This window comes from Archangium sp. Cb G35 (genome assembly GCF_001896145.1).
GTDB lineage: Bacteria > Myxococcota > Myxococcia > Myxococcales > Myxococcaceae > Archangium > Archangium violaceum.
Genome location: NZ_MPOI01000001.1, coordinates 806,671 through 922,013, shown reverse-complemented (window position 1 = coordinate 922,013; position 115,343 = coordinate 806,671). Strand labels below are relative to the sequence as shown.

Below are 115,343 nucleotides of genomic sequence, written 5' to 3'. Positions count from 1 at the left end.
CAACTCGCAGGGGATTGTCGCGGTGAAGGACAAGGAGGTCCGCGAGCCGGACATCGCGCGCGTCATCGACGCGGCGAAGGCGGTGGCGATTCCGCTGGATCGGGAGGTCATCCACGTCCTGCCGCAGGAGTTCATCATCGACGACCAGGGCGGCATCAAGGAGCCGCTGGGCATGGCGGGAGTGCGCCTGGAGGCGAAGGTGCACATCGTCACGGGAGCGGTGTCGAGCGCGCAGAACATCGTGAAGTGCGCCAACCGCACGGGCCTGAACGTGGCGGACATCGTGCTGCAGCCGCTGGCGTCGGCGGAGGCGGTGCTGGGCGAGGACGAGAAGGAGCTGGGCGTGTGCCTCGTCGACATCGGCGGAGGCACGACGGACATCGCCATCTTCTCGGGCGGGTCCATCGTGCACACGGCGGTGATCGCGCTGGGCGGCAACAACCTGACGAGCGACATCGCGATTGGCCTGCGCACTCCGGCGCACGAGGCCGAGCGCATCAAGCAGAAGTTCGGATGCGCGCTGGCGTCGATGGTGAACAAGGACGAGACCATCGAGGTGCCGAGCGTGGGTGGCCGGCAGCCGCGGGTGCTGGGGCGGCAGATCCTGTGTGAGATTCTGGAGCCGCGGGTGGAGGAGATCTTCCAGCTGGTGCACCGGGAGATCCAGAAGTGCGGCTACGAGGACCTGCTGGCCTCGGGCGTGGTGATCACGGGTGGCTCGACGCTGCTGGCGGGGATGCCGGAACTGGCCGAGGAAGTGATTGGCCTGCCGGTGCGCCGGGGCATGCCGCGCGGGATTGGCGGTCTGGTGGACGTGGTGAAGAGCCCGATGTACGCGACGGGCGTGGGCCTGGTGGTGTACGGGGCGAAGCACCTGGACCGGCGGATGTTCCGGATCCGCGAGGAGAACGTTTACAAGAAGGTCAAGGGCCGCATGCGCGAGTGGCTCGAAGAGATCTTCTAGTCAGTTTTGACAGTCTTGCCGTACCCCACCGGGGCCGCTCTCCTCCCAGCGGCCCCGGTTTTTTTCGTGGGAACTCAACTGGATGCATGAATTTTGTTTCCAGAGGTTTTCGGCTGAGAGGCTGTTGAACGTGCGCCAGGACAAGCCTGGCTGGAGAGGAGGGGTAGCGCCCAAAACTTCAGAGAGTAGCCCACGGGTGGGAATCCCGTCCGGCCAGGTTGGGTCGCTTGGCTGAGAGCGAGTCTTGCGTGGCCGTAGGAAACACACGGGCGACCGTGGCTGCGAAGCGTAGACAGCGGGTGTGTGGGCCGTGTGATTGAGCCTCGAAATGCCTGTGTGGTGGAGGCCGACGCGGTGTTCAACGCGGAAGGCATCACCTCCGTGCACGGCGGATTCACCGTCGACCTCGGCACGGAGGCTCCACCGGGGTCATAGAGCTCGGCACGCACACAAGGGCTACCCAGGAACCTGGGAGATCTCGCCGCCTCCCGGCCAACCGCCGGGAACGGCCCCCGCGAGCGGAAGCGAGCGCGGTCGGGGCGTCGAGAAGTCGGAGCGCCGCAATACGAGCGAGGAAGTGGGGGAACCGACCCGACGGGACCCTGCGGAGCAAAGCGCGGCGCCGGGAACATCGGAACCGGACGGAGGAACGATGGGAGAGACATCGAGCTCACCAACCATCTCAACGAAACTCGACCGGATAGCGACGATGGCCAGGCAGATGAAGGACGCTGCTCTCTGCACACTGGCCCATCACATCGACGTGGAGTGGCTGCGCGAGGCATTCCGCCGAACGCGCAAAGACGGTGCCAGGGGCGTCGACGGGCAGAGCGCGGAGCAGTACGCGGAGCGGCTGGAGGAAAATCTTCAGTCGCTGTGCGACCGCGCCAGGTCCGGGACGTACCGAGCGCCGCCGGTGCGGCGGGTCCACATCCCGAAGGGAGATGGGTCGCAGACTCGGCCCATCGGAATTCCCACATTCGAGGATAAGGTCCTGCAGCGGGCGGTAGTGATGGCGCTGGAGGCCGTTTACGAGGAGGAGTTCTACGACTTCTCGTACGGGTTCCGGCCCGGTCGCTCCGCGCATCAGGCGTGCGAAGCGCTCCAGAACGCGACGGTGAAGATGGCCGGTGGGTGGGTCCTGGAGGTCGACATCAAGAAATTCTTCGACACCTTGGACCACGAGCATCTCCGACAGATGCTTGGCCAGCGGGTACGTGACGGCGTGTTGCTGCGCCTCATTGGCAAGTGGCTGAACGCCGGGGTGATGGAGGGCATGGACCTCTCGCACCCTGAGTCGGGCACTCCGCAGGGTGGCGTCATCTCGCCGCTCCTGGCGAACATCTACCTGCACGAGGTGCTGGACAAGTGGTTCGTGCGGGAAGTGCAGCCGCGGTTGAAAGGCCGGGCGGTACTTGTGCGTTATGCGGACGATTTCACGTTCGTGTTCGCACGGAAGGATGACGCCGAGCGGGTGTTCGAGGTGCTCCCGAAGCGATTTGGGAAGTACGGCCTGACGCTCCACCCGGACAAGACGCGGCTGGTGCCATTTCACCGGCCGGGGCGAACTGACGGGGATGGCGGCAAGCCCGGGACCTTCGACCTGCTGGGCTTCACGCACTACTGGGGCTTGTCGCGCAACGGCAAGTGGGTGGTGAAGAAGCGCACGGCGAAGGACCGCTTCAGTCGCACGCTACGCCGCATCAACGAGTGGTGCCGTACGCATCGCCACGATGATGTCGAGATGCAGCACCGCGCGCTCGCGCGAAAGCTGAATGGGCACTACGCGTATTTCGGCGTGACGTCGAACTACCCAGCGCTCACGAGGCTGTGGCACCAGACGAAGGCCATCTGGCGCAAGTGGCTCTCCCGCCGCTCCCAGAAGGCCTTGGTGAACTGGGACGCGATGCATCGGCTCCTGGAGCGATTCGAGCTTCCGAAGCCCCGCATCGTCCACCGGCACGGCACGTAGCGAATCCGAGCCTGAAGAGCCGGATGCGGGAAATCCGCACGTCCGGATCTGTGGGGGCCTCCTCAGGTGACTGGGGAGGCTACCCGACTGGGCGGGCTTATCGCTTCGGCAACTCCTTGAGTGAATCGTAAATCCTCGCCCGAGCCCGTCGTGACGCGAGAGCAGAGGCGTGAGCATGTCCGTCGCCCCCGTGAAGGAGGAGGAAGCGATGGAAATGAAGGAGCAGGCGGAGAAGTTCCGGCGGCAGGTACTCGAGCGGGGCGAAGTGGGCCCGCGTACGCGCTACACGCAGGAGCAGAGACAGGAAGCGGTGGCGTACATGCGAGCGCGCCAGCAACAGGGGGCGAGCAGGGAGGAAGCGGCGAAGGAGTTGGGCGTGAGCAGTTGGACGCTCAGCCGCTGGGGCAGCGCAGCTCGCCGTGCCACTCATGAGGAGCCCGCGAGGGCAGCGCTGGTCCCCGTGGAGGTGAAGGACGCGCGCCCCGAGGCCAGAAGAGGAGGGCTGGTGGCGCACGGGCCCGGAGGAGTACGGGTAGAGGGCCTGTGCGTTGAGGASGCGGTGAGGTTGCTGCGAGGGCTGCTGTGATTGGCTCCACGCGCAGGCTCGCGGTGTACGCCTACGGGCAGCCGTGCGACATGCGCAAGAGCTACGACGCGCTGAGCGGGCTGGTGACGCAGGCACTGGGCCGCGACTTCCTCTCGGGCGACGTCTTCCTCTTCGTGGGACGGGACAGGAAGAGGGCCAAGGCGCTCTTCTGGGACGGCACCGGGCTGTGCCTGTACGCCAAGCGGCTGGAGAAAGGACGCTTCGCGCCGCTGTGGCAGCCAGAGAGCGACAAGCCGCCGCTGGTGCTGACGGTGTCGGAGTTGGCCCTGTTTCTGGAGGGCAGCGAGCTGGTGGGACGAGCGCCGCTGTCGCCCGCGCCGTACACGCTGGCGCCGCTCTTCCAGCCGGAGGACGCTGGGGCGGTGACTTCGTGAGTCATGCCGCGCGCACTACTTGCGCGGGCGGGTGCTGGCATGGCACTACCCGCGCATGAGCTTCCAGCTTACGACGGAGAAGGACGTGGAGAGGCTGCGCCAGGCGGCCCTCCTGTTGGAGGCGGAAAACAGACGCCTGGTGGCGCGCGTGGTGGAGCTCACGCGCAAGCTGATGAGCGCCCAGGGCAAGGACGCCGAGGAGTTGCAGCTGCGTTTGCAGGAGTTGGAGCGGCAGCTCGCGCAGCGCACCGGCGAGCTGTTTGGCCGCTCCAGCGAGAAGCGCCCCCAGCGCGAGCAGGACGAGGGGAACAAACCCGAGCCGCCCACGCACGGCCACGGCCCGCGCGCCCAGCCCACGCTGCCGACGCTGGAGGTGGAACACACGCTGGAGGAGCCCGACAAGCAGTGTCCCAAGTGCGGCGGGGCGCTGGCGCAGATGAAGGGCTGCTACGAGGAGGCCGAGGAGGTGGACGTGGTGGAGCGGCGCTTCGTGCTGCGCCGCCACAAGCGCCAGAAGTATCGCTGCGGCTGCGGCGGGTGCGTGGAGACGGCCCTGGGCCCGCCCAAGCTCCAGGCCGGTGGGCGCTACTCCGTGGACTTCGCCGTGGAGGTGGCCGTGGCCAAGTACCTCGACCACATGCCCCTGGAGCGGCAGGTGGGAAGCATGGAGCGCGAGGGGCTGGTGGTGGACAGCCAGACACTCTGGGACCAGATTGACGCGCTGGCGCGGTTGCTGTCGCCCGCGCACGAGGCGCTGCACGCGGCGCTGCTGACGCGCGAGATTCTGGGGGGAGACGAGACGCGCTGGCCGCTGCTGGGCAGCAAGAGCCAGACGCGCTGGCACGCCTGGGCGCTGTGCGCCCCCGACGCAGTGGTGTACCGGATACAGGAGGGCCGGGACACCGAGGCCGCGCGCAACATGCTCCAGGATTATGGCGGAATCCTCATGGTGGATGGGCTGAGCACCTACGAGAGCGCCGCCGCGGGCTCCGGGGGGAAGCTGACCCTGGTGAACTGCTGGATGCACGCGCGGCGCAAGTACGTGGAGTGCGTGGAGGCCTTCCCCCAGGCCGAAGAGGCTCTGGAGATGATTGCCGGGCTGTACGCAGTGGAGCGCGAGTACAAGGAGGGACCCGAGAGCCTGGAGCGCCTGCTGGAGCTGCGACAGCACAAGAGTCGTACCATCATCGAGCGGCTGCACCAGTGGGCGTGCGAGCAGCGCGCATTGCCCCAGTCGGCGCTGGGCCAGGCAATCAAATACATGAGCAACCGGTGGACGGGGCTGACGCGGTTTCTGACGGACCCGCGGGTGCCGCTGGACAATGGGGCCACCGAGCGCGCCATGCGCGGGCTGGCGCTGGGGCGCAAGAACCACTACGGCAGCCGGAGCCGGCGTGGCACCGAGGTGGCGGCCCTCTACTACAGCCTGATGGAGACGGCGAAGCTGGGCGGGGTGGACCCCAAGCGCTACCTGCGAGAGGCCGCGCTGGCGGCCCTGCGCGGGGAAGCGATTCCCCTGCCCAACCAGCTCGCGCAGTCCGCTGCGGGCTGACTCGCCACGGCACTCATTCCCACCTGTCTTGAGCTGACCGGGCGCCGCGCTGGCTGTCGCACCGCGGTGAGCGCTCCCTCATGCCCCGCGCTCGTCGTCAAGCTCCTCGACCACGGGGCTCGGCGAGCATTTACAGTGAATCTGATGCTGCACGGAAGCGATGAGCCATGAGCCGCGGGCAGCGGCATGCGCGAATGTGCCTGATGCCGCGCACACCCGTACTAGCCAGGCAGTCTTGCCTCTGGCAGCACATGACTACCCCACGCTCAAGAAGACGTGGGCAGACGGAGCCTGCCAGGGGCAACAGGTGGAAAAGGTGGCCAGCGAGAGTGGCCTTGCCATCGAAGTGGTGAAACGCTCGGACAAGGACAGGGCTTCGTTGTCCAAGCCAGGCGCTGGATTGTCGAGCGCACCTTCGGTTGGCTCAATCGAGAGCGGTGTCTATCCAAGGACTACGAACGTAAGGAGGAGTCCTCGGAGCCCGCTACTCCTGCTTCTGAGTCGTTTTCCAGACCGCGTGAAGTCCTTACCCATGCGGCAGGGGCGGAGGCCGAGATGAAGGTGCTACGCTTCATGGCCGAGCCGACATGGAGAAAGACGCATGCTGCTTCGCTGTATCTCCCTCATCTCCGTATTGACTGCTACGTGGGCCGCGGCATCACCCGTGATGCATGTGCCAGCCAGACATGCGCAGCAGCTCTTCATGTCTCAGCACTCCAGGGTCCCTGGGCTCGTTCGCGAGGCCGTGCTGCAAATGCCAAGCACGCTCAAGGCCAATATGCTCGCGGCCATCGTCCGGGGCGATCTGGCAGGCGCCATCGCTTTGTGGGAGCTCGAGATGGGGCGGCGAGCCCCTCAGTGGCTGACGGAGTTTCAAGCTGCGTTCAACGTGGTCAACCAGAGAGCAGGGCCTTGTGCTGAGGTCGCCAGGAGCGTCTTCGAAGGTTTCAGAAGGCTCGGGGAGAAGCCCGTCTATGTCCGTTTCACTTCGACGGGCTCTGTGCGTGGGGCAAATCTCATTGCCTGGGAACGACGCGCTGGGGATTCCCTCAGTACCATTCAGATTTCCGATAACTCTGTTCACTTTGCTGTACAGCTCAAGGAGCGCATCTATGATGCGTTGACCGGGCCCACAGGGATGACTGCGTCCGAGTACATGATGCGCTTGAAGTCCCCTGGAAGCCTCTCGATGCATGTCGTGAGCGAGCTGCGATGAGTCCTACGAAACTCAATGCGGGAAGTCTGTTCGAGCACATACGCCACATCTGCTTGCGCCCGAGGATGTTCGCCCCTGACTTCACGCTCGACCATCTCGCCCTCTACATCACGGGTTATGATGATGCCCTCGGAGATTTGGGGCAGAAGGGCCAGCACGAACAATTCAGGGAGTGGATCTTCAAACGGCACCCCAGGTGGCGGCATCTGCCCACCTGGTGGGCTCAGCAGGTCTACGAAGCCAATGAGCGCGACCTGGAGCGCACGCTCGAAGCCATTGTCCGTCTCCTGGACGAATTCCTGGCAACGGAGGGGGCCGAGTTCGTTCGTTTCCCCGAGCGGGAGACTCAATACGACATCGTCATCGAGAAGCCAGAGAAGCGTCCGAAGCGGAGTCCTCGCTCCAAGCGTTGAAGTCATTCACAGGGTCGGGGCTCGCGCTCGGCGGCGCTACCGGGAGCCCGCGTCCGATGTCCCCGGCGCCGGGCATACGTCCGGAGGATTTCCTTCTATCTCGCAGTACCTCGCCAGGGACGCGCAGTAGCGCTGGTTTCCCTGCTGGCAGAGTGCGAGCAGGCGCCTGGCGATCACCTTCATGCCCGCGTCCTCGCGCTCCTCCTTCTTCTCCTCCTCCGAGAGCGGTCCCCACAACTGATTCTCGCGCGCCTTCGCGAGCCGGGCCCGCTCCCGCAGCCTCGCGGCGGCCTGTGCGTCCCCGAAGACCTCGGAGAGGTCCGCGGCGAGATCGCAACGCGCCTCCGAGCCCGTCCCACCATCGACTTCCTCGCAATGGCGCTCCATGCACTGGCGCACGTCCCCGTAGAGCCCGAGGTGGTTGTTCGGGCTCCAGGGGCGTCCGCTCCATGTCTGGATGAGCTCGGGACATAGGCGGCCGTAGTGCTTCGTCAGCGTCGCCATCTGTCCTTCGAACATCAACTCCACTTGACCGCACATCCGCTTCATCTGGCCGAGGGCCACCGGGTCCACTCCCTCGAGCTTCTCGGGCTGCTCGCACATCCGGGCGATACACTGAATGCTCGTCAGCTCCACGGTGAGCACACCCTGCTGCCCGGCGTCTCCCCATTGCAGTGCGGCCATGCGCGGGCACCACCTGGCCGTGGCGGCCTGCCAGTGTTCCGCCAGTTCCCCTTCGAGCTGGAAGGGGCCCTGGGCCTGCTTCCTCGACGTGGCGGCGGGCCGCGAGGGCTGCCCGTCCTCCCGGAAGGAGTTCACGAGGAACCCGAGGAGCACTCCCCCCATCACCAGCGCGATGACCGCCTGGATGGATATGCCGGAGGAGCGCTTCTGGGGTGGTGGAGTGGGGTTCTTCCGTCCGCGTCGCGACTTACCCATCCTCGCATCATAGTGGTGTGGGATGGTTTGGGTGTTACCGCGCACGCTCGTTGGGGCAGTGAGTCCCACTGATGCATGGGACAGAGGCTCACCACAGCACGCCGAGGTTGAGCGTGCCGGAGTAACGGCCGCCCGGGCTGATGGTGAAGTTCATCGACTCGCCCGGAGTGGGCACGCGCAGCGAGGCGGCGAACTGTTGGTTGAACATGATGTTGTACTGGAGGCGCGCGTCGGCGGTGATTCTGCCGAACGTCGCTCGCATTCCCGCGCCCACGGGGATGTTGCCCACGATGTCGTCGTTGAAGCCCGGCACTCCGCCCCGGACGTTGTAGTGGCTGAAACCCACTCCCCCCATCACGTAGGGCTGTACCGCCGCGGAGGTGAGGCCCACGGTCGTCGCCGCGTAGGCGCCGTTGCGCACCAGGTCCACGCCGGGCCTCGCCCCCGAGGGACTTCCCGTATCGAGCTCGTTCACCGCGCCCGAGTAGCCAAACTCCAGGCCTATCCTCCGCGTCGGCATCAGCCCCAACGTCACCCCATAGGTGGCTCCGAGGTCGATCGCAGGAGCCAGCGCGAAGGTGTAGCCCTCCACGCCGCCGCCCACCGTCACCGATAGTCCCCGCTTGCGCCCTCCGGCCTCCTGCTGGGCCTCGGCGCTGCCCACGCAAAGCACCAGGCCCGCCAGCCCCATCAGCGCTCCCCTCATCGTCCCTCCGTCCGAGCACCTTGGCTTCGACACGACAAGGTCTGTCCATGCCGCCGGCATGACAAGGTGCCTCCCGGGCAGGCCAGCAGCCGAGCGGTCCCTCCGTCGATGGTCCAGGGAGTAGCGAAGGGTGGGGGTCGAAGTGTGCGAACCGAGCCGGCCTTGGGTTTTCGGAAGGGAAGGTAAAGCGGCTCGGTGGTGTGGAGATTGCTGGGTCTGGAGTCATGAACGTGCGCTCCCCGCTGTGTGCCCCGGTGGTGGTGGGTCTCCTCCTCGCTGGTTGTGCCGAACCGCTTTCGGGGGAGGCCCCGCCCGACGCGGCTCCCGTGACGGTTCCTGAACAGCCCCAGCCCGCTCCCGTGCCCATTTCCCTCCGGGTCCCCGTCCCCGAGGGGCTGCGGGACTCGGGCTCCGTTCTCCTGGTCTCGCGCCTGCATGCGTCCCGTCCGGCTCAGGAGTTCGTGACGGCACTGCCCTCGGGGTCTCAGGAATTCGAGGTTGACGCCACCCCGGGCGAGGTTCTCGCCGTGTCCCTGCTCGACTCCGCCGGTGCTCTGTCCGAGTCGGCGATGGTGCAGGCCGGGGTCTCCTCCGTCTGGCCGGCGAAGCAGGCACAGCCCCGGATCCTCCGGGTGCCACAGGACTACCAGCGCATCCAGGCCGCGGTGGATGCCGCTCGGGCCGGGGATACCGTGCTCGTGAAGTCGGGCACCTACTTCGAAACGGTGCGCCTGAAGAGTGGCATCCAGCTGCTCGGCAGTGGCGCGCGGTGGACCATCCTCGACGGCGGCGGGGCACCCGTGAATCTCATCGACTTCTCGGGGGCCTCGGACGTCGTGGTGGCGGGCTTCACCTTCCAGAACGTGGGGACGGGCAACCTGTGTGACGCCATGGACGTGATGGACTGTGGCGGCAACTGGTACTCCGCCGCCGTCTACGCGGATGGCCACACGGACCAGGGCGAGGCGCCCACGTCCGCCCTCCTGATGCACAACGTCTTCCGCAACAACTCCATCGGCGCGATGCTCTACTTCCACGCTCGCGCGGTGGTGCGCAACAACCTCTTCGTGGGCAACACCCATGGCTTCGTGGCCAATCACTTCCAGGACGTGGCGCTCGTGGCGAACAACGTCTTCTGGGAGAACACCCGCGAGGCCATCGTCAGTCAGGCGGCCTGGCTCGACATCCTCAACAACGTGGTGGCCCGCTCCGAGATCGGCATCTGGCACGCGCACATCCAGACGGGGCGCATCCGCTGCAACCTGTTCTTCGAGAATGGCGTCAACGGCGCGGACATCCACCTCGTGCCGCCCCGGTTCGAGATCGGCACGGACGGCAACGTCGAGCTGGACCCGCTCTTCGTCTCCCCCGAGGCGGGCAACTTCCACCCGGCGGGGGGCTCCCCGCTGATCGACACAGGATGCTTCGAGGGCCTCGAGCAGAACGGGACGCGAGAGGACCGGGGGGCCTACGGAGGGCCCCTCGGCAGCTGGCAGTGAGTCACAGACCTACGATGGGCCGTTCCGCCTGGAAGATGACCTGCTCCAGCGGGACGCCGAGCGCGTTGAGCTTCGCCTGCGCGGCCCCGATGGCCTCCACGTCGGTGAGGCCCACCCGGAGGTAGCCGGTCGTCTCGTCGTAGTCGAGCGACCCGACGCCCTCCACGCTCAGGACATCCGTGGCGGCGGTCTTCATCTCCTCGGAGGCACTTCCGCGTGTGGGGCGGACCCGCACGGCGATGTTCGTGGCCTCCTCGTTGAAGATGTCCCGCAGTTTGGTCTCCGCGGCCTCACGCTGCTCGGAGTCGAGCAGGGCGACAGCCCACGCGCCGTTCTCGCGCACGACGCCGCCGAAGGCCGGGACCTCCTTCGTCACGCGGATGAATTGCCGGGTGAGGGGACTCTGCTCCAGTTCGTTCTCGGGACCGCAGGCGGTGGACAGGATGACGCACAACACCAGGGCGGCTCGGTTCAAAAAAGCAGATCGATTCGTCATGTGGGCTCCTCCAGGAAAGCGGGCGCCCACCACAGCAATATGCAGGCCATGGTGCCGCCCGGTTGCCCGGCGTTCGGGGATGAGCGGCTTGCCCCTGGACGCGCCAATGCCGAGCGTCCTCCTCATGGATCCGATCGAACTCCTGACGCGGCAGCACGAGGAAGCAGAGGCCCTCTTTCAACGGGTAGCGGTGGCGAGCGGGGATGAGAAGACCCATCTGTTCCGCCGTCTCGCCTACCTGCTCACCCTGCACACCCAGCTCGAGGAGCGCTTCTTCTACCCGGAAGTGAAGCTGGCCGAGACGAGCGATCTGATCCAGCACTCCTACGACGATCATGCCGAGGCCAAGGCGCTGATCTCCCAACTGCTGCACCTGGAGGTGGGGGACATGCAGTTCGAGCCCGCCCTGATCAGCCTTCGCGAATCCGTGGAGGCGCACGTGGCCGAGGAGCGGTCCGTCCTCTTCCCCCAGGTACGGCGGCTCCTCTCCGCCGAGCATCTCTTACGGCTGGGCCATGAGCTCGAGCGGGGAGTGAACGAGCTGACGCAGCCGGGTGCCCTTCCGGCCGTCTCGCATGACTCCCAACTGGGCGCCATCTAGCCTGGATGTCCGCGTGACGGCCCGGGGCCCGGATGCCTGCCAGGTGCTCCAGGAGGGGGCCGGGCAACGCTACCGCAGGTATCCCGCGAGGAGCTCGAAGCCGGGGGCCTCCACGGGCACGCGTTCGAGGAGCGAGGTGAGGAATGAGCCCGCGTGGTCCGACAGGACGACGACCCCCGCGTCCGCGTCCGCCGAGAAGCCGATGAAGCCGGCGTAGCCGCCCGTCACCGCGGAGCGCCACACCACGCGCCTGCCACGCACCTGGGAGACCTTCCACCCCAGTCCCACGTGCCCGCTGTGGGCTTTCGCGCGCGGCTCGTGCGTGAGCCGCAAGGCCCGGCCGAGCCCGGCCTCCTCGTGGCCGAGGTTCGCGTCGAGGAAGCGCAGCAGGTCGGGCACCGTCGAGCGGACCGCCCCCGCTCCGGGCAGCGCCGGGTAGGTCCAGCCCGGCATCGTCTCGCCCCGGGCGGAGTGGCCGGGCAGCAGACGCCGCTCCTGTTCCTCGGAAAGCCGGACGGCGGTGGTGTTGCTCAACCCCAGCGGCGTGCAGAGCAGATCCCTCACGGCGTGTCCGTAGTTGAGCCTCATGCGCCGCGAGAGCGCGTGACCGAGCACGCCCAGGCCGATGATGGACTCGGTGTGCTTTCGCGGAGGCGGGTGCTGGGGGCGGTAGCTCCTCATGAACGCGCCGAAGAGCTCCGCGGTGTAGTGCCCGTAGGGATCGGCCGGATTCAGCTGGGGCGTCCGAAGGTTGGGCGGGACATGCGGCATGCCCGAGGTGTGCGTCGCCAGTTGCTCGAGGGTGATGCGGCCGGCGAGCTCATCCGGGAGGAGCGGCAGGGGGATCAGCTCCTTCAACGGCGTGTCGAGCCTCACCTCTCCGCGGTCCACCAACAGCGCGAGCAGGCTGCCCGTGAAGACCTGCGTGAGTGCACCCAGCTCGTACAGGGAGTCCTCCGCCGGGGGCGGCCCGTCACCGCGGAGGGCCTTCACGTGGTGTGCGCCGTGATGCGTGAGGCCCACGCACAGCGCGGCCGAAGGGTACGCACGCAGGTAGCGCCGGGTGGCGTGGAGGATGGCGTCAGCGGGCGAACCAGGGGATGGGGGCGGGGACATGGGGCTCACCAGGTGACGTCGATGTCGAAGTCCTGCTCGCGGTGCATCACCACCGTGGCGGTGGGTTTGACGCCCGTCCTGCCCAGGCCCGCCTCCAGGAGGCCGGCGATGAGCTCGGGCTTGGCGTCCGGATCGTTCCGGATGGAGACGCGGTACTGATGCAGGCCGAGTGGCTGTACCCTCACTTCATAGCGGAAGGTGTCGAGCGCCAGGAGGCTGGGGACACGTGCCATGAGGCGATCCGGGCCGAGCATGGGCAGGCCCATGTCCACTACCTTGCCCATCCACGTCTGCAGGAAGCCCCGTGCGAGCTGGCGGCCCATTTCGTGGTAGGCGGCCTCGCGGGTCCACCCGGGGTAGCAGCGGCGCCACGCCACCTCGAGCGCCGCGTTCCACACCTCGATGGGGTAGATGGCCTTGGGGTGGTGCGGATCGTAGCCACATGCCCGGAGCTCCTCCGCGAAGGGTCCACTCGCCTGGAGCGAGCGGACGAACAATCCCTCGAAGAAGCTTCCCTGCGTGGCGCGACCGGAGAAGGAGTCCTGCTTCATGCACGTGCGGACGGCATGGGTCCCTATACAGGACCGCGTGCTCCCGGAACAGGGCGCAGGAAGCGCCGCCTTCCGCGGGCCGTGAAATGGTAGGGTGCCGCCTCCCGATGCCCGCCGGTCCCGACCTGTTCGCCGCTTCCGTCGATGTGAACCGCTTCGCGCCGCTGGCCGAGCGCATGCGCCCGCGCACCCCCGAGGAATTCATTGGGCAGTCGCACCTGCTCGGCCCTGGCGCGCCCCTGCGCCAACTCATCGAGCGCAAGGCCATCGTCTCCTGCCTCTTCGGAGGGCCTCCGGGCGTGGGGAAGACCACACTCGCGCGCATGCTGGCGGCCAGTGTCGACGCGGAGTTCGTGATCCTCTCGGCCGTCTCCGATGGCATCCCCCGCATCCGCGAGGTGGTGGCCGAGGCCGAGCGCCTGCGCAACCAGTACCACCGGCGCACCGTCGTCTTCGTGGATGAGATCCACCGCTGGGCCAAGAACGTCCAGGAGCAGGCCCTGCCCCATGTGGAGAGCGGCCTCCTCATCCTCCTCGGAGCGACGACGGAGAACATCAGCTTCGAGGTGAGGCCCGCGCTCGTCAGCCGGTGCCGCGTCTTCCTGCTGCGCGAGCTCACCCCGGCGGACCTGCGGACCGCGCTCCAGCGGGCGCTCTCCGATGAGAAGCGGGGACTCGGCGCCCGGCGGCTGACCGTGAGTGACGAGGCGCTCTCCGTCCTGGTGGAGGGGAGCGGGGGGGACGTGCGCAAGGCGCTGGGTGGGCTGGAGCTCGCGGCCCAGCTCACCGCGGAGGGCGCGGAGATTTCACGCGAGACGGCCCTCCAGGCCACCGGGACCCGGCTGGCGCGGCACAACAAGGACGGGGACGAGCACTTCGACCTGTTGAGCGCCCTCCAGAAGTCGTGCCGGGGCTCCAATCCCCAGGGCGCCATCTTCTGGGCGGCGCGGCTGCTGCAGACGGGTGACTACGTGGCGCTGTGGCGCCGACTCAAGGTCATCGCCGTGGAGGACGTGGGATTGGCCATGCCCGAGGCCATCAGCATCGTGCGTGCGTGCGAGGAGGGCTTCCACTCCGTGGGCATGCCCGAGGGGCGCATCTTCGTGGCCCAGGCGACCCTCCTGCTGGCCACGGCGAAGAAGAGCAACCGGGGCTATCAGGCGATGGACGCGGCGCTGGCGGCCGTGGAGGCGAACCCCAACGCGGCCCCGCCGCTCCACCTGCGCAACGCCCCCACCGAGCTCATGAAGGAGCTGGGCTACAAGAAGGGCTACGAGGCACCGTGGAACCACAAGGACCACTACGTGCCCGGGCAGACGTACCTCCCCGAGCCGCTGGATCGCTCCGTCTTCTACCGGCCGAGCAAGGAAGGCCACGAGGCGGAGATCCACGAGCGGATGAGCCACTGGTGGCGCGAGGACAAGGCCACTCGCGGAGAGTGACGGCCGCTCGCCTGCTCCCGCCGCTCAGGTTGAGGTGCAAGCACCACGCGCCGCGTCGAGCCGAGGCCTGCCCTCCCTGACTCCGCGTGCGCCACCTGGGACGGACCGTGTGTGGCGGATCGCCTCTGTCCCCAAACGCCACAGCACTGACCGTGTTCCCGTTCTCTCCCGGGGAGACCCTGGCCGCCGCTCCGCCGTGCCGTGGCACTGAGGCGGAACGCCACAGCCCCTTCCGTGCCCGTGCCGCGTGCCGCCGAGGGTTACCTCGTGGCACGCGCATCGCAGTTGCACCTGCCGCCGGGCTGAAGCTGGAGCCCCACCTGTAGCCCAGACGTGGCCGATACCCGAGCACACAGGCGGGCTTGGTCAGGTGTGAGTCGATTTGGTTGCGCGGCGAGGTGCCGTGCATCCTGGCCGTTCACTTTCGCTTTCCTCGATTCCCCCCCCATTCGATGAACTCATCTTCGAATCCGCTCCGGGCACTGCCCGCCCGGTTTCTGCTCTGCCTCACGGTGCTGGCGCTGAGCGCCGCCTGCGGCACGGAATCGCCATCTCCCGTTGTGAAGACGCCCCCGGTCGCACGCGCCGTGTCGCGCGACGCGCTGGTGGGCAGTGACGGCAACTACACCGTCACGGCCGCCAATACGGTGCTCAACCGCTACGCGGTGCTCGCCAATGACGCCGCCGCCGGGGCCACGAGCATCCAGGTCACCAACGCGGCGGATCTCAACAGCCCCATCGGCCAGCTCGGAAACCTGGCCGTGGGTGATCTGCTGATGATCATCCAGATGCAGGGCGCCACCATCAACACGACGGACACGGCGAACTACGGCACCGTGACGGCGCTGAACAACGCGGGGCGCTACGAGCTCTTCACGGTGGGCTCCATCTCGGGCAACACCATCACCCTGCAGACGAGCGGTGAGTGCATCACGGGATTGCGCTACGGCTACTCGGCCGCGGGGAAGACCCAGGTGGTGCGGGTGCCCCAGTTCTCCAACCTCACCGTCAACGCCGGGGCGAGCGTGGTGGCGACGCCCTGGGACGGGACGCGCGGAGGCGTGCTCGCGCTCCAGGTGCAGAACGTGCTCACCGTCAACGGGACGCTGGACGCGAACGCGGCCGGCTTCCGGGGCGGCGCGGTGGACAACACCACCTCGAACAACGCGGTCATCTATCGCTCGACGGATGCCACGACGGGTGGCGAGAAGGGCGAGGGCATCGCGGGCAACGGGACGATCTACGACACCCTGGGGGGCCGTTATGGCCGCGGCGCGGCGGCCAACGGCGGCGGTGGCGGCAACGCCCACAACACGGGTGGCGGTGGTGGCGCCAACGGCAACAACGGCAACACGTGGACGGGCCAGGGCGTGATGAACGGCACCGTGACGGGTGCGTCGGCCTGGGCGCTGGATCCGGGGTACGGCAACAACGGCAATGCGCGGACGAACTCGTCGGGTGGCGGACGCGCGGGCTACTCCTACTCCGCCAACAACCAGAACGCGCTGACCCTGGCGCCGGGAAATACGGCGTGGGGTGGTGACTATCGCTACGAGCACGGCGGCCTCGGTGGCCGGCCCGTGACCAATGACCCGGCGGGGCGCCTGTTCCTCGGCGGTGGCGGCGGCGCGGGAGATGCCAACAACGACTCCGGCGGCGCGGGTGGGCGCGGCGGCGGTCTCGTGTGGGTGGCGGCCTATTCGATGACGGGTACCGGCAAGGTGACGGCCAACGGTGGCAATGGCACCGACACCTTCAACACCCACAACGATGCTCCGGGTGGTGGTGGCGCCGGTGGCACGGTGATGCTGGGAACGATCAGTCTCAGGGGCGTGAGCGTCGAGGCCACGGGTGGCAGGGGAGGCAATCAGCTCATCACTGGCGCCGAGGCCGAGGGCCCGGGCGGCGGTGGCGGTGGTGGCTACATCGCGACCGCGGGTGGGACGGTGACGCGCAGCGCGGCGGGTGGCCGTGCCGGAACCACCACCTCCTCTTCGCTGACCGAGTTCCCCGTCAACGGCGCGACCGATGGCGCCACGGGCCAGCCCACCGCGGGAATGACGGCCATTCCCATGTGCTACCCGGCGGACCTGTCCATCACCATGACGGATGGGGCGGCGACCGAGGTGCCGGGCACCGCGGTGACGTACACCATCACCGTCACCAACAATGGTCCGCTGGGGGCGGGCTTCATCGCGCTGACGGACAACTTCCCGGCGACGCTGACGGGCATGTCCTGGACGTGCGCGCCCGCCTCGTCGTGCTCGGCGGCCACTGGCACGGGCAACATCAGCGTCCTGCTGGACCTGGCGGAAGGGGAATCGGTCACCGTCACGGCGACGGGCACGGTGAGCCCGGCGGCCACCGGCACGCTCGTCAACACGGCCTCGCTGTCGATTCCGGCCAACTACTCGGACCCGAACACCGCCAACAACAGCGCCACGGACACGGACACGCTCAACCCGAGCGCGGACCTGGCGGTGGCGCTCTCCGCGTCGCCCAGCCCCGTCAACGAGGACGCGACGCTCGACTACACCTTCAATGTCTCCAACGCGGGGCCGAGCACGGCCAGGACCGTGACGGCGACGATGAACCTGCCCGCGGGCGCCACCTTCGTCAGCGCCACTGGCACCGGTTGGACGTGCGGCCAGGCGGGCGGCGTGGTGACGTGCACCCGGCCCACGCTCGATCCCACCGGCGCGACGCCCTCCTCCATTGCCGTGAGGGTGACGGCGCCAGGAGCGGGCGGGACGATCTCCACGACGGCCTCGGTGAGCGCGTCGACGGGAGACCCCTCGACCGCCAACAACTCCACCTCGCTGAGCACCACCGTGAACGCGGTGAACGACGCGCCGGTGAACACGGTGCCGGCGGCGCAGGCGATGCTCGAGGACACGGTGAGGGTGTTCTCGACGGCCGGGGGCAATGCCCTCTCGGTGGCGGACGTGGACGCGGGCGCGGCGAGCATCGAGGTGACGCTGACGGCCGCCAATGGCGTGATGACGCTCAGCCGCACCACGGGCCTGACGTTCTCGGTGGGCACGGGGACGGCCAACGGCACGATGACGTTCCGGGGCACGCTGGCCAACGTGAACGCGGCGCTGGACGGACTGAGCTTCGCGTCCGTGGCCAACTTCAACGGCGCGGCGAGCCTGACCATTACCAGCAATGACCTGGGCAACACGGGCGGCGGAGCGCTGAGCGACACGGATACGGTGGCCATTACCGTGGCGCCGGTGAATGACCCGCCGACGGCCGCCAATGACAGCCTGACGGTGGCGGAAGACAGCGCGGCCACGGTGGTGAACGTGCTGGCCAATGATTCCATTGCGCCGGATACGGGGGAGACGCTGGTGGTGACGTCGGTGTCCACGGCGCCCAATGCCACGGTGACGCTCTCGGGGGGCGTGGTGCGCTTCACTCCGGCGGCCAACTTCAACGGCACGACGAGCTTCACGTACACGGTGTCTGACGGAAACGGCGGCACGGCCACGGGCACCGTCACGGTGACGGTGACGGCGGTGAATGACCCGCCGACGGCGGCCAATGACAGCCTGACGGTGGCGGAGGACAGCGCGGCCACGGTGGTGAACGTGCTGGCCAACGACTCCAGCGCGCCGGACACGGGGGAGACGCTGGCGGTGTCGGCGGTATCCACGGCGGCCAACGGCACGGTGACGCTGTCCAGCGGTGTGGTGCGCTATCAGCCCAATGCCAATTTCAACGGTACGGACACGTTCACGTACACGGTGTCGGATGGCAACGGAGGCACGGCCACGGGCACCGTCACGGTGACGGTGACGGCGGTGAACGACCCGCCTACGGCGGCCAATGACAGCCTGACGGTGGCGGAGGACAGCGCGGCCACGGTGGTCAATGTGCTGGCCAACGACTCCAGCGCACCGGACTCGGGCGAGACACTGGCGGTGTCGGCGGTGTCCACCGCGGCCAATGGCACGGTGACGCTCTCGGGTGGTGTGGTGCGCTACCAGCCGAACGCCAACTTCAACGGCACGGACTCGTTCACGTACACGCTGTCTGACGGAAACGGAGGCACGGCCACGGGCACCGTGACGGTGACGGTGACGGCGGTGAACGACCCGCCCACGGCGGCCAATGACAGCCTGACGGTGGCGGAGGACAGCGCGGCCACGGTCATCAATGTGCTGGCCAATGACTCCAGCTCGCCGGACACGGGCGAGACACTGGCGGTGTTGGCGGTGTCCACCGCGGCCAATGGCACGGTGACGCTCTCGGCCGGCGTAGTGCGCTACCAGCCCAATGCCAATTTCAATGGCACGGATTCATTCACGTACACGGTGTCGGACGGAAACGGAGGCACGGCCACGGGCACCGTCACGGTGACGGTGACGGCGGTGAACGACCCGCCCACGGCGGCCAACGACACCGCCACGGTGGCGGAGGACAGCGCGGCCACGATCATCAATGTGCTGGCCAATGACTCCAGCGCGCCGGACAGCGGTGAGACGTTGGCGGTGTCGGCGGTGTCCACCGCGGCCAACGGCACGGTGACGCTGTCGGGTGGCGTGGTGCGCTACCAGCCGAACGCCAACTTCAGTGGCACGGACTCGTTTACGTACACGGTGTCCGACGGCAACGGAGGTACGGCCACGGGCACCGTCACGGTGACGGTGACGTCCACGAACGACGCGCCGGTGAACACGGTGCCGGTGGCGCAGACGACGCTCGAGGACACGGCGAAGGTGTTCTCTGTGGCTGGGGGCAACGCCCTCTTGGTGACGGACGTGGACGCGGGCGGGGCGAACATCGAGGTGCAGCTGACGGCGGCCAACGGTGTGATGACGCTCAGCAGGACCACGGGCCTGACGTTCTCGGTGGGCACGGGGACGGCCAATGGCACGATGACGTTCCGGGGCACGTTGGCCAACGTGAACGCGGCGATGGACGGACTGACCTTCGCGCCCGTTGCCCACTTCAATGGCGCGGCGAGCCTGGCCATCAGGAGCAACGATCTTGGCAACACGGGTAGTGGCGGTGCGCTGAGCGACAGTGACACGGTGGCCATCACGGTGACGGCGGTGAATGACCCGCCGACGTTGGCCAACGACAGCATCACGGTGACGGAGGACAGCACGGCCACGGTGGTGAATGTGCTGGCCAATGATTCCAGCTCACCGGACAGCGGAGAGACGCTGGTGGTGACGGCGGTGTCCACTGCGGCCAACGGCACGGTGACGCTGTCGGGTGGCGTGGTGCGCTACCAGCCCAATGCCAACTTCAATGGCACGGACACGTTCACGTACACGGTGTCGGACGGTAGCGGGGGCACGGCCACGGCCACCGTCACGGTGACGGTGACCTCGGTGAATGATCTGCCCACGGCGGCCAACGACAGCACCACGGTGGCGGAGGACAGCGCGGCCACGGTGATCAACGTGCTGGCCAACGACTCGACCGGGCCGGACACGGGCGAGACGCTGTCCGTGACGGCGGTGTCCACGGCGGCCAACGGGACGGTGACGCTCTCGGCCGGCGTGGTGCGCTACCAGCCGAACGCCAACTTCAACGGCACCGACACGTTCACGTACACGGTGTCGGACGGCAACGGCGGTACGGCCACGGCCACCGTGACGGTGACGGTGACGGCGGTGAACGATCCTCCCACGGCGGTCAACGACACCCTGACGGTGGCGGAGGACAGCGGGGCCACGGTGGTGGACGTACTCGCCAACGACTCGAGTGCGCCTGACACGGGCGAGACGTTGTCGGTGACGGCGGTGTCCACGGCGGCCAACGGGACGGTGACGCTCTCGGCCGGCGTGGTTCGCTTCACTCCAGCGGCCAACTTCAACGGCACGGCGAGCTTCACGTACACGCTATCTGACGGCAATGGCGGCACGGCCACGGGCACCGTGACGGTGACGGTGACGGCGGTGAATGACCCGCCCACGGTGGCCAATGACAGCCTGACGGTGGACGAGGACAGCGCGGCCACGGTGGTGAATGTGCTGGCCAACGACTCCAGCGCGCCCGAGACGGGCGAAACGCTGACGGTGACGGCGGTGTCCACGGCGCCCAATGGCACGGTGACGCTGTCGGCCGGTGTGGTGCGCTACCAGCCGAAGGCCAACTTCAACGGCACGGACACGTTCACGTACACGGTGTCGGACGGCAACGGCGGCTCGGCCACGGGCACCGTCACGGTGACGGTGCGGCCGGTGAACGACCCGCCCACGGTGGTCAACGACAGCCTCACCGTGTCCCTGACCGATGGCACCGTGGTGGTGCCGGTGCTGGCCAACGACTCGAGTGCTCCGGACAGTGGAGAGACGCTGGTGGTCACGGCGGTGTCCACGGCGCCCAATGCCACGGTGACGCTGTCGGGCGGCGTGGTGCGCTTCACGCCGAACTCCGGTTTCCTGGGCACCACGAGCTTCACGTACACGGTGTCGGACGGCAACGGCGGCACGGCCACGGGCACTGTCACGGTGACGGTGATCGACACCAATAACCCGCCCACCGCGGCCAACGACAGCCTCACGGTGACGGAGGACAGCGCGGCCACGGTGGTCAACGTGCTGGCCAACGACTCGACCGCGCCAGACACGGGCGAGACGCTGACGGTGACGGCGGTGTCCACGGCGGCCAACGGCACGGTGACGCTCTCGGCCGGCGTGGTGCGCTTCACGCCCGCTCCCGACTTCGCTGGCACCACGAGCTTCACGTACACGGTGTCGGATGGCCGGGGCGGTACGGCCACGGCGACGGTGAATGTCACGGTGACGGCGGTGAACGATGCCCCGGTGAATATGGTGCCGGTGGCGCAGTCGACCTCCGAGGACACGCCGCTGGTCTTCTCCTCGTTGAGGGCTCTCGCGGTGTCGGACGTGGATGCGGTGACGGGCGAGCTGCGCATCACGCTCACGGCCACGGCGGGCACCGTCACGCTCAGTGGTATCTCGGGCCTGACCTTCCTCTCCGGTGACGGAACGGCGGATACGTCGATGACGTTCACGGGCGCGCTCGCGAACATCAACGCGGCGCTGAAGGATCTGACCTATTCGCCGAACGCGGGCGTCTCGGGCTCGGGCTCCATCACCCTGGCGTCCAATGACCAGGGCAACACGGGTGCTGGCGGGCCCCAGGGTGATACCGATACGGTCCTCATCTCCATCGGGGCAGTCAACGACGCGCCGGTGGTGGGAACTCCGGGGCCGCAGACCCTGCTGGAGGACGCGTTCCTCGCGTTCTCCGCGGCCGGAGGCAATGCCTTCTCGGTGTCCGATGAGGACGTGGGCTCGGGTCAGCTGCGCGTGACGCTCTCGGTGTCCAACGGCACCCTCTCGCTGGCGAGCACCAGCGGGCTGAGCTTCTCGACGGGTGACGGCTCGGACGACGCGGCGATGACCTTCACCGGCACGCTCGATGACGTGCGGCGCGCGCTGGATGGTCTGCGCTTCCAGCCCACGGCCAATTTCAATGGGCCGGCGAGCCTCTCGTTCTCGGTGGATGACCAGGGGAATACCGGCAGCGGCGGGGCGAAGTCGGCCAGTGCCACGGTGAACCTCACCGTGACGCCGGTGAATGACCTGCCCATCGCGGCCAACGACAGCCTGGCGCTGGATGAGGACAGCGCGGCCACGGTGGTCAATGTGCTGGCCAACGACTCCAGCGGGCCGGACACGGGCGAGACCCTGACCGTGTTGGCGGTGTCCACGGCGGCCAACGGCACGGTGACGTTGTCCGGTGGCGTGGTTCGCTACCAGCCCCATGCCAATTTCAACGGTACGGACACGTTCACGTACACGGTGTCGGATGGCAATGGCGGTACGGCCACGGCGACCGTCACGGTGACGGTGAGGGCGGTGAATGACCCGCCCACGGTGGCCAACGACAGCGTCACGGTGGCGGAGGACAGCGCGGCCACGGTGGTGAATGTGCTGGCCAACGACTCGGGAGCTCCGGACACGGGCGAGACGCTGACAGTGTCGGCGGTGTCCACGGCGGCCAACGGCACGGTGACGTTGTCCGGTGGCGTGGTGCGCTACCAGCCGAACGCCAACTTCAGTGGCATGGACTCGTTCACGTACACGGTGTCGGACGGCAACGGCGGCTCGGCCACGGGCACCGTCACGGTGACGGTGACGTCCACGAACGACGCGCCGGTGAACACGGTGCCGGTGGCTCAGACGACGCTCGAGGACACGGTGAAGGTGTTCTCGGTGGCAGGAGGCAACGCCATCGCGGTGACGGACGTGGACGCGGGCGGGGCGAACATCGAGGTGACGCTGACGGCGGCCAACGGTGTGATGACGCTCAGCAGGACCACGGGCCTGACGTTCTCGGTGGGGACGGGCACGGCCAACGGCACGATGACGTTCCGGGGCACGGTGGCCAACGTGGACGCGGCGCTGGATGGGCTGAGCTTCATGCCCACGGCGAATTTCAACGGCGCGGCGAGCCTGGCCATCACGAGCAACGATCTGGGCAACACGGGCGGCGGTGCGCTGAGTGACAGCGACACGGTGGCCATCACGGTGACGCCGGTGAACGACCCGCCGACGGTGGCCAATGACAGCACCACGGTGACGGAGGACAGCGCGGCCACGGTGGTGGATGTGCTGGCCAACGATTCCAGCTCGCCGGACACGGGTGAGACGCTGGTGGTGACGGCGGTGTCCACGGCGGCCAACGGCACGGTGACGCTCTCGGCCGGCGTGGTGCGCTACCAGCCGAACGCCAACTACAACGGCACGGACTCGTTCACGTACACGGTGTCCGACGGCAATGGTGGTTCGGCCACGGCCACTGTCTCGGTGACGGTGACGCCCGCGAATGACCCGCCCACGCTGGCCAATGACAGCGCCACGGTGGCGGAGGACAGCGCGGCCACGGTGATCAACGTGTTGGCCAATGACTCCAGCGCGCCGGACACGGGCGAGACGCTGGTGGTGACGGCGGTGTCCACGGCGGCCCATGGCACGGTGACGTTGTCCGGCGGCGTGGTGCGCTACCAGCCCCATGCCAACTACAACGGTCCGGACACGTTCACGTACACGGTGTCGGACGGCAACGGCGGCTCGGCCACGGCCACTGTCTCGGTGACGGTGACCTCGGTGAATGACCTGCCCACGGCGGCCAACGACAGCCTGACGGTGGCGGAGGACAGTGCGGCCACGGTGGTGGATGTGCTGGCCAACGATTCCAGCTTGCCGGACACGGGCGAGACGTTGACGGTGATGGCGGTGTCCACGGCGGCCAACGGAACGGTGACGCTCTCGGCCGGCGTGGTGCGCTACCAGCCGAGGGCCAACTTCAATGGCACGGACACGTTCACGTACACGGTGTCGGATGGCAACGGCGGTACGGCCACGGGCACCGTCACGGTGACGGTGACGGCGGTGAATGACCCGCCGACGGTGGCCAACGACAGTGCGACGGTGGCGGAGGACAGCGCGGCCACGGTCATCAATGTGCTGGCCAATGACTCCAGCTCGCCGGATAGCGGAGAGACGCTGGTGGTGACGGCGGTGTCCACGGCGGCCAACGGCACGGTGACGCTGTCGGGCGGCGTGGTGCGCTACCAGCCGAACGCCAACTTCAGTGGCACGGACTCGTTCACGTACACGGTGTCGGACGGCAATGGCGGTACGGCCACGGGCACCGTCACGGTGACGGTGACGTCCGAGAATGACCTGCCCACGGCGGCCAACGACAGCCTGACGGTGGCGGAGGACAGCGGGGCCACGGCGGTGGATGTGCTGGCCAACGACTCCAGCGAGCCGGACAAGGGCGAGACGCTGACCGTGACGTCGGTGTCCACGGCGGCCAACGGGACGGTGAGGCTGTCGGGCGGCGTGGTGAGTTATCAGCCGAACGCCAACTACAACGGCCCGGACACGTTCACGTACACGGTGTCGGACGGAAACGGAGGCACGGCTACGGGCACCGTCACGGTGACGGTGACGGCGGTGAACGACCCGCCCACGGTGGTCAATGACAGCCTGACGGTGGCGGAGGACAGCGCGGCCACGGTGGTCAACGTGCTGGACAATGACTCGGATACTCCGGACAGCGGAGAGACGCTGGTGGTGCCGGCGGTGTCCACGGCGGCGAACGGAACGGTGACGCTCTCGGGTGGCGTGGTGCGTTACCAGCCGAACGCCAACTTCAGTGGCACGGACTCGTTCACGTACACGCTGTCGGATGGCAATGGCGGTACGGCCACGGGCACCGTCACGGTGACGGTGACGTCCGAGAACGATCTGCCCACGGCGGCCAACGACAGCCTGACGGTGGACGAGGACAGCGCGGCCACGGTGGTGGATGTGCTGGCCAACGACTCCAGCTCGCCGGACACGGGCGAGACGTTGTCGGTGACGGCGGTGTCCACGGCGGCCCATGGCACGGTGACGCTCTCGGGTGGTGTGGTGCGCTACCAGCCGAACGCCAACTACAACGGCCCGGACACGTTCACGTACACGCTGTCGGACGGCAATGGCGGTACGGCCACGGGTACCGTCACGGTGACGGTGCGGCCGGTGAATGACCCGCCCACGGTGGTCAACGACAACCTCACGGTGTCCCAGACCGACGGCACCGTGGTGCTGGATGTGCTGACCAACGACTCGATCGCGCCGGACAGCGGAGAGACGCTGGTGGTGACGGCGGTGTCCACGGCGGCCAACGCCACGGTGACGCTGTCGGGCGGCGTGGTGCGCTTCACGCCGGACTCCGGCTTCCTGGGCACCACGAGCTTCACGTACACGGTGTCGGACGGCAACGGAGGCACGGCCACGGGCACCGTCACGGTGACGGTGATCGACACCAACAACCCGCCCACCGCGGCCAACGACAGCCTCACGGTGGCGGAAGACAGCGGCTACACCTCCATCGAGGTCCTGTTCAATGACTCGAGCGACCCGGACACGGGCGAGACGCTGACGGTGACGGCGGTGTCCACCCCGGCGAACGGCTCGGTGCTGTTCACGGCGGAGCGGGTCCAGTTCAAGCCCGATCCGGATTTCTCCGGCACCACGAGCTTCACGTACACGGTGTCGGATGGCCGGGGCGGTACGGCCACGGCGACGGTGGATGTCACGGTGACGGCGGTGAACGATGCGCCCGTGAACCTGGTCGCCGGTCCGCAGACGACGTCCGAGGACACGGCGCTGGTCTTCTCCTCGCTGAGGGCCATGGCGGTGTCGGATGTGGATGCGGTGACGGGCGAGCTGCGCGTCACCCTCGAGGCCACGGCGGGCACGCTCACGCTCAGTGGCACCACGGGCCTGACGTTCCTTTCCGGGGACGGGACGGCGGACACGGAGATGTCGTTCTCGGGCACGCTCGCGGACATCAACGCGGCGCTGGTGGATCTCACCTTCACGCCGGACGCGGGCTTCTCGGGTTCGGGCTCCATCACGCTGACGTCCAATGACCAGGGCAACGCGGGCGCTGGTGGTCCGCTGGAAGATACCGACACGGTCAGCATCACCATCGGGGCCGTCAACGACGCGCCGGTGGTGGGTGCTCCGGGCTCGCAGTCCCTGGTGGAGGATGGTGCCCTCGTGTTCTCCACGGCTGGAGGCAATGCCTTCTCGGTGTCCGATGAGGACGTGGGCGCCGGGGCGCTGCGCGTGACGCTCTCGGTGTCCAACGGCACCCTCTCGCTGGCGAGCACCAGCGGGCTGAGCTTCTCGACGGGTGATGGCTCGGACGACGCGGCGGTGACCTTCACCGGTGCGCTCGATGACGTGCGGCGCGCGCTGGAGGGTCTGCGCTTCCAGCCCTCGGCCTCGTACAATGGTGCGGCCAGCCTCGTGCTCACCGTGGATGACCAGGGGAACACCGGCAGTGGCGGGGCGAAGTCGGCCAGTGCCACGGTGGACCTCACCGTGACGCCGGTGAACGACCTGCCCACGGCGAATGGCGACGACCTGGTGGTGGACGAGGACAGCGGGGCCACCGTGGTGGACGTGCTGGCCAATGACTCGAGCGCGCCGGACGTGGGCGAGACGCTCACCGTGATCTCCGTCACTTCGCCGGCCCATGGCACGGCGACGCTGACGGGTGGAGTGGTGAGCTACCAGCCGAACGCGAACTACAACGGCGCGGACTCGTTCACGTACACGGTGTCGGATGGCAATGGCGGCACGGCCACGGCCACCGTCACGGTGTCCGTCAATCCGGTCAACGACGCGCCGACGGGGAACGCGGACGTGTTCACGGTGAATGCCGTGCGCGGGACGCTCGTGCTGCCCGTGCTCGCCAACGACTCGAGCGCTCCGGACAGCGGCGAGACGCTCACCGTCACCGCAGTCTCCTCGCCGGCCGGCGGAGGCACGGTGGCGATCTCCTCGGATGGCTCGGCGGTGGAGTTCACGCCGGCCGATGGCTTCGTGGGCACTGTGACTTTCACGTACACAGTGTCGGACGGCATGGGGGGCTCGGCCACGGTGGACGTGACCGTGACCGTGCTGCCTCCGGATGCGGATGGCGACGGTCTGACCGACGCGGAGGAGCTCGTGTTGGGCACGGATCCGAACAACCCGGATACGGACGGTGACGGCCTGACGGACGGCATCGAGGTGAAGACGGCGCTCACCGATCCGCTCGACGACGACTCGGATGATGACGGCCTGCTCGACGGCAACGAGGATGCCGATCGTGACGGCATCGTGGACGCCGGCGAGACGAATCCGCGCGAGGCCGACACGGATGGTGACGGGCTCTCGGATGGTCTCGAGCTGGGTCTGACGGAGGCGCAGGGTGATGACACGGATCCCTCGCGCTTCACTCCGGACCAGGATCCGAGCACCACCACGGATCCGCTCAATAAGGACACGGACGGCGGTGGAGTGTTCGACGGCATCGAGGATCGCAACCACAACGGCCGCGTCGATGAGCGCGAGTTGGACCCGCGCAACCCCGCGGATGACACCGACGCGGATGGTGATGGCGTGGACAACGGGAGGGAGCTGGAGCTCGGGCTCGATCCGTTCGACAGCGACAGTGACGACGACGGCGTGCCGGACGGGCTCGATGGCCTCACCGACACCGACCAGGACGGCCTCGTGGACGCGCTCGACGCGGACAGCGACAACGACGGTCTGCTCGATGGGACTGAGCGTGGCGTGACGCTCGCCACGGTGCCGGCGGGGACCAACACCTCCTCGCCCAATTTCCGCGCGGACGACGACCCGTCCACCACCACCGACCCGCGCAAGGCGGACACGGATGGTGACGGCCTCGACGATGGCACCGAGGACGCCGACCACGATGGCCGTGTCGACGCGGCCGAGACGGATCCGAACAAGGCGGATACGGATGGTGACGCGCTCTCCGATGGTGTCGAGGTGAAGGGCCAGAACCCCACCAACCCGCTCGAGGCGGACTCGGATGGGGACGGGCTCGCCGACGGTGCCGAGGACCTTGACCACGATGGTGCCTTCAACCCGGAGGGCAACGAGACGAACCCGAACGACGCCGACACCGACAAGGGTGGGGCGAGCGACGGTGTGGAGGCGCAGGGCGGCAGCAACCCGCTGGACGGCACGGATGACTACATTCTCGCGGGCCACGGGTGTGGTGCCTCGGGCAATGGTCTGGGCGTGCCGCTGGCGATGCTGCTGCTCGGTCTGCCGCTGCTGAGGCGCCGCCGGGAGGCCGTTCGCTCCCACGTGAGCGCCGCGGCCGGAGTGCTGGTGCTGCTGGCCGTCCTCGCGGCGGCTCCGGCGGCGGCCCAGCGGTTCCCGGGCACGTCCCAGTCCATCGACGTGCAGCAGTACAAGCCGGGCCCTGGTGCGAAGGACGTGCTGGGGGTCTCCAGCGCGCGGGTGGAGCGCCACCTCGGGTGGAACCTGGGGCTGTCGCTGAACTACGCGAAGGATCCGCTCGGCTTCTATGACCCGCGCTCGGACAACTTCGTCTACCAGTTGGTGGAGAACCAGTTCACCGCGGACCTGATGGGCTCCATCTCCCTGTTCGATCGCTTCGAGCTGGGTGTGGCGCTCCCCGTGACGCTCCAGAGCTCGGAGGAGGATCCGGTGGTTGCGCCGCACTTCTCCGGGGGCGTGACGGGAACGGGCGTGGGGGACCTGCGCCTGGTTCCCAAGGTGCGCCTGCTGTCCACGGACGGAGGGCTGCACCTGGGCCTGCTGGTTCCGGTCATCCTCCCCACCGCGGGAGGCACGGAGTTCCGCGGCGGCAGCGGGGTGGCGGTGCAGCCGAAGCTGCTCGGAGAGTGGGACAATGGCAAGGTGCGCGTGCTGGCGAACGTGGGCCTCAACCTCCGGCGCGAGGAGACGGTCTACAACCTGGATCTGGGCAACGAGCTCGTCTACGGGCTCGGCGCCGAGGTGCCGTTCTCCCTGGGCAAACACCGGCTGTCCGCCGAGGCCACGCTGGTGGGCGCGTTGGGGCTGCGGGAGACCGAGGTCGAGGAGCGGCCCCTGGAGGTGCTCGCCGCGCTGAAGTACCGCGTGACGGATACGTTCGCGGCCCACGTGGGCGGTGGCCCTGGTCTCACGCACGGATATGGCACGCCGACCTACCGCGTCTTCGCGGGGATCATGTGGACGGCCGGAGCGCGTGCGCAGCCGCGTCCCGAGCCAGTGCCCGAGCCGGTTTCCACGGTTCGTCCCGAGCCGGCTCCCGTGAAGGCTGCCCCGGCGCCGGTCTGCGCGCTGGGCCCGGAGGACCAGGACGGCTTCCAGGATGAGGACGGCTGCGCGGACCCGGACAACGACCAGGACGGGCTGGCGGACACGGCGGACCGCTGCCCGAACGAGCCGGAGACGAAGAACGGCTTCGAGGATGGGGACGGTTGCCCGGACACCCTGCCTCCGCCGCCTCCGGTGGACACGGATGGGGACGGCCTGATGGATCCGGAGGACCGCTGCCCTCAGGCCGCCGAGGACAAGGACGGCTTCGAGGACGGGGACGGCTGCCCGGATCCGGACAACGACAAGGACGGCATCGCTGACGCGGCCGACAAGTGCCCGCTCGAACCCGAGGTCATCAACGGGGTGAAGGACGAGGATGGCTGCCCGGACAAGGGCAAGGTGAAGGTGCTCGTCGAGGGCGACAAGATCGTCATCCTGGACAAGGTCTACTTCGCCACCAGCAAGGACATCATCCTGTCGAAGTCCTTCCCGCTGCTGAAGCAGGTGGCGGCGGTGCTGCGCGCCAACCCGCAGATCGAGCTGGTGCGCGTGGAGGGCCACACGGACAACCAGGGCTCGGATGTGAAGAACCTGGACCTGTCCCGCCGCCGCGCGGCCAACGTGCGCAAGCGCCTCGTCGAGCAGGAGGCGATCTCTCCGGAGCGGCTTGACTCGGTAGGCTTCGGCGAGGCGAAGCCGGTGGACACCAACGCCACGGCGAAGGGCCGGGAGAACAACCGCCGCGTGGAATTCACCATCCTCAAGATGAAGGGCATCGAGGTGGAGCGCGAGGCTCCTTGAGTCCAGGTCCGGAGGGAGGAGAGCCGGACCGATTCCCGCTCAACCTGCGCTGTCCGCCAATTCAGTCATCATGAGGAAAGCTGTTTAGCCTGCTTGTCCTGATTCGCGCACCTGAGCTAGAGCCTGGAGATGCGCGGCGTTTCTGGCGCCGCGTCTCTCACGGGGTTTCGAGCTCGAGGGGATCATGGAAACGACAGGGCGCGCCTGGCGGTCTGGGTGTGTTGCGGTGGTGCTGGTACTGCTCGGAGTGACGGGCTGCGGAAGCGCGAGCGGGCCTGCCCCGGAAGCCGGCCAGCCGAGGACCACGGCGGAGGCGTTGATCGCGGCTCCGCCGGACTTCGTGGTCACGCAGGTGGAGGTGCTGAACGGGCCGAACGGGCCGTCGGGCTACACGAGCGGGTCCCAGTTCCGGGTGCGCGCCACGGTCTGCAACCGGGGCGGCGAGACGGGTGGGGCGGACGTGGGGTTCTACCTGTCGTTGGACACGAACATCGCTCCGGCGCAGGACGCCCTCGCCGGCACGCTTCCCGCGGGTGCCGCCCTGGTGCCGGGGGAGTGTGGGGTGCGTGAGGGGATGGTCACCGCCAACGTGCCCATGGGCGCCTGGTACGTGGGGGCCATCGCGGATCCCAGCAACAAGGTGCCGGAGTACAGCGAGGTGAACAACACCCTGGCGGGTGGCCAGGTGGGCGTGGGCACCCGGCCCGATTTCGTCGTCACCTCGGTGACGGGCCCCTCCCTCTTGAAGCTGGGGCAGTCCTTCACGGCGAACGTCACGGTGTGCAACCAGGGCACGCTCTCCGACAGCACGCTGGTGAACGTCCTGCTGTCCGCGGATGCGGTCATCACGGAGACGGATCGCGTCATCGCCGGGGCCGTGAGCGTGGGCACCCTGAACCCGGGGCAGTGCGTTTCGCGCGCGGTGCAGACCAGCGCCCAAGCCCCCACGCAGGGCGCCTGGTACCTGGGCGCCTTCGTCGACCAGGGCAAGCTCCGGACGGAGCTCATCGAGACCAACAACACGCGCGCCGGCACGCTCATCGGTGTGGGGACGCGGCCTGACTTCGTCGTCACCGCGGTGACGGGGGCTCCCCGGATGGCGCTGAGGAACGAGCCGTTCTCCGCCACCCTCACGGTGTGCAACCAGGGGAACGTCTTGAGCGGTACCTCGGTGGAGCTGTTCCTGTCCCAGGACGCGGTCTTCACCCGGGAGCAGGACTGGTCCCTGGGTGGGGTCTCCGTGGGCGCGCTGTCCCCGGGGGCTTGCGCCACCGTGCCGCTCACGGCCCGGAATTCGTTGCCCGCGGATGGGGAGTACTACCTGGGCGCCATCGTCGATGTCCCCAACTCCGTGCCGGAGCTCATCGAGACCAACAACACGTACACGGCCGGGCGGATGGGCATTGGCAGCCGGCCGGATCTCACCATCACGAAGCTGACCGGGCCGGCCTACGCGCCCCTGGGGTCCTCCTTCGATGCCTCCGTCACGGTGTGCAACCAGGGCACTGCCCCAGGCGGGGCGTTCGTGGATCTGCTCTTGTCGAAGGATGCGGTCATCGTCCCGCAGAGCTCGATCCTGGGCGAGGGGGATCTCCAGGTGCTTCGCACGAGCGTGGGCTCCCTGATGCCAGGGGCGTGCATCACGCTTCCGGTGAAGGCCCGGGCGGATTTCTCCTTCTCGCTACCAGAGGGGGAGTACCGGCTGGGCGCCATCATCGATCCAGCCAATACCCTGGTGGAGCTGTTCGAGAGCAACAACGCGTACGCCGGGAGCATCCTGGGGGTTGGAATGGGGCCGGACCTCGTCGTCGATTGGGTGCGGGCGCCCCCGAGCGTGGTGGAGGGCTCGAACTTCGTGGTCTCCGCGAGGGTGTGCAATCGCGGTCCCGTGGGGGCGGGTAGCACGGACCTCGTGTTCGCGATGTCGTCCGACCCGGAGGTTCTCCTTCCGGAGCCCCTGTCGCAGGGCGGGGACGTGTTCCTCGGGAGTGCAGGGGTGGGCTTTCTGCTGCCGGGCCAGTGCTCCCATGTGCCGGCGCCGGTGATCGCCAACGTGCCAGAAGGGGCGTGGTATCTGGGGGCCCTGCTCGACCCGGGCAACCTGCGGCGCGAGCTCATCGAGAGCAACAACACGGCCGTCTTCGGCCCGATGGGCGTGGGCAGCAAGCCGGACTTCATCGTCACGAAGGTCTCGGGTCCGGCGAGCGTCCACTCCGGAGAGCCCTTCGATGTATCCGTCACGGTGTGCAACCAGGGCACCCTGAGTAGCGGCACGGACGTGACGCTGCTGGTGTCGGCCGACGAGATCCTCACTCCGCCAGGGCCGGGGGTGGTGGGAGATGCCGTCGCCGTGGAGGGGTCCGTGGGCCCGCTCGCTCCGGGAGCCTGCCAGGCGGTGCCACTGCGAGGCAGCGTCGCCGTTCCCGAGGGGCCGTACTACCTGGGCGTCATCGCCGACATGAAGAACCTCCAGGCGGAGCTCATCGAGAGCAACAACTCACGCGTGGCGGAGCGGATGGGGATCGGCTCCAAGCCGGATTTCCTCATCACCGCGCTGACGGCTCCCGCTACCGCACGGCCGGGGACGAGCTTCCCCGCATCCATCCAGGTGTGCAACCAGGGCACGGAGCGCGCTGACACGGAGGTGGAGCTGCTCCTGTCGCGGGATGAGGTCATCACCTCGCCAGGACGGCCGGGCTGGGACGGGGACGTGTCCCTGGGCCGCTTCTCCGTGGGCCCGCTGGAGAGGGGCCAGTGCAGGACGGTGCCTGTCGTGGCCTCCCTGCCTTCGAGTGGCCCGGCGCGCGAGCTGCGCCTGGGCGCCATCGTCGACTCGATGGAGCTGCGGCCGGAGCTGATCGAGAGCAACAATGTGTACGGAGGGGGCGTCATCGGCGTGGGAGGAGAGCAGGACTTCGTCGTCACGGAGCTGAAGCCGGCCGCGAGCGTGAAGTGGGGAGACCCCCTTGGAGTGACCCTCACGGTGTGCAACCAGGGCTTCATGCCGGGCAGCACCGAGGTCTGGCTGTTGCTGTCCCCCGATGAAGTCATCACGTTCCCGCGGCCGAGTGGCCCCGCGCCGGACGACAAGGTGGGCTCGCTGTCCACGGGCACGCTCGATTCGGGCCAGTGCATCACCAGATGGGTGCAGGTGTCTGCCAGCTCCGGGGTGGGCGATGGGGCGTACTACCTGGGTGCTGCCGCCGATCCGGGGAACGTCTCGATGGAGCTCATCGAGAGCAACAACACGCGGGTGGCGGGGCCGATCGGTGTCGGCTCCGGGCCGGACATCGTCGTCAGGAAGGTGGAGGGCTCCAAGAGCGCGCGGTCTGGAGGGCTCTTCTCCGTGTCCGCCACGGTGTGCAACGAGGGCACCGCGTATGGTTCGCCGCACGTGTCCTTCTTCCTCTCCCAGGACACGGTCTTCGATGCGCCGGGCTTGCAGGGGTCCGGCGATGTCATCGTTCATGGTGCATCCCTGGAGGATCTGGCGCCGGGGCAGTGCACCCTGGTTCAGGCGGTCCCCCAGGCCCCGGTCGGAGATGGCGTCTGGCACCTGGGTGCCATCGTGGGAGGGCTGGGAGCCATCCCGGAGCTCATCGTGAGCAACAACGTGATGGTGGGCGGGGTGATGGGAGTGGGCAACCAGCCGGACTTCATCGTCACGAAGGTGGAAGGACCGGAGCTGCCGCGGCCGGATGAGCCGTTGTGGCTGAACGCCACGGTGTGCAACCAGGGCACCGAGACCGGTAGTGCGTGGCTGGAGATGCTCCTCTCCCGCGAGCCCCTCACCTCCATGCCGTCTTCGTCCTCCTGGGACATCACGCCGGTGGGTGGGACGTTCGTGGGCAACGTGTGGGCGGGGCAGTGCGTCTCGGCGCGGGTGCGGGGCAGCGTCCCCATGCTTCAGGGCCCCTGGTATCTGGTGGGGGTGGTCGATGGTTCGCCGGAGCTCCAGGAGAGCAACAACGTGCTCACGGGCGGGGTGATGGGTCTGGGCCACGGACCGGACCTCATCGTCACGAAGGTGACGGGCCTGAAGAACGTGCAGCCGGGGGATTCGCTCGCGCTGAGCGCCACGGTGTGCAACCAGGGGGACATGAGGGGGAACTACACGGATGTGGTGTTCGCGTTGTCCCCCGACGCCGTCATCTCCCGGCCGATGCCGCCGTTTCCGGAAGACGTGGTCCTCGGGAACGCGTTCGCCGACCCCCTGGAGCCGGGGCAGTGCTCCACGGTGCCGCTGGTGGTCTCCGTGCCCTACCTGGAGAACGAGCGCTGGTATCTGGGCGCCTTCGTGGATTCGGGTGACTTCACGCAGGAGCTCATCGAGTCCAACAACATGCGTGTGGAAGGCCCGATGGGTGTGGGCTATGGGCCGGACTTCGTCGTGACCGAGGTGACGGCGCCCGCGCGTGCGTATCCGGAGGAGCCGTTCTCCCTGTCCGCCACGGTGTGCAACCAGGGCACCGCCGCGGGAAGCACGCACCTCACCATCGGGTTGTCCCCCGTCGCGGATCCGTTCTTCCCCTCATTTGGCGACGTGGTGCTCGGGAACACGTCCCTGGGCAGCCTGCTGCCGGGCCAGTGCTCCACGCAGCACTTCTCCACCAGCGTCTTCTCGTACCACGAGGGGGAGCATGTCGTGTTCGCCATGGCCGAGACGGGCGGCTCGTGGGAGCTCGTGGAGTCCAACAACCGGCGTGAGGGCGGGGTGGTGGGGGTGGGCCATGGGCCGGACTTCGTCGTGACGGAGGTGACGGGACCGGCGAGCGTGCCGCTGGGGACCCTCTTCGAGGCCTCCGCCACGGTGTGCAACCAGGGGCTCGTGAGCGGCTCTCCGGATCTGGGCTTCTACCTCTCGCATGACGAGCGCATCGTCCCGCCGGGAGTTCCCTTCGAGGCGGGGGACTTCGAGTACGGCAGCGACCCCGTGGGTCCGCTCGCGCCGGGGGAGTGCAGGACGCTTCAGCGGACGCTCCACACCGGGTCCGCCCAGGAGGGGGCGTACTACCTGGGCGCCGCCGTGGATCCGATCCGGGCGTTGAGGGAGTCCCTCGAGAGCAACAACACGCGAGCGGGTCCGAGAATGGAGATGGTCTACTAGAAGGTCCAGTGACGAGACCTCATCGCGCGAGTCAAGAGGCGTGATGCACCCACCGCGCCGCACTGAAGCGCGGTGGGGCTTCCTCGTAAGTGCCTGTGACGACTTGGTACTGCGACGTAGCGCTACATGTTCGTAGCTGAGAACTTGCCAAAGGGCGCGACTTGCTGAAGATGTCGGTTGCAGGGGCGCGCGCGGGCACGTGCGACCTGCGCCGAAAGAAGGAACCACATGGACCAGTTCGACCAGAACAAGCAGGCCGCAAAGATTCGTGTCGTCGGCGTGGGTGGCGCCGGCTGTAACGCCGTCAACACGATGATCATGGCGAAGCTTGAGCGGGTCGACTTCATTGCCGCGAATACCGATGTGCAGGCGCTCGCGGCGAACAAGGCGCCGGTTCGGCTGCAGATCGGTCAGACCCTGACCAAGGGCCTGGGCGCTGGCGCCAACCCGGAGATGGGCCGCGAGGCCGCGCTCGAGTCGCGCGACCAGATCGCCGCCATGCTCGAGGGCGCGGACATGGTGTTCGTCACCGCCGGCATGGGCGGTGGCACCGGCACGGGCGCGGCTCCCATCATCGCGGACATCGCCAAGAGCCTGGGCTGCCTCACGGTGGGCGTGGTCACCAAGCCCTTCCTCTTCGAGGGCAACAAGCGCCGCAAGCAGGCGGAGCAGGGCCTGGTGGAGCTCAAGGCCGCGGTGGACACCCTCATCACCATCCCCAACCAGCGCCTGCTCACGCTCAGCAACGCGCCCATGCCGCTGCTGGAGACCTTCAAGCGCGCCGACGAGGTGCTCCTCAACGCCGTCCAGGGCATCTCGGACCTCATCCAGTACCACGGCTACATCAACGTGGACTTCGCTGACGTGAAGACCATCATGAGCGACAAGGGCCTGGCGCTCATGGGCACCGGTAACTCCTCCGGCGACAAGCGCGCGCTCAACGCCATGCAGCAGGCCATCTCCAGCCCGCTGCTCGAGGACATCTCCATCGACGGCGCCACCGGCCTGCTCATCAACATCACCGGCGGCCGCGACATGACCCTCCAGGAGGTCAACGAGGCCCTCACGCTGGTGCACGACGCGGCGGACCCGGACGCGGAGATCATCTTCGGCTCGCTCATCGACGACAACATCAGCGACGAGGTGAAGATCACCATCATCGCCACGGGCTTCGTGTCGCGCGACGCGAAGGTGCGTCAGCCGGCTCAGGTGGTGCAGGTGCCCCTTGTCACCCGGCCCTCGCCCGTGTCGCTCAACGTGGCGCGCGAAGAGGTGGCCAGCCTGGTGCCCGCCAAGGCTGGTTCCCGCTCCCTGCCCGCCGTGGACACGCGCACGCTCTCCAACCGCACCGCGGTGGTGAAGGACGCGGCGCTGCCGCTGGACGAGGATCAGTTCGACATCCCCACGTTCCTGCGCCGCCAGGGCCAGACGGAGATGCCGTAGCGGTGGGCTAACGCCCCGGGAGGCGGGCCACGCTCGCCGCCCGGTGGTTGCGCCCGGAGAGCGCGTCGCTGCGAGACAGCATCGTGTCCACCTCGCGGTAGAGCTCGTCGATGCGCTCGGGCAGCCGCGGGGCGGGAATCACTCCGTCGCCGGAGAGTTGCTCCAGCAGGGAGCTGGCCCGTTGCAGCAGTTGATGGGCCCGGAGCAGCGCCCGTCCCGCCCGGGTTCCCTGGGGCGAGAAGAGCGTGCCACCCTGGTAGAGGGTTTCTACGGCCGTTCTGTTGGTGCGAAGGCGCTCGGTGACTCGCGCCCGGTACATCTCCAGCCGCCGCTCGTGGCGCGCGCCCTGGAGATCCACCACTGTTCCTGTCGTGGAGGGCTTCACGGGCAAGGACGCTACGCCATTTACCTACATGCCCGCAACTTCCCGGCTGGCGGCGCGTTGTCTCCTTGTCACGTCGCGGGGCGAGGTTTAGGTTCGCGCGCCTCAAGCGGAGGGGACGCGGGCCATGTTCAAGAAGCTACTCATCGCGAACCGGGGTGAGATCTCCCGCCGGATCAACGCCGTGGCGAAGGGGATGGGGATTGCGACCGTGGCCGTGTACTCGGACGCGGACGCGGAGCTGCCGTTCGTCCGCGAGGCGGACGAGGCGGTTCGCCTGGGGCCCGCTCCCGCCAAGGACAGCTACCTGAACATCGCCGCCATCCTGGAGGCGGCGAAGTCCACGGGGGCCGATGCGGTGCACCCGGGCTACGGCTTCGTGTCGGAGAACGCCGAGTTCGCCACCGCGTGCAAGGCCGCCGGCATCACCTTCGTGGGTCCGCCGCCCGAGGCCATGCTGCGGATGAAGGACAAGAGCCAGGCGCGCAAGCTGGTGGCCGCCGCGGGTGTGCCCGTGGTGCCCGGCACCGAGGACGTGCTCCCGGACGTGCAGTCCGCGCTGACCGCCGCCGAGGGCATTGGCTATCCGGTGCTCTGCAAGGCCGCCGGTGGTGGCGGTGGCATCGGCATGGCCGCGGCCAACAACCCGGCCGAGCTGGAGAAGGTCTTCCGTCAGTGCACGGACCGCGCGAAGGCCGCCTTCGGCCGCGAGGGCGTCTACATCGAGCGCTACTTCCCGGCGCCGCGCCACATCGAGGTCCAGATTCTCGGTGACCACCACGGGAATCTCATCCACTGCCTGGAGCGCGAGTGCTCCATCCAGCGCCGCCACCAGAAGGTGGTGGAGGAGGCGCCCTCGCCGCTGTTCGCGGACGGGCGCAACGCGGAGCTGTCCCAGAAGCTCTTCACGGCGGCCATCGCCGCGGCCAAGGCCTTCGGCTACGCCAACGCGGGCACGGTGGAGTTCCTCTACTCGGACGGTGGCATCTACTTCATCGAGATGAACGCCCGGCTCCAGGTGGAGCACCCGGTGACGGAGCTGACCACGGGGTTGGATCTCATCGCCTGGCAGCTGCGCATCGCCGCCGGCGAGAAGCTCACCGTGAAGCAGGAGGACGTGAAGCGGCGCGGGGCGGCGCTCGAGTTCCGCATCTACGCGGAGGACCCCGTGAAGTTCTTCCCCTCGCCGGGCCCGCTCAAGGTGTACCAGGCGCCCACGGGCGAGGGCGTGCGCCTGGACTCGGGCTACGCCGAGGGCAACACCGTCACGCCGAACTACGATCCCATGATCGCCAAGCTCATCGTCTCGGGCGCCACGCGCGCCGAGGCCATCGAGCGCTCCATCGCGGCGCTGCAGAACTTCCGCGTCGAGGGCATCAAGACGAACATCCCCCTGCACCTGCGCATCCTGCAGGACCCGGTCTTCCGCGCGGGAGACCTGAACACGCGCTTCCTGGAGCACCACGCGAAGCCGTAGGCGGACGGGCCCCTTACCTCGCAGCACGCAGAGCACACGCAGCATCCTTGCGGGAGGACACAGCGATGGCGGACGTGGTGGCGCACATCACCGGGACGGTGTGGAAGATCGAGGTCAAGGTCGGTCAGAAGGTCTCCGCGGGCGAGACGCTCGTCATCCTCGAGTCCATGAAGATGGAGATGCCCGTGGAGACGGACGCGGACGGCATCGTGAAGGAGATCCGCTGCAAGGAGTCGCAGCCGGTCAACGAGGGCGACGTCCTCGTGGTGCTCGAGTAGCGGGACGCACGCGGTGCAGCCGTCCGCCCTGCATGTGGAGGACCGGGACGATGGTGTCCGCGTCCTCACGTTGTCCAACCCGGCGCGGCGCAACGCGCTCGATGACAGCCAGGTGGCCCGCCTGGACGAGGCGCTGGCCTCGGCTCCCGGCAAGGTGCGCGCCGTCCTCATCCAGGGCGAGGGCGGTGCCTTCTGCTCGGGCTATGACCTGAACCTGCTGGCGGCGCCCACGGAGGACCGCCTGCCGGACGATGCGCTGATGGCGTGCCTGGCGAGGCTGGAGGCCCTGCCGCTGCCCAGCGTCGCGCTGGTGCGGGGGCCGGCCTTCGGGGCGGGCTTCGATCTGTCGGCCTCGTGTGACTTCCGGGTGGGCGCGGAGGACGCGCTCTTCAGCATGCCCCCGGCGCGGCTGGGCATCGTCTACTCACCGGATGGGTTGATGCGCGCGGCCCGGCTGGTGGGCGTGGCGCGCGCCAAGAACCTCTTCCTCACCGGCCGCCGGCTGGACGCGAAGGACGCGCTGGCCTGGGGCCTGCTGGACGAGTGCCTCCCGGCGGCCGAGGCCGAAGTCCGGGCGCTGGAGTTGTGCCGGACACTCGCTGGCCAGGCACCGCTGGCGGTGGCGGGGATGAAGGAGACGTTCCGGCTGCTCACGCGGGCGGTCCTGTCCGACGAGGAGCGGGAGCACCTGCGGGAGGTGCGGGCCCGCGCCTTCGCCAGCGAGGATGCCCAGGAGGGCAGGGCGGCGTTCCTGGAGAAACGCACGCCCCGGTTCCGCGGCCAGTGAGGCGGGCCGCCCGCCAGCGGCTCAGGTGTCGCCGAAGAGCTCGCCCATGCGCAGCTGGAGCGCGGAGGCGATCTTGTAGAGCGACGAGATGGAGGCCGAGGACTCGGCGCGCTCGATCTGCGAGAGCAGCGACACGGACAGGCCGGTGCGGCGCGCGAGCTGCTTGAGCGTGAGGTCCTGCGTCTTGCGCGCGTCGCGGATGGTGCGGCCGATGGCGCGGTGCAGGTCCGCCTCGGGATCCTGCGACAGGCCCTTCTTGGCCAGCGCGTTGCGCACGGCGCCGAGGAACTGGTCCGGCTCCATGGGCTTCTTCACGTAGTCGCTGGCCTGGTTCTTCAGCGAGGCCACGGCCGTGTCCACCGTCGGGTAGGCGGTGGCCACGATGACGGCGACGTCCGTGTCGTGCTTGCGGATCTGCTCCAGCACCTCGGTGCCGGACATGACCGGCATCATCATGTCCAGGATGACGAGGTGGAAGTCGGCGCTGCGGAGGATCTCCACCGTCTTCGTGGGGTCCGTCGTCGTGACGACGTCATACCCCTCGCGCATCAGGACGAGCTTGAGGTAGTCGCAGTTGTCCTGCTCATCATCGACCACCAGGATACGAATCTGCACGAACCTTCTCCTCGTGTGAGGGGGGAAGCCCGAAGGCCGGGACTCCGCACACGCCGCGGGGGGGCGGTGTACGCGGGAGCCGTCGGCCTACTTGCCGCCTCCCGGTTGTTTCTGGCTCTTGTCGTAGTCGGCGACGAGCTTCCTGACGTTGGGAGCCATCTCGTGATTGGGCGCGAGCCGTAGGAACTCGCGGTAGTACTGCGCGCCTTCGTCCGGGCGGTTGCGCCGGGCCATCACCGTCCCGAGCGCCAGGTAGCACTGGGCATAGGTGGGATCGACACTGACGCACTTGCGGAGGACGGACTCGGCCTCGGGCAGCTGGGCCTTGCGCAACAGCATGTAGCCGTCGTCGAAGAGCTGCTTGGCCTGCTGCTCCGTGCTGGGACCCTGAGGGGTGGGGCGCGGTGGCGTCTTGGTGCCAGCGACGGGCACGGGCGTCTTGCCGTTGGTGCTGGCCTTGGCGGCCTCGATGGCGGCGTCCACCTTCTCCTTCAGGGCGGCGTGCTCCTCGGCGAAGGCGAGCGTGCCCTCGGCGGCCTCCAGGAAGGGCAGGGCCTCCTGGTGGCGGCCCTCGTCGAACGCCTTCTGGGCCCGGTCGAGGTTCTGCTTGGACTCCTGCTCCGCCTTGGCCTGATCGAGCAGCTCCTGGGCCTCGGTGGGGCGCTGGCCGTCGGCGTCCTGGATGGACTCGAGCGTCTTCACCGCCGTGTCGAAGTCCCGCGCGTCGATGGAGGCCCGGGCGCTCTTGAGCTGCTCCGTGAAGTCGGGAGCAGCGGGCTCGGTGGGCTGCGAGGCCGGGTTCTGCGGCTGCGGGGTGGCCGGCTGCTTCGGCTCGGCCGGCCGGGTGTCCACGACGGCTGGCGGGGGCACGGGGGTGGACGGCTGCTGGCCAAACACGGCCCAGAGTCCACCGCCCACCGCGACGAGCACCAGCACGCCCACGACGGCCAGCACGGGCCCCTTCTTCGAGCCCTGGCCGGCGGCGCCCTCGTGCGTGAGTCCCTCGGCGCTCTGGCCGGGGCCGATGAAGCGCAGCTTCACGTGGCCCAGCTCGATGAGGTCTCCGTGCGCGAGTGGGGCCTGCGCGTAGCTCTCGCCGTTGACGGCCATGCCGTTGGCCGACTGCATGTCGATGATGCGCCACTCGCCGGTGTCCTCGCGGACGAGCTTCGCGTGCGTGCGCGACAGCGAGCGGTGGTCGATGGTGATGTCGTTGTCGTCGGTGCGGCCGATCCGCATCTCCGTGCGGATGCAGGCGAACTCCTGGCCCTTGAGCTCGGCGCTCACCACCAGCAGGTGCGGGGCCTCTTCGGCGTCCACCGCCGTGACCTTGCGCGGCCGGTTCATCTCCACCTGATCCATGCGGATCACCGCGGTGGAGTGGCGGCGCTGCTCGGCCGAGGGAGGCGTGGGGGCGTCGTCGTCCTCCTCCTGCTCCTCCTCCTCTTCCTCGTGGTGGGCCGGGACGTCCAGCTCGGTCTGGGCCCTGCTCTGGGCTTCGTCCAGGGCGGCCTGGAGGGCCGAGGAGGGCATCCGGATGGTGGGCGCACCCACCTGGGAGGGAGGCGGAGCCGGAGGCTGGGCCTGCGCGGCGGCTTCCTTCTGGAGCGCCAGATCGTAGTCGCCGATCTGGATGAGGTCCCCGTCGGCGACCTGGGTCTGCCCCTGGATGCGCTCGCCGTTGATGCGCACCCCGTTATAGCTGCCCAGATCTTCCACCAATACGTGCCCGTTCTGGCGCACCAGGCGTGCGTGGCGGCGAGATACGTTTCGCTCCGTCAGGCGGATCGTATTCCCCTCCTGGCGGCCGATCGTAATTTCGTCGCGCATGAAGGGGACTACAGTCTTTCGCCCCTCGTCGTCTTCGATGATGAGCTTCAGCACGGGTCGGGTCCCCTTACAGCTATAGCAGAATGCCCCCGGATAGCTCAAGGAGGGCATCCGCCCCAAACGACAGGGCTTTTCCCGCAGGAAGGGGCCTCGGTGGGCCGGTTGTCTATCGGACAGATGGCCGCGAGCCCGGATCAGGCCTCCCGCATATAAGGAGGCGGAAGAGGGGGGATGAGCGGCCGGGCACCCGAAGGGCTGGCGGGAGGGGAGCAGGGGATTAGAGTCCGCGCCATGCGGAACAAGCTCGCCCCCCTCCTGTGCGCCGCGGCGGTGGCGCTCCTGTTGGCTCCCCCGGTGATGGCCGAGGACACCGCGGCGGACATCGCCCGCCGGAGCCGGGAGAGGGGAGCCCTCAACCTGCTGGGCCTGCGCGCGGAGTTGAAGCTCAGCACGGTGCTGAAGGACGGCCGGCGCAAGGAGCAGGTGCTCACCTCCACGGCGAAGCGGGTGGGCGGGCGGCTGCATTCGCTCGCGCGCTTCTCGCAGCCGGCAGGGGTGGCGGGCGTGGCGGTGCTCACCGTGGAGGGCGCCCCGGGCGAGCCGGCGGACATCTCCCTGTACCTGCCCAAGCTGAAGCGGGTGCGCAAGGTGGCGAAGGGACAGCGGGGCCAGTCCTTCATGGAGACGGACTTCAACTACGCGGACCTGGGAGGCTCGGGCGGCGAGCGCGACGAGTCGCTCCGGCTGGTAGGCGAGACGAAGGTGTTGGATCGGCTCGCCCATGTGCTGCGCGGGAAGGCCGGGCCGGACTCTCCCTACGGTGAGGTGACGCTCTACGTGGACAAGGAGACCGATGTGCCGGTGAAGGCCGAGTACTCGGACCGCGAGGGCAAGCCGCTCAAGGTGTACCGCGCCGTGCAGCTCAAGAAGTTCAAGGACCGGTTCGTCGCCGCGGAGGCGGTGATGGAGAACCTCCAGACGGGCTCGCGCACGACGCTCGAGGTGCTGAAGCTGGAAGAGGTGCAGCTCGGCGACGAGGCCTTCACCGAGCGGGCCCTGGAGCGAGGGTGAGATACGGGTTGCCCACACTGCTGGCCCTGGTCCCCGCGCTCGCGCTCGCGGCCCCACAGGAAGCCGAGCCGCTGCAGGAGTTCTCCTCGGATGCACCCGTGGCGCCCACGGTGACGGTGCGGGGGGATGTGCGGTTGATGGGAGGCGTGGACACCGGCTTCGAGCCCGCCCGTGACGATGGTCTTGGCGAGCACGTGGTGGATGGGTGGGGGAGGGCGTCGCTCGCCACGGACGTGAAGCTGGGTCCTTCGTTGCGGCTGGTGGTGGAGGGGCGGGCCTTGTGGCGCGGCGGGGCCCAGAAGGGCTTCGAGCGCGAGAAATCCTCCTTCGAGCCCTTCGTGGGCGAGGCCTTCCTCGACGTGTACACCCCGTGGGTGGACGTGCGGGTGGGGCAGCAGACGCTGGTCTTCGGGGCGAACCCCTTCTTCGCGCCCACGGACGTGCTCAACCCGCGCGATCTGCGCCAGAGCTTCGTGCAACTCGAGCCAGAGGATTTGAAGTTGCCCGTCTTCGCCGCGCGGGCGCTCGCCTCGGTGGGGCCGCTGTCCGTGACAGCCGTGTGGGCGCCCTTCTTCTTCGCGGACCGCTACGACGTGTTCGGCCAGGATATGGCGCTGCTGCAGCCGCAGTTGGGTGTGCCGGTGCCCATCTCCGTGGACCCGTCGGTGGAGGACGGACTGCAGCCGCACCTGTTGGAGACGCAGCGGCCGGGCCTGCCGGGGGATGTGGGCCTGCGCGTCACTGGCGACGTGGGCCGGGTGAAGCTGGGCGGCTCGTGGGTGTGGGCCAACGAGAAGCAGCCCCAGGTGACGTTCGACCCGGAGCTGGAGACGCTGCTGCGCGCCCGGGAGCGCGGAGAGCCGGTGGACGCGGCCCTGCTGCTCTCCTTGCAGGACCGGCTGAGCGCGGGCGAGAGGCTCATCACCGGCCGGTATGCGCGCCAGCACGTGGTGGCCGCCGAGGCGAGCACGTTGGTGGGGTCCGCGCAGCTCGATGTGGACGTGGGCTTCAGCCCCTCGCGGACGTTCTACAGCGACCGGCTGCGCCCGTTGCGCAAGTCCGCGGTGTCGTGGGTGGTGGGGGTGTCACAGGCGGAGGAGTCGGATCTCATCTACTCCGTCACCTATACCGGGCTCGCGGTGCCGGACGTGGGCGCGCAGGAGGTGCTCTTCCTGCTGGAGCCGGGCACGGCGCGTGGACAGGAGCGCACGGCCTTCTTCCACCTGCTGGTGGCCGACGTTGGCTATTCACTGCTGGAGGGACGGCTGCAGGTGGGGATGCGTGGGGCCTTCGAGCCCATCCAGCGCTCCTTCCTCGTGGCGCCGCGCGTGGGCTGGCGCGTGAGCGAGCATGTGCACGTGGGGCTCGCGGCCGAGGTGTACGGTGGCCCGTCCTTCAGTGCCTTCGGCTACTTCAACCGCAACGACCAGGTGCTCGCCTCGGTACGGTTGTCGCTGTAGTTGGCGTCACCGTGCGCTCCAGGCCCGCACGGTGAGCCCCAATCCGGCGGACCACTCGTCCACCCGGGCGATTCCCGCATCCGCGTGTGCATGCGCCGCGGAGAGCCGCAGCCACACCGGCTGATCATTCACGGCGATGAGGAGCCGCTCCAGGACTACCTCCTCGCGCGTCCGGAAGCGCATCCCTCCATCGAGCCCCACCGCCCATCCGGCGAGCGCCGTGACGCGTGCCGCCCACCACCCGTTCTCCGTCTCGTAGCCCGCGTCGAGCAGGAGCGTGGTGAACGGAGACAACTCATGCGTCATGCCCTCGCGCGAGCTGCGCAGTGCATGACTCGCCGCCGGCCCCACGCCGAGCCACACCCGGGCCGTGGTCGCGCGCACCGGGTCCAGCAGCAGCGCGGCGCGCCCCGTCTCCAGCGTCCAGCCCGGCCCCTCCCAGACGCGCCGCTCGTAGTGCCCCAACCGCATTGCCAGGGTGAGGTCGAACGGGAAGGGGATGCGCACGGGACGCGCGGTGGGCACCAGGATGAATCCTTCCTCCAGGTGGCGGCGCAGGTTGCCCTCGTAGAGCGTGGCCGTCAGTCCCAGGCGTGCGGTGCCGCTCCGGACCCGGGTGACGAACAGCCGGTGCGTGTTGAGCCAGGGCGTGCCCTTGCTGCGGCTCTTCCACTCGGTGCGCAACAGGATGCCCGCGTGGAGCTCGGGTGTGACCGCTCCCCCCTGTACGGCGGGCCCGGCTCCGAGGAGCAGCCCGTTCCCCGGGTCGAAGCAGATGGGAAAGGTCTCACCGGCCTCGTCCGCGCGCACACAGTCCGCCCCGTCCCCGGAGGCACTGGCGAGCAGCAGCGCGAGCGTGAGCGCGAGCATTCCGGCCCGTCCTCAGCGAGCGGCAGCCAAAGGCGCGGAGCGGCGGGCGGGGGCCCACAGCGAGAAGCGCAGGCCCGTGTTCGCGGACCACTCCCAGACGGGGCGCTCGTCCACGAGGTCCGTGCGCCACTGACCGCGCCCCTCGAGCACGAGGCTCAAGGGCTGGTCGTTGATGGCCAGGAGGATGAGCTCGTAGCCGGCGCGCACCCTCAGCCGCTCCGGGTGGTGTGGCCGCCCCTCCACCCGCATATCCAAGAGGAGCTTCTCCACCTCGGCGCCAAAGGTGACGTGGTGGAAGCCATTCGAGTCGAGTGTGATGTTCCCCTCGGCGGCGGCGCCGGGGATGAGCGCGAAGGTGCTGTTCGTGCGGTCGTACTCCAGCGAGGGGCCGGCCCGCACGCGCACGTACGAGGCCAGATCCCTCGAGTGCCACAGGTCCAGCGTCAGGTGTCCGGAGATGAGGGTATAGAAGATGTGGTCGAGCCCCCCGCGGCGGAGCATCTCCAGCCGCAGCACCTCCAGCCATGCGCCCATGTCGAAGTTGAAGTCCCCGCGGCGCGGCTTGCCGAGGAAGGTGGTCACCCGGATGGGCGGCTTGTCCTGCCGGACGTTGGTGTCGTAGCGGAACAGCGTGGCATCGAACGACGACTGCTCCCCGAGAATCAGCTCGGTGTCCAGCACGGTGAAGCGGCGCATCATCCGCTCCCCGTCGGGGACCTCGGCGATGATGCCGAAGTCCAACCGGCCCCGGCTCAGGGCGCGCGGCTCGCCCGTGCGCCACAGCGGTGCCCACGCGCCTCCCAGCCAGACGCGCCGGTGCAGGTCGAAGTTGAACTGCATCACCCGGCCGCGCTCGTCGCGGTACCAGCCGGGAGGCGCCTCGGCGATGGCGGGCACGAAGGTGTAGCCGTCGGCCAGGAGCTGGCGGAGCTCCTCCCGGGGCAGATCCCGGCAGGACGACGTACGCTCGAGGAGACGTTCACTCTCCGTCCCATCCGCCTCCAGCTCGTTCTGGGGCACGGCGAGGCAGCGCCGGGTGGAGGTATCGCATTGCAGCCGGTAGCGGCCCGAGGGCACCTGGGGCGAGCCTCCGAGCGAGGCGCACCAGGTGGCTCCCCGATAGGTCAGGGAGGGCAGGGGGGACTCCGGAGGAGCGAACGTCACGGTACGGGCCGGGGCGGCTGACTCCGAGGGGGCTTCAGGGCCTCCGGACTGCGAGAGCAGGAGGGCGAGGAGCACGGCCGTCATCATGGGCTGGCCTCCGAGGGGGGTACCGCGGCGTGCGGGGAAGGCGGGTCCGGGGGATTCAAGCCGCATGCCTTCCGTCTGGGGACCGGCCTGACGGAGAGGTGGGGTGTGCAACCGGGTGTGCAGGCTCCGGCACACTGAGCAGCGGACCACACGATATCAGGCCCTGGCGGAGGTCGACCGGGGCGGGAGGGGGGGATATAAGGCCGCGACCCACGTCCGGAGCGTGGGCCCATGCGGACGGAGGCGTCTTTCCCCGTGTCGAGCAACGGAGAGCAGCAGGAGGAGCCGCAGACCTTTACCGAGGCCGTCCTCGGCAAGGGCATCCACCAGGAGTCGTGGGCGAAGCGCTGGATGGCCCTGGAGCCGACGCTGCGCGTGGCGTTGGCGACAGCCGCCTTCGCGGCGCTGCTCTTCATCCCCTACCTGGGGGCGGTGGGCCTGTGGGACCCATGGGAGACGCACTACGGCGAGGTGGGCCGCGAGATGGTCCAGCGCCGTGACTACGTGTTCCCCTACTGGGAGAACGCGTGGTTCTTCTCCAAGCCGCCGCTCACCATGTGGATGCAGGCGTTGGGAATGCAGGTGGTGGGCTCGCTGCGCACCGAGGGCGCGCTGGGCCTCTACACCGAGTGGGGCATGCGGATGCCCTTCGCCCTGCTGAGCATCGCCGCGGTGTCGCTGCTGTCCCTGGCCGTGGCGCGGGTGGTGAGCCGGCGCGCGGGCCTGGCCACCGGCTTCGTGCTGGCCACCATGCCGCTCTACTTCCTGCTCACCCGGCAGACGGTGACGGACACGCCCTTCGTCACCACGCTGGTGTGCGCCATGGCGTGCGCGATGATCGGCCAGTTCGACGACGACATCACGAAGCACCGCGCCGCGTGGTGGTACGCCTTCTACGTCTTCGCGGGCCTGTCCACCCTGGCCAAGGGGCTGCTGGGCGTGGGCCTGCCGGCCGTCATCCTCGTGCTCTACGCCCTCTTCGCCGTCATCCCCTATGACGCGGCGAGCCTCAACGCGCACCTGCGCTGGCTGCTGGAGGCCCCCTTCCGCGCCGAGGTGCGCGAGGGCAAGCGCCCCATGCCGGTGCTGTGGGCGCAGATGTACAAGATGAAGCTGGGCACCGGCATCCTCGTGTTCTGCGCGGTGGCCGTGCCCTGGTACCTCGTGCTGTGCCTCTTCGATGGCGTGGACGACGAGAGCAAGCTCTTCTGGTACCGCTTCTTCATCCACGACCACCTCAACCGCCTGAGCGCGGGCGTGCACACCACCACGCCGGGTGGCACCTTCATCTACTTCATCGAGCAGGGCGGCTTCGCCATCTTCCCCTGGGTGGCGCTGGTGCCCGGTGCCTTCGCGCTGGTGTCGCGGTTGCGGCCGCGCTCGCGCAACAAGGCGGACCAGCTGGCCCTCATGGCCGCGCTGTGGGTGGCCTTCTCCTTCACCCTGCTGGCCTCCTCGGCCACCAAGTTCCACCACTACGTCTTCCCGGTGCTCCCGGGCATGGCCATCCTCATCGCCCTCTTCGTGGACCGGCTCTGGCAGGAGGGCATCTCCGCCCATGTCATGAGCCTCGTCTTCGGGCTCATCCTCTTCATCCTCGTGGGCCACGACCTGGCCAACAACCCGAAGAACTTCACCGACCTCTTCGTCTACAACTACGACCGGCCCTACCCCAGCGACCTCGTCAACCGGCCCATCGCCATGTTCGTCTCCCGTCCGCTGTGGATGGGCGACCTGCTGACGCTGGTGCTGCTCGCGGTGGGCTCCTGGCTCGCGGTGGGCGCGTTCTCCGACAAGAACAAGTCCTCGGTGTACGAGCGCGGCGTGGCGCTGTTGTGCCTGGCGATGGGGCTCGCCTTCCTCTTGCCCATGGCCCTGCGCGGCGCCGTGTCCGCCAGCCCCCTGATGGGCGGGGCCCTGTTCCTCGTGGGCGGCTGGGTGGCCTGGCAGGCGTACCGGGCCAGCGAGGAGTCGCGCACCGGGCTGTGGGTGCTCTCCGGGGCCCTGCTGCTGGTGGGGGCCATGAGCCTCGTGCGCACCGTCCGCCTGCCGCCCGCGAGCGACTCGCTCCTCAAGTCCCTGTCCCAGCCCGTCAACGTGAAGATGGCCATGGGCTTCGTCTTCGCCGTGGCCGGGGGCCTGGCGGTGGTGGCGGCGCTGCAGCGCGCGCGGGTGATGCTGTACGGCACCTTCTGGGCGCTCGCGGCCGGCTTCGCCCTCTGGTTCAACTGGGGCCACTGGGTGGACCTGTCCCACCACTGGACGCAGCGGGACCTCTTCTGGCGCTACTACGCCCAGCGCAAGCCGGACGAGCCCATCACCGCCTTCCTGATGAACTGGCGCGGCGAGACGTTCTACTCGCGCAACCAGGTGAAGCAGATCCGCGAGGCGCCCAAGCTCAAGCCCTTCGTGGACCAGCCCGGCCGCGAGTGGGCCCTGGTGGAGCACAACCGGCTCGGCATGCTCAAGCAGGCCGCGGGCGCCGACAAGACCGTCACCGTCATCGACCGCGACATCAACAACAAGTTCATCCTGGTGAGCATCGATTGAGCGGCATCTCCGTCCAGGGTCTCGCCAAGCGCTTCGGCGCGCGCACCGCGGTGGAGGGGTTGGACTTCGACGTCCGCCCCGGCGAGGTGTTCGGTCTGCTCGGCCCCAACGGCGCCGGGAAGACGACCACGGTGCGCATGCTCACCGGCCTCCTCCAGCCCTCGGAGGGGGAGGCTCGCGTCTGGGGGCACTCGGTGCGCACGGACGGCGAGGCGCTGCGGCGCGTGGTGGGCCTGCTCACCGAGCAGCCCGGGCTCTATGAGCGGTTGAGCGCCCGCGACAACCTGCGCTTCTTCATGAAGCTGCACGAGCTGGACGAGCGTCAGGCGTGGCCTCGGGCCCGGTCGTACCTGGAGCGCTTCGGGTTGGCGGGCCGCGAGAACGACCCCTGCGGCGGCTTCTCCAAGGGCATGCGGCAGAAGCTGGCCATCGTGCGCACGCTGGTGCACGACCCCAAGGTCATCTTCCTGGACGAGCCCACGAGCGGCCTGGACCCCGAGTCGGCGCGCACCGTGCGCGACGCGGTGGCGGAGCTGGCGGCGGAGGGGCGCACCATCGTCCTGTGCTCGCACAACCTGTCCGAGGTGGAGCGGTTGTGCACGCGGGTGGCGGTGGTGAAGGGGCGGCTGCTGGCCATGGCACCGGTGAACGAGCTGCGGCGCACGGGCAGCGCGCTGGAGGTGAAGGTGGAGGGCGAGGCCGAGCGCTACGTCCAGGCCCTGTCCGCGCTGCCCTTCGCGCCCAACGTGCTCGCCGAGGGCGCCCGGCTGCGGGTGATGCTGGCGGACGAGGCGCAGGCCCCGGACGTGGTGGCGTGCCTGGTGGGGGCGGGAGCCCGCGTGCACAGCGCGGTGCCGGCCCAGCGCCCACTCGAGGAGGTCTACCTGGAGCTCATCCGCGAGGGGAGGGTGTGAGCATGGCGTTCCGTTCCCGGCGCGCGCTGGCCGTCTTCTGGAAGGACTTCCTGGATCTGCGCAGGAACCCGGTGCTGCTGCTGGGCATGGCGGCGCTGCCCCTGGTGCTGGTGGTGGTGCCCATCATCGTCGTCTGGACGTACGTGAGGGATCCGAACGACAGCAACCTCCGGGTGATCGCCCTCTACTACGACCCGACCCTGCCCCTGAACGCCAATGCCGGGCGCTTCCTGGTGGAGCGCACGCTGCTGGACTGGTTCGGCATGTTCCTGGTGATGCCGGTGTTCGTCCCCATCCTCATCTCCTCACAGAGCGTGGCGGGGGAGAAGGAGCGGCGCACCCTGGAGCCGCTGCTGGCCTCGCCGGTGACGGCGATGGAGCTGGTGGCGGGCAAGAGCCTGGCCTCGCTGGTGCCGGCGCTGATCATCACGTGGATGGCCTTCGTGCTGCTGTGCGTCGGAGTGGACGTGGTGGCGTGGCCGCTGGGCCAGGGGCCGATGCTGCCCAACACGCTGTGGCTCTTCGGCATCCTCGTGCTGGCGCCGCTCTTCGCCTTCTTCGGCAACGGGGTGGCGGTGCTCATCTCCGCGCGCGTCGCCGAGGCTCGCACCGCGCAGCAGATCGCCGCGCTCATCGTGCTCCCGCTCGTGGGGCTGGTGGCCGGCCAGGTGGCGGGCTTCCTGCACGCCGGGCCGGTGTACTACGCGGTGCAGGGCGGGGTGGTCCTGCTGCTCGACGTGGCCCTGCTGTGGGCGAGTATCCGCCTGCTGGACCGGGAGCGGCTGATCAGCCGCTGGGGGTAGCCGGGCGGACAGGGGAATGCCGGGTTGACTGGCCAAGGGTGCGTAACCTCTGGCATGTTCCCAGGACAAGCCGGGTGCGGGGCGATCAACGGGCATGCAATAGACCCGGTCGCTATGCGTTAGAGGGGTAGGCGGCGTGGCTCCCGGTAGTCGACGCGGTCTCTGGAGGCGACGAAAGCACGATGGGATTCTTCGGTACGATCAAGGACGAGGCGAAGCGTAACTTCATTGCGCGCGCTGACGAGGCGAAGGGCGAGATTGTCTACAAGTATCCGGAGAAGAACATCCGGATGCTCACCCAGCTCACCGTCGATGCGGACGAGATCGCACTGTTCGTGAAGGACGGGAAGGTGGAGGGCAAGCTGGGGCCGGGGCGGCACCAGCTGGACACCAGCAACATCCCGTTCCTGTCGCGGCTGGTGGAGGGCTTCACCGGCGGCAACATGTTCATGGCCGAGGTCTTCTTCGTCTCCACGCGCGAGTTCACGGGCGTGAAGTTCGGCGGCCCCATCGGTGACGTGCGCGACCCGGAGACGGGGCTGGGCATTGGCACCATGGTGTACGGCGACTTTTCCGTCCGGGTGACGGAGCCGGAGAAGCTCGTGGTGGGCCTGGTGGGTATGGGCCGCACCAGCAACGCGGACTTCCTGGGCTGGTTCAAGAACCAGGTACTCAAGGTGACGCGTGACCGTATCGCCGAGCTTCTGGTGAAGAAGCGCTGGCCGCTGCTGGACGTGACGAGCGGCGCGTACACGGAGGAGATCGAGAACGAGGTGATCGCCGGCCTGAAGCCGCACGTGGACACCTACGGCATGACCGTGGTGCGGATGGGCAACTTCCACGTCAGCATCAAGGAGGAGGACGAGGCGACGCTGAAGAAGCTGTCGAAGGACGTGGCGTACTCGCGTCTGGCGGGCGGCTTCCAGCAGTACGCGCAGGGCCAGGCGATGCTGGGCGCGGCCGAGGGCATGGCCAAGGGCGGCGACGGCAGCGGTGCCGGGGCCGGCCTGCAGGGCATGGGGATGGGCATGGGCTTCGGCATGGCCCAGATGTTCACGAACCAGCAGCAGCAGCAGCACCAGCAGCAGCAGCCGCCTCCCGCTGCGGCGGCGCCGGCGGACACGCGCACCCCGGCGCAGCGGCTGAAGGAGCTGAAGGAGCTGAAGGACGCGGGCGTGCTGTCGGACGATGAGTACAACGCCAAGCGCGCGGAGCTGATGAAGCTGCTGTAGCCCGCGGCTGACGGTGCCCCACTTGCCCCAAAATCCCCTCTCCCCCCGGGAGAGGGACGGGGTGAGGGTGCCGGTAACCCCGAGTTGTACCCCGAGGCCTCCGCCCGTGTTTCCGGGCGGGGGCCTCTGTGTTCCTACCGCCGGGACTTATGTCCGTGGCCCGTGCGGAAGCCGTCCTTCTTCCTGGGGGCGGAGGCCTTGCTCTTCTTCGAGGCGCGGGCCTGGCGGGACTCGGGCTTGCGGACCTTCGAGGCCTTCGGCTTCGCCGGGCGCGTGGCCGCCGGAGTGGGCTGGGGCGCGGATGCGGGGGCGGGCGTCACGGGCGTGGCCGGAGGGGGCTCGGCGGCGGGGGCCTGCTCGGGGGCCGCCGGGGTGTTCTCGGGAGAGGCCGGGGCCGTGGGCTCCGGGGCCGCGGGCGTGGCGGAGCCCTCGTCACGGGCATCCAGCTTGATGGGGACGCCCAGGGTGGTGCCCAGCCGCAGCAGCAGCACGTCCGGGGAGATGCCCTTCTCCCCCACGCGCTCGGCCACCTCGCGCGCGGAGAGCGCGTTGCCGTGGGCCCACAGCTCCTGGAGGAACTTCCCGGCGTCCGGCTCGTGCCACCAGGAGGGTCCGAAGCGCGCCTTGAGCTGACCCTGCAGCTGGCCCGCGAGGAACCACGCGCGGAAGTTGTCCGCGGACTGGAAGAAGTCCTCCTGCTCCATGAGGTAGCGCGCCACGTCGTCCTTCGTCGCGGGCATCTCGTCCACGCGCTCGAGCATGGCCTTGTACAGCTCGCGGGCATCCACGCCCTCCTCCTGCCGGTGCAGCGCGAGCTGGTACAGCAGCCGGCCCGCGGCGCGGCGGATGAGGAACAGCTTGTGGGCGCTCGTGGCCGCCAGGTACGTGGCCCGGTCCTTCCCCGTCAGCCCCGCGTGCTCCTCCAGCCACACCGGGTCCTCCACCAGGTCCTCGAAGAGGGCCGCGTACGCCTCGGTGACGGTGGGGTTGCCCAGCTTGGCCAGCTCGAAGCGCGGCTCCTTCGTGTACGCGTAGTGCAGCGTGTGGCCGAACTCGTGCAACAGCCGCGACTGCTCCAGCGCGCCGTCCACGGGCCGCACCGACAGCCGCACGTCCCCGGGCACCTCGATGCCCAGCGACAGCGGGCGCGGGTTCTTGCGCTTCACGCCCTCGCGCGCGTCGATGCGCACGTTCTTCATGCCGCCCAGGTCGATGCCCATCCCCGACAGCGTGCCGTGCGCGCGTAGCAGCAGCTCGCCCTTGGGGAAGAAGCCATCCACCTCGCGCGGGCGGAACAGCCGCGGCAGATCCGCCCGGGTGAGGTTCGTGAAGGGCATCCCCAGCTCGCGCTGGGCCAGCCGCTCCATCACGTCCTTGTAGGGCGCCTCGGTGGCCTGCAGCACCTCCTCGGCCAGCAGGGCCAGCCGGCCCAGGTCCGCCTGCCTCAGCTCACCGCCAAAGGCCTCGTACGAGGGATAGCCCAGCTCGCGTACCAGCTCCTCCGTGCGCTGCTCGCGCCGCTGGATGAGCGGGTCGAGCCGCTCCAGGGCGGGCGTGGCGGCGGTGTAGAGGGCCTGGCGCTTCGGCGCGCTGCGCTCGTTGGCGAGCAACCGCTCCAGCTCGCTCCAGCGCACCTCGCGGCCGTCCACCTGGAAGGTCAGTGACGCCTCCAGGTTGGCGATGGCGTCGTTCACCTCGGAGAGCTGCTGCGACAGGTACTCGCCCGCGAAGTGCGACTGGAGCGCGGTGAGGGCGCGCAGCTCGCGCGGCTCCGTGGTGCGCTGGCGCAGCCGGTCGATCTTCCGGATGTTGTCGAGGCTGAACAGCGTCTCCTTGCCCACGTACGTGGAGGCCACGTCCGCGCGGGCTCCCTCGGACCAGTAGCTCCACACGAGCAGGTCCTGCGCCTTGAGCAGGGCCGCCGCGTCGGAGGCGAGCCGCGCCACGTCGGAGGCGAGCTGTTGCTCCTCGGTGAGAGGGGGAGGCGCCTTGGGCGTGGTGACGCACCCACCGAGGGTGCCGAGGCTGAGGGTCAGGAGGAGTGCGGGAAGCCTTGGGCGCATGGGACGCGCAATGTAACTTCCGCGGCGCTCATGCCCAATCCTGTACAGTGGCGCTCGGCCGTCGGCCGGCAGGCGCTCTACGGAGCCCTCCGCCGTTTCTTCACCCAGCTCGGCTACCTTGAGGTGGACACCCCGCTGCTCATCCCCACCCCGGGGATGGAGCCCCATATCACCGCCTTCGAGGCCCCCTTCGTCCCCGAGACGGACGTGGGCCAGCGCCGCCCCCTCTACCTGCACACCAGCCCCGAGTACGCCATGAAGCGGCTGCTCGCCGATGGAGCAGGCCCCCTCTTCCAGATTTGCAAGGTATTCAGGAACGGGGAGGTCTCGAAGACCCACAACCCCGAGTTCACCATGCTGGAGTTCTACCGGCCCCGGGCGGACTACCACGCCATCATGGCGGACCTGGAGGGGGCGCTGGCGGAGGCGGACCAGGCGGTGGGGGGTGATGGCTTCTTCCGCCGCACGCCCTACGAGCGGCTGTCCGTGCGGGACGCGGTGCTGCGGGAGACGGGCGTGGACCTCCGGGCCTGTGCGGACGGGCCCTCGCTGAAGCGGGCGGCGGAGGCGGCCGGGGTGCGCACGGGGGATGCCACCAGCTTCGACGACGTCTTCTTCCACCTCTTCCTGCAGAAGGTGGAGGGGAAGCTGGGGTGGGAGCGGCCGACCTACCTGACGGAGTACCCCGCCTCCATGGCCTCGCTGGCGCGGCTCAAGCCGGGAGAGCCGGCGGTGGCCGAGCGCACGGAGCTGTATGCCCGGGGGCTGGAGCTGGCCAACGGCTTCTCCGAGCTGACGGATGCGGTGGAGCAGCGTGCCCGCCTGGTCGAGGAACAGGAGTTCCGGCGCAATGCGGGCCGGGCCGTGTATCCACTGGACGAGCGGTTCCTCGACGCGGTAGGCCGCATGCCACCCTCGGCGGGGATCGCCGTGGGGCTGGATCGTATCCTGATGCTGTTGCTGGGCGTGGAGTCCATCTCGGATGTCCTCCTGTTCCCGGCACACGAATTCGTCTGAGAAGTGACATGGCCACCAAGAAGCCGCAGACCCACAGTTTCCAGGCCCACCCCTGGCACGGCATTTCCCCGGGCGACGAGGTCCCCGAGGTCGTCACCACGTACATCGAGATGGTGCCCACCGACACGGTGAAGTACGAGCTCGACAAGGACTCGGGCATCCTGCGCCTGGACCGGCCGCAGCAGTTCTCCAGCCAGTGCCCCACGCTCTACGGCTTCATCCCGCAGACGTACTGTGACGAGCTGGTGGCGAAGCGCTGCGCCGAGCGCACCGGAAACAAGGGCATCAAGGGCGATGGGGATCCGCTCGACATCTGCGTGCTGACGGAGAAGGTGATTCCGAGCGGCGCACTGCTGGTGCGCGCGGTGCCGGTGGGCGGCTTCCGCATGGTCGATGGCAACGAGGCGGACGACAAGATCATCGCCGTGCTGGAGTCGGACCTCGTCTACGGGGCGCTGCAGCACGTGGCGCAGTTGCCGACCACGCTCGTCGAGCGCCTCAAGCACTACTTCCTCACGTACAAGCAGATTCCCAGCCAGGCCAAGCGCGCGGTGGAGATCGTCGAGATGTACGATCGGAGCGAGGCGCACGAGGTCATCATGCGCAGCATGAAGGACTACCAGCGCGTGTACGGCCAGGGCACGTCCTCGCCCGCGCGCAAGCCACGCGGCCGCAAGGGGTAGGCGTGATTTGCCCACGGTGACGGGGCGGGATAGAAGCCCCGCCCCATGCGATTCCCCGTCCGCGTACTCGTTGCCTTGTTGAGCAGTGCTTCCCTGTGGGGTTGTGAGCAGGCGAAGCCGGAGCCCACGTTCGACTACGGGCCCAAGCGCGGGCTCGTGGTGCAACTGCGGAACGCGCTCGAGAAGGAGCCCTGCGATCGGACGAAGGCGGTGCAGTACACCCAGACCGTGTTCTCCGCCGGGGATTGGCGGGGAAGCATCCAGTTCACCGACGGTTTCATCTCGCGGTGCGGGAAGTTTCCCCAGCTCCGGTCCATCACCTACTCGGCGCACATGCAGCTGAGCGAGTTCGACCTCGCCATCCGGGATGCCACGGAGCTCATCGACAGCGCGCCGGGTAACGCCGGGTACTGGGTATGGCGCGCCATGGCCCACCAGTCGCTGCAGAAGTCCGAGCAGGCCCTGGCGGACTTCCAGCAGGCCTTCCGCCTCCAGCCGGAGCAGTTCCAGGTGGCCAACCAGCTGGCCGCCGCCTACGAGCGGCTGGACCGGCCGTGTGACGGCCACCTCGCGCTGCTGGAGCATCAGCAGTCCAACATCGAGTCCCTCAGACGGCCCGAGGTGAGGAATCGGATTTCGCAGCTGGCGGCCATGGGCTGCGAGCTCGGGAAGGGCAGGGCGGTGGTGCCGGTCAGCAAGACGGGCACCCTGTGGGTGGAGCCGCTGGTCGATGGCAAGCGGGGCCGGTTCATCCTGGACACCGGGGCGAACCTGGTGGCCGTCTCGCGGGCGTTCGCGGACCAGCTCGGGTTGAAGCTCGAGGGGGCCCGGACGATGTCGTTCCGCACGGCCAATGGCCTCATCCAGGCTCCGGTGGTCCGGGTTCCGAGCATCGCGCTCCAGGGCGCCCGGGCCGAGAACGTCGAGGTGGCCGTCATGTCCACCCTGCCTCCGGACGTGGATGGACTGTTGGGGCTCGGCTTCCTGGCGCGCTTCGAGATGAAGCTCGATGCCAAGGCGGGACGATTCGAGCTCTCGGAGCGTAAGCGCTAACGCACTTCGAGCAGCCGCACGCGCTTGTAGAGACGGCGATCGAGCGGCATCCGCATGTCCGTGAGATTCATCTCCGCGTCGAACTCGAGGCTGAGGGTGGGCACGGGCGGGCTGATGGAGATGATGAGCTCGATCTGCCACAGGCTCGCCAGCTGCGTGCGGCCCTGGAGGGCCTCGGGCGGTGGAACGGGGAGTCTCGCGGCGGCGGCGCGGATGTCGGCCACTGCCTCCCGGTCTATCTGGAGGTCATTGCTGGGCGTGACGAGCTCCACGCTGAGCAACCGTCCCGCGGTGTCCTGCACCACGCGCACCGTGGCGCGGCGGGTGGAGCGGAACTGCTCCTTCATCTGCCGGCGCAACGTGCGGCGCGCTTCGAGCGATGGGTCCCCTCCAGGCGGCAGCCGGTCGTAGGCCTCCGGCGTATCGGCGTCGAGCGCCGAGCCCGTGTTCGCGTAGGCCGCCGCTTTGTCCGACCAGACCCGCATCCACTCCGCGGAATTGCCGCGGGTCTGATCGAGAAAGCCCTTGATGCCCTTGGCGCTGACGGCGCGCTCGGCATCCCAGTTCTTCAGCAGCGATTTGCCCAGCTCGGAGTAGTACGGGTGCACGAGCCCCCGGTCCACCTTCCCCCGGCGCACCCCCTCCATGACCATGTCGGCCACTCGCTCCTGCGGCGTGGCGGGAACGGGTACGCCGGCGTCTGGGATGTCGACTCCTCTGTCCGGGCTCCACGTCAGCGAGGGCGAGGGCAGGAGCCGGGAGGCCCCCAGGCTCGGCCCCTCGGCCCGAGGCCCGTCCGATCGCGGAATGTCACTCACGGTAGGGGTCTCGGTAACGGTAGGCGGAGGCTCGACCGGAGTGGGCGGAGACGGGGCCGGTGGTTTCAGCGCCTGCGCGACGGCCGGTGGAGGACGGCGGGGCGGCTTCGGCGGTGGGGGACTCGGGGGCAGGGACTTCGGAGGCTCAGGGGGTGGGGCCACCTCCACCTCGACGAACTGGAGCGTCGCCGGTGCGGGGGGCGGGCGGCGCTGCTCCGCGAGCGGGGAACGCCGGACCTCCATCCACAGCCACACCCCGGCGTGCAGGCCGAGGCTGAGGAGGAGCGCGAGCAACAGTCGGCGGCGGGAGTCCGGCATGCCTGACCCGATTCAACCACCTCGGCGCCCATTTGGTTAGAGTGGGCGCCCTGGAGGCAACACCATGGGGAGTTCGCTGCTCGCGACGGACGGCTACAAGTTCAGCATGGCGGAGGCTGGCTGGCCGCTTCGCCGGGAGACTTTCTATTACTCGCACCGCAAGGGCGGGCAGCAGGTGGTGCCGTTGGACCTCGAGCCCTATGTGCGCAACCTGCTCCCGGAGCCGGCCGAGAGCGACTACGTCTACCTGGCTCGCAACAGCTACGAGATGGGTGCTGGCTTCAAGGCCGCCATCCAGCGCAAGGACAGGCTGGTCATCCGCGCCCTTCCCAAAGGCGCTCGCTTCTACGCGCGCGAGCCCGTGTTCACGGTGACGGGGACCTCGGCGCTGGTGTCGTGGCTGGAGCCGTTGCTGCTCCAGCTCAACTTCCGCATCCAGATCGCCACCCAGGCGCTGGCGGACCGCGAGGCGCTGGCCAAGGCGCTCGCCGTCGTGTCGTGCGAGGAGGAGAAGCGCATCGCCCTGGAGACGCTGGACGCGGTGGGCGTGAAGCCCGTACCCATCTCCGTGGACCCCGAGGGCTACCACGCGCGCGTGGTGGCCGTGGTGCGCGAGCTGGTGAACGCGGTGCAGGACCCGAGCCGCATCTTCGAGGTAGGCCTGCGCGCGGCCACGTGCCTGGAGCAGCATGAGCTCGCCCTGCGCGCCTGCAAGGAGGCCGGGGTGACGCGCACCAGCAACGTGTACCTGGCTCAGAAGCTGGGGATGATTCCCGTGGGCACCATGGGTCACGAGCACGTGCAGCGCTACGGCTCGGACGAGGCGGCCTTCCGCGCCATCCGCGAGCGGCGGCCCGAGCGCTCCAGCTACCTGCTGGACACCTACGACACGGTGACCTCGGGCCTGCCCACGGCCTTCCGCCTCGTCCACGAGGACCCCGGGGCAGGGGACTCCATCCGCTTCGACTCGGGCGACAAGAAGAAGCAGTACGTGTTCGCCGTGTCCCGGGCGAAGGAGGAGGGCATCAAGCCGGTGTTCATCCTCGAGGACGGGCTGGACGCGCAGGCCACGCGCGAGTTCGAGGAGCTGCGGAGCCAGTACGGCTGGGAGTCCTCGAAGCAGTTCTACGGCTATGGCGGCTTCATCGTGGCGCGCACCATGGCGTGCCCCTACACGCGGGACCGGGTGGCGGCGGTGTACAAGCTGTCGCGCACGGGCCACGTGCCGACGATGAAGTTCGGCAACGAGCTGGCCGAGGGCAAGCAGAGCATCCCGGGCGTGCCGGTGGTGTTCCGCCGCCGGAGTGGCTCGGGCCCCATCGGCCTCATCGGTCAGGAGGGCGAGCCGGTGCCCGAGGGCTACGAGCTGCTCTCCGGTGCCACGCCCGAGACCGCCGCTTCCATCCCCGCTCCGGGCGAGGGGGAGCAGCGCGTCGCGTACACGCCGGCCACGCAAGCGCTCGTGGACGAGCTGCGCCACCGTCACTTCCCTCGGGGCGCCGCGCAGCAAGCCTGAGCTTCCTGGAGAACGCCATGCCTTTGCCCCTTCCCGAGTTCCATGATGAGAAGCGCGTGGGCACGCTGTACCTGGAGCGGGCCGCGCGGGTGACCGACGAGGCCCGCCGCTACGCGCTGGCCCACCAGGTGAAGCCCGCGCGCGAGGACCGGCTGCGCATCGCCGCCTTCGGTATCGACGTGCAGGTGGCCTTCTGCCAGCCCGAGGCGAGCCTCTTCGTCCCGGGCGCGGTGGAGGACTCGCAGCGCACGCTGCGCTGGCTGTACGCGAACCTGGACCGCATCACCGGGCTGGTGTTCTCCCTGGACACCCACCGTGTCTTCCAGGTGTTCCACCCCGCGTGGTGGCAGGACGCCGAGGGCCGGAATCCCCCGCCGATGACGGTGATTACGTCGGCGGACATCCGCTCGGGGAAGTGGCGGCCCACGCGTGACTCCGAGGAGAGCCTCGCCTACTGCGAGCGCCTGGAGGCCACGGGCAAGTACGTGCTGACGGTGTGGCCGTACCACGCGCTGCTCGGCGGGCTGAGCCACGCCCTGCTGCCCGCCATGATGGAGGCGAGCCTCTTCCACGCGGTGGCTCGCGACACGCAGACGCGCTTCGAGGTGAAGGGCGAAGAGCCGCTCACGGAGAACTACTCGGTGCTGTCTCCCGAGGTGACGGAGCTGCCCGGGCGCAAGGTGGGCGAGTTCAACCAGGACCTCTTCGACCACCTGCTGACGTTCGACCGCGTGTACGTCTTCGGGCAGGCGAAGTCGCACTGCGTGCTGTCGACGCTGATGGACCTGCGCAAGCACATCGAGGCGACGGACCGCTCGAAGATGGGGCGCATCCACATCCTCGAGGACGCGATGAGCCCCGTGCCGGCCCCGCCGCTGGATCCGCTGCCTCCCGGGCTGGACTTCCCGCGCGTGGCCAACGAGGCGATGCGGACGTTCCGCGAGGCCGGGATGAAGGTGGTCCGGACCACAGACCCGCTGGCCCCGTGAGGCTCAGAGGCTGAACTCGGCGAAGGGCTGCCGGCACGCGGGCCCCGCCGCTACCCACATCGTGCGGCGGGCGGGTGCCATCACCACCGTGGCCGCCGTCTCGCGCGGCATGGCCCCGGGGGCTGGCGGCGTGTCGTGCAGGCAGATGCGGCCCTCGGGCGTGCCGTGGTCCGTGAGCATCTGTTTCACCGTCTCGGGCGTGTGGTGGCCGTGGCCGGCGGCCACCAGCTCCGAGATGCGCTCCCGGCGCCCGAAGGTGCAGGGGACGTAGTGGTGGGTGACGTCCCGCTCCCGGAAGCGCTCGGACTGGTAGTGGTTGGCGTGGACGAGCACTCCTCGCTCCGGTTTCAGCAGCACGTGGTCGTCGTACGTGCTTTCGATGCCCACCACGTGCCCCTGTGCGTCCGCCAGGTGGTAGTAGCCGAAGCCCCTCGCCGTCGTGACGAGCACCTCCAGCGCCGTGGACAGGCTCGGCTGGCGCATCGCCCTGGGCAGGTACACGGACAATGGCACCAGCGAGGCGCACGGCCGTGGCTCCACGATCGTGAGGTTGGCGCAGTTGCCCACCCCGTCACTGTTGAGGTGGTAGTACGGCGAGCCGTCCAGGCACAGCGAGAGCTGCTCGCGCCCGTCCGCGTGGCGGATGCGGAGCAGGTCCATCCGCGCGCCCGGGTTCCAGTCGATCGTCTGTCCGAGCAGCGCCTGCCCATCCTTCGTGGCCTCGCCGGTGAGGGCCACGGACGTGCACATGCCGCCGATCTGCGCGTAGTTGATGGCCAGCTCCAGCATGCAGTGGAGCGCGAAGCTCTCCTCGTAGGCGAGGCCCGAGCCCTCGGCCTGTCCCCGGATGCGCTCGAGCGCCTCCGGGTCGAAGGCGCGCACGTTGGCCTCCAGCTTCATCGCCGCGCGCACCACGTCCTCCCGCGAAGCCCCCAGCGGGCTCATGGACAGGGCCAGGAAGAGATTCTCCGCCGAGGCGCGCAGGCTCTCGCGACATGCCTCTCCCCACTGGTGTCCTATCTGTCGCGGCGTCCCATGGCACTCGATGACCCGAAGCGTCTGCGTCGTCATGGGGTTCAAGGTACGCGGTGGGGTGGTGCCTCGCTTGAACGAATGCGACACGTGTGGGGGCTCCTCGCCTGTTGAGCCAAGCTAAGCAGAAACCGTGGAGAGCGACCGCCCAGCATGTGAACGGCGTTACGTTGCAGGACTAGAAGTTAGAGCGCACTCATCTCTGAGAGCAGTTCAGCAGGAACTGAAGCCTCCGCCCTCAGAGCAACTTGGGTTGTGCTGAGGGGGTGGTATCCGGAACGAGTCTGGGAGGGCGTTTCAGCGCGTCCTCAATAGCTGAGAACATGTCGTCATTAGGTGTCAAAGGGACTGGTTCAGCAAAAGCACGCGCGAGAGCCAAGTTCCCATCGGTGGGCAAATCGAACACGAAAACGCGCCGACCCAAGCTGCGGGCGTCCTCAGCGCCAGCCCAAGTTCCACTCTGCGTGAGTTTGCCGTTCGACCGACTCTCCTTCAAGCCAGTTTGCGCGACGAGCACAAAGTCCGCGAGGGCTACAATCAAGCGGTTTCGCATCATCGCAAAGCGCCCCTGCCAGCGTGACTTTGGATGGAGTTCGGACAGAAGGGCTACTTGTCCTTCGAGTAGGGCTCGATTCCGTTTGCGTACGAGCGACAATGTAGCCTTGTCAAGTAGCCCCTGAGGGAGCACGGATACTACCTCCCCGCCTGCCTCAATCGCGGACTCTTCGGCTGTTTGGTCAATACCGCGAGCGTTACCGCTTACAAGTACGTACCCCTGGCGCGCGAAAAAGGCGGCGGCACGACGCGCAGTGTCGAGGGCTTCTGGGTTGGCGTCTCGTGAACCGATGATGGCGATCGTTCGGCGTGCGTTTAGCAACTCCTCTCGGCCTGCTAGGTACAGCGTGATGGGCGTGCGTTTGGCGAGTGCGCGCTTGAAGCGTTTGGGGTACGCCGGATCACGGCCAGGTAGAACGCGCATACCCTGCGCTTCGAGTTCCTCAAGAATAAACGCTTCCTGTGCGCTGGCTTCGAATGCCTGCAAAACAGTGGCACGCAGGTCGGCCGCTACGCCAGGATAGCCACCCTCTACCCAAGCGGTGAGATTCGCCACATCCCCGTCGAGCGCTTTTGCGGCATTGAGAACCGCCATGCGCTCGTTAGGGGTGATGTGGGCGTGGGCAAGGAGATGCCAGTAGAGGGGTTCGCTCATGCGTCATTGAGGCGGGTTTTGGCGATGACCACGGCGTGCAAGGTGCCCGCCCCCGCCTTCCTCAGTACTTTACCAGCTTCGCCAAGCGAAATTCCGGTATCACACACATCATCGAGTACGATCATGTTTTTGCCCTGAACATTTGCAATGGCGGAAAATACGTTACGCAGGTTCTGACGCTTCGCCTCGCGCGAACCGAATCCCTTCTGCGCCTGCGTGGTGCGGAGCTTTCCAAGGGCTGTAATAAGAGGTTTACCTAGCTTTTTCGCCACCCGCATCGCAAGGCGCTCGACCAAACTGCCGCTCTCGGTCGGAGGCATGAACGTCACTGCATGGATGCTTGCGAGTGGCAGGCGCGCCCGCACGAGGCGCACGACAGCGTCTACCAGTTCCTCCGGAAAGTCGCCCCGCCCCTCGTATTTGCTCGCGCGGATGAGTTCTCCAATGCGCGTTCCGCCGTAGTAATCTACTGCAAACCCCGAGGCGTACACCAATTCTCCACCCTGCACGTTTTTGATGCCGAGTTTCGGAAACTCAGTGAACTGTTGCGCACTCTGCAACACATCATTGGTCAACAGCAGGGGACTTGTTGGCACACAGCGATCACAGCGCCCACACACACCAGTATCGGGGTCGCCGAGGAACTGTGTGAAGAATCGCATACGGCAATTTGCGTGCTTGGCGTATCCCTGCATGACTTCCAGTTCAAGTATGCGGCGATCGTAGGATTCGTTGATATTCAGGCCGCTAATACTCACGGGTTTGAGTAGACGGTAGTAGAGATCTTTATCCTTCGCAACGGCACCCTCAAGCAGGAGATCGGTCAGCACGCGCTTGACGATGCTTTCGCTCAGGCCGCATTGCATCGTCAATTCCTTCTGGCGGCTCGGCTGTGCCTTTAGCGCTGCGATTACTCGCTCGTAGTGCTCCTCGCGTGGCTTGCTGCTAGCAATAAAGTGTTGCTGTACCTTTGCGTCTTCGGCTTTGTACACAAGCACGACAGTTGCTGGATGAGCATCGCGTCCCGCTCGCCCAACCTCTTGGTAGTAATGGAGGGGCGACCCAGGGAATTCCGCGTGGATGACGAAGCGTACGTCCGGCTTGTCAACGCCCATTCCCAGCGCGTTCGTTGCGACAACCACTTTCAGATCGTTTGCCATGAACCGTCGTTCGATTTCTGGACGGTCAGAGCGATTCGCGTGGTAGTGCTCGGCGTTGATACCCTGCTCGCGCAGGAACTCTGCAAGCGCTTCAGTCTGTGCCTGCGTCGCCGCGTACACTATCCCTGTCCCCAAGAAGGTACGTACCAATGTCGCGACGACTGCATATTTCTCCGCCTCGTTGCCGACGTTCACAACGCGCAAGCCGAGGTTCGGACGCACGAGCGAACCTCGCATTACGCGCGTTCCTTGCCCAATCTGCCGCAGAACATCCTTTTCCACACCAAGCGTCGCGGTCGCTGTTACGGCAAGTACAGGCACCGTCTTCGGTAGGAATTGTACCACGCGCGCGATGCGCCTGTAATCAGGGCGAAAGTCGTGGCCCCACACCGAAATGCAGTGCGCCTCGTCCACCACGAGCGCTTTGATGGGAAGGTGTGGCACAAATTCCTCCCACAACTCGTTCTCGATGCGCTCGGGTGCGATTAGCAGAAGATCCACCTCGCCGCGAACTGCGCGCTCAAGGATTTCGCGGTGCACCATGCGTCGCGAGTCAAGATCATCTGCCTCACCCTGATCAGAGTTGATGTACTCGGCGCGCAACCCGAACCCGCGTGCTTTCTCAATTTGGTCACGCATGAGGGCGCGCAAGGGCGAAAACACTACAGTGAGGCCTCGTACGCGAGCGACGAACTGATACACGAGGCTCTTGCCCCAACCAGTGGGCTGGATGAGAAGAAGGCGTTCGCCCGACAACACAGAGCGGATGGCGTCTTCCTGGCCGGGCTTGAACGCGTGAAGCTTGAACTGCTCTCGCAGGATGCGGTGTAGATCGACAGGGGGCGTCACCTAATAAGTAGGAGATAGATAGGCGCGTTCGTCAAGTAGAATTACCCAAGCCGAAGCGAGCGCCGAGCCTATCTCGCAGAGACTGTTGGACTACCTTGGAAGTCCACCAAGAAGCCTCAGCTCAGGCGGCATTATCTTGTGCCTAATCGCCTGCAGAGCGGGCGCTATATCTGGAGCCTGCTCGTCTCATTCCAACACCCTCGCGGTCCTGTCGACGGAAGTCGCTCGGGGTCCGGCCCGTCAGCTCCCGGAAGTCCCTCGTCATGTGCGCGTGGTCGCCGTAGCCGATGTGGTGCGCCACCTCGGACAGCGAGCGGGTGGGGTGCTCACGCAGCGCGGACAGGGCCTCCTGGAGCCGAGTGATGCGTGTGTACGTCCTCGGCGAGAAGCCCACCCGCTCCTTGAAGGCCCGCTGCAGCGTGCGCGTACTGAGGTGGAGTGCGTCCGCCAGTGCGCCCGGGCGCAGCGGTTCCGGCCGGGCGAGCAGGTGGCGCAGTGCCCGGTCGAAGCTGTCTCCGGGCGGGTAGGGTACCCGTCGCAACAGCGGGGTGAGCTCCTCGCGCATCCGCTCCGGTGAGCCCGCGGCCAGCAGCTGTTCTCCGAGCGCGTCCACGGAGAGGCCCGCCACCTCGCGCAGCTCCACGGACCCGTTGACCAGCTCCGAGGGGCTGGCGTCCACGAGCCCGGGCATCGCCCCTGGGTGGAATTGCACGACGAGGTAGCCATGGCCCGCTCGTGATGGCACGTGGATGGTGTGCGTCAGCGGTCCGTAGAGCACGGCCCGGCAGCGCTCGTCCGACAGCTCGAGGAGCAGGTCCACGTTGGCGTCGGGGACCACCTCGTGCACGTGGGAGACGGAGGCCTCCGGCGGCACCCACATCAGGAACTCCACCCGCTCCGCCAGCGGGGCGGGGGCGGGCATCCAATGCGTCCACCGAGAGGGCGGCGTCGTGGCGGGCATGACCGGAATATAGTCCCGGGCCCGGCCCATGACCTCCCTGGACAAGAAGACCCGAGGACGCACCTCGCACGGGCGCTTGCGAGCACTCGACGTGTACCTGCTCCACCGGGAGCGAGACCTGCTGCTCCGGAGCGAGGGTGCCTGGGCGCGGGCCGCCTTCGTGGACGTCGGTTTCGGCGAGCACCCGTGGACCACGCTCGAGAGCGCCGAGGCCTTCCGCGAGCTCCACCCGGGTCTCCCCGTGGTGGGCGTGGAACTGGAGTCCTCCCGCGTGGAGGCCGCCCAGGCCCATTCCGATGCGCTCACCGGCTTCCGGCAGGGCGGCTTCGAGCTGCCCTTGCTGCCCGGAGAGAGCGTCCGCCTCATCCGTGCCATGAACCTGCTGCGCGGCTACCGCCCCGAGGAGGTGCCCGGCATCCACCAGAAGCTGGGTGGGGCGCTGCTCGAAGGAGGGCTGCTCGTCGAGGGCAGCACGGACACACCCGGGGCCGTGCTGGTGGCGCACCTGCTGCGGCGTGTCCCCGAGGGGCTCGCGCGCGAGGCCCTGCTGTTCCACACCGACTTCAGCCGGGGCTTCGCGCCCGTGCTCTTCCGCGACTGGATGCCCCGGGACTTCCGCCGCCGGGTGAAGCCCGGAGAGCCCATCCACACCTTCTTCGCGGACTGGACGGCCGCGTGGCAGGAGGCTCGCGAGGCGGGTCACACCGAGCCCCCCGAGGCCTTCCGGCACTCCGTCCTCCGGCTGGCGTCGCGAGTCGAAGGACTTGTCACGGACGCGTGGCTGCTCGACCACGGCTATCTGCTCTGGAAGCCACCGGGCGGTGTCTTCCCATGATTCCAACCCGGGGCAATCGTCTCCGGCCCAAATGCCGGTAGAATTCCTGGTTGTCCGGAGAGGAAGTCCCCCTTAAATGCCCCCCACCGTGGCCTCGAATCGCTCCGTCCTCTGGTTGCTGCTCGCCGTCCTCTCCCTTTCCTCCGTGCCGGCGTGGGCCCAGGCCTACGAAGGTGCACGCCGGGAAGAGGTGGACGCCGGTGTCCATACTCCGGTGCTGACGAAGGCGCCCGAGCTCATTCAAACCGTGGAAGCCGTCTACCCGCCCGAGGCCGCCGCGGCCGGGAAGACGGCCTCGGTGGAGATGCTCGTCACCATCGACGAGAAGGGCCAGGTGTCCGACGCGCAGGTGGTGACGCCCGTGGGCGATGGCTTCGATGAAGCGGCGCTCGCTGCGGTGCGGCAGTTCCAGTTCTCCCCGGCCGAGGTGGATGGCGCGCCCGCCCCCATTCAAATCCAGTACGTCTACAACTTCGTCCTCCAGCCGCCGAAGGTGGAGGAGTCCGCTCCGCCGCCCCCGCCCGAGGCCACCCTCACCGGACAGCTCCTGGCGCGCGGCAGCCGTTCGCGCGTGGGCGGCGCCACCGTGCGCTGTGGCGATGACCCGGAGGCCCCCGAGGCGCTCTCGGACGAGGACGGCCGCTTCACCCTGAAGGTGGTGCCCGGCACCTGTGAGGTGCGCGTGGTGGCCAACGACTTCCACCTCTTCACCACCAAGGAGGAGCTCGCCCCCAACGAGACGACGGAGGTCATCTTCTACCTGATGCCCAAGGCCCCGGGTTACGAGACGGTGGTGCGCGGTGCGCGCGAGAAGAAGGAAGTGGTGCGCCGTACCCTGGAGCGCCAGGAGCTGCAGAAGGTACCGGGCTCCTTTGGCGACCCCATCCGCGTCATCCAGAACCTGCCCGGCGTGGCGCGTGCTCCCGCCATCGCCGGCCAGCTGATCGTCCGTGGAGCCTCGCCGGACCAGACGCTCACCTTCTTCGACGGCGTGGAGGTGCCGCTGCTCTATCACCTGGGCGGTGGGCCCTCGGTGCTCAACGCCGAGTTCATCGACCGGGTGGACTTCTATCCGGGCGGTTTCGGCTCGCGCTACGGCCGGGCCATCGGCGGCGCGGTGGACGTGGCCACGCGCAAGGGCTCCTCCGACACGTTGCACGGCTCGGTGAAGGTGGACCTGCTGGACTCGGGCTTCTTCCTCGAGGCCCCCGTCACCGAGGGCATCTCCATCGCCGGTGCCGCGCGCCGCTCGTACGTGGACGTGCTCCTGCCGATGGTGCTGCCCGAGGATCCCCAGGGCGGCACGTTGCTCGTGCTGCCGCGCTACTGGGACTACCAGGTGCGCGTGGACTTCGGCGCGAAGCGGGGCAGCGAGCCAGGTCCCGGAGGACGTCATTCCGGTTACGTGATGGCCTTCGGCTCGGATGACCTGCTCAACGTGGTGGCCTCGGGAGGTGGGCGCAACCGTGACATCACCGTGGACGCGCGCACGCTCTTCCACCGCGTCAAGGGTGACTGGACGTACCGCCGTGGCAACTTCACCTCGGTGTTCACCCCGTACGCGGGCTATGACCTGGGGAGCTTCGGCTTCGGCGAGACGAAGCTGGATGCGAGCATCTGGTCGCTCGGAGCGCGCGAGGACCTGGCCCTGGAGGTGCTGCCCTGGCTCACCGCGCGCGGTGGCGCGGACGTGCGCTTCGAGCACCTGGTGGGCGAGGGGCGGGTCCCCTTCCTCGGCGGCATCCAGTATCCGGCATTCCCCGGCGGCGAGCCCAAGGTGGAGCTGCAGGACATCCGGCGCGTGGCCAACACCTTCGACGGCGCGCTCTACGCCGAGATGGACGTGAAGGCCGGGCCGGTGACGGTGACGCCCGGTCTGCGCGCCACCTACGCCCGCATCTACGGGCAGGACCGTTTCGCCTATGACCCCCGGCTCTGGGTGCGCGTGCAGCCCACTGAGAAGACGGCCTTCAAGGGCAGCCTCGGCCTCTACAGCCAGCCGCCGGAGGCCTTCAACCTGGAGCCGGCGCCGCTGGGCAACCCGGCCCTCACCCACGAGCGCTCCTTCCAGTCGAGCCTGGGCGTGGAGCAGCAGCTCACCGACATCATCAGCGTGGACGTCACCGGCTACTACAACCGGCGCTACGACCTGGTCGTCTCCCCGGGCGATACGGTGCGCAACGAGGACGGCACGCTCACGCGCTACCCGTACTCCAACCGGGGTCTGGGGCGCGCCTACGGCATGGAGGTGATGCTGCGGCACGCGGTGACGCGCGACTTCTTCGGCTGGCTGGCCTACACCCTCAACCGCTCCGAGCAGCGGCGCGTGGGCAGCAACGATTACCGCCTGACCACGTGGGACCAGACGCACATCCTCACCGCGGTGGCCAGCTACCGGCTGCCCTTTGGCTTCGAGCTGGGCGCGCGCATGCGCTACGTCACCGGCCGGCCCACCACGCCGCTGCAGCACACGTTCGACCGCTACGACGTGGACCGCAACAACTTCACGGGCACCTTCGGGCCCACCAACTCCATCCGCTTCCAGCCCTTCCACCAGTTGGATCTGCGGCTGGACAAGAACTGGATCTTCCAGAGCTGGACGCTCAACGCCTACATCGACGTGCAGAACGTCTACAACGCCTCCAACGTGGAGGCGACCTTCTACGACTACCGTGTCCGCGATCAGTTCGAGGTGCCTGGCATCCCGATCCTTCCGGTCGTCGGCGTCAAGGGGAGCTTCTGAGTCATGCGCCACCTGTCCGCCCTGTTGGGCCTGCTCCTGTGCGCCGCCTGTGTGGGGCCCGAGGACACTCCGTCGAACGTGAAGGATCTGCGCGTGCTCGCGATGCGGATGGATCCGCCCGAGCTGCTCGCCGAGACGTGCTCCACCGATCCCACGGTGCTCGTCGACACGCTGGTGCGTCCGGTGCGCCTCACCGCGCTCATTCCGGATCCAGCCGGCGAGGGCCGCGAGCTGGACTACACGCTGTGGACCTGTTCCTCGCAGGATGATGACACCTGCCGCGAGGACCGCGTGGAGCTGGCGCGCGGGGTGACGAAGGGCGGCGAGCTGGTGATCGACCTGTTCCCGGGGCCTGGCACGTCGCGGCTGGGGGACGGCACCTTCCTGGTGCAGCGGATTCTCGAGAAGGATCTCTACAACGGCCTGGGCGGCGTGCGGATGCCGCTGGTGCTGTGGGTGCGCGGCGGGGACGAGCAGATCTACGCGCAGAAGCTGATGGTGTATGGCTGCCGCTTCTTCCCGGAGATGCAGGCCAACGTGCAGCCGGAGCTGCCGGACCTGGTGCTGGCGGGCGAGCCGTGGGTGGCGGGCGTGCCGCGCGAGTTGTCCGGCCCGGGCCCCTTCGAGGTGACGGTGCCGGATCTCACCGGGCGGGAGGAGGCGTACGTGGTGCCCTCCTTCGAGCTGAAGCCGGTGAATCTCCAGGAGGCGTGGGAGGTGGCGTGGCACGCCACGCTGGGGTCCTTCTCTCCCAACACGACGGGCGGGGCGGACCTCGGCGGTGGGGTGGCGCGGCACCGGGTGGAGTGGACGCCTCCGCGCAACGCGCAGGCCCAGGAGGTTCGCTTCTGGGTGGTGGCGCGTGATGGGCGCGGTGGCATGTCCTGGCTGGAGCGCACGGTGAAGTACACGCCGTGAGCCGTGGCCCCTGGGCTCCGCGTGCTCAGGGCGCCGCCGTCAGTGAGAGCTCCTGGAGGGCCGCGGCTTCCGGGACGAGGCGCAGCGTGTCTCCCTCGGCGGGTTGGAGCTTCAACGCGGTGGGGAGCAGCACCTCGCGCTCGGGGTAGAGCGGGGGGAGGGTGGTGGGCCACGTGCCGTGCTCGGCGCGGTGGGCCTTCACCAGGGCCAGCGCGAGCAGCAGGTCCACCCGGGCCCTTTGCCCGTCCACCTGGGTGGCGGACTTCTCGTAGCGCGACGTCCATGCGTCATGGGGGGTACCCACGTACCACAGGCTCCCAGAAAGCCGCTCCAGTGCCACCAGCCGGGCGAGGCGTTGCTCTGAAGGGAGATCCATGATCGGTGCGACTTGCTGGAGGTACTCCATCAAGATGGGCCAGTCGTGCAGCAGGTAGAGGGCCTCGAAGCGGGGCTGTATGCAGCTGACGGAGGGATGGAGGGCTCGGTATTTGGCTCCCTCCGGGAGCGCCTCGAGCTGCTCCGGGGCGAGCATCTCGCTGACCACGTTGAGGGGGAGCGAGACGCTCTCCTCGCGCACGGCCCGGGAGAGGGGGCGCAGTCCCTCTCGGAGCCGCCGGAGTGCCTGCGTGGACTGCTTCTGATCCTCGGGGGTGGCACGGCCGAGTGCATCGGCACATGGGAGGAACAGGGACTCGTAACCCGAGGCGGAGACCTGCGCGCCAAAAGCTCCGGTCCCGTAGGCCACATCCCGCGCGAGCGCGAGCCCGTCCAGGCAGGTCTCCAGCGCGGCGTCGGCCTGCCCGTCCTCGAGCTGTCTCCGGACCTCCAATGTGGCGAACCCGAGGACACTCGAGAGCATGTTGTCTGACCACCGATGGTTGGGCGTGTCGAGCTCTCCCAGTCCCCTGGGCAGTCCTCCCAGCTCGGCTCGGGAGGCCCGGAGCGCGCGCTGTATCAACAGCCTGTCCTGCTCGAACAGCTCACGGTAGGAGCCTGGCAGCTCCGAGAGGGGGCGCCTGCCATGCTGGACGTCTTCGTACTCTTGGAGCAGCGTGTTGTCGCTGCTCAGCATGCTGCTATCCGCGTAGAGGCTGCTGAGCTCCGGCATGAGCGGCTCGAGTGCCTCGCGGAGCGTGCCGGGCAAGGGCGGGGCCGAGTGAGAGGGGCGTACCACCCGCTCGGAGGCGGAGGTGAGGGCCCAGGCCTCGGCGATCAGCACGTCACCCGCCTGACGGGAGCGATACTGCAATCGCCAGTAGATACCGAGGAGCGTCACCAGCACCAGGAGGACGCAGCCCACCAGGATGCTGAAGATCGTCCGGACCGGGCTGTTCGCCTTCATTCCGTGGCCTCACGCGTGCGAAGGAGTGGTCTCATGGTGGGCTCCGAGTCTACCGCCGCCGGGCGGCCCACCATGCACCGGCGTGGCGCAGGGCCTCGGCATGGGAAACACCGGGTGGCGCGAGCGCGGACACCTCCACCACCTCGTCGAAGGGCCCACTCTCCGTGCCGGGCACGACGGCTCCCGCGAACATCACCGTGTGCTTGCCGAGCGTCCGAGCCTCCTTCGCCAGCGAGCCAGGGCCCTTGCCGAGCGCCGTCTGCCGGTCGAAGCGTCCCTCTCCAGTGAGCACGGCCTGCGCGGCGGCGAGCCGCTCGGACAGCCGGAGCGTCCGGGCCACCAGCTCGTATCCGGAGACGATCTTCCCACTGGCCAGGGCCAGGAGCCCGTAACCGAAGCCTCCCGCCGCCCCCGCGCCTGGCGTCTGGGCGAGTCCGGGGGCGACGGCCTCGGCGAGCCTGGCCAGGGCCGACTCCAGCTCGACGACAGTGGCCGCGTCAGCGCCCTTCTGGGGCCCGAAGAGGTACGAGGCTCCGTCCGGTCCCAGCAGCGGCGCGGTGACATCCGTGGCCACCAGCAGCTCCACCTTCGAGAGCCGTGGATGCCGTCCGCTCGTGTCCACCCGTGCGAGCCGCCGTAGCGCGGCCCCGCCCGGAGGCAAGGGCGCACCGTGTGCATCGAGGAACCGGAACCCGAGCGCAGTGAGCGCCCCCGTGCCTCCGTCATTCGTGGCGCTGCCCCCGAGCCCGAGGATGAGCCGCTCGCAACCCCGCTCCAGCGCCGCGCGCATCAGCTCGCCGGTGCCTTCGGTGGTGGTTCGCCGGGGGTCTCGCTCACCCGGCGCGAGCAGGGTCAGCCCGGAGGCCGCGGCCATCTCGATGACGGCCGTGCGCCCTGAGTCCAGCAGCCCGTAGGTGGCTCGCACGGGAGCGCCGAGCGGCCCCGGGACGGTGCACGTCACCCGCTCGCCGCCCACGCCCGCGAGCAGCGCGTCCACCGTGCCCGGCCCACCGTCCGCGAGCGGCGCCACGTCCAACTCCACGCCGGGCGCGCTCTGGCGCAACCCCTCGGCCAGGGCGGCGGCGGCCTCGGCGGCCGTGAGGGTCCCCTTGAACTCCTGGGGGGCGACGAGCCAGCGGCTCACGGCGTGGGTTCCGCCGTGCGCACCTCGGACGAGGGCTCGGGGGTGAGCAGGGGCACGTCGGTCCTCAGCTTGGAGGCCCGGGGCACGTCGGTTTTCGGCCCGGAGGTGCGCGGCTCGGAGGCGCTCGTCCCGGAGGGGCGCGGCTCGGAGGAACGGGCCTCGGACGGATGGACGATGATGTTCCCCCGGGGCGAGCCCTGGGCGACGCACTGGTAGACCAGCTTGTCCTCGATGCACTCCTCGAAGGGGTCGCACTCGCCGCGGCAGGGGAGGGGATCGCAGTAGCCGGTGGCCTCGTTGCAGGTGGTCCCCACGGGGCAGGCGGCGTAGCACCCGCCCTGTGAGCGGGAGATGGCGGACGTGCCGAGCGCCACGGCCGTGTTCAACGCGGCACTGGAAAGGGCCCCGCTGGCACTGGAGGCACAGCCGGACAGGAAGAAAACGAGGGACACGACGGCGCTGCGCCACGGCATGGAGCTCATGATTCCTCCTCGCGGAGAGAGGCCTCCGCGTGCCACTCGAGGATGGGGCGGGGTCCGGTCAACGATGGCAGCAGCCGCTGGGAGACGCGCTCCAGCCGCAGCAGCAGGGCGGTCACCGTGTCCGCTGGCTGACGCGCGGGGCCCCGGATGCGCTCGCAGAAGAAGGTGCGGCAGCCGAACGGGCGCTCCGCGTACACGGTGCAGCGCTTGCCCGCGGCGTCCAGGTAGGGACAGCCGCCGTCCTCCCTCGGAGGCGGCAGCGGATGGTGGCGGGCCAGCATCAACCACTCGGGGTACCACAGCCACGGCTGCCGCTTCGTCGTCGAGAGCTGGCAGCACTCGCCGCTCGCCGGGCACGAGAAGGGCGCGTACGCCGCATCCGCCTGCCGGTAGATGGCGCGCAGCTCCTGCAGGGCCCGCGCCTCCTCGCGCGAGCCCGGGGCCGTGGGGGCCTCGTCCGTATCGTCTTCCCAGTCGGGGTGTCGCATGGCTTCCGCGATGGGGATCATCCCACCGGGACGGGCCTGCTCACAACACGCGGAGGACGAAGCACTTCAGGTAGCGCGTCTCGCGCAGGTTGAGCAGTACGGGGTGGTCCTTGCCCGCGCCGCGCTTCTCGATGATCTGCACCCGCCGCTTCGCGTCCGCCGCCGCCGAGGCCAGCATGTCCTCGAAGCCCTGCTCGTCGATGTGGTACGTGCAGCTCGCGGAGATGAGATAGCCGCCCGGCCGCAAGAGCTGCATGGCGCGCAGGTTGATCTCCTTGTACCCGCGCAAGGCGCCCTCGATGGCGTCCTTGTTCTTCGCGAACGAGGGCGGATCCAGGACGATGGTGTCGAAGCGCCGGCCCTCGTCCACGGCATCGCGGAGGAAGTCGAAGGCGTTGGCCACCACCACTTCCACGTTGGGCAGCTTGTTGGCGGCCGCGTTCTCGCGCAGCTGGGCCGCCGCCTGCTCGGAGATCTCCACGGCGGTGACCTTCTGGGCCCGCGTGGCGAGCTGCAGCGCGAAGCCACCGACGTACGAGAAGCAGTCGAGCGCCTCGCCGAAGGCGTACTGCGAGGCCATGACGTGGTTCTCCCGCTGGTCCAGGAAGGAGCCCGTCTTCTGGCCCTCGAGCAGGTCCGCGCGCACGCGCACGAGCCCCTCGTCATAGGGCACCGGCCCGGGCTGGGTGCCGTACAGCACGCCCTTCTCCTGGGGCAGGCCCTCCAGCGCGCGCACGCCCACGTCCGAGCGGTTGACGATGGCGCGTGGCTTGAACAGCTCCACGAGCAGGTCGGTGAGGAGCTGCTTGCGCTGCTCGGTGCCGGCGACGAGGAACTGCACGCTCAGGTAATCGCCGTAGCGGTCCACCACGAGGCCGGGGATCAAATCGGCCTCACCGTGTATCACGCGGTAGGTGTTCTCCCCGGGCAGGGCGCGGCGGCGCATCGCGTCGGCCTGGGCCAGGCGCTGGCGGAAGAAGTCGGTGTCCACCGGCACGTCCTCGTAGGAGAGCCAGCGCAGCGAAATCTTGGAGTGCTTCGAATAGAAGGCCTTGCCGAGGAACCAGCCGCGGGCGTCCACGACGCGCACCACCTCGCCCCCCTGGAGGGCGGGGTCGCCGTTGAGGTCGGCGCGGTAGATCCACGGGTGGCCGGCCTGCCAGCGCTCGACGCCCCGGCGGACGAGCGAGACCTGGGGGAGCCCGTCCTGGCCGATGTCCGGGGTGGTCCGGTCCGGGGCGGGCTTCTCCGGGCGCTGGGGGGGGCGCTTGTTGCGGCCGGGGGGGCCACCGGGGCGGCGATCGTGACGGGGTCCTGAGGTTGGCTTGGGCATGGCTGGTGCGGCGTATACTCCAAACCGCGTGAGATACGACCTGCTCCTTCAATCCATGGTCCCGGGGACGCCTTTCGACAGCGCCCGGGTGGACGCTCTCCTGGAAGCCCGGGGGGCGAAGGCCCAGCCGGGCGGTGGGCGGACCTGGCTGCTGGAAAACGGCGCGGTGGAGGTGCACCCGCTGCGTGAGGGGGGCCAGTGGGTGGCCACGGAGGTGCGCATTCCCCTGGAGCACCAGAGCGAGCTCGTCCGCGAGGTGGTCTCCAAGGGGGCGGAGCTGGCCCGGGAGGCGGAGGTCCGGCTCTTCGATCCGCAGCTGGGGCGCGAGCTCAACGCCCACGACGACGGAGTGGTGGCGGACCAGTACGAGCGCACCGCGCGCTACGCGGGGGAGATGCTCGGGGTGGGCTCGGCCATGCCCATCGACACGTCCACGAGCGAGGGCTTCCAGCCGACGACGAAGTTCGTGCTCGGGGTTGGGATCTTCTTCACGCTGCTGTACCTGCTGGTCAGCTGGATGAACACGCAGCTCGGAGGCTGAAAAAGAGAAGGAGCCTCCACACGTTCCTCCGAGCGCTGACGTGCCCCAGGCGTTAGGTTGGGCAGGTGTTCAAGTACCTTCTGCTGGCGTTCACGGTCGTCCCCTTCATCGAGCTGTACCTGCTGCTGGCCATAGGCCGCGAGGTGGGCTTCTGGCCCACGGTGGCCGGGGTGCTGTTCACGGGCGTGGTCGGTGCCTGGCTGGCCAAGAAGGAGGGCCTGCGGGTGCTCCGCCGCTGGCAGGAGTCGCTCGCGCGGGGCCGCATGCCGGACGAGGGCCTGGTGGGTGGGGTGCTCGTGCTGGTGGGCGGGGTGCTGCTGGTGTCTCCGGGGGTGTTCACCGACGTCGTCGGGCTCTTCCTGCTGTTCCCGCCGACGCGGCGGCTCGTGGCCGAGCTGGTGCGCCGGAGACTCGAGCGCCGCATGGCGGAGGGCACGCTGCGCGTCACAACCTTCCAGTCGGGACCGTTCCCCGGAGGGCCATTCGGGAGTCCTTCAGGAGACCAGCCCCACGTGCCCCGAGCCTCACGGCCACGAATCGAACGGAAGCCGGGGGACGAAACCGACGCGGAGTTCACCGAGTAGGACGGGCGCAGATATCCCCTCTCCCCCCGGGAGAGGGACGGGGTGAGGGTGCCCGTCACCGTCCTGGCTGCCCGTGCCTCAGAGGACGCGCTGGTACTCGCGGACCCAGAACTTCATCACGCCCTCGCAAATATCCTCGAGCCGCTGGCACTCGAGCTCGCGGGGCTTGTCCATCTCGAGATTCGCATCCAGCAGCAGTTCCTTCCGGGCGTTCCACAGCTCGAGACGGACGTGGGTGGCATCCGCGCGAGAGGCGCGGGCATACAGCTTCAAGCGCTTACCGCGGTGCTCGAAGTCCAGCGAGAGCGGCTCCGGCTCGGAGGGCGACAGGGTGTAGACGCCCGTCACGGCGGGCACCTGGAGCAACAGCTGCACGGGGGGCCGGTGCTCGACGGGCGTCTCCAGCGCGAGCGAGTGCTGGCCGGTGATACGCACGGCCAGGAAGTCCAGGGTCTGGGGATGCTGAGGGGAGACGGGGGTGACGGTGAGCAGCTTCCGCGAGCCCTCGATACGGGCAATGACTTCCTCCCGGTTGCGGATGTCGCCGGAGCAGCGCTTTTCGTCAGCGCAGTCGACGGAGAGGCGCCAGTCGGCGCGGGCATCGGGGCAGTCCTTGGGGACCTCGAGCTGGGCCTGGGCCTTGGGGGTGAGGACGAGGCTCTGGGTGCTCGGGGTGCGGCAGACGAAGTCCACGTCCACGGCGAGCGCGGTCACCTGGACGGGAGGGGAAGGGGACTCCTTCTTCGGATTCTGGGTCCCATCCGCTGAGAGCAGCAGGGCGAGCACGGAGAGGGCGGAGAACATGGCCCCGGTCTAACACGGGACGTACGCTCCGCCCTCTTCTGGTCCACGCTTACGGCGGCGGACCGAAGGAGCCGCTGCCTGGGAACACCGTTGGATCAGGTGCCATAGCAAACCGTCGTGTTGTCCCCGGTCGTGCCATCGCCGGGCTTCCTGCAATCTGAGGTGTGCAGGTAGCCGCCAAAGGTGAACCCGGTCGGGCACGCGACGATGCCACAGATCTGCCGGTCCCAGGTCGTGGCGACGATCCGCCTGCAAGCGGTGGAGTTCTTTTGAGTGGGGGCCGCGCCCGAGGGCTCACATCCCGAGTCGGTACGATAGGCCACGACGGAATAGCCATCGGGACAGCCGATGCCACAGGTGATGAATGTATAGTCGTTACCCGGCAAGGCCGGGTAACCGGTCTTGTTCGGCTGCGTTCCCCCATTGGACGAGGTGACCGCATCGCAATACCTGTTTATGGAATACCCGGCGACGTAGTGGCCGGCCGTCAGGTAGTCGCCCAGTCCACAGGCCGCATAGCCACCGCTCGTGATGGGGGTGCAACCCGTTCCATTCACCGAGGTATACGAACTTCCGGTGGAGGGGCAGGGGCCACAACCGCTACTGCCGTAACATCCATAGCCCGTGGGAGCGTAGCCGGAGGGGCAGATCAGACCACAGACGGCGATATCCAACGCGGACTGCACCGTGGCGAGAGACTCCTCCTCGACAGGAATCTCCTCCACCGTGGAGGTTTCTCCGCATGCCGCCAACAGGAGCATCAGGCAGGGAATCGCCAACAGGTTCTTCATGTCACAGCCCTTCGGGTAGGTGCTTCCAAGGTGTGGATGCACGGGTGTGACCTGCTTCTTAGGGCAGCCTGCGCGCCCATGCAGTGAACTGGTTCATATGCACAGTCTTTTGGAGCGGGCCTTCCAGCAAGGCGTCTGCCGCATCTGAGCCCGCGGTTCAGCGGCCCCCGGCGCGAGGCGCCACCATGCGCCAGCAGCGGTGGATCTCCTTGCGCTGGAAGTCCTCGGGGATGGAGCCGGGCGTGAGCTCCTCCACCGACTCGTAGCCGCGGACGGCGGTGTCCTTCAGCTCGAAGCCGAGGAAGTTGGTGGAGAAGTAGAGGATGCCGCCGGGGTTCAGCAGCTCGCGGATGCCCTCCAGCATGCGCACGTGGTCGCGCTGCACGTTGAAGGTGCCCTGCATCTTCTTCGAGGTGGAGAAGGAGGGCGGATCGCACACCACCAGATCGAAGGTCTGCTCGGGGTCCTGGCGCTGGTCCTGGGCCCAGGCCATGGCATCGGCGCGCAGCAGGGCGTGGCGCGGGTCCGACAGCCCGTTGAGCGCGAGGTTCTCCTCGGCCCAGTCCAGGTAGGTGTTGGACAAATCCACACTGAGGGTGACGGCGGTACCCGTCCTCCTCCGGCCGATGGCGGAACCTCCTGCCCGGCGCCTCCTGCTGGGGACGCGGGCACGCCGCCGTCTCCCGGGGACGCGGGCACGCCGGGCGGTTGCGTGCGCAACACGGACTGTGCCTCGGGCAGCTACTGCATCAACGGCGCCTGCCTCAGTGGCTGCTCCTACGACTCGCAGTGCGCCTCCACGGAGACGTGCGCGAGTGGCCTGTGCCGTCCGCGCCCGTCCCCCGCGTGCACCAGCGCGGCGCAGTGCACCACCGGCTCGGACTGCGTGGACGGTGCCTGCCGCTCGCCCTGCACCTCCAGCACCGCGTGCCCCAGCGGCTCCGTGTGCAGGATTGGCTACTGCATGCCCTCGACCACCCCGAGCAGCGGCAAGACGTGCTCCGTCAACTGCGACTGTCCCTCGGGCGAGCGCTGCGTGGAAGGCGTCTGCCGCATCTGAGCGCCGGGGTTCATCAGTTCCCGGATGCCCTCCAGCGAGCACGAGGGCAGAGACATGGTCCCGGTCTAGCACGGGACGTATGCTCCGCCCTCTTCTGGTCCACGCTTACGGCGGCGGACCGAAGGATCCGCTGCCTGGGAACGCCGTTGGATCAGATGCCATTGCAAATCGTCGTGTTGTCCCCGGTCGTGCTATCGCCGGGCTGCCTGCAAGCTGAGGTGTGCAGGTAGCCGCCAAAGGTGAACCCGGACGGGCACCCGACGATGCCACAGATCTGCTGGTCCCAGGTCGGGTCGACGATCCGCCTGCAAGAGGTGGAGTTCTTTTGAGTGGGGGTCGCGCCCGAGGGGTCACATCCCGAGTCGGTACGATAGCTCAAGACAGAATAGCCAGCGGGACAGCCCATGCCACAGGCGGTGAATGTATAGTCGTCACCCGGCAAGGCCGGGTAACCGGTCTTGTTCGGCTTCGTTCCCCCATTGGACGAGGTGACCGCATCGCAATACCTGCTGATGACATATCCGGAGATGTAGTGGCCGGCCGACATATAGTCGCCGAGGCCACAGGCCGCATAGCCTTTGTCCACTTTGATGAGGGTGCAACCCGTTCCATTCACCGTGGTATACTTATCTCCGGTGGAGGGGCAGGGGCCACAACCGCTACTGCCGTAACATCCATAGACAGTGGGAGCGTAGCCGGCGGGGCACACCAGACCACATTCGATGGTGTTTTCAGGAGGCGGGGGATCATCCAACTCGGACTGCACCGTGGCGAGAGATTCCTCCTCGCCAGGAATCTCCTCCACCGTGGAGGTACCTCCGCATGCCGCCAACAGGAACATCAGGCAGGGAATCGCCAACAGGTTCTTCATGTCACATTCCTTCGGGTAGGTGCTTCCATGGCGTGAGCCCGCCCCTGTGATGAGTGTCCACCACGGGGCGGCTCTTGGATGCACGGGTGTAACCTGCTTCTTAGGGCGGCCTGTGCGCCAATGCAGTGACTTGGTTCACAGCACGGTCTTTTGGAGTGGGCCTTCCAGCTAAGGGGTTTGCCGTATCTGAGCCTGCGGCTCAGCGGACCCCGGCGCGAGGCGCCACCATGCGCCAGCAGCGGTGGATCTCCTTGCGCTGGAAGTCCTCGGGGATGGAGCCGGGCGTGAGCTCCTCCACCGACTCGTAGCCGCGGACGGCGGTGTCCTTCAGCTCGAAGCCGAGGAAGTTGGTGGAGAAGTAGAGGACGCCGCCGGGATTCATCAGCTCCCGGATGCCCTCCAGCATGCGCACGTGGTCGCGCTGCACGTTGAAGGTGCCCTGCATCTTCTTCGAGGTGGAGAAGGAAGGCGGATCGCACACCACCAGATCGAAGGTCTGCTCGGGCTCCTGGCGCTGGTCCTGGACCCAGGCCATGGCATCGGCGCGCAGCAGGGCGTGGCGCGGGTCCGACAGCCCGTTGAGCGCGAGGTTCTCCTCGGCCCAGTCCAGGTAGGTGTTGGACAGGTCCACACTGAGGGTGCGGGAAGCCCCGCCCGCGGCGGCGTACACGGTGAAGGCGCCCGTGTAGCAGAAGAGGTTGAGGAAGCTCTTCCCCTTCGCCTCGTCACGCACCCGGGCGCGCGTGAGCCGGTGGTCCATGAAGAGGCCGGTGTCCAGGTAGTCGCCGAGGTTCACCCAGAACTTCAGCCCCTGCTCCTCCACCACGAGGCGCTCGGTGCCCTCGCCGACCCGGCCGTACTGCGAGCGGCCCCAGGGCTGGGGCAGGTGCGTCTTCACGTGGACGCGCTCGGGGGGCACCTCCAGCACGGTGCTCACCGCGGCGAGCACCTCGGCCCGCTGCTCCTCCAGGCTCTTGAGGGCCCGGCGGCGGGGGTACTCCACCAGGTGCACCCGGTCCGCGTAGAGGTCCACCGCGTAGGTGTACTCGGGGACGTCCCGGTCGTACACGCGGAAGGCGGTGAGCCCGCGAGCCTTGGCCCACTTGCGAAAGTGCTTCACGTTCTTGCGCAGGCGGTTCTCGAACATCCCCACCGCCGTTCCGCTGCCCTGCGTCATGACTGCCCTGTCCTCTCCCGTACGGCCACGGCCCTCTCTTCTCCGACTCCCCGCCCTGGGGCAAGTCTTCCGGACGGGCGGCTGGGCCCGGCTGACACTCCCGGGGGGAAGGGGAGTGTGATAGGCCCCCGGCCATGCGCTTCGATACCCTCGCCATCCATGCCGGCCAGGAGCCGGATCCCACGACGGGCGCCATCATGACGCCGGTCTACCTGACCTCCACCTACGTCCAGGCGGGCCCCGGGGAGCACAAGGGCTTCGAGTACAGCCGGACCCAGAATCCCACCCGCAACGCGCTCCAGGACTGTCTGGCGGCGCTGGAAGGGGCGAAGCATGGCCTCGCGTTCGCCTCGGGTCTGGCGGGCTCGGACATGCTGATGCACATGCTGGAGTCCGGGGACCACGTGGTGGTGTCCGACGACGTGTACGGCGGCACCTTCCGCATCTTCGACAAGGTCTTCCGGCGCCACGGCCTGAACTTCTCCTGGGTGGACCTGTCCAACCCGGACAACTTCGAGAAGGCCATCACCCCGAAGACGAAGATGGTGTGGGTGGAGTCGCCCACCAACCCGATGCTCAAGCTGATCGACCTGGCGCGCATCGCGGAGACGGCGAAGAAGCGGAACATCCTCTCGGTGTGCGACAACACGTTCATGACGCCGTACTTCCAGCGTCCGATGGACCTGGGGTTCGACGTGGTGACGCACTCGACGACGAAGTACATCAACGGCCACAGCGACGTGGTGGGCGGCTTCGTGTGCACCAGCAACGAGGAGCTGGCGCAGAAGATGTACTTCCTGCAGAACGCGGTGGGCGGCGTGCCGGGCCCCATGGACTGCTTCCTGGTGCTGCGCGGCGTGAAGACGCTGGGCGTGCGCATGGAGCGCCACGCGCAGAACGCGCTGAAGGTGGCCCAGTTCCTCGCCACGCACCCGAAGGTGCAGAAGGTCACCTACCCCGGCCTGGAGAGCCACCCGCAGCACGCGCTGGCGCGCAAGCAGATGAAGGGCTTCGGCGGCATGATGACCTTCGACATCAAGGGCGGGCTGGAGCCGGCGCGCAAGTTCCTCAAGACGGTGAAGATCTTCGCGTGCGCCGAGTCGCTCGGTGGCGTGGAGTCGCTCATCGAGCACCCGGCCATCATGACGCACGCGTCGGTGCCCAAGGAGACGCGCGATCAGCTGGGCATCTCGGACGGGCTCATCCGGCTGTCGGTGGGAATCGAGGACGCGCAGGACCTCGTGGATGACCTGAAGCAGGCGCTCGACGTGGCCTGAGCCTGATGTCCCCTTCGGGGCCGAGGGCCTCACGCTCCAGCGTCACGGAGCGGAGGCCCTTCGTGTTTCACGCGCGGTGATGCGCCGGGAATAACCAGTCTCTCGTACTACGAGGTTCCTTCCACCGAATTGACCAGGGAGGGGTCCTCTTTGATAAACCGGGCCGTCCACCTGACCGCGTGCCCCCGCGTGGCCGGTGTGTGCCGTGGCTCTGTTTTCATCCTCACCCGTCAGCAGTCCAGGTCCTGGACCGTCCAGGAACGCCCCATGCCCTCCGCTCGAACCCGGACGCCCTTCTTCTCCACGCTCGCCCTCGTTTCCCTTCTGGGGAGCGCGGCGTGCAACAAGCCATCCGAAGCGCCCCCTCCGGGTGGCGCCCCTCCAGCCGTGGAGGTGGGAGCGATCACGTTGCAACCCTCGAGCATTCCGGTGCTCGATGAATTGCCGGGGCGCATCGCCCCGATGCGCAGCGCCGAGGTGCGTCCGCGCGTGTCCGGCATCATCGTCGAGCGCGTCTTCCGGCAGGGCGGCAGCGTGAAGGCGGGAGATGTGCTCTTCAAGCTCGACGCGTCGATGTACGAGGTCGAGCGCGCCAGCGCGAAGGCCGTATTGGCGAGGGCCGAGGTGACGGCCTCGGAGGCCCTCCAGCAGGCGCAACGGGGCGAGAAGCTCCTGGCCGACGGTGTCGTCACCCAGGAGCAGCACGAGACGCTCCAGGCGGCCCTCCGGCGTGCCGAGGCGGATGTGGCGGCGGCCAAGGCGGCGCTGCGCCGCGCGGAGCTCAACCTGGAGTACACGACGATCCGCGCGCCCATCGGGGGAAGGATTGGCCGGGCCCTGGTGACGGAAGGCGCGCTCGTGAGCGCGGGAGATCCCACGGCGCTCGCGCTCATCCAGCAGCTCGATCCGGTCTACGTGGACTTCACCCAGCCCGCGATGGAGCTCCGCCGCCTGCGCCAGGCCCTCAAGGACGGGCACGTCCAGGGCGGCTCCTCCGAGCACGCGAACATCCAGCTGATCCTCGACGATGGTGCTCTCTATGAGAAGGCGGGGCGGCTGCTCTTCTCGGATGTCTCGGTGGATCCCGGCAGTGGCCAGGTGACGCTGCGCGGGGAGTTCCCCAATCCGGACGCGGAGCTCCTTCCTGGCATGTACGTGCGGGGACGCGTCGAGCAAGGCACCCTGAGCGAGGCGCTCGTCGTGCCCCAGCAGGCCATCCAGCGCGACAACACGGGCAAGTCCCAGGTCTTCGTGGTCTCGGGCAAGGGCACCGCCGAGGTGCGCCCGGTGCGCGTCTCCCGCACCTACCAGGAGCAGGCGGTGATTCAAGAAGGCCTGAAGGCGGGCGAGCAGGTCATCGTCGAGGGCTTCCAGAAGTTCGGCGCGGGCTCACCGGTCAGGCCCGTGGCCTGGACCACGTCTGGCGCCGGCATCCAACCCTCCCAGCCCCGATAGGGCCTACCGCCATGCCTCGTTTCTTCATCGACAGGCCCATCTTCGCCTGGGTCATCGCGCTGTTCATCATCATGGCGGGCGTGCTCGCCATCCCCAACCTGCCGGTGTCGCAGTACCCCAACGTGGCGCCGCCGCAGCTCACCCTCTCGACCTTCTACCCGGGCGCGTCGCCCGAGGACATCTACCAGAGCGTCACGCGCATCATCGAGGAGGAGCTCAACGGCACGAAGTCGTTGCTCTACTTCGAGTCGACCAGTGAAGCGACGGGTGCCATCACCATCACCGCGACCTTCGAGCCGGGGACGGACCCCGCCCTGGCCGCCGTCGAGCTCCAGAACCGCGTCAAACGGGTCGAGCCCCGGTTGCCGCTCGTCGTGATGCAGCAGGGCCTGCAGATCGACGAAGCGGGCAGTGGCTTCCTCATGCTGGTGACGTTGCGCTCCAAGGACGGCTCCATCGACGAGCTCGCCCTGGGGGATTACGTCGCGCGCAACGTGGTCAATGAGTTGCGGCGCATCCCGGGCGTGGGCCGGGCGCAGCCCTTCTCCTTCGAGCGCGCCATGCGCGTCTGGGTGGATCCCATCCGGCTGCGGGGCGTGGGTCTCACCACCCAGGACGTGATGAACGCCATTCGCGCGCAGAACGCCCAGGTCGCGGCGGGCTCGCTCGGTGCCCCCCCCGGACCGGCGACCCAGAAGGTCGCGGCGACCGTGCTGGTGAAGGGTCAGTTGACCTCGCCGGAGGAGTTCGGTGCCATCCTGCTTCGCGCGAACGCGGATGGTTCCTCCGTGCGCCTGCGGGACGTGGCCCGCGTGGAGCTGGGCGGGCAGAACTATTCCATCTCCTCACGGCTCAATGGCCAGCCGAGCGCGGCCATCGGTATCCAGCTGTCTCCCGAGGGCAATGCCCTCGCGACCTCGACGGCGATCCGCGCGAAGATGGAGGAGTTGTCCCGGTTCTTCCCGGCGGGCATCGCCTACGACATTCCGTATGACACGGCCCCGTTCGTGGGCGTGTCCATCGAGAAGGTCCTCCACACGCTCGCCGAGGCGGTGGTGCTGGTCTTCCTGGTGATGTTCCTGTTCCTCCAGAACATCCGCTACACGCTCATTCCCACCCTCGTCGTCCCCATCGCCCTGCTCGGCACCTGCGGGGTGCTGTACGCCATGGGCTTCTCCATCAACGTGCTCACCATGTTCGCCATGGTGCTCGCGATCGGCATCCTCGTGGACGACGCCATCGTGGTGATCGAGAACGTGGAGCGCATCATGAGCGAGGAGGGCCTGTCTCCGCGTGAAGCCACGCAGAAGGCCATGAAGCAGATCACGGGAGCCGTCATCGGCATCACCCTCGTGCTCAGCGCCGTCTTCGTGCCCATGGGCTTCTTCCCTGGCTCCGTCGGCGTCATCTACAAGCAGTTCTCGCTGACCATGGTGGTGTCCATCCTGTTCTCGGCGCTGCTCGCCCTGTCCCTGACGCCGGCGCTCTGCGCGACCTTCTTGAAGCCTGTCACCCGGGGGCACGCGCATGCGAGCACGGGGTTCTTCGGCTGGTTCAACCGTGGCTTCGAGCGCACGTCCAACGCCTACCGTGGGTTCGTGGGCCGCACCCTGCATCGTGCTGGCCGGTTCATGCTCATCTACGTCGCGGTGTTCGCGGCCCTCGGCTGGCTGTTCGTCCGGCTCCCCTCGTCCTTCATTCCGAGCGAGGACAAGGGCTTCCTCATCCTCGGAGTGCAGGGGCCAGCGGAGGCCACGGTCAACCGGACGCTGGACGCGGTGGTCCAGATGGAGAAGACGCTGCAGGCGGAGCCGGGCGTGGAGCGGGTCGTGGCCATCCTGGGTTTCAGCTTCTACGGCCAGGGTCAGAACGCGGCCTTGAGCTTCGCGACGTTGAAGCCCTGGTCGGAGCGAGGAGCGGAGGACAGCGCCGATGCCATCGCCGCACGGGTGAACGGGGCGGTCTCGGCGGTGCGGGATGCCTTCATCTTCGCGTTCGCGCCACCGCCCATCGAGGGACTGGGAACCACGGGGGGCTTCTCCTTCCGGCTGGAAGACCGGGCGGGCCTGGGACAGGAGGCGCTCGCCGCCGCGAGGCATCAACTGGTGGCGGCCGCCGCCCAGAGTCCCATCCTCGCCGGCGTGTCGTTCGAGGGTCTGGAGAACTCGCCGCAGGTCGAGCTCCGCATCGATCGCGAGAAGGCGAGTGCGCTCGGCATCACATTCGCCGACATCAACGAGACGCTCTCCACCAACCTGGGCTCGGCCTACTCCAGTGACTTTCCCAACGCGGGCCGGATGCAGCGGGTGATCGTCCAGGCGGATGGAAACCGGCGCATGCAGACGGAGGATGTCCTCGCGCTCAACGTACGCAACCGCGAGGGGACCCTGGTGCCCCTGTCCACCTTCGCCACGGTGGACTGGCGGATGGGGCCCTCCCAGGTGATCGGCTACAACGGCTACCCCTCGGCCCGCATTGGCGGGAGCGCGGCTCCGGGCCGTTCGAGCGGTGAAGCCATCCAGGAGATGGAGCGCCTGGCGAGCCAGCTCCCGCGCGGGTTTGGTTTCGACTGGAGCGGGCAATCGCTGCAGGAAATCCAGTCGGGCTCGCAGGCTCCGTTCCTGATCGCCCTGTCGCTGTTGTTCGTGTTCCTGTGCTTGGCGGCCCTCTATGAGAGCTGGTCCATTCCCCTGGCCGTGTTGCTCGTCGTTCCCCTGGGAGTGCTCGGCTCGGTGCTGGCCGTCATGCTCCGGGGAATGGACAACGATGTGTATTTCAAGGTCGGGCTCATCACGATCATCGGCTTGTCGGCGAAGAACGCCATTCTGATCATCGAGTTCGCCAAGGAGCTCCGGGAGCAGGGCAAGCCGCTGCTGGACGCGGCGATCGAGGCGGCGCAGCTGCGCTTCCGTCCCATCCTCATGACGTCGCTCGCCTTCACGTTGGGAGTGGTTCCGCTCGCCATCGCGAGTGGGCCCGGCGCGGCCAGCCAGCGAGCCATTGGAACGGGAGTGCTCGGGGGAATGCTATCGGCCACGGTGCTCGCGGTGATTTTCGTGCCGGTCTTCTACGTCTTCATCATGCGGCTGCTCAGCCGGCGGATCGTGACAAACACGGAGGCGAGTCTCCCCGAAGCCACGAATTGAACCATTACCCCGCCGCCCAATTTCCCCTCTCCCCCCGGGAGAGGGACGGGGTGAGGGTATCGGAAGTACCCGGGTTCAAACCCCGGCCAAGGGCCTCACGCTTCCGTGTCTGGAAGCGGAGGCCCTTCGTGTTTCACGCGGGCACCTTGAAGGATTCCAAGGATTCTCTTGATTCGTTTCCAGAGACAGGCCCAAGTAGACAGGGCTGGAGCGGTACGAAAGCGGTTTTTCACTGGAGGCAAGCCAATGAATCCTCGGACGTTGTGCTCGGTTCTGTGTCTTTCGCTGGTGGTACCGTGGATGGCCGGGTGTTTCTTCCCGTCATCTCCGGACTCCCCGCCCCTCATCGCTTTGATCTCTCCGGGGGCGGGGCCCCTGACAGGGGGGACCGAGATCACGATCATGGGGAACAACTTCAGCGACGTGGTCTCGGTCACGGTCGGGGGGAAGGAGCTCGTGGACCTCTCCGTTGTCAGCAAAGACATCATCGAGGGCAAGACGCCTCCGGGGACGGTCGGAACCTGGGACGTGGTGGTCACCACCGCTCATGGTTCCGTCACGAAGTCCGCCGCCTACCGATACACGTCAAAGTTTCCGATCCCCTATGGCACCCTGAATTCCCTGGAGTCCGGTGAGGAGCGCGTTTCGGCGGGAATCGTTGCCGACAGCAGCGGCAATGTCTTCGTGGCGGGCCATACCACCAAATACTTCCCCGGATTCATCAACATGGGGGGCACGGACCTGTTCGTCATGAAAATCGACAATGACGGAGAGCTTCTGTGGGTCCAGCAACTGGGCTCTGATGGTGACGACCGGCCTGAAGGGCTGGCATTGGATGGCGACGGCAACGTGTATGTCGTGGGTTCCTCGAGCCGGAGCTTCCCCGGATTCACCTCCCAGGGCAACGCGGATGCTTATGTCATCAAGTTCAACGGCGATGGGGCGCGTCAGTGGGTTCAGCAACTGGGTACGGCGAAGGCTGATTATGCCAAGGCGGTGGGCACTGACGGCGACGGCAATATCTACGTGGTGGGGACCACGGAGGGGAGCTTCCCGGATTTCACGAATGGGGGCCACTCAGACACGTTCGTCATGAAGCTCGGCGGCGACGGAGTGCGCCAGTGGACCCGGCAATGGGGCGGATTCGGCAACGATTCCGTGAATGGGGCGGCCACGGATCGCGCTGGCAATGTCTATGTGGTGGGTAAGGAGTTGAACGGTCATAGCACCTCGGGCAGTTATGTCCTGAAATTCGACGGAACTGGCGCGCTGATGTTCGTCAAGCAATTCGAGAGCGAGAACACCCGAGTGGCCCTTGACGACAATGGCGCCGCCTATGTGGCAGGTACAGCGGGGCGAGAGTGGCAGGTCATGAAGTTTGACGGGGCGACGGGTGCCGAGCAGTGGACCCATCCACTGGGTCTCGCCGCCAGCGCCGTGGCCGGGGTGGCGCTCGAGAAGAGTGGTCATGTCTACGTGGTGGGCGAGACCTTGACCCACTTCCCTGGTTTCGAAAAACAGGGCCAGGAGGATACGTTCGTCATGAAGATTGATAATGCCGGAGCGCGCCAGTGGGTTCAGCAAACGGGTGAAGTGGGGCGCGACCGGCCTGCCGGAGTGGTCACGGACGGCAAGGGCAACGTCTTCGTCGGCGGTTCTTCGGAAAGCATTTTCCCAGGCCGCACCAATCTCTACAATCGAACCGATGTCTTCTTGATGAAATTCAATTCGAGTGGAGAGATGTACTGACCGAACTGGCGTTGAGGCTCATGAGACTGGATGTTGAGCCATTCTCCCAGCCTGGATTGGAGCGCTGTCCGGCGGAGCCTTCAGCCAGGACAGCGCTCGGGTACCTCGAATCAGAACGGCGTCTGGCGGATGTAGTTGGCGGCCCCGCCCATCCGGGGATCATACAACCCGGGGGGGATCTCGACCGGAAGCTCCACGTTCAGCTTCGCCTCGCCCTCCTCGCTGACGCCCGCCTTCAGCGGGGTGGTGACGGTCAGCTCGAAGGCGCCCACGTTGTTGCTCTCATTGCTCTCGGAGACCACTCCATCCACGTCGGCGACCAGCAGGATGGTGTAGTTGCCCGGGGAAATGGAGGTGAAGGTGATGGGCGTGGGCGACAGAGAGGACGTGCCCGAGCCCGCCGCCACGGAAACCCCTCCAATATAGGCCAGTGGGTTGTAGCTGGCATCGGCCAGGAAGAGGCCCACCGTGGACGCGCTGCTGGCGGGGCATTGCGTGTACACATCGAACGAGATGTTGGTGGTGCCGCCGGGCTGGATCGATGCCGGGCTGAGCGTTCCCGCGGTGAAGAAGAAGTCGGGCTGCTTGGTGGTGCCCATCTGCGAGGCAGAGGACGAGACGATGTTGTTCACGTCCACCCGGCCCAGCACATACCAGGTTTGCGGCTGACACGCCGCGACGATGCTCTGCCACAGCGAATACGTATTCGACGGCAGGCCAGATGCGGAGATGAAGCGCGTCTGCGTGCCCGTGGGCGGGCTGAAGGTCCCGTGGATGTTGGGGTTGAGAGTGATCTGGAACGAGGCGAGCTGATAGACGCCGGTGCTGCCGGTCGGACTGGTCGACATGTAGAAGGTGACCTGGGCCGAGGCCAGCCCTGCCTTGCTCCCAGTCATGGTGTAGTTGATGTTGAACCCGCTGCTGATGGGATTCGCCACGGTGGAGGGGACGCTGACGGTGAGCATCTGTACCTGCGCCGAGGCGGAACCGGCTGCGAGCAAGAAAAGGATTAGAAACGGAGCAGTGGCTTTCTTTGTCATGATGCCAGCGAAACTAGCAAATCATGCCTAGCCAGTCAAAATGGGAAAACATGGTACGCAATCTCCATGGTTTGCCGCCACCGGGGGGGACGGGGTTGAATGGCGTGCGTGGACCCTTCACGCCCCAGCCAGAAAGAGGATGAGGAGGACCTGGCGGCGTTCGATCTTCCGTTCTTCCAGCGCCTCGTCGTGCAGCTCTGGGCGATGGTGCTGGGGCTCATCACCCGGCTGACGGACGCGGTGTTGCTGGTGGTGCGGCCCGCGCTGGTGCGGCCCTATGTGGGCCTGTGGCTCGCCGAGCGGCTGCGCTCGCCCTACCGGGCCCGGCGTTCCTTCGAGGTGGTGCTCGCGCTCCGGTCCACGGGCCAGCGCATGCGCGAGCTCATCTACGGGGAGACGCCCCTCATGTCGGCGCTCTGGGTGTTCCGGCGCGCTGGTGTGGGCCCGGGCAGCCGGCTGGTGGACCTGGGAGCGGGGCGGGGGCGGGTGCTGCTCGCGGCACGGTGGCTCGGGGCCGAGGCCAGGGGTGTGGAGTTGCTCGACGAGCACGTGACGCGCATGGCGCACTGGCTGGCCCCCGCCGGCATCACGCTCGTGCAGGGGGACGGGGCCCAGGCGGACCTGTCGGATGCCACCCACGTCTTCACCAACTGGCTGGCGCTCACCCCGGAGACGAAGGCCCGGTTCGTGGCGCGCTTGCGCACCTGTGCGCCCGGCACGCGCGTGCTCACGGTGATGCACCCCATCGAGGCGGAGGACTTCGTGCGCCTGTCGAGCCACCGTGTCCTCTTCACCTGGGGCCTCGAGCGCGTGTGGATCCACGAGTACCGGCCCTCGACGGGGAAGCCCGCGCCTCCGGCGTCCTGACGACCTACCGGGAGCAAGGCGGGTGGCTGACATGGTCCCCGCCGCGAAGCACCCTCTCGCGGCGGGGGAGCGCGTGGCATCAATTGCTGATGATCAGCTGCGTGTAGGTGACGCTGACGTTGTCGATGCGGTAGGTGGTCGCCAGGGCGGCATTCTCTCGCACCCGGAAGCGCAGCCGCACCGTCTTTCCCTTGAACGCCGTCAGGTCCACGATGCGCTTCTGATACCCATGGAAGGTGTCACCGGTGCTGATGCCGTCATTGGCATCGATGACCTCCAGGACCTGCCATTCGCCATCCGGCAGCACCTGCGCCTCCATCTGGAGCTTGTCGGTGCCTCCAACATTGTCTTCCTTCGTGTCGATCTGGACGCGGTAGCTCCACCGCGCGCTCAGGAGGTCCGCCGGCAAGCCTACGATCTGGGAGAGGGTGCCCTCCTGCAGGACCCCCTTGCCCCCCAGGCGGCCGTACCTCTGCCCGAGGAAGGCCTGGTAGACGCCCTCGGTGTCGGTCCCCACCGAGGCCGAGCCGCTGAGGAGCCAGGACGCAGTCCCCGCCTCGAAATCGCCATTCACCAGCGCCTGACTGGCTCCCTTCAGCATCAGTGCCACCGCGGGTGACTGTCCCACGAGCGCTCCGGCGTAGTCGTACACACGGGCCACCACGGAGGTGCTCCCCGTGGGCCAGCCCTTGATGGAGATGACGGTCGTGTGCGACCCGCCGCCGCTCGTCGTCGCCTTCACCTCTCCGCCCACCACGTATTCGACCTTCCGGATCCGGTGTGGCGCATACCCGCTGAGCCCCTTGAACGTGAAGCGCAGGGTCTGCTCGTCCTCATTCAGCACGAGCGCGGGGGCATTGACCTTGACCGGCGCGGTGTAGGTCATGCTCACGCTGTCAACGCTGAAGTCCCACTCCCCCGTCCCCGCGCTGGACACGAAGAGCAACTGCACCGTACGGCCTCGGAAGGACGCCAGGTCGAACCGGGCCCGCCGATAGGCACGGCCCGCCGGGAAGTAGTTCACATCCTGCCGGTCGTAGGCAGCCAACACGGTCTGCGCGCCCGTCCCCAGATCCTTGACCAGGACCGACAGCTTCGCGGCCTCCGTGGCGTTGGGCTCCACACGGTAGCGGAAGCTCAGCGGCACGGACGTGGCATCCGCGGGAATGAGCACCGACTGGCTCAAGCTGTCACTCGCGCTGAAGGCCGAGCTCCAGTAGCCCATGAACGGCACCGGGCGCTGGCTCGTGTGCTTCGCGAGAACCCCCGCGCTGGCCGACCAACCGGTGGTGCCCGCCTCGAAGTTGCCGTTGGTCAGGAGTTGGTTCGCCCCCACCAGGACCATCGGCAGGGTCTTCTGCGCCGTCTTGAGCGTGCGATCCTCCGCCTTCACATAGACCAGATGCGAGCCCAGGCTCAGCGGGCTGATGTCCAGATAGGCCTGGAACGGTGAGAACTCCGAGACGCGCTCGTGCGAACCGGTCCTGAATCTCGTCCGGAGCACCCCGGTATCGTCCGTGACGGAGGCAACGACGAACGCCGTGCCTTCGCCTTCGTCCACCGTGTCCAGGTGGGTCTCGACAATCTCCGGCACTGTGTTGTCGGCCGCCACATACCCCACCCCCACGGCACCGAAGGCATCCTTCACGGCGTTGTGCACGCGGCTGCCTTCACCGTAGATCTGCTTCGCGGCCGACAGGTAGGCCGTGCGCAGCGCGTTGAAGCCCGGATCCTTCGGGAGATAGGCCGTGGTGGCCAGATACCAGAGCTCACCCGCCCGATCCGCGCCAATCCCCGCCATGCCATTGGGGAGGCGGTTGCTGTACCGCGTGGAGTCCGGATTGCTCGAGGCCCCATGCGCCAGGAAGACGAAGGCATGGCCATAGAGCGTGCCGATGACATGCACCGGCTCATTGCCGATGTTCGACGTCCAGTACCGCAGGCCGTGCCGCACGTCCCCGTTCTCGTTCTCCTCGAGGTATCCCTCCGGGTTGGTCATGCGGCTCATCCAGTTCCACGCGGCGCGCGTATCCGGGACGTGAAACCCGAGGCCCTGATGACCGTAGGTATAGAACTCCGCCAGGGAACCGAGGATGTCGCCGTGCCCTTCGTTGATGCCGTCGGAGAGAGAGCCACCCCACTTCCCCAGCTCGTACTGCCAGAGGCCATGGCCGAGCTCATGGCCGACGGTGCTGAGCCCCGTGTTCGACGGAGTCCCTGGCTGCGGATCGGCGCCATCGCCGAAGTACGGTGACTTGTAGAAGTTGTTCCAGTGCGCATCGGCGTAGTTGTGCCCGTAGTGGACCCGGGCCCTGATCGCTGCTCCCTTTCCATCGAGGCCCTTCCGGCCATACACCTTGTGCAGCAGATCCCACGTGCGTTCCATCGCATAGGCCACATCCACGGCCGAGGTCTCGCCGCGTGTACCGCCCGTGGCGCCGCCGTCCTGGAACTCCTCACCATCGCCCCAGTCGTTGTCCGTTCCCCTGTACAGATAGGACTTGTTCAGCCGGCTCTTGGTCCCGTTCCGCAGATCGCGAACCTGGTTGCCGCCGCGGAAGGGATCCTGCAGTTGGTACCGGTTCTCCCCCGTGTCGTAGCGGGTGCTGAGCTCGACATCGCCGTGGTAGTACGAGTGGCCCAGGCTCGTGACCGCCTGGCCGGCGTGGCTCACGTCCTGGCGCAGGGACACGATCCGGCCCGTCTCCGCGTCGATGACCACCCGCACGGGGGCATCCACGAGCACGGGCTTCGAGGCCGGGACCCGGCTGCCATCCTGCTCCGGCTCCAGTTCGTCCAACGAATACCCGTCGCTCGCGCGCGAGGGCGCCGGGGAGGGTGGCACACCCGTGGGTGCATCCCCCGACGGGGCTTCCGGCGCCTCTTCCTCCTCCGGCGCGACCTGCGCGAGATAGACGAGGCGATAACCGGCGATCTCCCGGCGCGCCTGCTCGCTGTTGGTGACACCACCGGTGGCGTCCGGCTCGAACCATTCTCGCTTGAGCGGCTCGATCGCCAACTCCACCGCCGTGAGCAGCGGCTCGGTCGAGGGCAGCCCGGAAGCCGCGATCGCGATGCTCCTCGCCTGGGCCTCATCGATGGTGGGCTCGGTATCCACCGAGAGGAACGGCGCGAGGTAGTACGTCTCCGTCGCGCTCGTCCCATCGCGGTGGGCGACCATGCCCATCCCCAGCACGGGAACGCCCCGATGGTACTGCTCGAAGCGGAAGTGGGCCGTTCCGTACGGGTCGAGCTGGGCCTGCATCACCCGCAGCTCGTCATCGGGACCGAGCCCCAGCCGGGTGCGCGCGGTATTCAGCTCCGCCTTCACCTGCTCGGCCTGGGCCTCCAATGACAGCCCCAGCCGCTCCAGCTCCGCGGCACTCAGCTTCGGGCGCAATGGCGCATCGGGCTCGACGGAGGTGCTCGAGCTGGGAGGAGGGGTGGAGGCCGCGGCGCCGGCGAGCTGCGTCGCGCCCAGGGCCCAGGCGAGTGGAAGCAACACGCCTCCCATCCGGAGCACCCGCCTGGGGTGCCGGTTCAGCTTCTTGCGATTCATGGTGGATCTCCGCCCGCGAGAGTGCGGGTCTGGTTACGGACTTCCAGACGCACCCGCCCCAAACTGTTCCCGAGATTTTTTGACGTGGGGCTCGAGTTCCTCGGGAGGCCACCGAAAAATCAGGGAGAAAATCCCGGGAACAATCCCCGGGCGGTGCGTCTGGACCGATGAGACCCCTGGCGCACCTCCTTTCTCATGAGCTGGCTCGCTTCTTCCAACGGACGGGAATTCTTGACTTCCCGGAAAGACAAGGTAGACCGTATCCCTCGCGTGAGGGCCCCCGTTCAAACCCGGAGCGATGATGAGGCGCTGCGCCTGGCGAAGCGCCTCCCCGCATACGAACCGGGGTTGCTCGAGGTGGCCCGTCACCTGTGCGGAGATGCCTCGGAGGCGAAGGACCTCGTTCAGGACACCTTCGAGCGAGCGCTGCGCAGCTCGGAGCTCCCGCCTTCGGAGGAGCGCCTCCGAGCCTGGCTGTTCACCATCCTGAGGAACCTGTTCCTCGATCGCTGCCGGCGGCAACGGGCACGGGCGGAACGGGAGGGGCCCCTGGATGCGGAGGTCGCGGAGTCCTGCCCATCGCCGGAACCCGGCACCGAGCCCACCTGGACGTCCATCACCACCGAGCAGCTCCGCACCGCCCTCGGTGGACTGAAGGAGGATTTCCGTCGCGTTTACGAGATGCACGAGCTGGAGGGCCGCACGTATGAGGAGATCGCCCGCCAGCTCGAGATTGCCCGCCCCACGGTCGGGACGCGGTTGGTCCGCGCCCGCCAACGGCTGCGGGAGCTGCTTGCGCCCTTGATTGGCGCCGAGCCGGAGGTGTCGCGTGACTGACGCATGCCAGCGGGTCCACGCCCTCGTGGATGGTGAGCTCGCACCCGAAGAGGCCCAGCGCGTCCGGTTGCATCTGGCCACCTGCGCCGTGTGCCAGGACGAGCTGGGACGGATGCTTCAGCTCAAGGCGCTGACGCAGGAACTCGTGGCGCCGGTGGCGCGGGGCACCTCGAGCGCTCCCACCCGGCAGACGCGGGCCTTCCAGCCCCGGTGGAGCCGGTATGCCCGGCATGGCGGACTCGCGGTGCTGGTGACGGCCGTGGCCTCCGCGGCACTCCTCTTCGTGGTGCCCCGGGCGCGTGACCCGCGAGCGGATCTGCTGTGGATGACGGGGGCGCCGGCACGCTCGCTCGAGCTGCGCTCCAGCTATCCGGGGGCGGACCTCTACCGCCCCTATGACACGCTGCGCTCGGGAGGGCCGGGCGCTCGAGAGGTCGTACCGCTGTCGGAGATGGCGCGGCTCGAGGAGGCGGGAGACCTTCGTGGGATTGCCGCCGCCTACCTCCTTCGGATGGACGCGGAGTCGGCTGCCTCGTACCTCGCGCGTGCCGGGGACTCGCCAGATGTGGAGACGGATCGCGCGGTAGTGGACCTGCTGCGCGGCGACGCGTCCGAGGCGCTGCGGCGGCTGGATGCGGTACTGCAACGGGCGCCCCGCCACTCACAGGCGATGTGGAACCGGGCGCTGACGCTGGCGCAGCTCAATCTGGAGCTGACGGCGGCCGAGCAGTTCGAAGCGGTGGTGGCCCTCGGCGAGCAAGGCTGGGCGGAAGAGGCACGACGGCGCGCGCAAGCGCTGCGAACCCGCTCCACTCGAGGACGAGAGCGCTGGCAGGGAGGGCTGAAGGCGGGGGAAGCGCTGGTGGCCCATGCCTCCATTCCCTCCGCCGAGCAGCTCCAGCAGACCCCCGGCCTCTTCCGGCTCTACTTCTACGATGCGCTGCGCACCGCGCGAACGGTGGAGCAGGTGCGCGCGTTGTTCCCCATGGCCGAGACCCTGGACGCGCTCCAGGGCGGCACGGTCCTGCGCGATGCCGTCCGGGGTGCCGAGGGGCAGGATCTCCGCCGCCGCGCTCCGCTGTCGGAGGACTATGCGCGCCTGGTCCGCCGGGAGCCGATCCCGGGTGGGGTGCCGGCCTTCCTCGCCCGGCTCCGAGCCGCCCGGGAAGAGAACCTGCTCCTGGGCGCGCTGCTGCACGCCGGGGCGGTGGCCGCGAACCTGGAGGAGTACCAGCGTCTGGCCACGGCCACGCGAGATCCCTGGTTCCTCCTGCTCGCGGAGCACGAGCAGGCGAAGGCGCTGTTGTCTCGCGGCGAGCTGCTCCAGGCAGAGCAACACCTGCTCGCCGCGCTGAAGCAGTGTGGGGAGTCCCCGGTGGCCTACCGCTGCGCCCTGATCGAGCGGGAGATGGCCACGCTCTACCGGCAGCTCCACCGGCCAGCGGAGGCGGTGCGGCATGCCCAGGCTGCCTGGCAATGGAACCGCGAGGACGGCGCCTGGGGATTCGATGGCCTCGTGCTGCTCGAGCTGGGGCAGCTCTTCCGTTTCCGGCACCAGCCCGAGCTGAGTCGCGCCTACCTGCACGAAGCCCTCGCCCGCGAGCCCGAGCGCTGTGAGCTGCGGCACTTCGTCTTCGCGAACAGTGCCTCCGCGCACCTCAACGCGCTCGAAGTGGACGAGGCCCGCGGGGACATCGACGCGGCGCTGAAGTGCTCTGACACCCTGTCTCCCAGTGGCGCACAGGCGCTGGCAGATCTGGCACGCTTGCGGCCGTCACCCGGGGACGCTGAGCACTTCACGAAGGGGGTGACGAGGCTTCGTGGCTCGGGGCGCCTGAATGCGGGGCAGCTCGCGCTCCTGACGCAATCCGAAGGGCGCTTCCTCATCGAGCAGGACCGCACCGCCGGGGAGGCGCTGCTGCGGCGCTCCCTCTCCGAGGCGGCCCGGCTCCCACGCTGGAACGTGGACGCGCGCAAGGCGAGAGCCTACAGCTACGCGTCCCTGCTGTTCGCGGCGGGGAAGGCCCAGGAGTTCGATCGGGTGTTTTCGCTCCTCGCCGAGGAGCTGGGGGGCGCGCTGCCAGAGCAGTGCATCCTGGGGGTCGCGCTGGATGTCGAGCGCACGCTGGTCGTCGTCCGCGGCGTGGACGGGCGGCTTCATGGAAGGTACGACGATCGCCGCACCGGAGCGGTGGGGAACGTGGCGGGGCTGATCCCCGAGGAACTGCTCGCGCCCCTGCGGGCCTGTGAGCGAGTCGTCGTGGCCGCGCGGCCGCCACTCCACGGACGGTCCGGAATGCTCCCCCCGGACATCGCTTGGAGTTATTACCTTCCGCGCCCGGCGCCCCGGGCTTCTTCCGCGATGCCCGCGCGCCGCCTGGTGGTGGCCGATGTGGAGCCGCCTCCCGGACTGGCGCTCGCCCCCCTCAGCGGCTGGGGACCGCCACCTCCGGGAGGGATGCTGCTCTCCGGGGCCGCGGCAACCCCGAGCCGCGTGCTGGAGGCGATGGCGCGCGCAACGGAGGTGGAGATCCACGCCCATGGGCTCGTCAACCTGGGCATCTCGGACGCCTCGCTCCTGGTGCTGACGCCCGAGCCGGACGGACGCTACGCGCTGACAGCCGGCGAAGTGCGGGCGCGGCGTCTCGAGGGGGCGCCACTGGTCATCCTCGCCGCGTGCCGAGCGGCGCATACGGCTCCGACGTCCCATGAGCCCTTCAACCTTCCCGTCGCCTTCCTGGAGGCGGGGGCTCGGGCGGTGCTGGCCGCCACGGTGGACGTTCCAGATGCGCAGGCCGTGCGCTTCTTCGAGTCGGTGCGGGCCCGGATCCAGGCGGGCCAGCCCGTGGCGGTGGCACTGCGCGACGAGCGCGTGTTGTGGCTGAAGCGCGGCGGAGCCGAGTGGGTCCAAGCCGTGCTGGCCTTCGAATGACAAGGAGAGCACCGATGAGAAAGCTTCTGCTGCTGGTGGGCTTCGGCCTCTTGGGAGGCTTTAGCTGTGGAACGGGAACGGACACCGCCGTCGAGGAGACGGGAATCACCCAGCGCCCGGTGGCCACTGAGCTGCCAACGATCCAGGACTATATCGCCGGAGATCCGCTGCCCACGGGGCCGTTGACCCACCTGGTGGTGGCTTACTGCAAGGATCTCGGCGACTTCATGGCCGTGGGAGTGAACGCATCGAGCGGCACGGTGGCGTTCCGGCTGCGGGCAAACGATCCCACGACCACCTCACGCTTTCTCTCGGCCGCATATGGTGCCGGTGTGCCCGTCACCGTGTTCACCGCGGATGTCCTGGTGCCGGACGAAGAGGTGGAACCGCCGACGCCAGGCTTGCCGGACTTGCCCATCACGGGAGTCATCTTCCCTGTCTGCACCAGCGAAGTGGGGGATCCCCTCCCTCCCCGGCCTCCCCCGACAGGTCACGAGGCGTTGCGGTGGATGCTCTTGACCGATCTCGCGATCGATACATCCAGGGTTCTGCATCGGGTGGCTCGCCCGGTTCCTCCCACGACGCCCTGAGCTGCTGTGCGGCCTGAATGGCGAACGGGGCTTCAATCCCGGTCCGGCGCGCCCAGGGGGAAGAGCGGCCGGAACGGCCGCGCCTCCTCCACCGCCCGCGCGAAGGACGGGCGGGTGAGCAACCTCGCGCGGTAGGCGCGCAGCACGGGAAACGCCTCGGAAATCCGGTGCGTCCAGTCCGCGTAGAACAGCGAGGGCGCGGCCGCGCAATCCGCCAGCGTGAAGTCCGCACCCGCGGCCCAGGTCCTGCCGGCAAGCTGCCCTTCGAGCCACGCATAGGCGCGTTCCAGCTTTTCCACGGCGAGTGCCAGGCCTTCCTTGCGCTTCACCGGATCTCCCGTCAGCGCACCATCCACCGCATGCTGCGCCGCATTCATCACATGCAGGTCGAAGAAGCGGTCGAGGAAGCGCACGTCCAGCGCGGCCATCGGCTCCGCGGGCAGCAGGCGCACGGGCCCGGGATGCACGAGCTGCAGGTACTCGATGATGATGCTGGTCTCGACGACGTCGCGCTCGCCGTCCACCAGCAGCGGGAACTTGCGCAGCGGCCAGCGCCGCAGCCACTCGGCCGTGTGCTGCGGCGTATCCGGCCCGAGGCTGCGGAACTCGAAGGGGGTGCCGTTCTCGTACAGCGCGATGAGCACCTTCTGCGTGTACGAGGAAAACGGATGACCGTAGAGCACGAGCGACATGTTGGGACTCCTGGTTCAGACCACTTGCGTTGTGCAAGTAGTCCGCGCCATAGTCCTTCTACTTGCGTATTGCAAGGAGTTGTCCAAGGAGAATGGCCTTGCCGCAGACAAGGCGATCCGGCTGTCCCATCAACCTGACGCTCGAACAGCTCGGCGACCGCTGGAGCCTGATCGTCATTCGCGACGTCATGTTCGGGAACAGGCGCACCTATGGCGAGTTGCTCGAGCAGAGCGAGGAAGGCATTGCCTCGAACATCCTCGCGGACCGGCTCAAGCGCCTGACCGCGTCCGGCCTGCTGACGCGACGCCCGGATCCGAATCACCGGCAGAAAGGGATCTACAGCCTCACGGAAGCCTCCATCCAGCTCGTGCCCCTGCTCGCGCACATGGGCGCCTGGGGCCGCCGGCATACGCGCCCGAGCAGGGAATTGTCCGTGCGCGCGGAACTGCTGGAGAAGGGCGGCGCTCCGCTGTGGAACGCCTTCATGGACGAGCTGGCCCACCTGCACCTCGGTGCGCCTCGTCCGGCGCGCTCGGTGTTCGCCGAATTGCAGGCCGCGTACGAGAAGGCACTCGCGCACCGTTCCCTTTGACTGGATACGTCAAAGCCCTGGGAAGGCACCCCGCTCAACCGGGCCGGAGCCGTTCGAGCAGGAATGTCCGGAGCGCCATCACACGAGGAGGCAGCTCCCGAGGCGGACGGGACACGAGGAACAGCGGTGCTCCGGCGAGGCTGACCGAGGGCAGCACCCGCATGAGTGTGCCTGCCGCGACGTCCTGGCTCGCGAGGAATGTCGGTAGCACCGCCACGCCTCCTCCTGCTCGAGCCACCGCCGCGAGCAGTCCGAAGTCCTCGCAGCCCACCGCCGCCACCGGAGGCCGCCGGCCCGACGGACCCACGGAGAACGAGCGTCTCCGGGGACCTGGCTCGGGCCACAGTCCTTCATGGGCCTCGAGGGACTCGAGGCGCTCCGGGACTCCTCTGCGCTCCAGGTACGCGGGGGCCGCGAAGAACCCCGCCGTCAGCTCGCCCAGCTTCTTCGCCACCACCGAGCCTGGCCCCGGCCGTCCCACCCGCAGCGCGAGGTCCACCTCGTCCCGCACGAGCTCCACAAGCGCCTGCTCCAGCCGGACCCTGACCCGCACCGCCGGGTACCTCACGCGGAACGCCGCCAGCACGGGCGCGAGCAGGGCCCTCCCCACGTCCGGCGTCGCCGTCACCACCACTTCTCCCTCGGGCACCGAGCGCTGATCCGGTACCAGCCGGACCGCCTGCTGCAACCCGCCCAGGTGCGGCGCCACCCGGGCCGCGAGCGCCGCGCCCTCGGCCGTCAACCGCACCACCCGCGTCGTCCGCTGGAGCAGGGGTGTTCCCAGCGCCTTCTCCAGCGCGTGGATGGAGCGGCTCACCCTCGACTTGTCCACCCCGAGCTGCTTCGCCGCCGCGGTGAAGCTGCCCGTTCGTGCCACCGCCTCGAACGTGGTCAGGAGGTTCAGATCCATTGTTGTCAGGTTCGCATCATTCCGTTGTCATCTCCACGGATTGTTGCGCGGGCTCCGGCCCACTACATGTGGCGGACGAAGGCGCCACGGAAAGGCGCCCCTCGAAAGGTCCCGCCATGAAGAAGCACCTCGTCTGCTGCCTCGCCCTTGCTGCCTGCGCCCCGTCGGCCTCGCCGGTGATTCCTCCTTCCACTGGAGACGGCCCCCGTCCGGAGCTGGTGCTCATCTGGTCCGGCCACGGCAAGGCCGAGCGGCTGGAAGGAGGTGAGTGGAAGCGCATCCCTTCCTTCGACTACGAGTTCTCCGTGGAGCAGCGCCGCTTCGGCGGCCACTGGGAGTCCGTGAAGCACATGCACCGGCGCCACCCCGGCTACGACGGCAGCGCCGGGCCCCGGGATCAGACGATGTTCTTCCGGCTCGACTACACGACGGCGCCCGACGGAGTGCGCTCCACCATCCAGTCCAGCCTTGGAAATGGACAGGGCGAGAGCGACCGCGAGTTCCGCGAGGCCCGGCTGGAGCTACGCCCGGAGATCAGCTCGTTCGCCCCGTTCAATCTCTACCGCATCACCCAGCATTACGCCTACGAGAGTGCCTCGCTCTCCGAGACCGTGGAGCTCATCAAGCAGAAGGACGGCACCGAGACACACTGGGTGCGCAACCACGAGACCGCGACCCTGTTCGCGACCCACCCCTTCCAGGCCGCTCCCTCCGTCTGGTCCAAGTGAGGCGGAGCCACATCCACTGGCCTTGGCGCACAACCGCCTGCGTATCGCCAGACTCCACACTGTCTCACCGGGGGCCTCCCAGGTGCCGGACGAAGAACTGGTTGATGTCGTCGAGGTAGTAGCGCGCCGCGGCCGACTGGGGGCTATGGGGCTGCCCCGGCATGATGAGCAGCTCGAAGTGCTTGCCCGCGCGGATCAGTGCGTCGGCCATGCGCATGGTGGTCGAGAGAGACGCGTTCACGTCGCTGGTGCCATGCATCATCTTGAGCGCCCCCTGGAGGTTCCCGGCCAGGGCGAGGTTGGACCCGGCCTGATAGCCGGCGGGGTTCTCGCTCGGGAGGCCGAGATAGGGCTCGTTGATGATCGCTTCCTCCTCCAGCGCGCCTGGAGCCCCCGCGTAGCCCGCCTTGAAGACCTGGGGCGCTGTCAGCATGCCGCGCAGGGCGAAGTAACCACCCCACGAGTGGCCGGTGATTCCCACACGCTCCAGGTCCATCCAGGGACGGGTGGCCGCCGCCTGCTTCAAACCGGCGACGTGGTCGGGAATCTCGGTCTGGCCCACCCGGCCATAACTCACGTCCTGGATGGCCTTGCTCCGGCCCGGCGTGCCCCGGGCATCGAGCATCATGACGATGAATCCCATCTGCGCGATGGCGTTGGCGGTGAGCGACATGGTGCTGCCGATGAAGTTCCAGGGCACCGCCGTGATGAACGGTCCGGCATAGATGTACACGACGACCGGATAGTGCCGGGTGGGATCGAAATCGCGTGGCTTGTAGAGCACGCCCTGGAGAGGCGTGACGCCATCGTCGGCCAGGACCGTGAACGCCTCGGGAGGCTTGTAGCCCAGCTCCGCGAGGGCGCTGACATCGGCCGTGGTGAGGCGAAAGCGTGTCTTGCCGTCCGTGGAAGCCACGTCCCGGATCCGCGGCTGCACCCGCGAGGACCAGGCATCGATGTAGTAGCCACCCGACGGTGAGAGGGAGATCCGATGCATGCCGGAGCCCGATGACAGCCGCTTCAGCGCGCCGCCCTTCAGGCTCCCCCGATAGAACAGGTGCTCGTAGGGCGCGGCGCTGTCGGCGGAGGCCAGCAGGAAGACCGCGTCGCCCCTGGGTGCCACACCGGCCACCTGATGGACCGGGAATGCGCCTCGGGTGATCTGCCGCACGAGCTTGCCCGCATAGTCATACAGATAGACGTGCCGCCATCCGTCGCGCTCGGACATCCACAGGAAGCCGGTGTTGTCCGGTAGGGGAGTGACCTGCCGCGCCCAGCCCTCCACCGCGAAGTCCAATCCTCCCACGAAGCTTTCCAATCGCTCCTCGCGTAGGAGCCGCCGGCGCTTGCCGGAGCCCGGCTCCACCGCCCACAGCTCCAGCCGCTTGCCGTCGCGGGAGAGGTGGAGGAGCAGCGCCTCACTGCCATCGGGGCGCCAACCGGCGAACCAGTCGTAGGTTTCTCCCTCGGCGGGGGGAATGCGTGTCACGCGGCCAGTGGCTGGCTCCACCACGTAGAGCTCCGAGCGCGCCAGGGGGGTCCCGGTCTTGACGTAGGGAACCTGGGTCACGCGCTCGAGCGCACTCGTGTAGTCCACGATCGGGATCTTGTGAGCGCCGCGCAGGTCGTTGCGCCAGACCATCAGGAAGCGCCCGTTGGGAGACCAGGCCTTGTCGGGCACCTGCCATTCGTAGTTCTCCTCGCCGCTGCGCTCCACCTGCGTACGTCCATCCCCGTCCAGCACCGCGAAGCCGCCTTCACGCTGGACCGCGACGGATTGGCCATCGGGAGAGAAGAGGTTGCTTCGGGTCAGCTTCAGGGTGGCCCGGTCGGTCGGGGCCAGCGCCGCGACACGGCCATCGGACAAGCCCAGGCCAAAGGACCGTCCCTCGAACCGGAAGACGATTCCCCGCTGGTCCGGTGCGATGGCGAAGTCCATCCACAGTGGAAGCTGAACGGTCTTCCCCACCAGCCGCGAGAGCTGGAGCCGAAGTTCGGCGCCAGGAAGCAGCGGTTTCATTGCTCCCGTCCGGGCACTGGCCAGCATCCAGGTTCCGCTGTCCGGCTCCATTCCAGACCAGAAGACGAGCTGGTCCCCGTCGCGCAGCCATTGTGGCGGAGGCAGGCTGTCGCGAATGAGCTCCGGAAGCCGGGCGAACCGGTCGGCGAGGTCCAACCTCGCCTGGAGTTGCGCATCGGGTGTGGCGGCGGCGGGCGCTCCGGACGCGAGCAGGATGCCGAGGCAGAGGAAGAAGCATCGCATGCGAGGAGGGTAGGAGTCCGGATCGGAAACCACCAATATATCTTTCGACGTGGATCAAGACGGATATCGTCTGGATATGGAATTTCGCCAGCTCCAGCTCTTCGTCGCCGTGGCGGAGGAACTGCACTTCGGCCGGGCCGCCGCGAGGGTGGGGATGGCCCAGCCACCGTTCAGTCAGCAGATCCGCAGGCTCGAGGCCGAGCTGGGAGTGGAGCTCCTCACCCGGACCAGCCGGCGCGTGTCCCTGACATCCGCGGGTGAGCGCTTGCTGGGCGATGCCCGGGAGCTTCTGGCGAAACGCAGGGAGGTGATCACCACCGTTCAGAGAGCGGCTCGCGGAGAGGCAGGGACATTGAGGGTCGGCTTCGCCGCGTCATCGGCCTTCGGGGTCTTGCCCCGAATCGTGCTCCGGTTCCGGTCGCGGTTCCCGGAGGTATCGCTCGAGCTCGACGATCGCGAGAGATTGGATCATGGCGCCGCGCTCCTCGCGGGCGAGCTGGACCTGGCGATCGTGCGGGCCCCGTTCCGGCATGAGGGCGTGACCGTCGAACGGCTGCTCCGGGAGCGTTTCGTGCTCGCGCTCCCGGTGAGGCACCCCAGGGCTCGCGAGAAGGTCATCACCCTGTCGTCGCTGGCGAGCGAGCCCTTCATCCTGTTCCCACGGCACTCGGCGCCCGGACTGCATGACACGATCACGAGCATGTGCATTGGCGCGGGCTTCTCTCCACGTATCCACCAGGAAGCCGGCTCCTGGCCATCGGTCATCGGCATGGTGGAAGCGGGGCTGGGGCTCACCATCGCACCGCTGTCGGCCAGGGCCCTTCGGCCGAAGGGAGTGGTCTTCAGGGCGCTGCGCGGCGCTTCCGGATGGGCGGAGCTGGCGGTCATCTTTCCAGGCCAGCGGCTCTCGCCCGCCGCGGCGCATTTCCGCGCGATCGCCCACGAAATGACCAGGGAGGGAGGGCGAGGCTGAGCGGAAAGGGGCCAAGGGGCTCCCTGCCCGCGCGAGTGGACGCCGTCGACTGCATTCGTAGAAAACGCCACGGGGGAAGCAACTCCGGGCAGGGGGGCTCCGAGAATCAATAGTTGGCGGCGATTGGATGCCGTTCCCGATGAGGACACACGCATGAGCATCAGTTCCACCAATGGCTCCAATTCCAGCCGGGGTTCGTCCTCCTCCCAGGGCACGACCCACTCCACCACCGCGGATGCGGGCAAGACGTCCGTGAGCAAGACCGCGACGGAGCATCCGGCGGCTGTCCCCTCGCAGATGACTCCCATCCAGGCGAAGTTCGATCGGAGCAGCTTCGACACCGCCTCCGTGGCGGCCCCCGGGGCCGCGAGTCAGGCTCCCGGCCTCACGGCGCCCTCGTTCACGACCGCGTCGTTGCAGCCCACGCCCATGGCGTATCAGGCCAACCTCAGAGCGCCCACTCTCACGAACCAGGCGTTGCAGGCCACCCCGCTCGGCCCGGCGTCGTCGTTCCAGACGGCCGCGACCGAGAGCGCGCAGGCCGTGGCGGACGCTGTCGCGACGCCCAATCCGGGGCTCGAGGCCATCAACGCGACCGACCTCCGTCCAGGTGAGCCGCACACGTGCGTGGCCACCACGCGCGCGAATCTCCGGCGCGCGGGGATGGAGGGGCTCCCGAGCGCCACAGGGAACGACGGCAACAACCCTCGGGGCATGATGGTGCAGATGCTCCAGAGCGGGCACTGGAGCTCCGTGGACATCCCCAACTCGACGCCGCGGACCATCACCAGCCCCTACGGCACCGTGCAGGCGCACGTCCTCACGGGCGAGGCGTACCTTGAGGCGGCGGCCAACGGGCAGATCCCCGAGGGCTCGGTGGTGTTCCAGACCAAGATGGGGTGGGACTACGGCGAGGGCTCCCGTGGGAGTGACGTGGGCATCGTGCGCAACGGCGCCGTCTTCAACTACCAGGCGAATAACGGCATGTCCGTCTATGGAGATCGCGTGCGCGAGGTCGTCATCCTTCATCCCAATTGACGGGGGCTTCGAGCCGCGGTGGGCTCACGGGAGGATGGACTGGCCCTTCCGGGATGCCGCGGAGACCGGCAGGTAGCACTTGCCCTGGTACTCGGCCTGGGTCTCGAAGCAGGGAGGGCGCTTCTCCAGCGCTACCCAACACCCGCCGTTGATCTCCACCTCTCCCCGCTTGGGCCGGCAGGGCGCCTTGGCCTGGTCTCGGAAAGGTCCTCCGGGCATGGGATAGGTGATGGCCGCCATGCTCTCGTCATCAGGACTGACCGATTCGGGCGAATCGAGCCGGGCCGCGGCCTCCGCGCCCACCCCATGGGCCGTGTGGGGCCTGGGTTCCGGGCCTTTGTCGAGGCCGGTGATGCCTGGCCAGAGGCCCACGCCGAGGGCCACCGTGGCGAGGCCCGCGATGGCGAGCCCCCGCCGGGAGCGCATCCACCGGCGCGAGCGTCCGAGCCATCTGCGTCGCAGGCCGATGGGCTCGCGGGTCAGGTGGGCGCGGGCCTCGGCGTTCTGCTCCAGCCGCTCGAGTGCGGAGGCCAGCAGGTCGAGCAGTTCCGCCAGGGCCGGCAACCGGCCCGCGGCCGGGGCGTGCTCCACCTCCAGCGCGACGTAGGGAGGCGACTCGTGCGAGGAGGCGGAGATCCGCCAGTCCTCCATGGGCTCCCAGTCCGAGTTCCGGTCGGGCATGAGCATCAGGGCCGAGGCCCCGGTGTCGACGTTGTGCGCCTCGTAGACACGGCCCAGGCCCGCTCCGAGCTCCTTGTGCTTGAAGCGTCTGCCGAGGTGGAACGGCCCCAGTCTTCCGCCCTTGAAGGGTGTTTCTTCCGCCATGTACGGCCTCCTTCCGCCACCCTTCTATCACCTCTGGAAATGGGAGGCCGCACCTCATCTGGCAGGTCACCTCATAGCGTGCTGGGAACCGGCTTAGAGGCAGTAGTACAGGTCGCTGATGGCGGGGGTCCTCTGGTTGAGGCAGAGGTAGCCGTACGCGGGGCAGACCTTCCCACTCGGGCTGGTCGGGCACCTGGGGTAGTAGTTGGGGCACACCGGATAGGGGGCGGAGCCGCACGGCATGGAGCCGTTGAGGGTCCACGTGCAGTCCTCGGTCACCGTGCTGCTGGTCGAGGTGAGCGCGGTCGAGCAGGTCGACCGGTTGCCGGCGCTGTCGATGACCATGGGCCAGGCCTTCACCACCAGGTTGCGGGGGCCGCAGCGGATGCCCGTGGTGCTGAAGTACCAGGTACCCGTCGCGCCCACGCGCTCCTCGGTGCCGGACAGGACTCCATCCACGAAGTACTCCAGCCGCACCGCGTTGGCGCCCGGAGTCACCGTCCAGGTGCCGCTGGCGGCCATCTCGCCCTCGTATGTGCTCGCCCCCGAGACGACGAGTGATGTGACGGACATGCCCGAGCACAGTTCCGACTGCTGGGTGCCTGGCACCTCCTCGGACAGGTCCGGGCCGGTCCCGGTTCCACCGCAGGCCACCATCAGCCCGCAGAGCACGGCACACACGAGTGGACGCATCGATTCACGCATCATCATCTGGGTCTTCCTTCGGAGACGGGAGAGCGCTCCCGTCCTGTGGTGCCGGAACTCCGCCCCTGGATGTGCGAGGTCTACTCTCTTTGCGTGAATTCCAGCATTTTCTGTGAATTTCTATAGCACGGCATGATGCTGGATTGAAATGAAAACAGCTTTTTCTGGGATGCTTGATGCGTATTGCTTCGCGGCCGGAAACCGCCCCTGGTGTGGGGGTGAGCCTCTTCGCAGCCCTTCCGGGATGCCGCGGAGACCGGCGGGTAGCGCTTGCCCGTTCTCGCATTGGAAAGGACTGCGTCTTCGCTCAAGGAGTACGCTGCACTCGAGGAGGAATCATGTCTGTATCTCGTGGCCGCTGGACGGATGAAGTGCTCGAACCCTTTCGCTCCATGGGGGAGCCCCTGGCGGATGCCGCCATCCGTGCGGTGTTCGCCAACAACGAGGTGGCGACGGTCAACCGCATACTCCAGAGCATCCAGTCCAACGTGCACCTGGTGCCGGAGGAAATGCCAGACGCGGTGGAGGATTATCTGAACCAGACGGATGACTGGCCCGAGTGGGCCGATCCGGAGAAGGTTCGTCTGGGCCAGAGACTCTTCCAGCGCTATGGCATGCAGATGACCCTGGCCTACTTCACCTGGTCCCTGCCCTGCTGCTACTCCTGGGCCAAGGCGGCCAGGGTGCTGACCTGGACGGGTGGCATCGACAAACACGTGCACCGCCGCATCATCGAGACGGCGCAATTCGTGTTGGATGTGATGGCGGAGGGCGGCCTGGAGCCGAAGGGCTTTGGGGTGCGCACGGCGCAGAAGATCCGGCTGCTGCACGCCACCATTCGCTACCACGTCGGGCGGGATCCCAAATGGCAGGCGTCCGAGTGGGGTGTTCCGGCCAATCAGGAGGATCATGTCGCCACGCTCCTCACGCTGGCCCTGGTTCCCCGGGTGATCACCAGGCTCGGGCTCGACTTCACCCGAGAGGAGGAGGACGCCTACTTCCACTGCTGGAAGGTGATTGGACACTTCCTGGGCATCCACCGCGATCTCCTGCCCCGCGGCCTGGAGGATGCGCAGCAACTCTGGGAGGCCATCCAGCAGCGCCAGGTGAGGCATTCGGCGGATGGTGTCGTGCTGACCAAGGCGCTCGTCGACTACCTGAAGATGCGCATCCCCGGCACGATGATGGATGGCATCGCGGTGACGATGATGCGCGAGTTGTGCAGCGAGGCAGTCGCCGACGCGGTGGGGCTCGAGAAGACGGACTGGACCCGGCACCTGTTGGGACCGATGCGGTTGATGTTCTCCCTGTCGGATGAGGCGCAGGACCAGGCGGGGCTCATGGCGAAGATCTCCGCCTCCCTGTCGCGCAAGCTGCTGGAGGGGCTGCACTCCTCCGAGACGGGCGGCAGCCGGGTGACGTTCCGCATCCCTCAGTCGCTCCAGGAGTCGTGGAACCTCGCGGGCCCCGGGGCGCAGAAGGCCAGCTAAGCCCCTGGACATAGATATTGTCCACCCCCGGGATGAGACCGCGAGGGGTAGACGAGAAGATGCGCGCTCAGCTGCGAAAGCTGAGCCGCGCACCTGATGCAGGCTGGTGGGTGCGTGAGCGGGTCGACATGGTGCTGCTGGCCGCCAAGGGCTGGAGCGCGCCGCTCATCGCCCAGCACCTGGGATGTAGCGACAAGACCGTGCGGCGTGTGCTGCGCGCTTTTGAGGCCAAAGGGGTAGAGGCCCTGGAGCGGCAAGTCAGAGGGCCGCCACCTGACCTGGCCCAACGCCAACATGTCCACGCCGCTCTCGCCGCCCTCTTGGCTCAGCCACGCACGTGGACGTCGGGTCAGCTGGCGCTCGCCTTGCGCGAGCATGGCGTGCGGCTGGGAGCCCGGCAGGTGCGGCGCTATCTGGCGGACCTGGGGGCGAGCTGGCAGCGCACGAAAATGACGTTGGCCCACAAACAGCGGACGGACGAGGTGGCACGTGCCCGCCGTCATCTCTCCAGGCTAAAAAAACGCCCGAGCAGGGAGGGTAGACCTCTACTACCTGGATGAATGCGGCTTCTCGCCGACACAGCCCACGGGTTACAGCTGGGCGGCGCTCGGCCAGCGTAAGCTCGTCCCGTACGAAAACCCCCAGGGGCGGAGAGTCAACGCGCTGGTGGCTTACAGGCCGCTGGGCTCCAGGCCCACGCTGCGCTACCTCGTGCACCCACGCACGCTGACCAGTCGCGACGTGTTGCACCTGCTCGAGCGGCTCGCTTCGCCCCCGCGCTCCTGCGTGGTGGTGCTGGACAACGCGGGCATTCACGTCAGCAGGCAGGTGCGCGAGCAGTTGCCGCGCCTGGCTCGACGGGGACTGACGCTCTACTACCTGCCGGCGTATGCGCCTGAGCTCAACGAGGTCGAGGCGGTGTTTCAAGTCCTCAAGCAGTACGAGATGCCCGAGCGCAGCTACCACACCCTGGCGCAGCTGCTCGCCGCCATCCGGCGGGCGCTGGCCAGCTACAGCCAGCGCCTCCACCGACGTGGACAGAAACCGTGTCCAGGGGCTTAGAACACCGAGTGTCCCGAAAAACCTCAATATTTTCAGCCCTCTATGATGTCGTAAAGCAATGCCGGAACCGCTCCATATGGGCGGTTCCCCTCTGGAGCGCGCCCATCAAACCGTCCGGTGCTCGAGCACTCGATACAGCCAAGTTGCCACAAACCTCCGCAAAGCCTGCGCTGCTCTGGATGTGTCCAGGTGTCTCGTCTTCCCCGCCAGCGTCACCAAGCAAGCGCCCGGCCCCACACCGCCGTCCTGCAGGCGCCGGGCGCGTGGCATAAACCTGCCCCATGTCTCGCGACGTCTCCTTCTTCGACTCCCTGGGCCGTCTCCTCTCCCTCGAGCGCGAGGCCGAGCGCGCCCGCATGGAAGCTCTCGCCGAGGGCATGTCCCTCCAGCAGCGCGCCGAGCAGGGCCTGTCCTTCCTCGACCTGGAGAGCGTCGAGGAAGAAGTCGGCCTCGGCGGCCGCGTCCTCGTCACCCTCGCCCGCAAGGACAGGGCCCGCTTCCCCGCCCGCCTCGACAACGGTGACCAGGTCGCCGTCTTCCCCCGCCGCTCCGAAATCAAGGAGCCCGCCCGCGCCCTCGTCTCCCGCGCCACCGCCACCCGCGTCCAGCTCGCCTTCGACCGCGAGCCCCCTCCCTTCGTCCACGAAGGTCTCCTCCGCCTCGACCGCGTCCCCAACGACGTCACCTACGAGCGCGTCCGCGCCGGTCTCCAGCGCGTCAAGGCGCTCGACAAGGGCGTCGCCCGCCGCAAGCGCGAGGTCCTCCTCGGTAACGAGCCTCCCCGCTTCGACTCGCTCCGCGAGTTCACCCCCACCCGCCCCCTCAACCCCGAACAGCACGACGCCGTCTCCCGTGCCCTCGCCGCCGAGGACTTCTTCCTCGTCCACGGCCCTCCCGGCACCGGCAAGAGCACCGTGCTCGCCGAGGTCGCCGCCCAGGCCGTCTCCCGTGGCCAGCGTCTGCTGTGCACCGCCGCCAGCAACGCCGCCGTGGACCACCTCACCGACCTCTGTCTCGACAAGGGCCTGCGCGCCATCCGCGTCGGCCACCCCGCCCGCGTCACGCCCCGTCTCCAGGAGCACACCCTCGACATCGTCGTGGAGGAGCACCCCGACCGCGTCCTCTCCCGCGAGCTCTTCGACGAGGCCTTCTCCCTGCTCGGCTACGCCCGCCGCCAGCGCAACCAGGGCCGCAGCCGCGAGCGCTTCGCCAACGCCCGCTCTTCCACCACCGAGGCCAAGAGCCTCCTCAGCGAGGCCCGCGCCCTCGAGCGCAAGGCCCTGCGCGCCGTCCTCGAGCGCGCCCAGGTCGTCTGCGTCACCCTCGCCAGCCTCGAGTCCGGCGTCCTCTCCCACGAGGAGTTCGACCTCGCCCTGCTCGACGAGGCCACCCAGGCCACCGAGCCCCTCACCCTGCTCGGCTTCCTCCGCGCTCCCAAGGTCATCCTCGCCGGAGATCCCCAGCAGCTCCCTCCCACCGTCCTCTCCCAGGAGGCCGCGAAGCAGGGGCTCGCCGTCAGCCTCTTCGAGCGGCTGCTCGCCGACCACGGTGAGGGCGTCAAGCGCATGCTCCGCGAGCAGTACCGGATGAACTCCGCCATCATGTCCTTCCCCTCCCAGGAGATGTACGGCGGCGAGCTGCGCGCCCACCCCAGCGTGGCGGACCGCACCCTCGCCGACGTGCTGCCCTCCACCGCCAGCGTGGACGCCCCGCCCGTCCTCTTCCTCGACACCGCCGGCAAGGGCTTCGAGGAGGAGCAGGAGAAGGACACCGGCAGCCTCTTCAACCGCGGCGAGGCGGACCTCGTCATCGCCCGGGTGAAGGAGCTGCTCGCCGCCGGCCTGGCGCCCCGCGAGCTCGCCGTCATCACCCCCTACCGTGCCCAGGCCCACGCCCTGCGCGAGCGCGTGGAGCCCCTCTCCCCCGACATCGAGGTGGACACCGTCGACGCCTTCCAGGGCCGCGAGAAGGACGCCATCCTCGTCTCCCTCACCCGCTCCAACTCCGAGGGCCAGCTCGGCTTCCTCACCGACCTGCGCCGCATCAACGTCGCCCTCACCCGCGCCCGCAGGCACCTCTTCGTGGTGGGAGACTCGGCCACCCTCAGCGGCCACCCCTTCTACGCCCGCCTCATCGAGTCCACCCAGGAGGGCGGTGGCTACCACTCCGCCTGGGAGTGGCCCGACCCCAACGACTCCCTCTGAAATTTGAGAAATAATGAACCTTTGCGGTAACGCCCGAATCACTGTGCAAAAGGTGCAGACCTACACGCACGTTTTGTCGCTACCCCCGCAAGATTTGTCACTCCGGTAGGGGCAGGCAGGCGCTAAATCCCTGGATTCCTTGTGGACCAGCCAAACCCGGTCGTCGGCACGCCGCATGCTTGGGAAAGGAGCGGGGGAAGGCAGCCCTCAAAGGAGGCAGCCATGTCGCAGGTTCGTTCCATCGTGTCCAAGGAAGCTGATGTGTGGATCCTCCGCCTGGAGAAGGCCAACGGGAAGGTGCAGGAGTACCGCTGCACCTCCGAGGGCCAGGCGAAGCAGCTCGCCCTGATGCTCTCGGCGCCCGTGGAGCCCATCCAGCTCCAGGCCTGAGTCCCACTCGCGGTACCCAACGGCGGCCGGATGCGTCACGCAACACCGGCCGGAGTAGTCTTCACCGGCCCGCAAGGAGCCGCCGTTGTCCTCTTCTTTCGAGTCGTTCACAGTCGATGCCCAGGGCCTCGCCCTGCATGTGCGCCAGCGCAATCCCGGGGGCGCGCCCGCGGTGGTGTTCCTCCACGGCTGGCTGGACCATTCCCATAGCTTCGACCTCGTCGCCGCGCACCTGCCGGACTCGTGGCGGCTGGTGCTGCTCGACTTCCGCGGCATGGGCCGCAGCGCGCACCTGCCGGGCCACGCCCACTACCAGTTCGCCGAGCACCTGGTGGACGTGGAGGCCGTGCTGCGCGCCACCGGGTTGAAGCCGGCGCACTTCGTCGGCCACTCGCTCGGCGGCATCGTCGCCACCGCCTACGCCGCCGCGCGCCCCGAGCGCGTCCTCAGCCTCGGCCTCATCGAGAGCCTCGGCCCCACCGGCGGCCCTCCCGAGAACGCGCTGGTGCGGCTGCGCGGCTTCCTCGACGACCTGGAGCGCCCGCCCAACCGCAAGCGTTACCCCACCGTGGAAGCCGCCGCCGCCCGTCTGCGGGAGAACACCCCTTCCCTGCCCGAGAGCGTCGCGCTCCACCTGGCCCGCCATGGCACCCGGCCCGTGGAGGACGGCCTCGTCTTCACCTTCGATCCCGCCCACCGCCGCCGCTTCGCCTTCGGCTACTCCGACGCGCAGTGGCTCGCCCTCTCCTCCGCCGTCACCTGCCCCGTGCGGTTGATCCTCGGCGGCGAGGGCTTCCGCTACGACGAGGAGCGCACCCGGGCGAGGATGGCGGCCCTGCGGATACCGCCCCCGCTCGTCATCCCCGGCGGGCACCACGTCCACCTGGAGCAGCCCGAGGCCGTGGCTCGCGCCCTGGTGGAGTTCATCTCCTCGGCCCGCTAGTCCGCCCCCGGCCCTCCGGCAACCCGGGAAAATCCCTTCCACCCTTCAGGGTAAGCGGATTCCCTCCGTTCCCATCCCACATCCACCCCTTCGGCCAACCCCCTGGTTTCACTGGACTCCTCAGTCGACAGAGGGTTGGTCGCCCGTTTGCATCGGAGCCCTGCCGGATGGGCGCGAGGCGAGATCAGGTGATGACAACGGGGCTGGGCGGTGGACGGATCATCGGGCTGTCGCTGCTGGCGGTGCTACTGGCCGCATGCCACGAGCCGGGGAACACCCGCTCGGTGGTGGCCACGGCGGCGGTGGACTCGGACGCACTCGACTTCGGCGAGGTGCCGGTCGGGCAATGGCGCGAGAAGGTCGTGCGCCTGCGCAACGTGGGCTACGTGCCCTTCCATGCGCTGGACGCGCTGAAGCTCGAGGGCAACCCCTCGTACGAGGTCTCCTTCGAGGGCGAAGGCCGGGTGATGCCGGGCGACGAGAAGCTGGTGCGCGTGCGCTTCCACCCGCTCGCCGAGGGCCCGGTGGATGACAGGGTACACGTCACCACGGATGCCAACTCGGGCCGGGAGCACACGGTGCGGGTGACGGGCCAGGGCGTGCCCCTGCCCATCGACATCCAACCGCCCGTGCTGGACTTCGAGACGCTGGAGGTGGACAGCGAGCGCACGCTGCGCCTCACCATCACCAACCCGGTGGATCTACCGCTCACCGTGACGGTGAAGGGCGCGGCGGCGGACGCGTTCCGCACGGACACCATCACCGTGCCGCCGTTCGCCACGCGCCAGGTGGAGACGCGCTACCTGCCCACGGAGCTCGGGGACATGCGCGCGCTGGTGGAGGTGAAGCCCTGCGCCACCTGCACTCCGACCACGGCGGAGCTGGCGGGCCGCTCGGTGGCGAGCGCCTTCGTCTTCGAGCCCTCGCCGATCCCCTTCGACCTGATTCCCGTGCACGAGCGCACGCAGTCCTTCACGCGCGCGCGCAATATCACCTGGAGGCCGGTCACCCTCCAGGAGCTGACCACGGATGACCGGGCCTTCACGCCGCTGGCGGCCGTGCGCGCCACGGAGGTGAAGCCGGGCGAGGTGGTGAAGCTCCCCATGGAATTCGCGGCGCGCACCTCCGGGCCCACCAAGGCCACGCTGACGGTGGGCTACGAGTCGGACAAGCCGCGCCAGACGCAGGTGGCCCTGGACGCGAGCGGCGGCCGGCCCCGGCTGGCGGTGGCCCCGCTGGCGCTGGACTTCGGCGAGCTGCCCGTGGGCGGCAAGGTGGGCAAGACGATCCGCCTGACCAACGGCGGCACCACCGGCAACCTGTACTTCCAGGGAGTGCGGGGCACCGGCGCCGCGGAGCACTTCTCGGTGGACGTGCCCCTGCGCGGCAAGACGCCCCAGCCCTGGACGGCGGGCACCGCCTGGCCGGCGCTGGGCGCGGACAACATCCCCATCGCTCCAGGCACGGACGCGCTGGACCTGACGGTGTACTTCGAGCCCCGGGGCGATGGGCCCTGGACGGCCACGCTGGTGCTCCTCTCGGACGATCTGATCAACCCCGAGCGGGAGATCATCCTCACCGGCCGCGCGCGGACCACGGGCCCCTGCGTCTTCGAGCTGCACCCGCAGCCGGCGCTGGACTTCGGCAACGTGGAGCCGGGCCGGGGCGCCGTGCTGGGCTTCTACTTCCGCAACCCGGGCCGCGAGGAGTGCGCGGTGAAGGACATCCACCTGTCCAATGACGCCGGAGGCGCCTTCTTCATGCCGGGTGGCAAGCTCGCGGGCGGCGTGGTGCCGTACGACTCGGCCTTCAGCGCGATGATCGCCTTCCGGCCCCCGGCGCCGGGCCAGTTCCAGGGCGAGCTGAAGCTGACGGTGAACAACCCGGCGACGCCCACGGTGACGCTGCCCATCCGCGGCGTGTCGCAGGCGAGCTGTCTGGTGGCCGCGCCGACCTTCGTGGACTTCGGGCCCATCCGCTACGACTGCCCGGCCATGCCCCGGCGCACGCTCATCTCCAACCAGTGCGCCGCGCCCGTCGTCATGACGGACGCCCACATGGGCGCGGGCACCAGCCACCAGTTCCACCAGACGACGCCGATGGCCCTGCCGCGCATGCTGGCGCCCGGCGAGGGCGTGGAGGTGGAGTTCTCCTACGATCGCAACATCCACGGCCAGCACTACACGCCCTTCTACGTGTCCGCCGAGAACGAGACGGCGCCGCTGCTCGTCCCGCTGCTGGCCGAGACGAACCACGAGGGCCTGCAGTTGGATCGCTTCATCCAGGGCACGGACAGCCAGCTGGACGTCCTCTTCGTGGTGTCCAACAC

Annotated in this window: 85 protein-coding genes and 1 pseudogene (2 of these 86 only partly in view); 53 read left to right on the top strand and 33 right to left on the bottom strand. The window is 68.2% G+C overall.

Annotated elements, in window-relative coordinates:
* The 8 genes and pseudogenes from ftsA to BO221_RS03750 form a co-directional block, all read left to right on the top strand.
* Window positions 1-964, top strand: the 3' portion of a protein-coding gene (gene ftsA / locus BO221_RS03780; RefSeq protein ID WP_043401686.1) for a cell division protein FtsA. 269 nt of this gene lie to the left of the window's left edge; the window shows 964 of its 1,233 coding nt (coding positions 270-1,233); its start codon lies beyond the left edge, outside the window; the stop codon is at window positions 962-964.
* Window positions 965-1,673: 709 nt separating this feature from the next.
* The gene (ltrA, locus tag BO221_RS03775; RefSeq protein ID WP_073558902.1) at window positions 1,674-2,936 is read left to right on the top strand and encodes a group II intron reverse transcriptase/maturase; all 1,263 of its coding nucleotides are present in this window, start codon (window positions 1,674-1,676) and stop codon (window positions 2,934-2,936) included.
* A gap of 175 nt (window positions 2,937-3,111) precedes the next feature.
* A complete protein-coding gene (locus BO221_RS03770; protein ID WP_073558901.1) occupies window positions 3,112-3,522 on the top strand; it encodes a helix-turn-helix transcriptional regulator in 411 nt (136 codons plus the stop codon).
* Window positions 3,519-3,917: an IS66 family insertion sequence element accessory protein TnpB gene (tnpB, locus tag BO221_RS03765; protein WP_083680609.1), complete on the top strand. Its 399-nt coding sequence runs from the start codon at window positions 3,519-3,521 to the stop codon at window positions 3,915-3,917. Before BO221_RS03770 ends, tnpB begins: the two co-directional genes overlap by 4 nt.
* A 55-nt stretch (window positions 3,918-3,972) precedes the next feature.
* Complete coding sequence (locus BO221_RS03760) at window positions 3,973-5,469, top strand: IS66 family transposase (protein WP_143195195.1); 1,497 nt, start codon at window positions 3,973-3,975, stop codon at window positions 5,467-5,469.
* Window positions 5,470-5,838: 369 nt separating this feature from the next.
* Window positions 5,839-5,955: pseudogene (locus BO221_RS53410) on the top strand (transposase); the annotation flags it as partial.
* Window positions 5,956-6,070: 115 nt separating this feature from the next.
* The gene (locus BO221_RS55340; protein ID WP_198956069.1) at window positions 6,071-6,685 is read left to right on the top strand and encodes a hypothetical protein; all 615 of its coding nucleotides are present in this window, start codon (window positions 6,071-6,073) and stop codon (window positions 6,683-6,685) included.
* 65 nt (window positions 6,686-6,750) lie between these two features.
* Complete coding sequence (locus BO221_RS03750; protein WP_143195242.1) at window positions 6,751-7,098, top strand: hypothetical protein; 348 nt, start codon at window positions 6,751-6,753, stop codon at window positions 7,096-7,098.
* Between the two features lie 36 nt (window positions 7,099-7,134).
* On the opposite strand, the gene BO221_RS03745 is transcribed toward BO221_RS03750, so the two are convergent.
* Both BO221_RS03745 and BO221_RS03740 read right to left on the bottom strand, forming a co-directional pair.
* Window positions 7,135-8,037: a hypothetical protein gene (locus tag BO221_RS03745; protein ID WP_073558898.1), complete on the bottom strand. Its 903-nt coding sequence runs from the start codon at window positions 8,035-8,037 to the stop codon at window positions 7,135-7,137.
* An 88-nt stretch (window positions 8,038-8,125) separates the two neighbouring features.
* Window positions 8,126-8,743 carry an outer membrane beta-barrel protein gene (locus BO221_RS03740; RefSeq protein WP_233165650.1) on the bottom strand — a complete coding sequence of 206 codons (618 nt, stop codon included), beginning with the start codon at window positions 8,741-8,743 and terminating at the stop codon, window positions 8,126-8,128.
* A gap of 224 nt (window positions 8,744-8,967) precedes the next feature.
* Here BO221_RS03740 and BO221_RS03735 point away from each other — a divergent pair, with 224 nt between their 5' ends.
* Window positions 8,968-10,242, top strand: a complete 1,275-nt coding sequence (locus BO221_RS03735; protein ID WP_073558896.1) for a NosD domain-containing protein — start codon at window positions 8,968-8,970, stop codon at window positions 10,240-10,242.
* A gap of 1 nt (window position 10,243) precedes the next feature.
* Here BO221_RS03735 and BO221_RS54750 read toward each other — a convergent pair whose 3' ends face one another.
* Window positions 10,244-10,738, bottom strand: coding sequence for a hypothetical protein (locus BO221_RS54750; protein WP_158079784.1), 495 nt, complete (start codon window positions 10,736-10,738; stop codon window positions 10,244-10,246).
* A gap of 124 nt (window positions 10,739-10,862) precedes the next feature.
* Here BO221_RS54750 and BO221_RS54745 point away from each other — a divergent pair, with 124 nt between their 5' ends.
* Window positions 10,863-11,339: a hemerythrin domain-containing protein gene (locus BO221_RS54745; RefSeq protein ID WP_073559456.1), complete on the top strand. Its 477-nt coding sequence runs from the start codon at window positions 10,863-10,865 to the stop codon at window positions 11,337-11,339.
* 69 nt (window positions 11,340-11,408) lie between these two features.
* Here the strand turns inward: BO221_RS54745 and BO221_RS03720 are convergent, their stop codons facing one another.
* Window positions 11,409-12,455 (bottom strand): serine hydrolase, encoded by a 1,047-nt coding sequence (locus tag BO221_RS03720; RefSeq protein ID WP_073558894.1) that lies wholly within the window; start codon window positions 12,453-12,455, stop codon window positions 11,409-11,411.
* A gap of 5 nt (window positions 12,456-12,460) precedes the next feature.
* Window positions 12,461-13,006: a DUF2378 family protein gene (locus tag BO221_RS03715; protein WP_073558893.1), complete on the bottom strand. Its 546-nt coding sequence runs from the start codon at window positions 13,004-13,006 to the stop codon at window positions 12,461-12,463.
* A 107-nt stretch (window positions 13,007-13,113) separates the two neighbouring features.
* Here BO221_RS03715 and BO221_RS03710 point away from each other — a divergent pair, with 107 nt between their 5' ends.
* The 4 genes from BO221_RS03710 to ftsZ all read left to right on the top strand — a co-directional run bounded on the left by BO221_RS03710 (window position 13,114) and on the right by ftsZ (window position 36,444).
* Window positions 13,114-14,448: a replication-associated recombination protein A gene (locus tag BO221_RS03710; protein ID WP_073558892.1), complete on the top strand. Its 1,335-nt coding sequence runs from the start codon at window positions 13,114-13,116 to the stop codon at window positions 14,446-14,448.
* Between the two features lie 452 nt (window positions 14,449-14,900).
* Complete coding sequence (locus BO221_RS53405; protein WP_143195240.1) at window positions 14,901-29,894, top strand: Ig-like domain-containing protein; 14,994 nt, start codon at window positions 14,901-14,903, stop codon at window positions 29,892-29,894.
* Window positions 29,895-30,078: 184 nt separating this feature from the next.
* Entirely contained in the window at window positions 30,079-35,001 is a 4,923-nt protein-coding gene (locus tag BO221_RS54740; protein WP_083680717.1) for a CARDB domain-containing protein, read from the top strand.
* Window positions 35,002-35,229: 228 nt separating this feature from the next.
* Complete coding sequence (ftsZ, locus tag BO221_RS03655; RefSeq protein WP_073558890.1) at window positions 35,230-36,444, top strand: cell division protein FtsZ; 1,215 nt, start codon at window positions 35,230-35,232, stop codon at window positions 36,442-36,444.
* Window positions 36,445-36,451: 7 nt separating this feature from the next.
* On the opposite strand, the gene BO221_RS03650 is transcribed toward ftsZ, so the two are convergent.
* Complete coding sequence (locus tag BO221_RS03650) at window positions 36,452-36,802, bottom strand: hypothetical protein (protein ID WP_233165648.1); 351 nt, start codon at window positions 36,800-36,802, stop codon at window positions 36,452-36,454.
* A 151-nt stretch (window positions 36,803-36,953) separates the two neighbouring features.
* Here BO221_RS03650 and BO221_RS03645 point away from each other — a divergent pair, with 151 nt between their 5' ends.
* From BO221_RS03645 to BO221_RS03635, 3 genes are all read left to right on the top strand, one after another.
* Entirely contained in the window at window positions 36,954-38,303 is a 1,350-nt protein-coding gene (locus BO221_RS03645) for an acetyl/propionyl/methylcrotonyl-CoA carboxylase subunit alpha (RefSeq protein WP_073558888.1), read from the top strand.
* 65 nt (window positions 38,304-38,368) lie between these two features.
* Window positions 38,369-38,581 (top strand): acetyl-CoA carboxylase biotin carboxyl carrier protein subunit, encoded by a 213-nt coding sequence (locus BO221_RS03640; protein WP_073558887.1) that lies wholly within the window; start codon window positions 38,369-38,371, stop codon window positions 38,579-38,581.
* Between the two features lie 13 nt (window positions 38,582-38,594).
* The gene (locus BO221_RS03635; RefSeq protein ID WP_073558886.1) at window positions 38,595-39,368 is read left to right on the top strand and encodes an enoyl-CoA hydratase/isomerase family protein; all 774 of its coding nucleotides are present in this window, start codon (window positions 38,595-38,597) and stop codon (window positions 39,366-39,368) included.
* A gap of 21 nt (window positions 39,369-39,389) precedes the next feature.
* Here the strand turns inward: BO221_RS03635 and BO221_RS03630 are convergent, their stop codons facing one another.
* The gene (locus tag BO221_RS03630) at window positions 39,390-39,983 is read right to left on the bottom strand and encodes a response regulator (RefSeq protein ID WP_047859663.1); all 594 of its coding nucleotides are present in this window, start codon (window positions 39,981-39,983) and stop codon (window positions 39,390-39,392) included.
* An 87-nt stretch (window positions 39,984-40,070) separates the two neighbouring features.
* The gene (locus BO221_RS03625; RefSeq protein ID WP_233165646.1) at window positions 40,071-41,813 is read right to left on the bottom strand and encodes an FHA domain-containing protein; all 1,743 of its coding nucleotides are present in this window, start codon (window positions 41,811-41,813) and stop codon (window positions 40,071-40,073) included.
* 291 nt (window positions 41,814-42,104) lie between these two features.
* Between BO221_RS03625 and BO221_RS03620 the strand changes: the two genes are divergently transcribed.
* Both BO221_RS03620 and BO221_RS03615 read left to right on the top strand, forming a co-directional pair.
* A complete protein-coding gene (locus BO221_RS03620; RefSeq protein WP_043393332.1) occupies window positions 42,105-42,884 on the top strand; it encodes an outer membrane lipoprotein-sorting protein in 780 nt (259 codons plus the stop codon).
* The gene (locus BO221_RS03615; protein ID WP_143195239.1) at window positions 42,881-44,344 is read left to right on the top strand and encodes a hypothetical protein; all 1,464 of its coding nucleotides are present in this window, start codon (window positions 42,881-42,883) and stop codon (window positions 44,342-44,344) included. Before BO221_RS03620 ends, BO221_RS03615 begins: the two co-directional genes overlap by 4 nt.
* Before the next feature lie 6 nt (window positions 44,345-44,350).
* On the opposite strand, the gene BO221_RS03610 is transcribed toward BO221_RS03615, so the two are convergent.
* Both BO221_RS03610 and BO221_RS03605 read right to left on the bottom strand, forming a co-directional pair.
* Complete coding sequence (locus BO221_RS03610; protein ID WP_073558883.1) at window positions 44,351-45,214, bottom strand: hypothetical protein; 864 nt, start codon at window positions 45,212-45,214, stop codon at window positions 44,351-44,353.
* Window positions 45,215-45,226: 12 nt separating this feature from the next.
* Window positions 45,227-46,465, bottom strand: coding sequence for a hypothetical protein (locus tag BO221_RS03605; RefSeq protein WP_143195238.1), 1,239 nt, complete (start codon window positions 46,463-46,465; stop codon window positions 45,227-45,229).
* Between the two features lie 255 nt (window positions 46,466-46,720).
* Between BO221_RS03605 and BO221_RS03600 the strand changes: the two genes are divergently transcribed.
* From BO221_RS03600 to BO221_RS03585, 4 genes are all read left to right on the top strand, one after another.
* Complete coding sequence (locus BO221_RS03600) at window positions 46,721-49,015, top strand: glycosyltransferase family 39 protein (protein ID WP_073559452.1); 2,295 nt, start codon at window positions 46,721-46,723, stop codon at window positions 49,013-49,015.
* Window positions 49,012-49,929, top strand: coding sequence for an ABC transporter ATP-binding protein (locus BO221_RS03595; protein WP_073558882.1), 918 nt, complete (start codon window positions 49,012-49,014; stop codon window positions 49,927-49,929). Before BO221_RS03600 ends, BO221_RS03595 begins: the two co-directional genes overlap by 4 nt.
* 2 nt (window positions 49,930-49,931) lie before the next feature.
* Entirely contained in the window at window positions 49,932-50,732 is an 801-nt protein-coding gene (locus BO221_RS03590) for an ABC transporter permease subunit (RefSeq protein ID WP_073558881.1), read from the top strand.
* Between the two features lie 182 nt (window positions 50,733-50,914).
* A complete protein-coding gene (locus tag BO221_RS03585) occupies window positions 50,915-51,964 on the top strand; it encodes an SPFH domain-containing protein (protein ID WP_073558880.1) in 1,050 nt (349 codons plus the stop codon).
* Window positions 51,965-52,098: 134 nt separating this feature from the next.
* Here BO221_RS03585 and BO221_RS03580 read toward each other — a convergent pair whose 3' ends face one another.
* The gene (locus tag BO221_RS03580; RefSeq protein WP_233165620.1) at window positions 52,099-54,027 is read right to left on the bottom strand and encodes a chromosome segregation protein SMC; all 1,929 of its coding nucleotides are present in this window, start codon (window positions 54,025-54,027) and stop codon (window positions 52,099-52,101) included.
* 30 nt (window positions 54,028-54,057) lie between these two features.
* On the opposite strand from BO221_RS03580, the gene epmA reads away from it, so the two are divergent.
* From epmA to BO221_RS03565, 3 genes are read left to right on the top strand one after another with little or no spacing between them, the layout of a single operon-like run.
* A complete protein-coding gene (epmA, locus tag BO221_RS03575) occupies window positions 54,058-55,044 on the top strand; it encodes an EF-P lysine aminoacylase EpmA (RefSeq protein WP_073558879.1) in 987 nt (328 codons plus the stop codon).
* An 8-nt stretch (window positions 55,045-55,052) separates the two neighbouring features.
* Entirely contained in the window at window positions 55,053-55,727 is a 675-nt protein-coding gene (locus tag BO221_RS03570; protein WP_073558878.1) for an inorganic pyrophosphatase, read from the top strand.
* 45 nt (window positions 55,728-55,772) lie between these two features.
* Complete coding sequence (locus BO221_RS03565) at window positions 55,773-56,780, top strand: retropepsin-like aspartic protease (RefSeq protein ID WP_073558877.1); 1,008 nt, start codon at window positions 55,773-55,775, stop codon at window positions 56,778-56,780.
* Here BO221_RS03565 and BO221_RS57225 read toward each other — a convergent pair.
* The gene (locus BO221_RS57225; protein WP_073558876.1) at window positions 56,777-57,916 is read right to left on the bottom strand and encodes a TonB C-terminal domain-containing protein; all 1,140 of its coding nucleotides are present in this window, start codon (window positions 57,914-57,916) and stop codon (window positions 56,777-56,779) included. The two genes, BO221_RS03565 and BO221_RS57225, sit on opposite strands and share 4 nt — an antisense overlap.
* Window positions 57,917-57,980: 64 nt before the next feature.
* Between BO221_RS57225 and BO221_RS03555 the strand changes: the two genes are divergently transcribed.
* A complete protein-coding gene (locus tag BO221_RS03555) occupies window positions 57,981-59,432 on the top strand; it encodes a nicotinate phosphoribosyltransferase (protein ID WP_073558875.1) in 1,452 nt (483 codons plus the stop codon).
* A 17-nt stretch (window positions 59,433-59,449) separates the two neighbouring features.
* On the top strand, window positions 59,450-60,421 hold the full coding sequence (locus tag BO221_RS03550; RefSeq protein WP_073558874.1) for a nicotinamidase: 972 nt from the start codon (window positions 59,450-59,452) through the stop codon (window positions 60,419-60,421).
* Between the two features lie 3 nt (window positions 60,422-60,424).
* On the opposite strand, the gene BO221_RS03545 is transcribed toward BO221_RS03550, so the two are convergent.
* From BO221_RS03545 to BO221_RS03530, 4 genes are all read right to left on the bottom strand, one after another.
* Window positions 60,425-61,543 carry a C45 family peptidase gene (locus BO221_RS03545; protein ID WP_143195237.1) on the bottom strand — a complete coding sequence of 373 codons (1,119 nt, stop codon included), beginning with the start codon at window positions 61,541-61,543 and terminating at the stop codon, window positions 60,425-60,427.
* Between the two features lie 148 nt (window positions 61,544-61,691).
* A complete protein-coding gene (locus tag BO221_RS03540) occupies window positions 61,692-62,663 on the bottom strand; it encodes a DNA-processing protein DprA (RefSeq protein ID WP_073558872.1) in 972 nt (323 codons plus the stop codon).
* Window positions 62,660-64,672, bottom strand: coding sequence for a RecQ family ATP-dependent DNA helicase (locus BO221_RS03535; protein ID WP_073558871.1), 2,013 nt, complete (start codon window positions 64,670-64,672; stop codon window positions 62,660-62,662). Before BO221_RS03535 ends, BO221_RS03540 begins: the two co-directional genes overlap by 4 nt.
* Window positions 64,673-64,814: 142 nt before the next feature.
* On the bottom strand, window positions 64,815-65,594 hold the full coding sequence (locus BO221_RS03530; RefSeq protein WP_073558870.1) for a helix-turn-helix domain-containing protein: 780 nt from the start codon (window positions 65,592-65,594) through the stop codon (window positions 64,815-64,817).
* A gap of 67 nt (window positions 65,595-65,661) precedes the next feature.
* On the opposite strand from BO221_RS03530, the gene BO221_RS03525 reads away from it, so the two are divergent.
* The 3 genes from BO221_RS03525 to BO221_RS03515 all read left to right on the top strand — a co-directional run bounded on the left by BO221_RS03525 (window position 65,662) and on the right by BO221_RS03515 (window position 70,129).
* On the top strand, window positions 65,662-66,468 hold the full coding sequence (locus BO221_RS03525) for a methylase (RefSeq protein WP_073558869.1): 807 nt from the start codon (window positions 65,662-65,664) through the stop codon (window positions 66,466-66,468).
* 76 nt (window positions 66,469-66,544) lie between these two features.
* Complete coding sequence (locus BO221_RS03520; protein WP_073558868.1) at window positions 66,545-69,211, top strand: TonB family protein; 2,667 nt, start codon at window positions 66,545-66,547, stop codon at window positions 69,209-69,211.
* A 3-nt stretch (window positions 69,212-69,214) separates the two neighbouring features.
* Window positions 69,215-70,129: a hypothetical protein gene (locus BO221_RS03515; RefSeq protein WP_073558867.1), complete on the top strand. Its 915-nt coding sequence runs from the start codon at window positions 69,215-69,217 to the stop codon at window positions 70,127-70,129.
* Window positions 70,130-70,154: 25 nt separating this feature from the next.
* Here BO221_RS03515 and BO221_RS03510 read toward each other — a convergent pair whose 3' ends face one another.
* Genes BO221_RS03510 through BO221_RS03490 form a run of 5 tightly spaced genes read right to left on the bottom strand, consistent with a single transcriptional unit; the run spans window position 70,155 to window position 74,918 of the window.
* Window positions 70,155-71,471 carry a hypothetical protein gene (locus BO221_RS03510; RefSeq protein ID WP_073558866.1) on the bottom strand — a complete coding sequence of 439 codons (1,317 nt, stop codon included), beginning with the start codon at window positions 71,469-71,471 and terminating at the stop codon, window positions 70,155-70,157.
* A gap of 49 nt (window positions 71,472-71,520) precedes the next feature.
* Entirely contained in the window at window positions 71,521-72,615 is a 1,095-nt protein-coding gene (locus BO221_RS03505) for a glycerate kinase (RefSeq protein ID WP_073558865.1), read from the bottom strand.
* Complete coding sequence (locus BO221_RS03500; RefSeq protein WP_073558864.1) at window positions 72,612-73,097, bottom strand: hypothetical protein; 486 nt, start codon at window positions 73,095-73,097, stop codon at window positions 72,612-72,614. Before BO221_RS03500 ends, BO221_RS03505 begins: the two co-directional genes overlap by 4 nt.
* Window positions 73,094-73,585 carry a YkgJ family cysteine cluster protein gene (locus BO221_RS03495; protein WP_073559451.1) on the bottom strand — a complete coding sequence of 164 codons (492 nt, stop codon included), beginning with the start codon at window positions 73,583-73,585 and terminating at the stop codon, window positions 73,094-73,096. Before BO221_RS03495 ends, BO221_RS03500 begins: the two co-directional genes overlap by 4 nt.
* 40 nt (window positions 73,586-73,625) lie before the next feature.
* A complete protein-coding gene (locus BO221_RS03490; protein WP_083680714.1) occupies window positions 73,626-74,918 on the bottom strand; it encodes a class I SAM-dependent rRNA methyltransferase in 1,293 nt (430 codons plus the stop codon).
* A 28-nt stretch (window positions 74,919-74,946) separates the two neighbouring features.
* On the opposite strand from BO221_RS03490, the gene BO221_RS03485 reads away from it, so the two are divergent.
* Window positions 74,947-75,459 carry a hypothetical protein gene (locus tag BO221_RS03485; RefSeq protein WP_083680713.1) on the top strand — a complete coding sequence of 171 codons (513 nt, stop codon included), beginning with the start codon at window positions 74,947-74,949 and terminating at the stop codon, window positions 75,457-75,459.
* A gap of 65 nt (window positions 75,460-75,524) precedes the next feature.
* Entirely contained in the window at window positions 75,525-76,043 is a 519-nt protein-coding gene (locus BO221_RS03480; RefSeq protein WP_073558862.1) for an FxsA family protein, read from the top strand.
* Between the two features lie 78 nt (window positions 76,044-76,121).
* Here BO221_RS03480 and BO221_RS03475 read toward each other — a convergent pair whose 3' ends face one another.
* The 3 genes from BO221_RS03475 to BO221_RS03465 all read right to left on the bottom strand — a co-directional run bounded on the left by BO221_RS03475 (window position 76,122) and on the right by BO221_RS03465 (window position 78,221).
* Entirely contained in the window at window positions 76,122-76,847 is a 726-nt protein-coding gene (locus BO221_RS03475) for a hypothetical protein (RefSeq protein WP_073558861.1), read from the bottom strand.
* 95 nt (window positions 76,848-76,942) lie between these two features.
* Window positions 76,943-77,638, bottom strand: coding sequence for a hypothetical protein (locus tag BO221_RS03470; protein WP_073558860.1), 696 nt, complete (start codon window positions 77,636-77,638; stop codon window positions 76,943-76,945).
* Between the two features lie 157 nt (window positions 77,639-77,795).
* The gene (locus tag BO221_RS03465; protein WP_369864226.1) at window positions 77,796-78,221 is read right to left on the bottom strand and encodes a hypothetical protein; all 426 of its coding nucleotides are present in this window, start codon (window positions 78,219-78,221) and stop codon (window positions 77,796-77,798) included.
* Window positions 78,222-78,350: 129 nt separating this feature from the next.
* Between BO221_RS03465 and BO221_RS55335 the strand changes: the two genes are divergently transcribed.
* Window positions 78,351-78,698 (top strand): hypothetical protein, encoded by a 348-nt coding sequence (locus BO221_RS55335; RefSeq protein ID WP_198956068.1) that lies wholly within the window; start codon window positions 78,351-78,353, stop codon window positions 78,696-78,698.
* A 151-nt stretch (window positions 78,699-78,849) separates the two neighbouring features.
* Here the strand turns inward: BO221_RS55335 and BO221_RS53370 are convergent, their stop codons facing one another.
* Both BO221_RS53370 and BO221_RS03460 read right to left on the bottom strand, forming a co-directional pair.
* On the bottom strand, window positions 78,850-79,569 hold the full coding sequence (locus tag BO221_RS53370; protein WP_143195235.1) for a hypothetical protein: 720 nt from the start codon (window positions 79,567-79,569) through the stop codon (window positions 78,850-78,852).
* Window positions 79,570-79,768: 199 nt separating this feature from the next.
* The gene (locus tag BO221_RS03460; protein ID WP_073558859.1) at window positions 79,769-80,746 is read right to left on the bottom strand and encodes a class I SAM-dependent methyltransferase; all 978 of its coding nucleotides are present in this window, start codon (window positions 80,744-80,746) and stop codon (window positions 79,769-79,771) included.
* A 134-nt stretch (window positions 80,747-80,880) separates the two neighbouring features.
* Here BO221_RS03460 and BO221_RS03455 point away from each other — a divergent pair, with 134 nt between their 5' ends.
* The 4 genes from BO221_RS03455 (at window position 80,881) to BO221_RS03440 (ending at window position 88,373) form a co-directional block, all read left to right on the top strand.
* A complete protein-coding gene (locus tag BO221_RS03455) occupies window positions 80,881-82,023 on the top strand; it encodes a cystathionine gamma-synthase (RefSeq protein WP_073558858.1) in 1,143 nt (380 codons plus the stop codon).
* Window positions 82,024-82,290: 267 nt separating this feature from the next.
* The gene (locus BO221_RS03450; RefSeq protein WP_073558857.1) at window positions 82,291-83,478 is read left to right on the top strand and encodes an efflux RND transporter periplasmic adaptor subunit; all 1,188 of its coding nucleotides are present in this window, start codon (window positions 82,291-82,293) and stop codon (window positions 83,476-83,478) included.
* A gap of 11 nt (window positions 83,479-83,489) precedes the next feature.
* Window positions 83,490-86,624: an efflux RND transporter permease subunit gene (locus BO221_RS03445; RefSeq protein ID WP_073558856.1), complete on the top strand. Its 3,135-nt coding sequence runs from the start codon at window positions 83,490-83,492 to the stop codon at window positions 86,622-86,624.
* A 246-nt stretch (window positions 86,625-86,870) separates the two neighbouring features.
* Entirely contained in the window at window positions 86,871-88,373 is a 1,503-nt protein-coding gene (locus BO221_RS03440) for an SBBP repeat-containing protein (protein WP_083680711.1), read from the top strand.
* Between the two features lie 110 nt (window positions 88,374-88,483).
* Here BO221_RS03440 and BO221_RS03435 read toward each other — a convergent pair whose 3' ends face one another.
* Window positions 88,484-89,338 carry a CARDB domain-containing protein gene (locus BO221_RS03435; protein ID WP_073558854.1) on the bottom strand — a complete coding sequence of 285 codons (855 nt, stop codon included), beginning with the start codon at window positions 89,336-89,338 and terminating at the stop codon, window positions 88,484-88,486.
* A gap of 183 nt (window positions 89,339-89,521) precedes the next feature.
* Here BO221_RS03435 and BO221_RS03430 point away from each other — a divergent pair, with 183 nt between their 5' ends.
* On the top strand, window positions 89,522-90,280 hold the full coding sequence (locus tag BO221_RS03430) for a class I SAM-dependent methyltransferase (RefSeq protein WP_233165618.1): 759 nt from the start codon (window positions 89,522-89,524) through the stop codon (window positions 90,278-90,280).
* A gap of 79 nt (window positions 90,281-90,359) precedes the next feature.
* Here BO221_RS03430 and BO221_RS03425 read toward each other — a convergent pair whose 3' ends face one another.
* Window positions 90,360-93,839 carry a M4 family metallopeptidase gene (locus BO221_RS03425; protein ID WP_073558853.1) on the bottom strand — a complete coding sequence of 1,160 codons (3,480 nt, stop codon included), beginning with the start codon at window positions 93,837-93,839 and terminating at the stop codon, window positions 90,360-90,362.
* 270 nt (window positions 93,840-94,109) lie between these two features.
* On the opposite strand from BO221_RS03425, the gene BO221_RS03420 reads away from it, so the two are divergent.
* The 3 genes from BO221_RS03420 to BO221_RS03410 are packed head-to-tail and all read left to right on the top strand — an operon-like array spanning window position 94,110 to window position 98,198.
* On the top strand, window positions 94,110-94,676 hold the full coding sequence (locus BO221_RS03420) for an RNA polymerase sigma factor (protein ID WP_158079783.1): 567 nt from the start codon (window positions 94,110-94,112) through the stop codon (window positions 94,674-94,676).
* On the top strand, window positions 94,669-97,608 hold the full coding sequence (locus BO221_RS03415; RefSeq protein WP_073558852.1) for a CHAT domain-containing protein: 2,940 nt from the start codon (window positions 94,669-94,671) through the stop codon (window positions 97,606-97,608). Before BO221_RS03420 ends, BO221_RS03415 begins: the two co-directional genes overlap by 8 nt.
* A gap of 14 nt (window positions 97,609-97,622) precedes the next feature.
* Entirely contained in the window at window positions 97,623-98,198 is a 576-nt protein-coding gene (locus BO221_RS03410; RefSeq protein WP_073558851.1) for a hypothetical protein, read from the top strand.
* A 32-nt stretch (window positions 98,199-98,230) separates the two neighbouring features.
* On the opposite strand, the gene BO221_RS03405 is transcribed toward BO221_RS03410, so the two are convergent.
* The gene (locus BO221_RS03405) at window positions 98,231-98,890 is read right to left on the bottom strand and encodes a glutathione S-transferase family protein (protein ID WP_073558850.1); all 660 of its coding nucleotides are present in this window, start codon (window positions 98,888-98,890) and stop codon (window positions 98,231-98,233) included.
* A gap of 92 nt (window positions 98,891-98,982) precedes the next feature.
* Here BO221_RS03405 and BO221_RS03400 point away from each other — a divergent pair, with 92 nt between their 5' ends.
* Window positions 98,983-99,483, top strand: a complete 501-nt coding sequence (locus BO221_RS03400) for a helix-turn-helix domain-containing protein (RefSeq protein WP_073558849.1) — start codon at window positions 98,983-98,985, stop codon at window positions 99,481-99,483.
* 34 nt (window positions 99,484-99,517) lie between these two features.
* Here BO221_RS03400 and BO221_RS03395 read toward each other — a convergent pair whose 3' ends face one another.
* On the bottom strand, window positions 99,518-100,393 hold the full coding sequence (locus BO221_RS03395) for a LysR family transcriptional regulator (RefSeq protein WP_073558848.1): 876 nt from the start codon (window positions 100,391-100,393) through the stop codon (window positions 99,518-99,520).
* A 116-nt stretch (window positions 100,394-100,509) separates the two neighbouring features.
* Here BO221_RS03395 and BO221_RS03390 point away from each other — a divergent pair, with 116 nt between their 5' ends.
* Window positions 100,510-101,121, top strand: coding sequence for a hypothetical protein (locus BO221_RS03390; RefSeq protein WP_073558847.1), 612 nt, complete (start codon window positions 100,510-100,512; stop codon window positions 101,119-101,121).
* A gap of 64 nt (window positions 101,122-101,185) precedes the next feature.
* Here BO221_RS03390 and BO221_RS03385 read toward each other — a convergent pair whose 3' ends face one another.
* Complete coding sequence (locus tag BO221_RS03385) at window positions 101,186-103,384, bottom strand: DPP IV N-terminal domain-containing protein (RefSeq protein ID WP_073559447.1); 2,199 nt, start codon at window positions 103,382-103,384, stop codon at window positions 101,186-101,188.
* Window positions 103,385-103,460: 76 nt separating this feature from the next.
* On the opposite strand from BO221_RS03385, the gene BO221_RS03380 reads away from it, so the two are divergent.
* Complete coding sequence (locus BO221_RS03380; RefSeq protein WP_073558846.1) at window positions 103,461-104,357, top strand: LysR family transcriptional regulator; 897 nt, start codon at window positions 103,461-103,463, stop codon at window positions 104,355-104,357.
* A gap of 153 nt (window positions 104,358-104,510) precedes the next feature.
* Window positions 104,511-105,395, top strand: coding sequence for a hypothetical protein (locus BO221_RS03375; protein WP_073558845.1), 885 nt, complete (start codon window positions 104,511-104,513; stop codon window positions 105,393-105,395).
* A gap of 24 nt (window positions 105,396-105,419) precedes the next feature.
* On the opposite strand, the gene BO221_RS03370 is transcribed toward BO221_RS03375, so the two are convergent.
* Entirely contained in the window at window positions 105,420-106,220 is an 801-nt protein-coding gene (locus BO221_RS03370; protein WP_073558844.1) for a hypothetical protein, read from the bottom strand.
* 93 nt (window positions 106,221-106,313) lie between these two features.
* Window positions 106,314-106,931: a hypothetical protein gene (locus BO221_RS03365; RefSeq protein ID WP_073558843.1), complete on the bottom strand. Its 618-nt coding sequence runs from the start codon at window positions 106,929-106,931 to the stop codon at window positions 106,314-106,316.
* Between the two features lie 332 nt (window positions 106,932-107,263).
* Here BO221_RS03365 and BO221_RS03360 point away from each other — a divergent pair, with 332 nt between their 5' ends.
* From BO221_RS03360 to BO221_RS03335, 7 genes are all read left to right on the top strand, one after another.
* Window positions 107,264-108,415 carry an oxygenase MpaB family protein gene (locus BO221_RS03360; protein WP_073558842.1) on the top strand — a complete coding sequence of 384 codons (1,152 nt, stop codon included), beginning with the start codon at window positions 107,264-107,266 and terminating at the stop codon, window positions 108,413-108,415.
* A gap of 59 nt (window positions 108,416-108,474) precedes the next feature.
* Window positions 108,475-108,975 carry a helix-turn-helix domain-containing protein gene (locus BO221_RS52255; RefSeq protein ID WP_158079782.1) on the top strand — a complete coding sequence of 167 codons (501 nt, stop codon included), beginning with the start codon at window positions 108,475-108,477 and terminating at the stop codon, window positions 108,973-108,975.
* Window positions 108,968-109,477 carry a transposase gene (locus tag BO221_RS52250; RefSeq protein ID WP_083680704.1) on the top strand — a complete coding sequence of 170 codons (510 nt, stop codon included), beginning with the start codon at window positions 108,968-108,970 and terminating at the stop codon, window positions 109,475-109,477. Before BO221_RS52255 ends, BO221_RS52250 begins: the two co-directional genes overlap by 8 nt.
* 281 nt (window positions 109,478-109,758) lie before the next feature.
* Window positions 109,759-111,681 carry an AAA domain-containing protein gene (locus BO221_RS03345; RefSeq protein ID WP_073558840.1) on the top strand — a complete coding sequence of 641 codons (1,923 nt, stop codon included), beginning with the start codon at window positions 109,759-109,761 and terminating at the stop codon, window positions 111,679-111,681.
* 222 nt (window positions 111,682-111,903) lie between these two features.
* Window positions 111,904-112,071, top strand: coding sequence for a hypothetical protein (locus BO221_RS55330; protein ID WP_198956050.1), 168 nt, complete (start codon window positions 111,904-111,906; stop codon window positions 112,069-112,071).
* Between the two features lie 85 nt (window positions 112,072-112,156).
* The gene (locus tag BO221_RS03340) at window positions 112,157-113,014 is read left to right on the top strand and encodes an alpha/beta fold hydrolase (protein WP_073558839.1); all 858 of its coding nucleotides are present in this window, start codon (window positions 112,157-112,159) and stop codon (window positions 113,012-113,014) included.
* A gap of 167 nt (window positions 113,015-113,181) precedes the next feature.
* Window positions 113,182-115,343, top strand: partial view of a hypothetical protein gene (locus BO221_RS03335; protein WP_369864218.1) — the 5' portion only. It continues 877 nt past the right edge of the window; only the first 2,162 of its 3,039 coding nucleotides appear in the window; the start codon lies at window positions 113,182-113,184; its stop codon lies beyond the right edge, outside the window.

What these genes read in the sequence shown, in the direction of transcription:
- BO221_RS03450 (WP_073558857.1), top strand. Translation starts at nt 82,291, where the DNA reads ATGCCCTCCGCTCGAACCCGGACGCCCTTCTTCTCCACGCTCGCCCTC.
- BO221_RS03565 (WP_073558877.1), top strand. Translation starts at nt 55,773, where the DNA reads ATGCGATTCCCCGTCCGCGTACTCGTTGCCTTGTTGAGCAGTGCTTCC.
- BO221_RS03580 (WP_233165620.1), bottom strand. Translation starts at nt 54,027, where the DNA reads ATGCGCCCAAGGCTTCCCGCACTCCTCCTGACCCTCAGCCTCGGCACC.
- BO221_RS03740 (WP_233165650.1), bottom strand. Translation starts at nt 8,743, where the DNA reads ATGAGGGGAGCGCTGATGGGGCTGGCGGGCCTGGTGCTTTGCGTGGGC.
- BO221_RS03735 (WP_073558896.1), top strand. Translation starts at nt 8,968, where the DNA reads ATGAACGTGCGCTCCCCGCTGTGTGCCCCGGTGGTGGTGGGTCTCCTC.
- BO221_RS03585 (WP_073558880.1), top strand. Translation starts at nt 50,915, where the DNA reads ATGGGATTCTTCGGTACGATCAAGGACGAGGCGAAGCGTAACTTCATT.
- BO221_RS03510 (WP_073558866.1), bottom strand. Translation starts at nt 71,471, where the DNA reads ATGAAGGCGAACAGCCCGGTCCGGACGATCTTCAGCATCCTGGTGGGC.
- BO221_RS03495 (WP_073559451.1), bottom strand. Translation starts at nt 73,585, where the DNA reads ATGCGACACCCCGACTGGGAAGACGATACGGACGAGGCCCCCACGGCC.
- BO221_RS03530 (WP_073558870.1), bottom strand. Translation starts at nt 65,594, where the DNA reads ATGCCCGCCCCCGCCCCGCTGGCGGAGCGGGTGGAGTTCCTGATGTGG.
- BO221_RS03385 (WP_073559447.1), bottom strand. Translation starts at nt 103,384, where the DNA reads ATGCGATGCTTCTTCCTCTGCCTCGGCATCCTGCTCGCGTCCGGAGCG.
- BO221_RS03625 (WP_233165646.1), bottom strand. Translation starts at nt 41,813, where the DNA reads ATGCGCGACGAAATTACGATCGGCCGCCAGGAGGGGAATACGATCCGC.
- BO221_RS03460 (WP_073558859.1), bottom strand. Translation starts at nt 80,746, where the DNA reads ATGACGCAGGGCAGCGGAACGGCGGTGGGGATGTTCGAGAACCGCCTG.
- BO221_RS03720 (WP_073558894.1), bottom strand. Translation starts at nt 12,455, where the DNA reads ATGTCCCCGCCCCCATCCCCTGGTTCGCCCGCTGACGCCATCCTCCAC.
- BO221_RS53370 (WP_143195235.1), bottom strand. Translation starts at nt 79,569, where the DNA reads ATGAAGAACCTGTTGGCGATTCCCTGCCTGATGTTCCTGTTGGCGGCA.
- BO221_RS03715 (WP_073558893.1), bottom strand. Translation starts at nt 13,006, where the DNA reads ATGAAGCAGGACTCCTTCTCCGGTCGCGCCACGCAGGGAAGCTTCTTC.
- BO221_RS03760 (WP_143195195.1), top strand. Translation starts at nt 3,973, where the DNA reads ATGAGCTTCCAGCTTACGACGGAGAAGGACGTGGAGAGGCTGCGCCAG.
- BO221_RS03490 (WP_083680714.1), bottom strand. Translation starts at nt 74,918, where the DNA reads ATGCCCAAGCCAACCTCAGGACCCCGTCACGATCGCCGCCCCGGTGGC.
- BO221_RS03345 (WP_073558840.1), top strand. Translation starts at nt 109,759, where the DNA reads ATGTCTCGCGACGTCTCCTTCTTCGACTCCCTGGGCCGTCTCCTCTCC.
- BO221_RS03370 (WP_073558844.1), bottom strand. Translation starts at nt 106,220, where the DNA reads ATGGCGGAAGAAACACCCTTCAAGGGCGGAAGACTGGGGCCGTTCCAC.
- BO221_RS03525 (WP_073558869.1), top strand. Translation starts at nt 65,662, where the DNA reads ATGACCTCCCTGGACAAGAAGACCCGAGGACGCACCTCGCACGGGCGC.
- BO221_RS03520 (WP_073558868.1), top strand. Translation starts at nt 66,545, where the DNA reads ATGCCCCCCACCGTGGCCTCGAATCGCTCCGTCCTCTGGTTGCTGCTC.
- BO221_RS03620 (WP_043393332.1), top strand. Translation starts at nt 42,105, where the DNA reads ATGCGGAACAAGCTCGCCCCCCTCCTGTGCGCCGCGGCGGTGGCGCTC.
- ftsZ (WP_073558890.1), top strand. Translation starts at nt 35,230, where the DNA reads ATGGACCAGTTCGACCAGAACAAGCAGGCCGCAAAGATTCGTGTCGTC.
- BO221_RS03360 (WP_073558842.1), top strand. Translation starts at nt 107,264, where the DNA reads ATGTCTGTATCTCGTGGCCGCTGGACGGATGAAGTGCTCGAACCCTTT.
- BO221_RS53405 (WP_143195240.1), top strand. Translation starts at nt 14,901, where the DNA reads ATGAACTCATCTTCGAATCCGCTCCGGGCACTGCCCGCCCGGTTTCTG.
- BO221_RS03410 (WP_073558851.1), top strand. Translation starts at nt 97,623, where the DNA reads ATGAGAAAGCTTCTGCTGCTGGTGGGCTTCGGCCTCTTGGGAGGCTTT.
- BO221_RS03750 (WP_143195242.1), top strand. Translation starts at nt 6,751, where the DNA reads ATGTTCGCCCCTGACTTCACGCTCGACCATCTCGCCCTCTACATCACG.
- BO221_RS54750 (WP_158079784.1), bottom strand. Translation starts at nt 10,738, where the DNA reads ATGACGAATCGATCTGCTTTTTTGAACCGAGCCGCCCTGGTGTTGTGC.
- BO221_RS03475 (WP_073558861.1), bottom strand. Translation starts at nt 76,847, where the DNA reads ATGTTCTCCGCCCTCTCCGTGCTCGCCCTGCTGCTCTCAGCGGATGGG.
- BO221_RS03445 (WP_073558856.1), top strand. Translation starts at nt 83,490, where the DNA reads ATGCCTCGTTTCTTCATCGACAGGCCCATCTTCGCCTGGGTCATCGCG.
- BO221_RS03540 (WP_073558872.1), bottom strand. Translation starts at nt 62,663, where the DNA reads ATGAGCGAACCCCTCTACTGGCATCTCCTTGCCCACGCCCACATCACC.
- BO221_RS03375 (WP_073558845.1), top strand. Translation starts at nt 104,511, where the DNA reads ATGAGCATCAGTTCCACCAATGGCTCCAATTCCAGCCGGGGTTCGTCC.
- BO221_RS03380 (WP_073558846.1), top strand. Translation starts at nt 103,461, where the DNA reads ATGGAATTTCGCCAGCTCCAGCTCTTCGTCGCCGTGGCGGAGGAACTG.
- BO221_RS03435 (WP_073558854.1), bottom strand. Translation starts at nt 89,338, where the DNA reads ATGCTCACCGTCAGCGTCCCCTCCACCGTGGCGAATCCCATCAGCAGC.
- BO221_RS03470 (WP_073558860.1), bottom strand. Translation starts at nt 77,638, where the DNA reads ATGAAGAACCTGTTGGCGATTCCCTGCCTGATGCTCCTGTTGGCGGCA.
- ltrA (WP_073558902.1), top strand. Translation starts at nt 1,674, where the DNA reads ATGGCCAGGCAGATGAAGGACGCTGCTCTCTGCACACTGGCCCATCAC.
- BO221_RS57225 (WP_073558876.1), bottom strand. Translation starts at nt 57,916, where the DNA reads ATGCCGGACTCCCGCCGCCGACTGTTGCTCGCGCTCCTCCTCAGCCTC.
- BO221_RS03425 (WP_073558853.1), bottom strand. Translation starts at nt 93,839, where the DNA reads ATGAATCGCAAGAAGCTGAACCGGCACCCCAGGCGGGTGCTCCGGATG.
- BO221_RS03590 (WP_073558881.1), top strand. Translation starts at nt 49,932, where the DNA reads ATGGCGTTCCGTTCCCGGCGCGCGCTGGCCGTCTTCTGGAAGGACTTC.
- BO221_RS03610 (WP_073558883.1), bottom strand. Translation starts at nt 45,214, where the DNA reads ATGCTCGCGCTCACGCTCGCGCTGCTGCTCGCCAGTGCCTCCGGGGAC.
- BO221_RS03455 (WP_073558858.1), top strand. Translation starts at nt 80,881, where the DNA reads ATGCGCTTCGATACCCTCGCCATCCATGCCGGCCAGGAGCCGGATCCC.
- BO221_RS03515 (WP_073558867.1), top strand. Translation starts at nt 69,215, where the DNA reads ATGCGCCACCTGTCCGCCCTGTTGGGCCTGCTCCTGTGCGCCGCCTGT.
- BO221_RS54745 (WP_073559456.1), top strand. Translation starts at nt 10,863, where the DNA reads ATGGATCCGATCGAACTCCTGACGCGGCAGCACGAGGAAGCAGAGGCC.
- BO221_RS03400 (WP_073558849.1), top strand. Translation starts at nt 98,983, where the DNA reads ATGGCCTTGCCGCAGACAAGGCGATCCGGCTGTCCCATCAACCTGACG.
- BO221_RS03395 (WP_073558848.1), bottom strand. Translation starts at nt 100,393, where the DNA reads ATGGATCTGAACCTCCTGACCACGTTCGAGGCGGTGGCACGAACGGGC.
- BO221_RS03550 (WP_073558874.1), top strand. Translation starts at nt 59,450, where the DNA reads ATGCCTTTGCCCCTTCCCGAGTTCCATGATGAGAAGCGCGTGGGCACG.
- BO221_RS52255 (WP_158079782.1), top strand. Translation starts at nt 108,475, where the DNA reads ATGCGCGCTCAGCTGCGAAAGCTGAGCCGCGCACCTGATGCAGGCTGG.
- BO221_RS03570 (WP_073558878.1), top strand. Translation starts at nt 55,053, where the DNA reads ATGGCCACCAAGAAGCCGCAGACCCACAGTTTCCAGGCCCACCCCTGG.
- BO221_RS03745 (WP_073558898.1), bottom strand. Translation starts at nt 8,037, where the DNA reads ATGGGTAAGTCGCGACGCGGACGGAAGAACCCCACTCCACCACCCCAG.
- BO221_RS03645 (WP_073558888.1), top strand. Translation starts at nt 36,954, where the DNA reads ATGTTCAAGAAGCTACTCATCGCGAACCGGGGTGAGATCTCCCGCCGG.
- BO221_RS03555 (WP_073558875.1), top strand. Translation starts at nt 57,981, where the DNA reads ATGGGGAGTTCGCTGCTCGCGACGGACGGCTACAAGTTCAGCATGGCG.
- BO221_RS55340 (WP_198956069.1), top strand. Translation starts at nt 6,071, where the DNA reads ATGCTGCTTCGCTGTATCTCCCTCATCTCCGTATTGACTGCTACGTGG.
- epmA (WP_073558879.1), top strand. Translation starts at nt 54,058, where the DNA reads ATGCCCAATCCTGTACAGTGGCGCTCGGCCGTCGGCCGGCAGGCGCTC.
- BO221_RS03405 (WP_073558850.1), bottom strand. Translation starts at nt 98,890, where the DNA reads ATGTCGCTCGTGCTCTACGGTCATCCGTTTTCCTCGTACACGCAGAAG.
- BO221_RS03365 (WP_073558843.1), bottom strand. Translation starts at nt 106,931, where the DNA reads ATGATGATGCGTGAATCGATGCGTCCACTCGTGTGTGCCGTGCTCTGC.
- BO221_RS55330 (WP_198956050.1), top strand. Translation starts at nt 111,904, where the DNA reads ATGTCGCAGGTTCGTTCCATCGTGTCCAAGGAAGCTGATGTGTGGATC.
- BO221_RS03500 (WP_073558864.1), bottom strand. Translation starts at nt 73,097, where the DNA reads ATGAGCTCCATGCCGTGGCGCAGCGCCGTCGTGTCCCTCGTTTTCTTC.
- BO221_RS03640 (WP_073558887.1), top strand. Translation starts at nt 38,369, where the DNA reads ATGGCGGACGTGGTGGCGCACATCACCGGGACGGTGTGGAAGATCGAG.
- BO221_RS03440 (WP_083680711.1), top strand. Translation starts at nt 86,871, where the DNA reads ATGAATCCTCGGACGTTGTGCTCGGTTCTGTGTCTTTCGCTGGTGGTA.
- BO221_RS03710 (WP_073558892.1), top strand. Translation starts at nt 13,114, where the DNA reads ATGCCCGCCGGTCCCGACCTGTTCGCCGCTTCCGTCGATGTGAACCGC.
- BO221_RS03605 (WP_143195238.1), bottom strand. Translation starts at nt 46,465, where the DNA reads ATGATGACGGCCGTGCTCCTCGCCCTCCTGCTCTCGCAGTCCGGAGGC.
- BO221_RS03390 (WP_073558847.1), top strand. Translation starts at nt 100,510, where the DNA reads ATGAAGAAGCACCTCGTCTGCTGCCTCGCCCTTGCTGCCTGCGCCCCG.
- BO221_RS54740 (WP_083680717.1), top strand. Translation starts at nt 30,079, where the DNA reads ATGGAAACGACAGGGCGCGCCTGGCGGTCTGGGTGTGTTGCGGTGGTG.